The sequence below is a fragment of the Leptospira saintgironsiae genome (genome assembly GCF_002811765.1).
GTDB classification, from domain to species: Bacteria; Spirochaetota; Leptospiria; order Leptospirales; family Leptospiraceae; genus Leptospira_B; species Leptospira_B saintgironsiae.
In genome coordinates this window covers 170,505-285,847 of sequence record NZ_NPDR01000004.1, presented here as the reverse complement: position 1 = coordinate 285,847, position 115,343 = coordinate 170,505, and the positions used below count along the sequence as shown (strand labels likewise).

Genomic DNA, 115,343 nt, shown 5'->3' with positions numbered 1-115,343 from the left:
GAGTTTTGGGGGCACCACCCAGGGTTCTATTTCCCGCAAAGCATCTTTAAAACGTTCTTTGAGGCGTTTTAAGGGGTCACCTTGCGAATACCAATATTAAAAGGTTGGCGAAATGGGCAATAAAAAAACCGATCACAAAACCTTCACCTTCGCCTCTCCAGATAAACAGTACTAAAACGGCTAAATGAATAAAAAAAGACAGAACAGTCGTTCCAAATTGGAGAAAAAAACCTTCTTTGGAATGTTTCCAAAGTAGATAAAATCTAAAATTGTAAATAAGCAAAGATACTAATAGAGATATTACAATTCCCTTCCAAAAGGACTGGTCGGAAACTTCGAAAAACAGGAACCATAATCCAAAGATTAGAAGAATTAGAACAAAACCTAAATAATACTTTTTAGGTTTTAATTCCCCGTCAGAGTCCTTCATCTCCAAGCCGGGGCTAGTCCTTTTTATCGAATTGGGCAACTCTCATGAGAAGATAATAAATCCCGTAGCCGAATCCGAAAATTGCCCCGAATAAGATCCCAAAAGGTGACCAACCGAATCGACCATCCAGATATCTTCCTATAAAAACGGAAGCAATGATGATAAATGCAAACTCTGTACCTACACTAGCAAGCTGCCAGGGAGAAGTGTCCTTATTTTCAGGAGGTTTTTGATCCGACTCGCTCATTTATTCTAATACGGTTCCGATTCGATACCAACGAACCTGCATCCTTGGAATTCTATAGAATACAGTGCTCTTGAACCAATTCATATTAGAATCGATATCTCCACATTTCGATCTAAATTCTTCCTGATCGTATTTTTGGGCAAACCGCCCGTTCATTCCAAGGTCCTCTGCACTTTTATACGCGCATACATGGTCTTTCCAATTGATGGAGAAATAGATCAATGCAGCTTTTCCCAGTATATTTTCTCTAGGAACAAAACCCCAAAATCTGGAATCAGAAGAATTTGTACGGTTATCTCCTACCATCATATAATGATTATCTGGGATCACACAACCTGTGGCCTGAAAACATTCACCATCTTTGAATTGTTGGTGAGCGTAAGGATGGGAATCTCCTTCGATCACATAATGTTCGAAGTCTGGTTTCTTCTCCTTAAATAGATAAAATTGGACTGCCGCATCATCATCCAGGTCATCGAGTAGATTTCCCTTTTCCGCATCTTTAAAATCGTAAGCGGAGAATTCTGTTTTTCCTTTTTCCATATATTCTATTTTGCCATAGTCAATAGAAAAACCTTCGCGCTTATGTGAGACCTTTACAATGCGTATACGATCTCCAGGAAGACCAATCACTCTTTTTACAAATCTTTTAGGAAACCAGCCTTCTTTCTCTTCTGGTGAAACAGCTCCATCAGGAGGGATGAAGGTCACAATATCACCTCTTTGAGGATCATCATATCTTTTGAGTTCCGTATCAGTAAATGGAAGTCTGAGAGAATATCTCATCTTATTTACAAATAGAAAATCCCCTATCTTGAGAGTTGGGAGCATGGATCCCGAGGGGATATTGTTCGCGTCCAAGACTGAAGATTTAAAAGCTAAAACTAGTAAAACGATAAAGAAGAAGGAGAGAGTTGAATCTACCGATTCCTCTCCAAAGATTTCCTGGATCCATGTAGGAAGTTTTTTCAAAAAGGTACTGCCCTTCGGCTGGCTCATAGGTCTATTGATACTGGATCGGTATTTCCCGTCAATTCAGAAGACTGAATGTTCACTTTACCGGTTCGCATAGAGAACGTAAAGAGCCCACAGAAGAAATTGTTACATACCGCCAGTTTCGGTAACAAGGATGGTTTCCGCTGTTCTATCCAAACATAAGGCTTCGACTCCGCCTCCTCCGTCAGCGAAGTATTGCGGATCATTTTTTACGATAAAACAATCTTCTCCATTTGCATCTATACAAGCTTGGGTGGTGGCGACACAAACAATGTAATTAGCAACCGGATTGAATTCTTCCGTTTTCTTTCCTTTGATCTCCTCCTCTATGTCCTCTCTGGAACATCCCAAAAACAGAAATAAACTAAGAGCCGGTAATAAAGTAAGTTTTTGGGCCATTGGGTATATCAGATCCTCTCGGGGAGGGATAAGTTCCGGCCTTTTTTCCTAAAAATCCTTACTGTTTTTTTGAAAAGGACGATATTAGAAATGTGAAAGAGCAGATAGACCGCAAAATTATCGAACTTCGCCGCCACCTGATTTCTCTGAAACAGAGCTATCCTATTGTAGGATTGAAAGGAGGCACGGAAACGGAAGATATGGATTCGGATGAGATCCGAGCGCTTCATATCGTGGCTAAAGATTTGGTTCCGGTCACTGTTAAGATCGGTGGGCCAGAAGCCAGGACCGATATCCGTATGCTTGTTAAAGAAGAAATCGAAGGAATCTCAGCGCCTATGATCGAATCTTCTTATGCTCTCAAAAATTTTATTTCTACTCTTAAAAGTATGCTAAGCCCTGTGACTTTTTCTAAGGTTACTAAGGCGATGAACCTGGAGACTATTACAGGTTATAAAAATTTGCTGGAGATCGCTGACTCCAGTGCTTTCGAAGATCTGGATCAGGTAACTGCTGCAAGATCGGATCTTTCTGCTTCTATGGGAATGATCCCAGATGATAAAGAAGTGATGAAAGTTACTCGTACTATCATTGCGATTTCCAAAGATAGAGGCAAAAAAACTTCTGTGGGTGGGACGATCACAAAACAAAATTTCAGAAAGATCGCTGAAGAGATCCGTCCTGATAAGATCAACTCCAGACATGTTTGTGTGGACGCTATGAAATCTTTGGAAAAATTTCCGGAAGAAGTAGCAGAAGTTATGCTCCAATTCGAGATCGAATTGTACGATCTATTTTCTCTATTAAAACCTGAGAAAGCCTACGGTTATAAGAATAGAATGGAAACCAATCGGGAAAGGATCGGATCCAGAAAGGTTCTCTATTCCATTCGGTAAACAATGGCCAAAGATACAAGAGACCTAATCCTAAGAACTTCCCTCAAATTATTTTCAGAACAAGGGTACCACGGCTCCACTATGCGGCAAATTGCCCAGAGAGCTGGCCTATCTTTGGGTCTTGCTTATCGTTATTTCGAATCTAAAGAATCTATTTTAGAAGGGATCATCGAATCTCACGATACGATCCTAAAAAAATATCTTCCTGAGAAATTGAATACTTCTGAGAATAGAGCGGAGCTTATCCAATTCCTAGGTGGACAGATCATTAAATTAGTAAAGGAGAATGAAGAATATCTCCGCTTGTATTGGAGTCTGATGCTCCAACCTAAAATCCATAGATTAAAAAAACGAAATATTCATTTAGTAAATTTGATCTTTTATGAAAACTCCAAAAAGATCATTCTAGCTTTAAAACCTAATTATACTGAATTCGAAGTAAAAAATCTTACTTCTGCCATCATAGGTTATATGATCAATCATTTGACCAATAAGAGAGAATTTACTTTGGAAGATTTCAGAGCGTATATAGTTTACGCATTGGAAAATACCTAAGGCTTAAAAAGCTTTCGGGAAAATTCGTATTAGGATAATCAAATGATACGTTTTCTTTCCTTCCCCACTCCCAAAGAAAAAAATTCCGTTTCTAAAGCGGTGACTCGGAAAACAGATTCTGCTTTCTTGAGAAATTTTTCCCTTAAGAAAACTTTGAATAAAGAAAAGGTTTGGATCGATGTAGAAGATCCTAGCTCTGAAGACCTCATCTTTTTATCTAAAAACTGCGGATTCCATGATCTTGCTATAGAAGATTGTGTGAACAGAAACCAAAGGCCTAAGTTCGAAGATTATGAGGATCATGCATTTATTGTTCTTCATAGTTTCAGATCAGAAGGAGAACAATCTTTTTCTGCCACCGAAACACATGTGTTTTTCAATCGTAAGTTTATTGTGTCGGTCCATGAACATAAGGAACCTTTGATCGATTCTCTTTGGAACCGAACTCTTACAGAACAAAATTTTGCTTCTAAGGGAACAGATCATGTTCTGTATCTACTATTCGATCTTTTGGTGGATTCTAATTTTCCGATCTTAGACCAGATCTCTGAACAGATCACAGATATAGAAAATCAGATCCTGACTAGCGAAATCGAGCCAGACTTTATTACGAATATTTTATATGTGAAAAGAAATTTGGTTCGGATGAGAAGGGTTCTTTCTCCTCAAAGAGAAGTTCTAAATCTGATCATGAGGCATGAGGACAAATTTCTTTCGGAAAAGGTGCGTTTCTATTTTAGGGACGTTTACGATCATTTGAGTCGGCTTGTGGAAACAATCGATATGGACAGGGACCTGATCGGAAACTCGATGGATGCTTATTTTTCCATCCTTTCTCAGAAAACGAACGATATCATCAAACGATTAACCTTGGTTTCGATGATCTTTATGCCACTCACATTCTTGACTGGATTTTTCGGGATGAATTTTGCAGATCTTCCTTATGGAAATAAACTGATCCTAAGTGCCTCCCTTGCCACGATGCTTGCCATTCCAGGAAGTATGATTTTATATTTTAAATATAAAAATTGGTTCAAAGATTAGTCCAAGTCTTATGGACAAAAAAATTGCAATCGTAACCGGCGCGAGCCGAGGTATAGGCGAAGAAGTTTCTAAACAACTTGGTAAGTCTGGGATTCACATCATCTGTGCTTCTCGCAAAAAAGAAGACTCTGAAAAAACTGCATCTTCTATCCAAAAAGAAGGCGGCTCCGCAGAAGCTTTTGCACTGGATGTTTCCGATCCGAATTCTATCCAATCATTCTTAAAAGAAGTCCTCGCGAAATATCCTAAAATCGACATACTTGTGAATAATGCAGGCGTGTATTTGGACAGCGGCTCAATAGAAAATACCACTTTAGAAATGTTGCAAGGAACCTTGGACACTAATCTGATTGGACCTTTTCTTCTTTCCCAAAAGATCTTGGGCATAATGAAAAAGAATGGTTATGGAAGGATCGTAAACGTTAGCTCAGGTATGGGGCAACTTTACGATATGAGTTCAGGCTATGCAGCATATCGTATTTCTAAAACTGCTTTAAATGCACTTACTCGAATTCTTCATTCAGAATCTTCCGGCAAAGATATTAAGGTAAATTCAGTTTGCCCAGGATGGGTGAGAACTGATATGGGCGGCAAGTCAGCAACTCGTTCTGTGGAACATGGTGCTGAGACTATTATTTGGGCGGCACAGCTGGATAAGAGTGGTCCGAGCGGAATTTTTCTGAGAGATAAAAAAGAGATTCCTTGGTAAGGGTTTTTTGTTGGAATTCCAACATGGGTTAGTAGTGGGGGATCTTGTTGACGAATCGAGGATTTTGTGGTAGGCGTGTAAGCGCTCTCCCACGGGCCACTCCCCCCACCCAAAGCAGGGAGGGGGCGGTCTTCCAAGCAACGTAGGAACTCCTACACTGCCGCTTCACTTACCGAATAGACCTTTCACTCCGTCCACAAATTCTCTTCCAACTGGAAGATTAGTTTCGTCTTCATCTTTCAGATAAATTGTATATGCCCCGCCCGCTTGTGATTTTGCGGCAGAAACTAGATTTCGATTCACCATATGTTTTCTGTGGATACGCAAAAAATCAGTCTTAGGTAATTCTTTTTCTAAATCGCCGAGTAGCTTGGCAGTTTCATAATCTCCGTCCTTTGTATGAAGAACGGAACGTTTTCCGTTGGCGGTGAGATAATATAGATCTGCATATAAAACTCTATGGATCAAACCTCCATCACGAAAAACGAATACTGGATCCGGTTCTCCGCTTGGTCTGGAGTTCGAAATAGACTTTAACTGCAGATGATGAAGAGCTCTTTCCATACATGCTGAAAATCTTTCTTTTGTGTATGGTTTCAAAAGATAATCACAGGCCCCCACTTCGAATGCTTTAAGAGTATGTTCTCTATAAGCGGTGGTGAATACTAATACAGGGAGATTTTCTCCTATTTCTTCTAAAACCTGTAACCCTGTTTTTTCTGGAAGATTGATGTCCAGAAACATCAGATCGAATTTTTCCTTTTTAAGAAGATCGATTGCTTGAGAGCCCGTTCTTGCAATCCCGCCTACTTCAAACTGGGGCCAATCTTCTAAAAATTTGCGGAGAAGGTCCCGAGCAGGCACCTCGTCCTCTATCACTAAAACCTTATAAAGCGCGCTATTCATCTTGATGCGAATTCCAATCTTAATGTGGTGATTCCGAATTTATCTTTTTCTAATTTGAGTTCCGCTTCTCCGAAATTATACTCTAACCTGGATTTTATATTATTTAAGGTGCGAGAAAATTCGGATTTCTTATATTCAGGTAACAAGTGATGTTCTTGTTTTTCGTTCCCATTATTTTTAATTTCTATTTTTATTCTTCCAAAACTTTCTGAGGCGCTGATCTCCAAGATCCCTGCCTCGGAACGATTTTCTAATCCATGTTTGAAACTATTTTCAACTAATGGCTGTAAGGTGAGAGGAGGAATCCTAAGTCTCGAAAAATCTCCCACTTTTTTGATCTTGATCGTCAAAGAATCCGAAAATCGTATTCTCTGCAATTCTAGATAGTTTACTGTAAAATCCCATTCTTCCGAAAATGGTATGGTTTTTTCGAAAATCCTATCAGATAAGAATCTATAAGTTTCGGAGAGTAAAATTAAAGCGTTATCTGCTTTTTGGGGGTCAGTTACCAGTAAAGAATGTATGGTATTCAAAGTATTGAATAGATAATGAGGGTCCATCCGGTTCTGAAAGGTCCTGTATTGGATATCTTTCAGTTCGCTTTCCATCTTCTTCCTTCTTTCTATTAGGATTTGCATGGACTTTTCTAAAAAAGAAATGAATAAGGCCAGTATTAAGCTACTTAGAAGAATATTATATGATCCTCCGTGAGGCCTTTCGACTCCTTCTCCAGCTAATAATATTACATGGATGATTCCGCCTGACGCGACTCCCAAAACGGATGCAATCGCAGAAGCAACGACCAAGAAGGCACCCGTGAAAAATGCGCCTTTGTTCATTCGGTTCAAAAATTCTACAGAAAACTCCACTATGGAACATACACAATGTGTGGTTACCTGTGTGGCCAAGAACACCTTCCAAAAAGGCGCCTTGGAATTATGAGCGACTAACAACGAATTCATTGTGCCGATCACGGTGTTTATAGTTAACCAGAATAATATCTTAAAAGTGCGCATAGATAGAATGGTCGAAAATTTTTTTCCGGTTCCGACTCCAGTGATCCTGTATTCTTTTAACCCGTCGATTCCCTTTTTACAATCTTATTCCAGCCAAAGTATCGTTTATTCCAATCGAATGGGAACTACAGAAATCGGATCGACCAGCACGTTAAATACAAAGTCTGGTAGACAAGAGAGTCAGGATAGGTTTATCTAAACGAAATTTTTTCTTTACGACTTTTGTCGGCAAGTAATCGAGGGGGACCTCTTTGAAAAAGACATCTATTCGAAAATTGATCACCGCTGCATGTTTTATTATGGGATCCGTACATTTATCCGCAGAGGAAATCGTTACTACTAAAAAAGACGAACCGGACGGTTTTTACGGTTTGAAGATAGGTGGTATTCTCTCCCCTTCTTATAATCAAAGAATGAGAGATGGTGGTTCCGGTCTTACTAATGCATATCCAAATGAAGAACCTGGCTTCTCCACTCCTTGGACTCTTTTGACCATTAATAAAGAATTTAAGGAAACAGGGGTTAACCTGGAACTATGGGGAGAACTAGTACGTTCTGCTCAAATAAGCGCTGATACAAGAATGGACGGAGGAGTTAAATCTAATCCTTATATTTTAGGAATCAGAAGGGCTCTCATACGCAAGACCTGGGAGACTGGCCTTGGAGAATACTCACTAACGTTTGGTATGCAGGAACTCCCACATACATACACCCAATGGAAAAATTATTGGAAATGGAGATATGTGGATAAAGGGCCTCTGGAAAGTCTGGGATTTGCACCTGCTCCCGCCGACATAGGGTTAGGTGGAACAGGAAAATGGGACACCTTATCCGCTCAAGTGATTCTTTCTAACGGAGAAGGCTACAGGCAAACTCAAAATACTGACTCCTCAGGTTTCGATCTTTCTTCTAGAGTTTCTTATGAACCTAAAATAGGTGATGAAAATAGGATCGGCCTCCATTTCTTTTATAGATCTGCCAACTTAACCGGCGCTGCTACTTCTGATTGTAAAGAAGGAACAGCATGTCTTGCGTCGGATAATAATCCTTCTACCAACCTCAGAAAAGATGTTCGTTCCTTAGAAAGTGACTCTTATGCTGTAGAAGCTAATTTTGATCGTAAAAAAATTCTTAACTTTGGACTTGGATACGTGTTCAGAAAACAAAAAGGCGGAGAAGTCCGGGATGTTTCCAAACCATTCGGTGCGGTAACCCCTGGTTTGGATTCAACAGGAACCGCAGCCTACGCCTGGTTGTCTTTAGGATGGGGAGATTTTAGGATCGTGGGTAGATTAGAAGGAGGAAGCGGAAGAGACGGAGTTCTCGCCGCAAACCGAACTCAGATAAATCAGATCATGCCAGGAACTCCTGAATCGGATTATTGGAATATACAAACCAATACTATTGGACCTCTGGTAAGCTCTTCCGGTTATTCTGTTCATTCTTCTTTTAGGAGAGGTTCGGTATTCGCAGAATGGAATATTACGGATTCTTTACGTGTTTCTATTGGATATACAGAATCCAGGAACAGAGATAAGGATGGAGGAAGAGAACAATCCTATGTGGACGGATCCGGAAACGAAAGGACTAAAGCGGAGTATTTACAACAATTCCAGGGCGGTGCAAATAACGGGATCGTATCCTATGGCCGCCTGACCAAAGAGTTAACTCTTTGGACTACCATTGAATTTTAAGGAGATATATATGAAACTAAGAGTGTGGATGATCTTAAGCTTGGTGCTTTCCATCGGTTCCTTGGTTTTAGTAAGCCAAGAGAATAAGGAGAAGGACGCGAGAGTTTCCTTCCTGATCGGAAAAGTACAGCTACAAAAAGGCGGCAAGGGAAGTTGGAACATTTTAAAACTAGGAGACCTGGTTTCCGAAGGAGATATAGTTTCTACAGGGAATGCTTCTAAAACCACCCTACTCTATAAGGGTTCTGAGTTTAAAGTTCTGCCGAATACAAAACTGAAAATTTCCAGTCTATACAATGAATCCAAAGACGGTAAACTAGAAGTGCAAAGCGGATTTGCCTGGTTCCAGCTTGTGAATCTAAAAGGTAAAAAATTCGAAGTAAGCACTCCGACTACAACTGCTGGCGTCAGAGGAACTGCATTCTCTGCATTCCATGATCATAAAACCAAAGATTCTTCCTTCTGTACTTGTGAAGGAAAGGTTTTGATGAATGGAACAGGAGATCCAAAAGACGGAACCATGCAAGAAAAAGGAAATGGTGGTTATTACCCTGGCGGCGGAGAAGAGCCTAAAAGAAGTTCTTATGAAGGAATTATCGTAAAATTTAAATCTCTTCCTCCATTCAAGGACTTGATGAAAAAGAATATTTCCTTAAAAAACTGTTTATCCTGTCATACTCCTCAAGGTTGGACACCGGAAGATTCCGTTCCAAGCGATGAGACTTATGGCGGAGGAAAAATGTAAATCTTTTATAAAGATTTTGGAATGTATGAGAGGCTCAGGAACTGAGCCTCTTTTTTTTATCTTAAGGGCAACTGATCGCATTTCCTGGATTAGAAGCGAATGCTCCCTGGAACTGAAGTCCACCAAATAGATAAGGATACGCTTCCGAATTTGGAATCGGGATAGTTACCAATCTCAACTTATCCGTAGTAGATTGCAGATTACATTTATTGCCTGAACTAGCATTCGTGATCGCATCCAAAGTTAAGGAACTAGGTAGAGGGACCTGTCTTAATACATTATTCACCAAAGGAACAATCAAAGAGCGGATCAAAGGATCTACCACTTGGAAAATTCCCTTAGGATCCAAACCAAATGGATTAAATGTAGGCCCTTCTAGAATGTCCATAGTATAAGACATACTAGCTTCGTCTTTTCGGATCACAAGGCTCAATGCATTCAAATTATTATATTGAGGTTTTCCAGTTGGATCTGGATTCACAAAAGGAATAAAATTAAAAGAGCCATCCCCTTTTAAACTTACACGGACTGTGTTCAAAAGATAACGGCAACTGTTTGCGGCACTATCCGCAGCAGCAGCACTACAAGGCACAGAACTTCCGCTACCAACATCTGTTCCAGGAAGTCTTCTACCATATATCCTTAATTCCAAATCCGTAAAGTTCACTACCAAAGTAGGAAGCGCACTTGCTCCTCCGAATTTGAACTCACCATTTGGAGCATGTATAGCATAAACATCTATATCCACATCATCTGTAGCACTAACATTGGGAACAAACTTAGTAGGATCACCTGGTTTTAAACCTACTAAAGGCCTACCCGGAGATAAGATATTCAGCAAAGTCCCAACTTTCACCAACTCTTGGGTCAACTCAAAGAGAGGATCAGAACCTGCGTATTGTTTAATCTGATTTATGAATTGTTTATTGATCCTTAAATTCAAGGCACCATTTTGCCAGAGACTATAAGCTGCTTGAGTCACAGTATCCGCATTCAAAGTAAGAAGTAATCCAGGATTAGCATTACTCCTAGAGAATGGATATGTTTTTGCCATGGCTGTTCCAGTCGGAATAGGACGAGTGCTCACAAAACCAGTAGCCAATTGATGTCCATGATAATTAGGATCCGTATTTGCAAGAGGAGTTTTAGCAACCAAAGATACACTTGCAGAAGTCAAGATCCCCTTATTGATCCCATCGGATTTTACCACGGCATCGTTTTGCGCCATCAATCTAAGTGATAAAGGGAAATTATTCAAAGGTGCAGGTAAATAATCCGGGAGAGTAACATCTAAACCTGGATTATTCAAAGAAACTAATACTGCGTTCATTGCCTCCACAGATACTCTTTCCACAATATCTCTTAGCATAGACTGAGTGATATAAGGTGTTGCCTGAGGAACTGCGTTATTCGCTACACTTTCCGTAATTGGAGAAAGCCAAGAGCCTAATGTATCAGTAGCAGCGAGTAAATTTACACCTGCCACATTTAGATTATTAGTCCACTCTGAAACATAAAAGTTACCGTTAATCCCATCTGTAGGTGTATAAGGAGTTTTGATCGCCACTGCAATCTTCCCGCTCGAATCAAAGCTTGCGTTTGCCTTTGCTCTCGCCAAACGAGAAGTATATGGCGAGTTAGGATTCAGAGTAGCCGTGGTAGAGAATCCGTAAGTATCATCGTTCCCCAGTAAACAAGCAAGTCCTGTGCAATCGTGAGAATATCCAATCGTAGTAATATCAATTACAGATCTTTTCCCGTTTAGGTCTACCCCCATTACTCCATCTGCTTGGACGTAAATTGAGTCGGTAATATTTGTAGTATTATCCGGAGCTAAAGGAGGAACTACTACGTTATTGATATAAACATCCAACCACATAGGAAGATTTCCTAAGAAGCTTGCAGTGATATTGAATGCTCCTGTATTTCCTGCGACCCCACAATATCCATTCCCGAATTGGCCAGCCATATCTCCGTAAGTCTTTACATAATTTACAGTGATCGGAAAATCATTAGCGGTAATAGACCAGAAATCTATACATCTTCTGTCGGAAAAGTTGCCATTCCCGTCAGGGTCTCTAAGAGGAGTAACGTCTGTAACTTTAGGAGATCCAGAAAAATCGTTAAATGTTTTATTCGTGATCTTAAAATCTGCGTGTGCAAATCTTTGCAGGATATTAGAAAATAATTTTAAAGTCTGAGCTTCATCAAAAACCGCTGCAGACGCATTAGATATCAAAGCATATGGAGTAGAATTTACTTTTCCATAATTGAATCCAAAAGATCTGCGGAATGTTTTCCCATCAGCAGTCGAGATCTGGAATTCATAAGCGTTTCCGCCTTGGTATGGTTTTAGCCCTGCTTTTGCTCCTGAAAAAGTATTCAAATTTAATGAAGAAGCTAAAGGTGCAGTCATATCGCAAGGCGAAGCCGCACAAATCACATGCTCCGCAGTGGAACCCATATGTTTTAATTTAATACTTTGGATTTGGTTCGGATTACTAGGATTGGAAAAACTTGCATTCAGGTTCATGGAGATTGTACCTGGAGTCGCATCTAAGTAAGTCAGGTCCTTTTGAGAATTCGCAGGACCTACTCCTGTACCATTTAAGGACATTGTAATATAGTAATCTGGCTCTGTAGTAAAGCTGACAGTATAAGGCTGAAGACTTCCGCCTTCCAATCCTTTGGAAGCTGAGGTCAACGTGAGTTTGTAAGTAGTATTTGCTTTTAATTCTCTGTACGGATCATAAACAAGTCTTCCTCCGGATTTCCAATAGAAGGTCCCTCCCTTTTCAGTTGGAGGCCCTGGAAGAAGTGTCCCGTTATCTTCTGTAAAAACGAAGTCAGCTTTTACAGTGCTCGCAACCATTGGTTCAGAGAAGACGATCTCTAAACTTTTATAACGGTCCACTTGGGTGAGACTAGCTAAATTAAGAAGGACCTGAGGACCAGCTGTACCAAAATCTACTGGTAAAGTAGCAGGAGTATCAGTTTCAGTATAATTAATATTATTAGAAGTTCCTGGAATAGAACCCCCATCATCAATAGGAATGCCAATAGAACTAAGGAAAGAATCGAGCATTCCTCCCCCCTTTTCGGAACCTTTACATCCAAAAAGTAAAAGGGGTACTGCCAGACAGGTTATAACAACCGTCCGTTTAATAAAAATTCTTTCTCTTTCACCCAATCCGGTAACCATCTTTTTTCTCCAGTCTTCAATCGCATGATTTCTTTCGAATTCGGCCGGAATCGGCACCCGTCAGTGCCTATCCAACCTCGGACTGGACCTTCTTCTTTCGAAAAACCGGCCCCGTCCTTAAGAGTTTATTTTCAATTTTGGAGAAAACTCTTGGTTTAGGATTTATTCTATTTTTATAATATTATATTTCTATACTTTATCCTCTTTCGTTCACGCTATATATAATATTAAGGACATTGCACCACCGTTCCGGGGTTCGTAGCAGCAGCTCCTTGGAACTGAAGGCCTCCGAATAGATACGGATAAGGTTCAGTATTCGGGATCGGGATAGTGATCAGTTTCAATTTATCAGTTGTCGACTGAAGATTACATACCGCACCTGTAGAAAAATTCGTGATTGCAGAAACGTTCAGAGATTTAGGCAAAGGAACTTGGCGTAATACGTTATTCACCAAAGGAATGATCAATGAACGGATCAAAGGATCAACCACTTGGAAAATTCCCTTAGGATCCAAACCGAATGGGTTCACTGAATTTCCTTCCAGAATATCCAGCGTATAAGCCATGCTGGTCTCATCTTTTTTGATCACAAGGCTCATAGCATTCAAATTATTATACTGAGGTTTTCCAGTAGGATCCGGATTCACGAATGGAATAAAATTAAAGGATCCATCTCCCTTGATACTTACACGAACAGTATTCAAAAGATAACGACAACTGTTTGCAGCATTATCAGCTGCCGCAGAAGAACAGGTTATCGAACTTAATATAGGATATCCAATCTGAGTTCCGTTCGGCCTTCTTCCGTAAATCCTTAATTCCAGATCAGTAAAGTTTACCGTAAGAGCAGGAATAGAACTTGCGCCACCGAATTTAAACTCTCCGTTAGGCGCGTGGATCGAATATACATCTATATCCACATCATCCGAAGATTTTACGCTTTGGATAAGTTTAGTAGAATCACTCGGATTCAAGCCAACTAAAGTAGATCTACCTGGTGCTAAGATATTCAGAAGAGTTCCGACCTTTACTAATTCTTGGGTCAACTGGAATAGAGGATCAGAACCAGCATACGCAGTGATGGAATCTATAAAAGGTTTATTGATCCTTAAATTTAATGCACCGTTTTGCCAAAGACTATAAGCAGCCTGAGTTACAGTATCCGCAGTCAGTGTCAGAAGAAGTCCAGGGTTTGTAGAACTTTTAGAGAATGGGAAAGTTTTAGTAAGCGCATCTCCAGTCGGAACAGGACGAGTGCTCACAAAACCAGAAGCCAATTGATGTCCGTGATAATTTGGATCCGTATTGATCAATGGATTTTTAGCCACCAAAGCAACAGAAGCAGAACCGACTAACCCTTTGTTGGCTCCAGAAACTGTTGGAACCACATCTGTTTGAAACTTCAGTTTCAAAGAAAGTGGAAAACTTTGGAGAGGAGTAGGAAGATAATCCGGCAATATAACATCCAAACCAGGATTTGCCAAAGAAGTAACAACTGCATTTAAAGCGTTAGGCGCAACCTTTTGCACAACGTCTTTTAACATAGACTGGGTGATCGCCGGTTTTAAAGCAGGGACCATATCGTTCGCAATAGAAGCCGTAACTGAGGACAAAAGATCCGCTGCCCAGGAAGTAGAATCCACATAGTCTACGGAATCAAGAGTGCCCGCGTTATTCTTTACGCGTAAATGATCTGACCATTCTTTTGTATAAAAATTATCTGAAGAGGTGTTTGCAGGAAGAGCTGCGATAGTCAAAGGAGTTTTAATTGCTATATTAAATTCTCCATTTGTATCCACTACAGTATTCGTATTTCCTACTGCAGCACGAGGGTTTGCAGTTTCATTCAAATTCACTTCCGCAATAGTAGTGAAATAGAATTTACTTCCAGAACCTACAAGGCCAAGCCCGATTGAATTTCTATTTCTTGCAATAATAGCAAGGTTAATAATCGCCTTACGGCCGTTAATACTTACTTTAAGATTATTATTTGCCGGAACACTTAAGCTTGCAGTGATCGTAGGATCGGTACCGGTCATAGCAGGAATATTAACCCCAGTGATGTAGACGTCCATATCGAAGTCGGAACAACCTAAGAAACAACCATTACCTACGAATGCTCCGGGATTTGCTCCCGATGCGCCGCAGTATCCGTCTCCGTTATCTGGATCAGTAGAATCCCCAAAGCTACGTATAAAATTGATCTCAGAGTGATAATCTATACAATAGCTTGTTCTTTTCGAAGTGCTCTTAGGAGCATTTGAAAAATCCGAGAATGATTTACCGGATATTTTATAATCGTTCTTTGTAAATCTTTCTAAGATCTGGCCAAAAAGTTTTAAAGCCTGAGTTTCATCTACGATCGCAGCAGCACCATTTGTGATCATAGCATATGGAGTGGTGTTTACTTTTCCATAATTGAATCCGAATGATCTACGGAATACTTTACCGTTCGTAGTAGTGATCTCAAAAATATAAGCATTCCCACCTTGGAAAGGTTTCAGCCCTGCTTTTGCTCCTGAGAAAGTATTGAGATTCACAGAAGAAGCAAGAGGAACGGTCATATCACAAGGCGGAGCCGCACAGATCACATGTTCTGCAGTAGAACTTAAATGTTTAAGTTTGATCGTCTGGATAGAATTTGCACCACTGATCGGAGAAGTAAAACTTGCGTTCAAATTCATAGCGATCGTGCCAGGAGCAGCATCGGTATAAGTTAAATCCTTAGAAGAATTTGCAGGACCAACCGCCGTTCCGTTTAACGTAGCTCCGATTAAATAATCAGGCTCAGTAGTAAATTCAATTGTATAAGGTTGAAGATTTCCACCTTCTAAACCTTTAGAAGCGCTCGTTAGAGTGAGTTGATAAGTAGTATTTGGTTTCAACTCTTTGTAAGGATCGAAGATCAATCTTCCACCTGATTTCCAGTAAAAGGATCCACCCTTTTCTACAGCAGGACCAGGTAATAATGTCCCGGTTTTTTCTTTCAGAATAAAGTCACCGTTCACTGTAGATTGAGTCATTGGCTCAGAGAAAACGATCTCCAAACTTTTGTAACGATCTACTTGGTCTGTAGAAGAAAGATTCAATAATGCCTGTGGCCCTGCAGTTCCGAAATCTACAGGAAGAGTAGCAGGCTCATCAGTATCCTTATAAGGAGTTAAAGATGCACTAGTAGGAAGACTTCCTCCGGAATCGGTAGCGATCCCGAGACTTGCAAAGATAGAATCGGAAAGACTCGCATGTTTTTCTGCCCCGCATCCAATCGATGCGAAAATTAAAGCAAAACTGATAAGTAAAAATCCTTTGAATGTTTGCGTCTTCATTTGTGTCGGTAGTCCCGTTATATATCTATTTTTCATCTTAGTGAGAATATCGCATTCAGATCATCCCAGTACGTCGACGAGGGTTGTCCATTATTCCAATTATCATAGAAGAAGGCGTCGGATCCTGAGAAACGACGTCCTCTTTCATAAATATCTCCGAACAATCCAATCAAAGTTCCTGCAGAATAAAGGAATGCCCTATTATCCATAAGAGAAGTTTGGATCATATCGGATCTCAGAAGTACTTTAGTATTTTCGAATAGTTCTTCTACAGAGTATTCAGAAGACATGTTTGCATTCTTCTCTAAGAAACTGAAGAAGCTACCTGGTTTACCTAATTGGTAACCTGTTGCGTATAAATTCCTTCCGTAAGGAGCCATAGAATCCAAAACAGGAGGAAGACTTGTTGTTACAATATCAGAAACAGTATAAGTTCTCGTATCGAGCGCAGAGTTATTTGGATCAGTAACATCTCCTACATAGAAGAGTGAAGATAGAAGATCCAAAGTATTCGTAATTTCAGCCGCTGTGAGTTGGATATCCAACAAGAGATCCAGTAAAAAATCCAAGGATTTCACTAAAGACCAACCGGAAGATCTGGAAACGTAATCACGAATTCTTCTGACTAGATCATCCACTTTCACCCATAAAGGATCATATAGATCATTGCGAGGACGATCATCGTATTTATCAGCGATACGATATACTAACCAATCAATTCCTTCGTCGATAGCAAACTGGTTCGGACAATTGGTTTGGAAATTTGCTTCTCCACCACAATCTGACCAAAGTTTTGTTTGGCCCAAGATCCCAGCAAGACCATCCATTACCTTGTTTCTGGCATCTGCTTTCGCAGGATCTCCCAGGTTTGTAGTGAATTTGATCAACCCGGAAAGAATATCAGTTTTGCTTAATAGATCCAAAGGACCATCTGTCATACGGTTACGATCAGTGCTTGTCGGAGTAGAAGTTCCTTCTATTAAAACACTTAATAAAGTTCTGTAGTTCTTAGAAGCCTTGTATTCAACCACAGTAGCTGACGGGTTTCTAAATCCTGTTGCAACTCCTACAGTACGAAGTTGAAGAAAAAGAGGCGCTTCAGTCGTCTCATCAATATTGCTTCCTTTTGTAGGAGCATTACTTATTTTTTCTGTGGCATTTGCCCCTGGAAAGTATTTAGGGTAAGTAGTATCTCTACCATAGAATATGTAGGGTCTTGAAAAAAGTTCGGAAAGATCCGTTAATACTTTGTAAGGATTTTTACCAGCCGCTCTATTTGCTGGGATCTTTGCATCGTCCCCCATCGCCTTTGCGAGAGCTACTATAAAAGGAGTCAAACGATTTCGTTTGTCCCAATTTGTAGTTACTTGAGCAGGAGAAGTATCTGTAGGCCCTAAAAAACCCAACTGTTTAATTACACCAGCATTCTGAGAAATCACTGGTGGGATCATCCCCATACTTGTTTCCGGATTTGGAATCAAAAGAGGGAATAACGCAGAATATACTGCAGTAACTTGTAAATTTTCATCACCTGCTAAACCATATCCCCAGCCTTCTACTAAAAAAGCTGAATCTCCTGGTTCATTAGAAAGGTCTTGTAAGCCGGTCCCTGCAGAGGAATAATCTTTTACTTTAGTCCCCTTTTTATTCCAAGTTCCGTTATATGTCAAACAATCCGGACCACTATTAAGGGGGCCGCAGTTCGGAGAAAGATTCATCATTCCCATAACCCCGTTCCCGATTGCTGTAATAAATAATGCCTCTTCGTAGGTAACTGTAGCACTTAACTTTGCGCGAACTGGTAAAATTGCGACAAACCGTTTTTCATACAATAACCATTGTAAATTCTTATAGAAAGCTTCCTCTGCGCTCGAAACCAAAATAGGCGCTGAAACAGTCTCCACAATTGCATAAAAACCTTTCGTCGCTCCCGGATTTGCCGAGGCAGGATTTGTTGCACCTTCCTGGTAACCTCCAAGATAAATCCTACATTCCGTTTCAATTGCAGTTGCAGCATTTGTAACGGGAGTACCGTTCGGATTTGGATCGCAACCAAGACGTGTAGAAGCAGTCATACCAGTCCTTGGAACAATTTGTACATAATACTGAGATGTATTCCAAGAAGGCTGATATTTTAAGAGACTACCATCCGGAGCAATTGGCTGTCCCACACCATTTGTTTGGCTATAATATGGGCCGTAACCTTCTAAGGTTACTTTAACTACCCAGTCCAGCATCCAAGGAATTGTTTTATTGTATAACTTATCAAATGCGGATTCGTTAAGAGTAGCACTCCCCGTTGAAGTATCCGTAATTGGTAATGCCTCGCCTCTAGAAGGAGTTTCCAATACGGAAAGAACACGTGTATTAAAACCAATTCGATATACGTCTGCGGAAGCGGGACCAGTATCTGGAGTATCATCTCGATACACCTTACTGCTCTTTCTACTTAATTCTGTAATATTCTTAAAATTGAATGTATCAGAGGAGCCTATTTGAGCGCCAAGGCTAAACATAGCATCCCCAAGGGTTATTTCCCCGCCTGTTGTAACAGAGCCAGAGTTCGTGAGAGCGTTATTAACGGTTTCTCCACCTTCAGGGTTCCATCTGTAACCGAAATTATTTCCTATTGTGATGACTAAGAACAGGCTTTCTAAAGCGGAAACAGGGCGGCTCTCAATATCCGTCTGCCGGTTTCTTCCATCCCCATCTAACTGTAATAAATCTTTAAACGTTTGGCTTGATCCGGAAGAATTTCGCATAAAATCCAAAAAGTATGCATTCTTAGCGGTTTCTTTTAAAAGATTTACGCTGACTTCTCCTCCTGGAAAAATTAAGGACTTAATGCTAACAAACAGATCCTGTAGCATTGTTCTCAATTCGGCCGGCTTCAATCCACCGCCTGGATTATTGTAAGCTGCATTCGTAGAATACTCGTTAGCACTTGGCTCAGCCGGAGAAGTAGTATTTGCGGTGAAAAAGTTCTCAGCGTTTATTATAAAATTCTTAAATGAGGTTTGAGGAGTCATTTGATCCTCGAACCCGGCGGCCTTATACATCATCTCGCCGAAATCGTAAACGAGAGAGATAAAACCTTCTTTTAAAGAACGATCCGTAAGTAGAGAAGGAGCAAAAAATCCACCTAATAGATTTTCCACTCCAGTGCGAAATGTAGTATTTTTACGTAATCCTTTATAAAGAAAATCTTCTATATCATGAAGAGTATCTACTGTATCCGGATCTACCAAAATATCAGCAGTATCGTGGATAGAAGTAGCGACTTGATTCGCAGTTTTAGTATTATATTCTATCAAAAGTTGGTTCGCGCCAAGAGGCATTAAATTACGAACCACAGGTTTTTTATAATGACGGATCTTTTCGAAAACCGGCTGAATTGAAGAATATGCAGCAGGATTCGAAGTTTGCATCTTTTCAATCACGTCCGCAAGACCCAAAGAAAGGGTTTGGACGCTTGTCCTACTCTGCAACATAGCAGATTCTAAAGCGCGAATTGTGCCTAAATTATCTGTTCTTGGTGCTTGCGAGAGTGAGTCACCCAAGGCTTCGTTGAAGCCAACTGGGTCCATATTGGTGAAAAAACTTTTCACCACAGGATAAGGATTCAAAAAACTGAATAAAGAAACACCTTTGTAGTCGTCGGTATTATCCGAGAATTGAGAAATTCCGTTCTTATCTGTTCCAGCGTGAGAGCAAGCTGCAGATAATGATAATATAAGAGAAATGAAAATTATATTTTTCTTAAAATCCAGAAGGCGATTATTTCCCCCTGTAGTCTCCCCTATTGGCAGCATCTTCATCCCTTAAACCTCTCTGGGTCCATGTTCGCTTTTTTGAACAATTGTTATTTTTTAGAACCAGAACGGCTTCTATTTATACCGTGGTTCTAAAAAACCTTCAATCTTTTTTTATATCAATTGTTCGAATCGTGTATCGATCGCTATACTGGTACATACTATAACGGTATAGACAAGGATTTTTTTCACTATAATTGATGATTTTTAGGATAACGTACGTTATTTTTAACTGTCTTATACGTCCCTTATTTTCTGAGAATCCCACTTAAAATCATGTTCTAAAGCATGATTTAATCTATGTTTTGGAGATGAACGAGCGTTTGCTTTGGAAAGTTTTTATTGACAATATGTGGTTTTGAAGACTACGAAAATAAAAAAGGCCGAGAAATTTCCCGGCCTTTTCTTTATTACATTTTAAATATGGAAACTAAGCAGTAGCAGTAGCTGCTTTCTTTTTATAGATAGCATAACCAATTGCTGCGAGACCTAATATCAACCAGATATACCAGAACTTCACAAGAAGAATGGTAACAGCAGTAATCACGAATGCCACAACTCCAAACACCAAAGAAAGTGCGGTTTTGCCTAATTCTCCTACAAGAGGAACAAAACTTAAAAGAGAAAGTAATGGTCCTGCGAGAAGATTGAAACTCACCCACATTGCGATAAAACAACCCAGCCTCATCAGCCATTTAGTTGTATTATCATCACTTTGGATATCCTTCATAGTGGTTTGGTAGTCACCCACGGAAGCATTTAAGAATTTATTACCTTCTGCGCTAGTGAATTCGCTGATAGAACTTCCGCTTACAGATCCAACGAAAGTCATACTTTCTTCCGGAACTGGAACCAGAGATACACTGATCCTTTCACAACCCTCTGTTTGATCGCTCGCACATTTTTGAGATAAGTAGATATAATCTCCTTCAGCAATTCCTTTTGCCAACTCACCTGATCCAGGGCTCACAGAAGGTACTGCAGAAGTTAGATCCACTTTGCTCAAATTCACGCTAAAAGTTTTGCCATCTTCTGACTTAACTTTCGCATCTGAAGCAACGGAACTTTTATCGTCTATCGTCGCTTTATAAAAAGGTTTAGACTTACATGCAGGATCTTTGAAATTTTTCGGATTTTTAGGAGAAGAGATCCAATCCAATTCACAATCGTAGACTGTTTTTTTGGTTTTAGAATCTTCTTTGCTGGTTTCTTCCCATGCATATACTTCGGAAGATTGAGAATAGGAAATATATTTTCCAGGTTTTACGAACTCACCGCCCAATGTATCGGCGCTCAATTTACCCGTTACATAAGACGCGACCCCAGCTTTTGCTTGAGATGCAGGTAATGCACCTTTGAGAGCAGCACTTGCTTGTTCACAAGTTTCCACTTGAAATATTAAATATAAGGAAAGCGGGAATAGCACTACCCCAGCTAACATTCCTTTGAACGAGTCACCGATCGATCCGAATATGCTCGAACTTTCCCCTGATTCTTCAAATGCCATGAAAAAACCTCCCAACTGGCCTTAAAAAAGACGAAAGGGCATTTTACATTCCACACAATTCGGTAGGCAATATCTTTTTTCCAATTAGAAAAGAAGAAGATCGATCTTCAAACGTACGTTTTAGAAAAATATAGAATGTGTTTTTAGAAAATTTAAGAAAGTGAAGAAGGATTAAAACAGTTCCAGCCAAGCTTTACGGATATCTGACTTTTCCATAAAGTAAGTCCCGATAAGTGCAGCATCTACATGGGGACGGAATTCATCCAGATCGGCCTTACTCTTTACTCCGGATTCTCCCACTTTCACTATATTAGGAGAAAGTTTAGAAGCTACCTTAGGAACCAGCTCCTGGTGGATGCTAAAATCATCCAGGTCACGAGTATTGATCCCGACTATATTTGCGCCGGCTTTGGCAGCGATAATTGCTTCTTCTTCCGTATGGATCTCAGTAAGAACATCCATATTATACTTTTTGGCTTCTTTTATAAGTTCTGCGAGTTTTTCGGGGGTGAGGATGCGAACAATGAGTAGAATTGCAGCAGCACCGAATTCACGAGCTTCTGCGACCTGTTTTGCATCTATTATAAAATCTTTTCTTAATATAGGTATTTCAACCTGAGAAGAAACATTTTTAAGATCCTCGAGAGATCCGCCAAAAAATTTTTTATCAGTGAGTACGGAGATTGCGGTGGCTCCACATTCTGAGTAAGTTTTTGCGATTGATACAGCGTCATATTCTTGCCGGATGATTCCGGAAGAAGGACTCATTTTTTTACATTCTGAGATGATTGAAAAGTTACGAGAACGAAGTGATTGCCACAAACCTACTCCAGAATATGGAGCAGGTTTATATTCGGGAATGATTTCAATTTCCCTTTTTTTTTCTTCTACGATTTCTTGGAGAACCCGATGTAATGCCATCATCGGTTATGCACGAAAGGTTCGAAGCGCCTCGTCCTCAGTTTCGCGGATGTCAAATAGAGAGGTAAGTTCGATCACGTCGAAAATTCTTTTGACCGCTGGTTTGATCCCACAAATTTTAAGACCGCCTTCTTTTGCGTTCAATTTTCTGAGCGTAGAAATGCAAGCCCTGAATCCGGATGAAGACATATAATCTACGTCTTGCATGTTAAGAATAACCCTGGTATGTCCTTGGTTATCGATTAGATCGTTCAGATTTTCTTCCACCTCGTTTGCGATGGAAACGTCCAAACGTCCCTTGAGGTAAACTATTAGAACTCCGTCCTGTACCTTGTGATCGAGCAAAGGAACCTACCCTAGCGATAATTTAGAGACAATTCTCGATGCAAAAAATAGCCTGTCAACCAAGTTCCCCAAGATGAAGAATTTTCCTACCTCCTTATTAGGCCAAAGAGTCCTGGTTCTCGGCGGGGGAGTTTCCGGCATGGCAGCGCTTCGACTCTTGAAAGAGAGACAAGCGAATGCTGTTCTTTGTAATTCCCAACCTGTTCCAGATTCAAATGTAACGTTCGTAGGAGAAGATGTAATTTTAGCGGACCTTCTTCCAATCGCACTCATCGTAAAAAGTCCGGGAATTTCTCCTTCTCATTCTGTAATTTCCCAAGCAAATTCTCTCGCAATCCCAGTAGTTTCCGAAGTGGAATTAGCAAGAGCGTTCTATTCAGGAAAATTGATTGGAGTTACAGGCACGGACGGAAAATCCACCACCACTTCTCTCGCCACTCATTTAGTTTCTGCTGATTTTCCTGGAGCAACTGCGGGAGGAAATATTGGTTTAGCGTTTAGCGATTTTTGTCTAAAACCGGTTCCACTTTCTGTGTTGGAACTTTCCAGTTATCAGTTAGAAGATTCCGGTCCTTTAGAACTTAATGTATCTGTAATATTAAATCTTGCCTCGGATCATTTAGAAAGGCACAAAAATTTAGATAATTATTTTGCTGCCAAAACTCGAATTGTAGATTCTTCCAACCCAAGTCATACTCTTGTGACTAGTTCCAAACTTTTTAAAGAAAGAATTCAAAAACTGGGATGGACCTGCAAAATTTTAGTCTTCGGAAGAGAACCAGGAAGCGACGCGATCATTTCGGAAGAAGAAAGAACCATCAAAACTGCGAAAGCGGTTTATGATGCGAAAAATTTTCCTCTTCCTGGAGGCCATAATTTGGATAATTTGGCGGCTTCTATCCTGGCCTCAGAAGCAATTGGTGCTAAATCCGAACATATACAAAACTTGATCGGCACTTTTAAAGGTCTTCCTCATCGTTTCCAACATGCGGGTAAGGCGGCCGGTATTTCTTTTATCAACGATTCCAAATCTACTAACCTTCATAGTATGCTTGCAGGTTTAAGCACCTGGAAGGACAAAAAAGGCACATTTCTGATCTTAGGAGGAAGGCCTAAAGCAGAACCTTTGGAACCTCTAAAAGAATTTTTGGCCTCAGGTATCGGTTGGGTTTTATTGATCGGAGAAGCAAGAGAAACCTGGGCTCCGGTGATCTCCCCTATTTTAGGTTCTCATTTGATCTTAGCGGATAATTTGGAAGAAGGTTTTTCTCAGATTAAAACTGCTGTTCGTTCAGGAAGAGCAAGAGTTTCGTCCGTGGTATTTTCGCCAGCATGTGCGAGTTTTGATTTATATAAAAACTTTGAAGAAAGAGGAGAACATTTTTTAAAATTGGTCTCCGATTGGACCAGAGAAGAACCTTAGATTTATTTAATATGCCCTTGGTGGTTTAATTTTTCCCAAACCTTGGACTCTACGAATACTTTTAATAGATCTCCGTCCAAATGATTTTCTTTGGCTTCCATTTCTAAGATGTCCAATGCCCTATCTACAGGAACTGCTTTTTTATAAGGTCTATCCTGATCTGTTAAAGCATCAAATATATCTGAAATAGTCATGATCCTAGATTGGATTGGGATATCGTCTCCGGAAAGTCCTCTCGGATATCCTGTTCCATTTAATTTTTCGTGGTGAGCATGTGCAATGGTTGGCACCATTTTTAGATCATTTGTCCAAGGAATTTTACTTAAAAATTGAAATGTATGCTCCACATGTGACTCGATCTCTTTTCTTTCATCAAAATCCAAGGAACCTTTTTTGATGGTTAAAAACCCAAATTCATAAGGAGAGATAAGTTCTAAATTTTCTCCTTCGGTTGTGATGTATTGCATCTTAGCAATCTCTTCTAAAAACTGAGAGTTTGCTTCTTCTAAAATAGAAGGTTCATTGCTCTGGCTGATGATTTGGAACATAGAGGTGAGTCTTTTACATTCTTCATTAAACTCAAACTCTATCGCTTTTTCGAAATCAGAATATCCAGTAGGACCATGCTTCTTTAAATATTCTACTTTTCTTAAGTTCAATTTAGATTCGAAATCTTTCTTTAAGTAGCGGAATCTCCAATCAATTAGACCGATCTCAAGATCTTCTAATTTTTTGGCCTTAACCAAAACTTTTTCCCTAACTCCTACTTTTCCAAAATCGTGAAGTAGAGAAGCGTATCTGATCTCTTTAAGTTGTTCCTTAGAAAACTTTGTTTCCTTATATTTTCCGAAGTCTACTCGGTCTAATGTTTCTGCGAGTCCAACTGTTAATACGGCGACTCTAAAAGAGTGACCACTTGTGGTTGGATCCCTTGCTTCAATCGCATTTACAGATGCAGTTACAAATCCTTCGAATAATGTTTCGATCTCTCTTAAAAGATAATTGTTCTGTATGGCTACTGCAGCTTGCCCCGCCACTCCAAGCACCAATTGAGTGGAATAATCATCGAAAGGTTGGATCTCATCCCCTTTCATTTGCTCCATAGACAATTTTTGGTTAAAATTTCTTTTACGGTTGATGAGCTGAAGAACACCCACCACATCTCCCCTATGACCTTTCATAGGAACGACTAACATGGATTTTGTATGATAATTTGATAATATATCAAAATTTCCATTAAAGGAGAATGCAGCATCCTCAGGCAGATCGTAAACATCTTGGATGTTCAGAACCTTGCCCGTTTCTGCAACATAACCTGCAATGCTAGATTTATTGATAGGAAGAATAAACTCCTCTGTATCTATACTCAATGCAGAAATTTTAAAACGTAAATTCCGAACAAACCCAATATCGTCTTGTTCTACCAGATACAAGGATCCAGAATCTGCATTACAGATCTCTCTTGCGCTGTATAAGATCTCTCTAAGAAGTTTATCAAAATCTTTTTCATTCGCTAAGCTGATACCAATCCTTGTTAATCGGTTAATCTCATATTTTGCAGTATTGATCTTATGTAATAGATCAAACTGATCAGTGATCATATGTAGATGTAAAAATCCGTTTGCGAAAGTTTTAGAAAGAAGAAGGTCTGATGTGATCTCAGGCAATATTCCAAAAATCAGATCATCTTCGATTTCGGTATTTTTATAACCTTCGTAACCAAGGTCTGCATTCAAAATGAATCTGGCCAGGATCAGAGGATTCATTCTAAGCTGTTCTCTGATCTTACTATGCTCCAACTCTAATGTTTTGTCGGAGATATAAAATAAAATGTCTACGAATTGAGGAGTGTCCTTAATCTCTGAAGACTCAAAAAAGTCTTTCAGATTGATAAGATCAGCCGCCATCTTGGTGCGGAGGATCGAAAGTCTTCCAGCAAGAGTTGCGGAATCCGTTACGATATATTGCTTAAACTTGGATTCCATCCTGATTATCCCATCCTAAGCATCTTTTAAAATCGTGAAAAGGAGTTTTTTTCAAGTTTTAGCCTTGGGTAATCTTCGAAAAACGACCGTTTGGCCTAATTATTCTTCCTTTCCGAATATACTTTATCCTTAATGATCTTGGCCCAATCCTTTACGGATCTTTGCGAATGCTCATAGCCTATCTCATATAATCTTTTGTATTCATCCCAATCGAATGTAGAAAAATCTCTTACCGGTAATTCGACGAATATATCAGAATTTTCTTTTGTTTTAAGAAGATTATTTCGGCTGGATAATAGCATAGATCTCATGAACAACTCACCTATATGAGGGAAAGAATATCTATCTTCCTTTTTCATAAACTGATTTCCCAAAAGTTTTAAGGCAGAAGGACCTTCCCCCGGAAATCTGGACTCAACAAGTAACCCATAAGTTTGGTCCTTATTCGGTTGAGACCCTGCTCCTAAGTCTACTGAGATCAATACATCTGCACCTTTCCTTCTTACTAAAGAACCGGGAAGATTATCCCAAAGTCCCCCATCCACATACAAGGCGCCGTCAGTATAAAAAGGAGGAAAGATCCCTGGTATAGAAGTACTAGCTCGGATCGCTTTCCAAACTTCTCCTTCTTCAAATACTTTTGGTTTCGAATTCGTAAGATCGCATGCCACGGCTAAAAAAGGGATCAATAGAGTTTCTATCTTTCTATTTCCGAAAAATTCTTTGATGGCCCTAGAATATCTCGCGCCTCTCAAAATAGAAACGAATGGAAGAGTATAATCTCTTGTAAGTTTTGCTTCTATCCAAACCTCTTTGATCAGTCTAAGAGATTCGTCGAATCCATAACCCATTGCAAATAATCCGGCCATGATAGAACCTGAACTAGTTCCTCCAATCAGATCGATTGGTATACCTGCTTCTGTTAAGGATCTGAGTAGTCCTAAATGTGCAAAACCTTTTGCGCCTCCGCCAGAAAGAGCAACTCCTACAGACCTACTTTCTAATCTTCTTGCAATACGATCAAATTCTCCTGCTCTTTTCTTTCTCAAGATGAGCTTCTGGCCTGGCAATTCATGAAGAGTATCCTCCAATTCTCCCCAACGATTATAAGAATCATCTAGATAGATTACGGATTCTTTTGTGGTTTCACCTAGGCTTTCTCCTTGGATCAAATTCCAAGAGTAAGAATTTTTTAATATTGGTCTTCCAGTTTCGGCAAGAAGAAGGATACGATCCGCCTGTCTAAGACTCGCTTCCGTCCAGAGAGGATCGCTAGAAGGTCCAACTTCGAATACTACGTTATCATATTCCTTCTCCAGTCCGGCAAACCAAGATAGAATATCCGGAATCCCAAATCGTATTCCGTTTTTTTGAAGTACCTTTTTATCTTTTAAGAACTTAGAAAGCTTTTCCTCGTTCACCGGAAGTGCAGAACCGAACGATTTTAAGGATTTGGAAAGTTCATTTGAAAAATGTTTAAGAGGAAAACCTTCTGTGACAGGAACTAATGCGATCGTATGAACTTTTCGACCAAAGCGAGAAGATTCCTTATTCTTTTGTCCCAATCTTCTCGCGATTGTTTCAGTCACATGGAATAATGCCTCTGGAGATTCGGAGATAAATTTTCTAAATCCGTTTCTGGAAATTTGGATTACCTGAGAAGAACGAACTGCATATACGGAAGCAGAGCGAGGTTCTCCAGTGAGTAGAGACATCTCACCTATAATATCTCCTTTTGCAAATTCTCCCTCTCCGGTAATATTACCTTGGTCGTCTGAAACACTGTATCTAAATCTTCCTGATAATATTACAAAAAGTGAATTTCCAGGTTCTCCTTGGAGCATAAGCCTTTCTCCACCCGGAACATATAACCATCTCAAATAAGGAGTCAATTCTCCGATCTTTCTACGATCTATATGAAATAATAATTCTAGATTAGAAATAAACCCTAAAAGTTCCTTATGACTTGGCTCGTAAGAAGCCATTCTGAAAAATCTTTTAGTTTCTAATCTTTCCTTCCAACGTTTAGAAGTTTCAGGATGTTCAGTTTCCCATTTATGCCAATTCTTAGTGCTGATCCGCAAAAGTTTGGAATCGGTTTCAGTTCTTACTCCAAACTTACCTTCTTTCCAATGGAAAAACCCTGCTTCTCCAAAATGAGAACCAGGTCCCAGGCTTCGGATCATCAATTCTTCTCCGGAAGAAGCCTTCGTGAATTCTTCACATTTTCCTTCTAAAAGAAAATAGAACCATCCGGAAGATTTTTCGGAAGCAATGAGGATTGTGCCAGAGTTTACAGATTTATATTCGAAAAGTCCCGCAAAAGAGGAGGTTTCTTCCGGATCCCAATCACGGAATAATTCCTGGTGGGATGAAAATACAGATCCGAAACGACTGTTCTTTCCTTCCTGTTTGTTTTTTGTTCCGACTTTTTTCTTTTTTTCTCTCACTGCGTTAGTCTCTGGTATAAGCTAAAAAAACAAGCTAAGTTGAAGAAATAGATACTGCAATCGGAAATATACTCTTAACCAACTTACAAAAGAAAAACGCCCGAAGGAAAAAATCCCACGGGCGCAAACAAAATGAATAGGAGATCTAAGTTAACGATTAACGTTTCAGACCCAGGACTTCCTGTAACATTTGGTCTGTGGTAGTGATCGTTCTGGAGTTTGCTTGGAAACCTCTTTGAGTAACGATCATATCAGTAAACTGATCGGAAAGATCCACATTTGACATTTCTAATAGACCTGCGTTGATCTTTCCTCTACCTGCAATACCAGCTTCTCCGATCAAAGGTTCACCTGAGTTATTGGAGAATGCGAACATTGTATCCCCTGCCTTATCCAAACCAGCCGGGTTATTAAAAACTGCAGTTGCAATTCTTGCTAAAGGTTGTTTAATTCCGTTGGAATAAACACCGGTAACAGTTCCGGAATTATCAATGGAGAAAGACTCCAGATATCCCATAGTGTATCCGTCTTGTTTTACCGCTTTAGTAGTAAAGTCAGAAGAGAATTGAGTGATACCGTCTACCATTCCAGTCTCACCTAAAGAAAGATCAAAACTTTGAACTTGCGGGTTACCAGGAAGTTTGAAAGAAACTTTTGCGCTTAGTTTTCCAGTGTTCATCACATCTGTTCCATCGGAAACATATGTGATCTTTCCATCAGGAGTAAATCCGAACTCAAGCTCGGTTAATCCAGGCATTTGAATGTTTTGTCCACCAGTAGCAGCAACATCCACGGAAAGTTGAGTAGAATCAGTTAATGACGTTCTTGCTTTCCAGGTATTCTCACGTACTTTGTAGAATTCCATTTTGAATTCTCTCTCGGCACCTTGGTCATCAAAAACCTTGATAGTAGTTACATGTCCTCTTCTTGCCTTAGGATCCGGATCATTGATCATTGCAGTGATCTCTTCAGGAGTGGCGTCAGGCGGAACAGCTTGCACGGAAGAATTCAAGTTGGATCTGAAATCCACTTTGGAAGTAGCTCTTGCAGGTTCTTTAGAATAAACTGGGATTACAATGTCTTCAATAGATGCAGAGGAGTTAATATACTTATTCCCTTTTTCATCGAGGCGAGAATTCCAACCTTGCACCTTCAACCCGTTTGCAGGGTTTACATAATAACCATTCTTATCTAAGTTAAACGCACCAGCTCTGGTATAGAATTGTTTGTCTCCGTCTTTAACGATAAAGAAACCTTCTCCAGAAATCGCGACGTCAGTGTTCTTACCAGTAGTTTGCAAAGAACCTTGGGTCATGATCTTATCGATCGCAGCGATCAATGATCCAAGACCAACTTGTTGAGGGTTGACCCCTCCGATATTTTCCTTAGGCTCGGAAGCTCCTCTTAACTCTTGGGAGATCATATCCTGGAAAGTAACACGCTCCGTTTTAAAACCGTGAGTGTTCACGTTAGAAATATTGTTACCGATTACGTCCATCCGCACTTGGTGGTTTTTTAAACCGGAAACTCCTGAATAAAGGGATCTCATCATGGCGCTTATACCTCGAAATTTTCTATTTAATTAATAATTGCTATCGTTCGGTTTTCCGGGAAAACTCCAGCCTGGAGCTCCGGAACTTGTTTCTTCAAAACTAGAATCATTCTGATTTTGTAATGTATTCTGGAATTGTTGGGTTTGCATTGATTGCGAAGGTTGAGTTGTAGGAGTTCCTACAGGAGTATTAAGAGAAGATCCTGCTCCAGTAGGTCCTGCAGTTTTCGGAGCAGGTGCTCCAGTTTGTCCCTCTTGTTGATTGAGTATTGCGGGATCAGTGATCAAAGTGATTGCGTCGATCTCTACAGTTCTACCGTTTACTCTTACGAAAGACTTACCGTCTCCGTCGAAGAATAGTGCGCCTGCAGTTCCCACTACATTCTCTCCAGTCACAAAATCAGGACCAGAAACGATCTTACCTACAAGAGAGAAACTTTGGCGATTGGTCATTTTACCAATTCCTTGGGAGATATTATTCATCTGCTCTAAGGAAGAGAATTGTGCCATCTGTGCGATAAAGTCTTGGTCTTTAACAGGATTGGTAGGATCTTGAGAAGAAAGTTGAGTGATCAACAGCTTTAGAAAATCATCTTTTCCTAATGCTTTCGCAGTGGAACGGACCTCGATACCTTGGAGACCACTCTTTTCTTCTTTCTCCAATTTATCAAAATGCTTCCTTAAATCGTAACTTCTGTCTCCTTCGAGATAACGGCTACGTGTAGCTTCATTAGAAACTGCGCTTGCTTCAGGCATGATCCTCTCCTTAAACCAAAATGTTTAAGCGTTTATCAGTATTCTTTTCGGCGAATTCTGAATTTTCTATAGAGTCCATTTCTGAAACTTCTTCTAAATCAGAAGAATTCGAAAAACCGGAGGCCTCAAATCCAAAACCTTCTTGGTCAAAAAAGCGAGATGCATCTTGCCCATCCCAACTCATGCGTAATGAATCTTCAGATTCCACTATTAAGGATTGTAGATCCAATCCTTGTTCTTTAAAATCTTTTCGAAGTTGTTCCAGATCGCCGGCGAATAATTTTCTAACCTGATCCGACTCTACTAAAATTTTACCCTGGACCTTATCGTCCTCTACAGTAATGCGTAAGGAAACTCTTCCTAACTCTCTTGGATTTAATCTAAGAGTTGCTTCCGATTTTCCATTCTCAACAATATTCAATTTTGCTGATTGAACCAATCTCTGAAAGTTTTCCTTCATTTGAGAACGATCCATTGAAGATCCGGGATTTGTTTTAGAAGGTTTAGAATTTTGTCCTGAAACTTCTTGGTTTTTCTCCACTACCCCAAGGCCAGCTTTTAATAGAGTAAATGTGGTCTCGTTCCCGTTTCTTTGGGAGAAGTCTTGGTTCCCGGAACCTTTACCGAAAGTATCCGATTTAGAAGCTTCTTCTACCTGAGCCGCCTTCGCTGCTTGGTTTTTGGAAACCATAGAAAGAGTTTCTTGTTTTTTCTCTCTGGTGATCTTCCAATTATCTGATTCAGGAATAAAATTTTCTTTATGAGAATCTTTTAATACAGTTAGAATTTTTTCTTCATTTGCAGGTTTGGAAAATTTACGTGCTTCTTCCAAACTTTTTAAACCTTCATCCAGACTTTCTTTCTCTGGAGTTTTTTTGGTTTCTTTAACAGAACGTTTTTCTTCCGGCTGATTAGATTTTAAAACGGAAACATTTCCTGCTTCTTCTTTTTGTTCAGCCTTAGGAGCTTCTTCTTTGGAATGTTTTTGGATTTTTTTAAATGATACAGATTCTTCTTGGTTTGCTGCACCCGAGACTTCTTTTTCTTTTTTTGCCTCGAGTCCCGCCAAGAACACGCTCATCTGAGTAATAAAAGGAGAATCTAATTCATCTGATTCTAATTCTGTATCGATCTCTTCATCCAGCTCAGAATCAGCTTCTGCTAGTTCAGCCTTTTGGGCCTTCTTCTCAGAAAGACGAACTAATTTTTCATTCTCTTCTTCCGAGTCGGTTTCTTCTACATCTTCCTCTTCAGATCTTACAAATAATTCAGGTTCTTTGGACTCTTCCACTTCGGAAGATTTTTCTTCCTTGATCTCCGACTTCTGCCCTTCTTCCAAAACCTTTTGAGAGCGAAGCTGGATGGACTTCATCAGGTCCATAAAACTTACGGAAGGGGCGGAAGTTTTTTCAGAAACGTTAGATACCTTTGGTTCCGCCGATAGCGAAAATCCTTCTTCTCTGCCTGGTCCTTCCGTTCTGATCTGCATAGTTTGCCCCTTGCAGTATAAGGATCGAAAGATCTGTGGATTCCTTGATAGAATTATAAGATTATCTTCTTCCTTTATTGGATTATGTCGTATTGAAAATCCCCGGATTTTCGATGAGCGTTAAGGTGTAGGAACTCCTACATCAATTATAACCTGCGAGTTCTTCCAAAATCCAAGCATGAGCATCCTGAACAGTTTTATGTAGGTCCTCCAACTTATGAAGGTCCATTTTCAACGATCCATTTTCGAAGTGTAAATGCACATGTCCGCAATTGGCGCATAGATCCACTATAAAGTAGTTTCTCTCAGAAATCCGGATCGGGCGGCAGTATTCTTCCATTTTGTCCTCTTTCCCCTTACGATCTTTCGCAGAAGTAAATTGTCAAATTGATTTTGAGTCTCATTATTGACAAAAATCTTCACATGCCAGAAACTGATGAAAGTAAGAAAAGTTTGGCGGCTCCGTTCGCTTGGCTCAGGCCGCGCTGCTTCGATTTCGCTGTCGCGGGAACGAAGTGAGAAATGTAAATTAAATGCTTACATCTTATCTCATTTGTATAAAGCAAACTCGGAGTTCATTACAGAAGTATGAAAAGAAAAAATTACAGTAAAAACATCTTGTCTCTCGTAAACGAACACTTAACGTAAAAATTGTATTTTCAATAAATATGAGAAACCGAAAGAAATTATATTCTAAAGTCATAATGCTTCTATTAATACTATTCTTTGCGAATGGCTGCGAATGTCCTGGACCCTGTGGTGGAAAACCAATGACTCCGGTTGAGAACGCCATTCTCTCCCTACTTATATCCCAAACCCCTCCCTTTTCCGGATCTTGCATTTTACAAAACGACTGTATTGAATTTCAAAGTGCAACGAATGAATCGACTCATTTAAGTATCTGTAATTTTCAAGGAGGCCAATACCAACATGGCGTCAGTTGTGACTTATCCTCGAAATCTGCAGAATGTTCCCTTCTAAAAGAAACGTCTATTTTCAGATTAAAATATTATTATGGAAACTCTTGGGGAAGCCCCGAATCAACAGAACATTGTGAAACAAATCTTGAAGGGATTTATTCTAATTTATGAATGGAAGAAGTTTCTTACCGATCTTTTTCCCTTTCGGTTTGGTCTTTTTACTATTTTTTTATTTATCCGCACCTTTCCCGAATGATTCGCCGGGATGTTGCAGTATGCCACCTAACCCTTTTATTGATTTGGCTCAAAATTCAATCGCATGCGATACGCCGAATTCATCTAGCTGTACTGTGTTAGGTGTAAATACAATTATTTCTGTGAAAAGACTTTGCGCTCTTTATCTTCCAAATTCGAATCCGATCGATCATTGTTCAGAAACAAGTATTGCAGCCTGTTTAGTAAATGGATATGCTTTGGAAAAAAGATATTATAATACAGGCCCTACACCTTGGGATAAAAATTCCGCAAGCGCAGATTGTTCCAGTTTAGGCGGAGAGTTAGAGTAAAGCCCGCCTTAACTTTGGATTTACTTAGAACTATGGATCTCTTGCAGAGAACGAATGGTGAAACCTTTATCAGTCATCTCTACCATTCCTTTGATTAAAGCTTTGGCTGCACTCGCAGTAGTCAAACAAGGGATCTTATAACGGATCGCTGCCTGACGGATCGCAAAACTATCATCTCTGGTCACTCTACTAAGAGGTGTATTCAGTATAAGATGGATCTTGTTTTCGCGGATATAATCCAATGCAGTTGGGAACTGATTATCATACACCTTATTGATCTTGGAAGATAGTATTCCATTTTCGGATAAGAACTTATGAGTCCCTTCTGTAGCGATCAAAATGAATCCAAGATCGGAAAGATCTTTGATATATTTTAAAAGATCCTTTTTGTCCTTATCGTTTACAGAAACGAATACAGTTCCCTGAGAAGGAAGTTCCTCTCCAGCCATATACTGGGACTTTAAGAATGCTTCTCCCGCAGTGTCGGCGATCCCCATCACCTCCCCTGTGGATCTCATTTCAGGTCCAAGGATTGTATCTACTCCAGGAAATTTATTAAAAGGTAATACTGCTTCCTTCACGTTTATGGTCGGGAATACCATTTCTTTCGGAAGAGGGAGCTGTTTTAAAGTTTCTCCCATCATGATACGAGTAGCGTATTTCACAATAGGATGGCCAAGAGCTTTAGATACGAAAGGAACCGTTCTGGAAGCTCGAGGGTTTACCTCGATCACATATACAACTTCTTCCTTAACTGCGTATTGGATATTGATTAGACCCTTGACTTGCAATTCTAATGCGAGTGCTCTTGTTGCGCTTCTGATATCATCCAATACTTTTTTGGACAAGGACTGAGGAGGAAGAACACATGCAGAATCTCCGGAATGGATCCCTGCTTCTTCGATATGTTCCATGATCCCAGCAATGAATACATCTTTGCCATCGCAAAGCGCGTCTACATCCACTTCTACTGCGTCTTCTAAGAAGGAATCTATAAGAAGAGGTCTGTCTTCTGAAATTTCTTCAGCCTTCTCCATATACTTATCCAACTCTTTTTCTTCGTTGATAATAAGCATCGCTCTTCCACCCAATACATAACTTGGGCGAACAAGAACCGGATAAGTGATATTGTTTGCGATCTTTCTTGCTTCTTCCATAGAAGTAGCAATTCCGTTATTAGGAGAGATCAATTTCAGTTTTTCTAATACTTCTGCGAAACGTTTTCTATCTTCTGCTCTATCAATAGAATCAGGGCTTGTTCCTAAAATTGGAACTCCCCTACTTTCTAGATCTTTTGCAAGTTTAAGAGGTGTTTGTCCACCGAACTGGATGATTACTCCGTCCGGCTTTTCTTTTTTATAGATCTGTATTACATCTTCTAAGGTCAGAGGTTCGAAGTATAATCTGTCAGAAGTATCATAGTCAGTAGAAACTGTTTCCGGGTTGGAATTCACCATGATGGATTCCACTCCCAGATCTTGCAAAGCAAAGGAAGCGTGACAGCAACAATAATCGAACTCGATCCCTTGCCCAATCCTGTTAGGTCCGCCACCCAAAATGATTACTGATTTATTAGAGGTTACGTTTGTTTCATCTTCTTCATCGTAAGAAGAATAGAAATAAGGAGTATAAGCCTCAAACTCACCGGCGCAGGTATCGATCCTCTTATAGATTGGTTCTATTTTAGAAGATTCTAATATTTCTTCCAGATTCTTTTCTTCTTTTTTGAGGACAGAACCTATTTCTGCTTTTTTCTTATCAGGAGTTTGCGAAGTAGAAAGTATCTTTTCTATTTCTGCTTTTTTAGCAAGGAAAGCTAACTGTCTATTGGAGAATCCCGCTTTTTTCAGTTTCCCTAAAACAGAATTTCCTTTTTGTATAAATTCTTTTTCTAAATTCTGTAGATCTTCGAATTGATATAAGAACCAAGGATCTATTTTGCAAAGATTATGGATCTGTTCTACACTATAACCTTCTTCTAATGCTTTTTTAACATAGAAGATCCTTTTATCATTCGGTCTGCGTAAGAGCGAATCTATCCTTTCTTTTCTTTGAGGAGTAGTTAGTGTATGGAATTCAACTAACTCAGCAAAATTTCCATCTGAGCCAAAACCGAATCTATCGATTTCCAGGGAGCGCATTGCTTTTTGGAAACTTTCTTTGAAAGTTCGGCCTATCGCCATGGCTTCTCCCACGGCTTTCATCTGGACTCCCAAAGTATCATCTGTTCCAGGGAACTTCTCGAAAGCAAACCTAGGGATCTTAGTCACCACATAGTCAATAGATGGTTCGAAAGAAGCAGGAGTAACTCTTGTAATATCGTTTTTGATCTCATCCAAGGAGTATCCAATAGAGAGTAACGCAGCGATCTTTGCGATCGGGAATCCTGTAGCTTTGGAAGCAAGCGCGGAAGATCTAGAAACACGAGGGTTCATCTCGATCACGATCACATCGCCGTCTGCCGGATTTACTGCGAATTGGATATTGGACCCACCAGTTTCCACTCCGATCTCTCGGATGATACTGATGGACATATCTCTTAAATTTTGATATTCCTTATCGGAAAGTGTTTGTTGAGGAGCTACTGTGATCGAGTCACCAGTATGAACTCCCATAGGATCTATATTCTCAATAGAACAAATGATCACTACGTTATCAGCAAGGTCTCTCATGACCTCTAACTCGAATTCTTTCCAACCCAAAACGGATTGCTCTAATAATACTTGGCTAATTGGAGAAGCCTTGAGACCTTTGCCGACCACTTCGTCGAAGGTTTCTTCGTCGTAAGCGATCCCTCCTCCGGTTCCTCCCAGAGTGAATGCAGGTCTTACGATGAGAGGAAGTCCGATCTGAGCCTTGACCTCGGCCGCTTCTTTCAGATTCGTCACGAGACCGGAACGAGGAACTTTAACCCCGATCTTCTCCATTGCTTTTTTGAAAAGTTCTCTATCTTCTGCTTTTTTGATCGCGTCTATTTTAGCGCCGATGAGTTCTACATTATATTTTTCTAATAATCCAGCGTTATGGCAGGCCAATGCAAGGTTTAATGCTGTTTGACCTCCTACAGTAGGTAGGATCGCATTCGGCTTTTCTTTTTCCAAAATTTTTTGGACGACCGCGACAGTCAGGGGTTCCACATAAGTGGCATCCGCAAGATCTGGATCAGTCATAATAGTAGCAGGATTGGAATTGAGAAGAATAACTCGAATTCCTTTTTCTCGAAGTGCTTTGGCGGCCTGGGTGCCGGAATAGTCGAATTCGCAGGCTTGGCCGATAACGATCGGCCCGGATCCCAGGATCAGAACGGAGCGGAGATCTTCCCTTTTGGGCATATTATTTCCAGGATTTTTATTCTGGCCTGTACTTCAAGTCTTTCCGAACAAGAAAGAAAAAACAGTTCAATCAAGGTTCGGTTTTCGGCAGAAAATAGTCTCCTGCCTTCTTCCATTTCCCGGAACTGATCAGTAGGAGCTCCAACTTACGTTGTAAATCCCCACAATAAGAAGCAGGGAGAGGTTTTGTATTCCACGGATCAGAAATTCGATCGTAGCAGGTATATAAAACGCCGCCAGGACTCGGAACATAGATCAGTTTTTTAGTCCTGGTTTGAAGCATTCTATGCTTGGAGAAAAGAACAGTCTCTTTTGCATAGGGATCTGAAACAGTCACACTATTTCCGTCATTCGGATCGATCGTATGCAATTCGAGAATATTCGGATAATGGATCCTATCCTTCTGAAAAAAATGATCTCCTCTATCCGAAAACCAAATCCCGGTCTCAGAATACACAAAACGATCCTCTGCCCAAGTATCTCCCTTGGGAAGTTTGGTCAGATCTTTTCCCCTAAGTGAAAGTTTAGGATCTGTAGGAGTTCCTACAACAGACAAAATTGTAGGAAACACATCCAAAGAGGTTGTGATTCCTTTAAAATTGCGGACTTCTTTTCTCTCAAAAGACTTAGGAAACTTGATGATAAGAGGGATTTTGGTCACTCCCTCCCCTCTCAAATGTTCTCCGTGACCATGGCTATGATCCTCTTCAAATAAGGATTCTCCATGATCTGAGGTGAGAATGATAAGTGTGTCGTCGTATAATCCTCTTCTTTTCAGCTCTTCTAATATTTTCCCGACCGAAAAATCAAAAGCAGTTAATGAAGCAGAATAGACAGAACGAATTTGTTCTTGTTCTTTTTTATCAGGCTTCTCCGAATTACTCGGATCTACAAAACGAAAATATTTAGAAGGTCCATAATAGCTGGGATCAGTATTCTTATAAAAAGGATATGGCGGGCTATATGGAAAATGAGTTACGGAAGAAAAATAAAGAGCAAAGAAGGGACGATCCTTTTTATCAAACAAAGAGAATAAATCTGGAAGAATGCGAAAATCATCTCCCAAACTCGGAAGAGATCGGATAGAAGAGAGGTATTCTCCTCCTCCAAAAAAAGTTCCGGTCAAAACAGGAAGAAAGAAAACCTGAGACTCAATTGTTCTTTGTTGGGTTAAAGTCTCCGCACTAAAATTTGGAGCATATACATTTTGGAATCCCCAGCTCGCTCTAGGAAAAATATCTCCCGCAAAGGAAGAAACCACATATGTTCTATGAGATTTTCCTAAAATACCGGGAAGTGTCGGAACAGAATTTCCCAACTTAGAACGATCTTCTTTATCCGGGAACATGTCTTGGATACCATGTTCAAAAGAATATTTCCCGCTCAGAAAATCCGCCCAAGAAGGAAATGTCCTAGGAATAGTAGAATGATGATCCAAAAACACAAGTGATTCAGAAGCAAGCTGATCTATATTCGGAGTTTTATCCTTCTCTCCTTTTACAAATCCCAATTGATCCTGACGAATACTGTCCGCAGAAATAATAAGCACGTTCGTATTAGAAGAATGTTCCAAGGCTTCTTTAGATACAACGCTCTGCTGTCTTTCCAAACGAGATCCTGTAAAAAAAGAAAACCCAAAACCTAAGAGCATAATTGCAATAAAGGTAAGATCTTTTTTAGATCGAGTAAATTGGATATCGAAGGAATAAAATGCAGAAGCAACTAAAACTCCCCAAGCAGATCCTAAAAGATGAAAAGAATAAAATAATATTATAAAAACAACATATCTAATCAAGGATTCGTAAGATTTAGCTTCCCAGAAGGTGAATCCAGCTCGAGCGACCTGAACGGCTAAAAATAAAAAAAGAACAGATTTAAAGAAGAAGGGAGAAAAATGATCTGTAATAAAATATAAAAGTCGGACGATCCAAGAATGTCTATAATAGAAAAATTCTCCGTAGACTTGCGGATATTCAGAAACAGATCCACAAAACAGAAGAAACAAAACAGAGAATAGAATTAGATAAATTTTATATATCTCAATTTTGTTTCCTTTCTTCCATGCAGAAAAATCAGGGCCTAAAAATAGAATTGCAGCACCTAGGAAAAACGCATAAGAAGAAGCAAACACCCCTCCTAAATCCCGTAACAATAAAGGAATCAGTCCGTAAAAAAGAGAAATAAATTCACTGATATCCACTCCCATGACATGCAAGGAAGTATTGGTAAGCAGACAAAGAAGAGTCAGAACAAATACAAAAACTCCGGAATGGATCCAAGGATTTCCAGATTTAAATTCTGATCGGATTAGGTTTTTAAATTTAAGCCAGAACTCTGACATTCAAAGTATTCCTTCCGAAAGAACGAGGAGTAAATCCTTCCCAGTTCAAAGGAAGAGGAGACTGTACGATAATCGCCGCCACACCAGGTTCATTTTGGGTGATCTCTTCTACTACGTTTTTCAATTTTTCTGTCTTCTTGTCCCAGAAAGAATAAGGAGGATCCATAAAATATATTTTTGTTTTTTCAGGAATATCGAATCCAGAATAGAATCTGAAAGCATCTTTACGTAAAACTAAATGAGGCTTTCCTAATTTATCCAAAACACCTTTCAGGTTCTCGAATCTATCCCAAGCAAGTTCCAAAAACACAGCTCTTGCAAAACCTCTACTCAAGGATTCAATCCCCATTTGGCCAGAACCTGCGAATAGATCCACAAATGCGGAATCTTCTATATTCAAACGGCCCTGTAATTGTAAAGATTCAATGATATCAAATAATGATTTTTTAATGATTGCAGGAGTAAAATTACTCTTACCCTCAGGGCTAACTGGAGAAGGGATCAATCTCCCTTTTAATTCTCCGGTTTGGATCCTTAAACCCTTTGAACCCTTTGTTTTTTTTCCAGGTTTCATTTTTCCTCTTTTCTCTTTTCCAGATTCATTTCCAAGATCCGGATCCGTTTTCCCAATTTAGAATCTGCGGGCACCGATTTGAGTTTTGCCAAAATAGAACTCGCTGCCTCATATTCCTGAGAAGAATACAATATACAAGCGTATGTGTAAACACCTTCGAAGTATCGAACAGAGGACTCTCCCTTATTCAGGAAAATTTTTCCCCAACGAGTGCCTGATTCATAAGATTCCAAGACCAATGCACGTTCTAAAAATAAAAAAACAGAATTATAAAAAATAGAAGGTTGTTCCTTGGATCTGGAATAAATGCTCAAAAGAGTCTTATCTATTTCTTCCAAACTGGATTCAGAAGCAACGTATAATAAAAGGATCTTATAATCCAATTCGCCGGATCTAAGACCCGATCTAGAAACTTTTACTAAAGTATCGTAGTTTCCTTTTTTATAATATTCATAGACTTGATCGAAATCAACCGAATGAATAGAATTCGAAAATAAAAAAATAACAGTAAATATTAGGAAAGCGGCCCGAATTGATGCTTCAGAAAAAAAGCCGGACCGCAAAAAGATTAAAGCTCGATTACGCTTGAAGAGCCACACATGGAGCAGATATGATTTTCTGGGCCGTCATAAGATCCGTCAGCATCATCTTCCCAACGATGATCACAATCCTCACATACAAAAGTTACGGCGTCCTCGTCGAGGTAATCCTCGTCGCCCCCAGTTTCGTAATCCTCGTCAAAATCATAATTATAAGGCATATTTACACGGAATCCAGCAGGGGTCCGAGAGTCAAGCTAGAGTAGGAATTCCAACCTCAAAAAATAAGTGAAAGGTCCAGGCTTTTTTTAGAATCTGACTTTATACATGCTCTACCAAGCCAACCACAGAAGTTACAGAAAAAAAGCGAATTACAAACCGTTAGTGTTCTTTTTGATCCTGCTAGGTTTGGCGGGGATCGCGTTTTTTTTCAGACAAGATATCAAGAACCTGTTCGCAGGAGATAGACGTTTACTTCTCGAGAAAGAGAGAAAACTACTCCAAGAAGGGATCGTAAAAGGTGAGCCAAAAGAAGGAGAGATCAAAGAATTTAAGTCTACTGCAAAAGATTTTGTCACTTCTAATCCCAAAGAAGGTATCTCTTACCATTATGCAGCACTTTCGGGATATTACGAATTCTTACTATTAGGCTTTAGATTCGACTCGGTCACTCTTTCTAAAATTGCATATACTGGTTTCCAAGAATTTTTAGAACAAGATACATCTTATCTTCCCCTTGTGGAAGATTCTTACAGACAAGCACTTAGAGCACAGGCAATCGATCCTGAATTTTTAGAATCGACAGATAACCGTTATCTGATCGCATTCGGAGAATCTATCCGACAAAAATTAAGTCGTTCCGCGTTGAACAAACTTTTGATCTCCATAGAACCGGAAAAATTAAGTCCTGAACTAAAATCTGGCTATGCTTGGACATGCTTGGTGGGAAGCGCACTTTCTGGAAATACAGAGTTCTTGAAAAAGATCCTCTCCCAACAGGATATCTCGGGCTCCCTTCTACTTTCTGCAAGAGAATCCGACTTTTTAATCGCATTATCCGAATTTAGAGCAGGGCAATATGTATCTTCTTTAAATTATTTAAGAAAGGTCAAAAACATAAATGAGGACTTTTTAACTGGAAGTTCTAAAATTTTAGAAGCAAGGATCTTCTATTACCAAAACCTTTCTCCTAAAGCAATCGTATTATTAGAAGAATATTATCCGAGCTCAGGCGATAGAAAGGAAGAAGTTTTAAATCTCGCAAGAGAGATACTTTCTAAAAACCAGGCGCTAAAAACAAAATTGCCTGTAGAGGATTAAGAAAATGAAATATTCTTTCTCACTTATACTTTTAGCTTTTTTAGGATGTGGAATAAAACCAGTCCCTCCTCCCGCAGGAAAATTTTGTGAACCTATGCTCAAAGATACACAATGTGTGTTTCTGGACTTCCGAAATTCTAAGGCGATCTTAGAAGATAAGGAATATCCTATGAAATCCACAAGTATCTTAAATTTTTCATATAAAGTAGACGAAGTCTTTTATGAAGTAGAGGTTCTAAACGAAAACCGAGTCAAGATCACAGGTACTAACGGATTTCAAAAAACATTATTAAAACTAAAAGATAAAGACGAGAGAAAGAAAGAATACGCCAAACTTTGGAAAGCGATTAAAGAACTGTTTTAATATTAGTAGCTTCGTTCTTAAGCACGTGGTGACTATATGGAAATCACCTTTAGATTTCCCTTTTTACCGTATTTAATAATTTCCTTATCTTTCGTGACGAGTTCCGCATTCAAAACTCTCGCAGTTGCAACAATGATCCGATCCGCCGGGTCTCCGTGAAAGGAGTCAGGCAAATTCACACTTTCTACAATTACTTCAGGAGTTAGATGATAAGGCTGAATTCCCGGGGCTGCATACGCATCTTGCAACCATCGGTTTAAGGTCCCTGAGATCTGTATCCTTTTTTTGGCTGCAAGCATTCCAACTTCCCAACCGGATATTTCGGAAACGTATAGTCCTCTATGGGGGATATGCTTATATAATTTCCTAAGAATGGGTTCTTTTTCCATTTTAGGATCTCCTTCCATCAGCCAGATCCAGGCATGAGTATCCAGAACGATCATCTATTTAGAATCTACATCCCAACGTAAACCGAGGCTTGGAACGATATCTTCGTTCTCTTGGATCCGTCCTTTTAGATAACCGAATAGGCGGGCAGCAGTGCTATCCTTGATAGTTACTAACTTTGCTACAGGTTTTCCATGTTTGGTGATGATCACTTCCTCTTGGGTTTCATGGACTCTGTCCATTAAGCTCAGGCATTTGGTTTTGAATTCGGCAGCGGAAAGTTGCATACTTCTAAAATTATAATATGACCAGTCGTTAGTGTCCAGTTTTTTATTCGAAATTCCCCTGAATCCTCATTCCACTTGAATTTTAGAAGAATGTAAGCCTGAAATTTTGAGATACTACTCGAATGAGCGATGTGAAAATTCTTCTATGAAATAATTTCAGAAGAACCGACCAGATCACAAAAAATGCTCGCTGGAACAGGTTTTTTCTCCCTTATTGATTCCTACACATATGAGTGATTCAGGTCGTCCAACTCGTTTTTTCATTTTAGGAATTCTTATTTGTTTTCTATCCTTTTCCGCTTGCGCCCAAGCAAAAGGTAAAGAAAGGCCCAAGGCAGAAAATGGTACATTAGATCTAAGCAACTGGGATTTTGAAAAAGATGGAACAGTTGAATTAAACGGAGACTGGAGATATTATTGGAAGGAACTCATTCCTCCTAAAAATTTCCAAGACGATCTTGTTTCAGATCCAAGCGGTTTCATCTCTGTTCCTGGTGTATGGAATGGTCATCTTTTAAAAGAAGAACCTTTACCTCCGATAGGATACATGACCTATCACCTAAGATTATATCTTCCTGAACATACTCCCGATCTTGCGATACGAATAGACGATGGCCAAGGTTCCGCATATTCATTATACTGGAATGGTAAGTTAGTCGCTTATAATGGGCATCCAGGACCTTCTCCCGAAGAAGAAAAGCCTGAGTATCTTGCTCAAACAAGTTCCGTTCCTCATGCCAAACAAGTGGATCTAGTGATGTATATTTCGAATCACTATCATAGGAACGGCGGTTTCCAGATGCCGATCTTACTCGGAGATTCTTCTGTAATTTTTGCGGCAAGAGATCGGAACAGGATGGCTAATGCGTTTTTGGCAGGATCTTTACTCATCATGGGCTTATACCATATGGGCCTTTTCCTATTTCGTAAAAAAGAAATGGAGATCCTTTGGTTCTCTCTTACCTGTCTTGCGATCACTTCCAGAGTACTTACCAGCGGAGAAAGATTTATAGGAGAAGCGTATAGAAATGTTCCTTGGAATATTTTTATACGTGTAGAATATCTCTCCTTTTATTTAGGCGTGCCTTTTATGGCTATGTTTATGAGGACTTTGTATCCTGCGCAGTTCAGAAAAACATCCATGATCGTTATTTTAACGTTGTCACTCCCTCCGTGTTTATCGATTATAGTTCTTCCTCCTGCACTTTTCAGTTATACACTCCCTTATTACCAGGCATTGATCGTATTGGGCGGAATATACGGTATGATCATGTTGACCATAGCAATATTCAAAGGTTTACAAGGCGCAAAATTGATGTTACTCGGCTTAGGTATTTTCTTTGCTGCTGTACTAAATGACTTTATTTTTTACCAATTCCATATAGGACCAGGATATCTTACTCCTGCGGGTCTATTCCTATTGACTTTTGCTGATGCAGCTTTGCTAGGCAGAAGGATCGCAACTGCATTTAATACCAGCGAGGAATTATCAGTCAACCTGGAGAAAAAGGTAGTAGAAAGAACAAAAGAACTGGCAGAAGAAAGAGACAAAACAGATTTACTATTATTGAATATTCTTCCTAAACCTGTAGCAGAAGAATTAAAATCCAAAGGATCTGTAACTCCTGTATATTATGAATCTGCGAGCATACTATTTACTGACTTTGTTGGATTTACTAAAATTGCAGCAGAGATGGTTCCAAAAGATCTAGTAGAAGATCTACATAATTGTTTTTCTGAATTCGATTCAATCGTTTCCCGTTTAGGTTTGGAAAAACTTAAAACAATTGGTGACTCTTATATGTGTGCCGGAGGAATTCCTAATACAAACTCCACACACCCTGTGGACAATTGTCTCGCAGGATTAGAATTCCTAAGATTTATGAATAAGATCGCAGAGTCCAAATCAGCAATAGGACTTCCGTTCTGGGAATTAAGAGTGGGAATTCATACAGGACCTGTGACTTCTGGAGTGATAGGCTCTAATAAATTCGCTTATGATGTTTGGGGAGATGCAGTCAACCTTGCTAGTAGAATGGAATCCTCAGGTAAACCAGGACATTTAAATATTTCAGGCCCTACTTATGAGTTAGTAAAAGATTTTTTCGTGTGCGAGCATAGAGGAAAAGTCCAAGCAAAAGGAAAAGGAGAAGTGGATATGTACTTTGTAAATTCAATTCATCCAGACCTTTCAGTGGATTCAAAAGGAATTTCTCCGAACGAAAAATTCGAAACTTTAAGAAAAGAATTAAATCTGAAATTAAGCCCGGTTTGATTTTTGAAGTATCGAATAGTGAAATGCAAAAAACTTTATATCTTCAGTAAAAACGAGGGAAGATAAAAGTAATTCCGTAGATCATTCCTTGTGCTTTTACATCTTCAGGGACTTTTCCGAAATTTTGTCCTTTAAGTGCATCCACACAGGATTGGTCTACAAGTGCTTGTCCTTGAGAAGATATCAGTTTTGTATCTACAACTTGGCCTGAGTCGTTTAACATAAATTGGACTTTTACTTCTCCGGGTTCTATCGCTTGCCTGATAACACGCCCTGCCCCATCGCGATAACCATAGTTTCCTCCGCCTGGAGGAGAAAAACTTTGTTCAATTTGGCGGAGCATTCTTTTAAAATATTCGTAACCTACTAACTTTTTAGTAGGAACACTCATCGAAGAACTTCCATCCCAACGAAATAACATATCTTGTTGGAAACGATAATTGAATGGGATCTTGGTCATTCTTCCGGTGGCTGGGGTTTGCTCCGGAGTTTGTTCATTCGGATTTGTAAATTCTACAGGATCCTGTTTTAGGATAGCGACTTCGTAAACTTTTTCTTCTTCTGTTTTCTTTTGAGAATTTTGAGGACTTGCCTTGGAAGGATTTCTGAAAATATTCCCCATCACAAATTCACGAAAAGGAGAAAGTGTATGAAATCCTTTCTCCTTGGTGATACCACCTGAACCCGCGGACTCTACATTAGATAGTGCTTTGTATTCGTCTTTGATCCTTTTATCAACGAACTCCTGCTCTAATAATACTTCGTAAATTTTTTCTCTTTCTGCTCTTTCTTTTACCTGAACGATTGGGTCTTCTCCCAAGATCTTAAATAGAATATTACGTGTAAATAAGTGAGCTACTAAGAAAGAGGCGAATGCAAATACGAAAAACGCGGCGAATAGAAGGCGACGATCGTCTTCTCCTAAATCTCCTGAATTATCTATTTCGCTTTTAAAAAAGGCCGGGAGCCGCATCTTCTTCTATTCTTTTGTCGAAAGCCGGAGGGACTCTGTCCAACAACTTATAAGCCTTCTCCGTGGCTACTCTGCCGGAAGAGGTTCTATTGATCAAGCCAACTCTTACCATATAGGATTCGTAATGGTCTTCCAGGGTCCTTTCTTCCTCTCCAATTACTGCCGCGATCGGTTTTAAGCCCACGGGTCCGCCCTTGTATCGATCGATCATACATTCCAAGATCTGGCGGTCCATTCTATCCAGGCCCAATTCGTCTATTCCCAGACGGGAAAATGCCTCTTCGCAGGAGGGGATCCGGATCATTTTTTCGCCTTTTACCTCTGCAAAGTCTCTTACTCTTTTGAGAAGATGGTTCGCGATCCTTGGGGTTTTTCTGGATCTTCTGCCTATCTCGAAGGCAGCGTTCTCGTCTATCTCATAACCCAGGATCTTGGAGGAACGGAGGACAATATCTTTCATTTCTGCGTCGTCGTAATATTCCAAACGGAAATGGATCCCAAATCTGCTCTTGAGTGGATCAGAGATAAGTCCACTACGAGTAGTGGCTCCTATCAAAGTGAATGGTTTTAATTTGATCTGGATGGTTTGAGCTGTGATCCCTTCTCCCACGAGAAGATCGATCATGAAATTTTCCATCGCAGGGTATAAGATCTCTTCTACCTTGCGGCCTAGGGAATGTATTTCATCTATAAATAATATATCTCTCTCTTCTAGATCGGTGAGTAATTTTGCAAGGTCTGCGCCTCGGGTCAAAACAGGTGCAGAAGTTACTACGATCCGAGTGCCAAGTTCTTGAGAAATAATACCAGCAAGTGTGGTCTTGCCAAGACCAGGGGGCCCAGATAGAAGTACATGATCCAGGGCCTGGCCTCTTTTTTTGGCGGCTCCTACAAAGACGCCTAGATTGGACAGGATCTCTTTTTGTCCTATAAACTCGGAGAATAAGGAGGGACGAAGAGATATCTCATCGTCGAATTTATCCTCCGGATTTAAGGTATGTCCTGCCAAAAGATTTAATCACTCCGCCAGCTTAACCGAAATTTTTAATATCTGGCCTTTTCTAAATACAACAATCGAAACACGTTGCCCCACTTTGGAAGCTCTGATCTTAGAAACCACATCATTTGCGTTCTTGATCTTAGTCCCGTCTATTTCGAGGATCACGTCTTCTACATCGATACCAGCTTCTGCGGCAGCGCTACCGTTCTGAACTTGGCGAACGAATGCACCTTCTGGCCCGGAAAGTTTGAGTTCTTTTGCGGTTTCTTCGGTAAGATCATCTAACGCGACTCCCAATCGAGCACGTTTAACTTTTCCGCCAGATTTTAATTCTTCTACAATCGCTTTAGCTTCGTTGATTGGAATTGCAAAACCTAAACCGATAGATCCACCACTTGGAGAAACGATCATACGGTTGATACCAACTACTCTTCCGTTAATGTCTAGAAGTGGTCCTCCTGAGTTTCCTTGGTTGATAGCAGCGTCTGTCTGGATATAATGAACTCCAGAATTATCGATACCACCTCTTCCTACTTTGGAAATCACACCTACGGTCATGGATTGTTCTAAACCGAATGGCGCACCGATCGCAATTGCCCAGTCCCCTACTTTCACAGCAGAAGAATCTCCAATCTCAATCGGCTGAAGATCTTGGTTCGCTTCTACCTTTAGAAGTGCAACGTCGATCATTGGATCTGTCCCGATTAACTTAGCGGAAACAGGTTCCTTTACATTCTTAAAAACTACTTTAAATTTATCGAAATTACGAACTACGTGATCATTAGTGAGAATATATCCTTCTTTATTGAGGATAAAACCGGAACCAAGTCCGCTCACTTTTCTTTTTTGATTTCTTACTCTACCCTGAGGTCCGTAAAAAAATTCTTGGAATGGATCATTGTATTGAGGAACATTTACTGTTCCTTCGGTGGCGATTAAAACAACACTTGGAGAAACGTTTTCATAAACTTCCTCGAATGCCTTTTGGATGGAGACTGCTGCTTTCGCAGATGCACTTGGCTCTCTATCTGATTTTGCATTTAAAAATAATGCACTGTCATTTCCTGTTCCGCAATACAAGATCGGAGAGAGGATCACTCCGGCCATTACGGATATGCCTATCACCAGGAAATTTTTGAATCTGTCGGTTTTTTTCATGGATTCCTGTCCTCGGGAATGGGATTCCGGTAGATGAGCTTTCAGCATTCGAAGCAAAACCACTCATGTCAAGTGGCTTTCGAATCCAAACGCATGGCACAAATACCAGGATTTTACGTTTTTGAAGGTTTAGACGGAAGTGGCAAAAGTACCCTATCTGTCCGAGTCTTAGACCTTCTTACCTCCAAACATGTTCCAGCAATTTGTTTTGCGGAACCAACTCGGTACGAATCCGGGCTTTATCTTAGAAAATTTTTAAGCGGAGAAATTGAACTTTCTCCAGAAAAACAAATCGAAGCATTTTTAGAAGACAGAGAAGTTTCTCTTAGCCGGAATATTCTACCTTCACTCTCCCAAAAAAAGATCGTTCTACTCGATCGATATATGTATTCTACGGCGGCCTATCAATCTGGGGAATTTTTCTCCGCAAAAGAAATCCTGAAAAAGAATTTAGACAGAGGATTTCCCGAACCCGAAAAAGTTTTTTATCTGGAAATACAACCGGAAGAAGCTTTAGCGAGATTGAAGGGAAGAGACACTACTAAAGATAGATTTGAAACGATCAGCGCTTTGACTAAGATCAAAAAGGCTTACGAAGAAATTCTTCCGGAGAATACCATCCGTTTAGATGCAAAACTCGCCACGGAAGAATTATTAAAACTAGTAACCGAAAAAATCTCTTATTGAACCAAGGATTGTTGCAGAGTTTTTAAGGTCGCTTCATGGATAGAAGCTTCCTTGTCCAGTTGAGCTGCCAGTTCTACTAACTTCTTCTTGCGAGCCTGAGAAGAATGATGTTTTGGTTCTGTAGAAGCAAGTTCTCTCAGATGAGTCGCTTCATTTCTTTTCTTTTTAGAAAGATTGGTCAGATACTTTTGAAGTGCTTCTTTTTGTTCTTGAGTGGATAAAGTTTCCACCAATGCTTTTTCGATCAGTTTTGTTTCTTCTTCTGCGGAGAAGGAAGAAAGTGCAAATGGGAACAGGGACAGAATTGAAATTAGCCCGACAAGTGATTGGATCTTCATCTTGACTCTCTTTGATTGTTCTAAGGCCGATTTGTATTTTTGGTCCGGCCGAACTCAAGTGTTTCGAAGGTACGAATCCTGAACAGCAAATTTCTATATTCTGAAATCCTTAGAAAATCTGGCCTATATCTATAAAAAGTTGAGAATCTTCTCTCGATTTAGCGTAATCTATAAGTATAACAGTGGCTTGGTTCCAGATAATCCTTAAACCTGTTCCATAAGAAAATTTATAACCTTGGGTGCTGATATCATGATATCCATTCCATACTCTACCAAAATCATAAAATGGAACAAGACTCAACGTAACCAATTGATCCCAAAATTTGAAGGCCCCAAATCTCCAACGGATCTCTAAATTTCCAAAACCTATCATAGGTGCGATAAATCTTTCCTGCCTATAACCTCTTAAAGTTTGGAGACCGCCGAGTCCGTTGATCGGCCCATCGATGGACCACATATAACGATATTCAGAAAAAGGAACCTCGCCTTTTGAATAATGAAGTCCTGCTCTTCCCGCGACCACAAGTTCTTCGAAAAGTTTCGGAAAAGGCATATAGAAGAATTTTCCTTGGGTAAAAAACTTCTCAAACTCGAAATCTGAACCAGCACGTTTGGAAGAAGAAGAATAATTCATCTCTAATAGAACACCAGAATCAGGATCCGGTTCGAAGTCTCTAGTATCGTAAGCAAGTCCTATATGGATATAATTTACATTTCCACCATGATATCCATTGATGAGCCCTGCCTGGTAATCTTTGGTTAGTTTAGATGTTCCGTTCGGATAAGGAGAACCCCAACCAGTTGCTGGATCCCTTGCTACTGAATAATAATCTCCATTCGTTGCAATTCTTCCGTTCGGATAATCGTAAGTGCGGATCACATTCTGAGAAAACTCGGGAGCAATGATCCAGCGGAAAGCTCCCCAAAAAGTTTTGTCCACAGAGAATGTAGCGGTAGAAGAACGAAATTCATAAGTATTATATAAAACATTACTTTCATACGGATAAACGGATCCGGGAGAAGAAGGTCTGCGATAGGAAAGTGCATCTTCTAAATCGGAGAAGTTACCACCATTCCTCAGTGCTCCAGTAGGTTGGTTTCGATCTCTATACTGAATTTCGCGTAACGTGTCAGTTCCAATCCCAAAATACTGAGAGTTCTTATTTGTGCTATACGAAACACTTGTCTTTAATCTATAAGCGGTATCGAAAAGAAAAGGACTATCAAATGTGAATTCGTAATAGTCTGCACCTTTTGTAGTCTTGTAAGCTTGAGCACCGAATCTATATTTGTAAGGCTGGAATTCGAAATAAGGATCCGTACGATTTCCATTTTGGTATAAAAATCCTCTGGCACCGTATCCCTGTCCTCTTACAGGATCTTCTGAAAAAACAGGAAGTCCAGTCGCATACCAACCGTTTCTTTTTTCTTTCAGTTCTTGTTTAGAGAGACGTTTGGATTCATTTAGGTCGATTGCAACCTTCTCCCCTTCCGAAAAAATCGAAACAGGGAGTAAGATACAGACTATAAAAAAATGTCGAAGGGAAAACATGCAAGCGCCTATGGGCAAGTTGAATAAGAGCAGCAAAATGTAAGCTAAAAACCTTTGAAACTTTACTGACATTTAGGTAAAATCCCTGCTCCAGGAATCAGATTGACTGCTTGGGTAAGTCACAAAAACTCACCAACATAAGCACCTATAGCTCAACGGATAGAGTACAGGCCTCCGGAGCCTGGGGTCCGGGTTCGAGTCCCGGTAGGTGCAAGGACTCGAAGCTTTTGCACGAAAGCAATTTGCAGCGATCCGTAGAGAGCGTCGCAAATGCGTCGCGAGCCAAGGATGGCGATGCGAGTGCAAAAGACGCCGTGGAGCTAAATCGAGCAGGATGCGAGATTGCGTAACGGCGAGTCCCGGTAGGTGCACTTTATAACCAATTCTCTAGTTTTAAGTCTTTAATCCTTTTGAACTCTTTTTCATTATTAGTCACAAGGATATGATCATTAGAAATAGCTTGAGATGCGATTAATAGATCAAAAGGGCCTATCGGTTTCCCCAATTTCTCTAAACTGAAACGTATTTTAGCAGCAATCTCTGATGAATTGCTATCAAACGGTAATATATTTAAATATCCGATAAAATCGGCTAATGCTCTTCTATTCTTTTCTTTATGAAGACTTTTTTCGACGCCAAAATTTAATTCAAATTCCGTAATAGAAGAGATATAGATATTCTCTAAAGCTACCTTCTTAAATTTCTTATAAACTGAATCAGGTCTTTGATTAATGATATAAATGCAAATATTTGTATCTAAAAGATACTTATTCATATAGGATCACGCCTATCATAATCCTTAGGCTGATCCCTTTCTATTTTGAAGTCAGTGGAAAATTCATTTAGAGTATTCCAAAATCCATCAACGGCATCGTTTATAGGAGTTAATACTACGTTTTCTCCTTCTTTATGGATATAGACTTCTTTGCCTTTAAATCTATATTCTTTCGGAAGACGGATCGCTTGACTGTCTCCATTTTTGAATATCTTAGCTCGATTCATATATATATTAAAATATATATTTTAAACAATGTCAAGACCTTTGTATTCCTGCAAAACGCCTACATTCACCTGAAGTTCGGCTACACGAATAATCTCTCAAAAAAGAACTTATCATATCCTAACTCGATCTGAATAGGAAATACCGCTTATACAAGCATCTCTAATTCAGGAGAATACCTATGAAGATTATTATTACAGGCTCACTCGGACATATCAGCAAACCACTTACCGAAGAATTGATCTCCAAGGGTCACTCGGTTACTGTTATCAGTAGTAAACCGGAGCGGAGAAAGGAAATAGAAGCGATAGGCGCTATTGCTTCTATCGGCAAAATGGAAGATAGCGAATTCTTATCGCAAACTTTTCAAGGCGCTGATATAGTTTATGTTATGGAAGCGATCGGCTACGAAAGCTTTTTTGATCAGAACCTGGATATCATGGATGCAATCCGTCAGATTGCGAATAGTTATAAAGTAGCCATCGAACAATCAGGAATTAAGCGAGTAATCCATTTGAGTAGTATAGGAGCACATACCAATTCGGATAGTGGGATACTTGCTTTTCATCATGAGGCGGAAAATATCCTAAAAAGATTACCGAGCGATGTTTCTATTAAGTTTATGCGTCCGGTCGGATTTTATTATAATATGTTTGCATTTATACAAACGATAAAGGCAAAAGGAGCAATCATATCCAATTATGGGGGAGATGAAATAGAGCCTTGGGTTTCTCCTTCCGACATTGCTGAGGTAATTGCAGAAGAGATTGAAAAACCTTTCGAAGGAAGAAGTATTCGATATATCGCAAGTGATGAAGTTTCTCCGAATGACATCGCTAAAATTTTGGGCAAAGAGATCGGAAAACCTGATCTGAAATGGACAGTTATCTCCGATGAAGAAGCATTGAACGGAATGATCTCAGCCGGAATGAATCCAAAAACTGCAAAAGGTTTTATGGAAATGAATGCATCCAGAAGAGGCGGAGTATTGTATGAGGACTATTTCCGAAATCGACCTAGATTGGAAAGGACCAAATTAAAGGACTTTGCTAAAAATTTTGCTTCGGCTTATGAGCGAATGAAGTAGGCTTACGTGAAAGACATTCAAAAACCATATAGAATTAAGACCATCAGCGAATTCCATCAGTTGAGAGGTTTGCCAAAACCTGAACATCCTTTGATTAGTGTAGTAGATTATGGATCTATTATACATTCTTCGGATTTTAATCTTACGAGTTGGACTCTCGATTTTTATTCCATTTCTCTAAAAAGGAACTCTGCCGTAAAAATGAAATATGGGCAGCAGGAATATGATTTTGACGATGGTATCTTGTTCTTTATGGCTCCCGGTCAAGTTTTCAGGATCGAGATAGGTAATGACAGAAAACCGGAACATGCAGGGTGGATCTTGCTCGTCCATCCAGACTTCATCTGGAATTCCGCATTGGCTAAGAATATTCGGAAATACGAATATTTTGATTACTCTGTAAATGAGGCTTTATTCCTGTCTGAAAAAGAAGAAGTCGTATTGAACGATATCGTTGGTAATATTCGGCAAGAATATCATTCCAATATCGACAAATTTAGTCAGGACATCATTATTTCCCATATTACTACTCTACTCAATTATGCGGAAAGATTCTATCACCGCCAGTTTATCACAAGAAAGATCACGAATCACAAACTCTTGGATCGTTTGGAAGAAATTTTAGTCGAATATTTTCGGGAAGGAGACTTAAGAGAAAAAGGTCTACCTTCAGTTCAATATGTAGCGGATCTATTGAATGTTTCTCCTAAATATCTGAGCGGGCTGTTAAACGTATTAACCGGCCAGAGTACTCAGCAGCATATTCATGATAAATTGATCGAACAGGCAAAAGAAAAATTGTCTACTACCGATTTGCCGATAACCGCAATCGCTTATGAATTAGGTTTCGAACACTCCCAATCTTTTAGTAAACTATTCAAAAGTAAGACAAAACTTACTCCTGTCGAATTTCGTCGTTCGTTCACTTAGCATTGTCCCAGGGGTCAGAAAAATCATATAGTAAGAACGTATAGTCGCAGAATTCCTTGCAATTTTAAAGCTTTTCCGTCAGTCTAATAATCCTCTGGGCAACCGGAGTCATATGGCATCTTAAACAAACCCATCCCAATCGATTTTCTTAATCTGCGCTTAAATCGCGCAAAGGGTTTGTTATGCAATCAAGTATCGTCGCAAATGGCGTCTCTTTCGAATTTTCGGACGGACGTATTCTATTCCAAAATCTTAATTTTTCTTTAGGACAAGAACGCACTGTTCTTGTGGGTCCAAACGGCATTGGAAAGACCTATCTTGCCAAATTGATCTCAGGAGAAATTGAAACTAGCAAAGGAAAAATTTCCAGAAATTCTGCAATCTCTTATCTACCTCAAAGAGAAAAACCGGAACGGATCACTGTAGAAGAATATTTACAGAATTATTCTTGGTCATTACTCGGAGAAAAACTTTTAACGGGTATTGATCGAAAAAGTTTCTGTGATCAATTAAGCGGAGGCGAATGGATGAGGGTACGTCTGGCAGAAAAATTGGAAGACCAATTTTTAATCCTGGATGAACCCACAAACGATCTGGACGGAGAAGCAAAAAAAGTCCTAATCCGATTCTTAAAAGAATATGAATACGGATTTCTGCTCATATCTCACGACAGAGAATGTTTAAAACTTTGTGAAACTATTTTAGAACTATCTAATTTAGGCTTAAACAAGTACGGAGGTGGCTGGAATTCCTACGAAGAAACCAAGGAAAGAGAAAGAACAAATTCGATAATCGCTCTGGAAAAAGCAAGAAGAGAAAGAGATATTGCCCAAGCAGAAAGAATAGAACAGATCGAAAAACAAGAAAAAAGAAATCGCAAAGGTGCAAAATCAGCAGCAAAAGGTGGAATACCAAAAATATTATTAGGTGCTCGTAAGAGTAATGCACAAACTACTTCCGGAAAAGTAAGTACTTCTAGTTTAGAAAAAGCAAATGAGAAGATCCGAGAAGTATATAATGCGATGGATCGACTAAAAATCGATCCGGTCATGTATGCGGATCTTTCCGGAAAAGAAATACCTTCTCAAAAACTAGTTGCAGAGGCAAAAAATTTTAATATCCGTTTTCAAGATTGGATCTATAAGGAAAATTTAAACTTTTCCTGGAAAGGAAATATTAGGGTCGCGATTAAGGGAATAAATGGATCTGGAAAATCCAGTTTATTGCAAGCATTACTTGGATCAGACTTGGAAACAAGAGGGTCAATCACATTAGGGAAATTGAATACTCTATATATAGACCAAAGATGTAATCAATTAGATGATTCTAAGAGTATTTTTGAAAATGTAAGAGATGTTTCCACTTTAGATGAAAGCGAGATCCGAAGCGGACTGGCGAAATTCCTATTTTTCAAGGACACAGTCTTTCAAAAAGCCTATACACTCAGCGGAGGAGAACGTTTGAGAGCGGCATTGGCAAGAGGACTGTTAAGTACGGAAAAAACGGAACTTCTACTCTTAGATGAACCCACAAATAATTTAGATTTAGGAAATATAGAATTTCTGGAAGGGCTGATTCGTGAGTTTAAGGCTGCAATTATAGTCGTTTCTCACGATGAGAAGTTTTTAGAAAACTCTGGGATCCAGGAAGAATTGACTATAAAACACATTCTAAATGTGACCAATTAGTCATTTTTTCTTGACATTTCTCAAGACCTCGGTATATCACTCCCTCTAAATATAGAATACGGAGAGAAAGATGTTCCTTCCTAAAGCTCCCCCCTATGATGCCTTGGCCTGGGCGAAAATGTCGTTCGCGGACAGGGCTCGTTTGTCCTGCCAAGCCTGGGCAGTCCAAGGTTATGGCTCCCCTCTTGGAGCATATATCGTTTACGTCTTAAAGATAGCATTATACATCGCTGGTTGGGTTTATTTCTGCTCTTTCAGTCCAGGGCTTGGAACCTGGGATACCATCTCTTGGTGGTTCGTTCCGGTTGCTTTTCAAAAAGCAATCGTTTGGAGTTTGTTATTCGAAGTTTTAGGACTTGGATGTGGAAGCGGTCCGTTAACAGGAAGATATTTCCCTCCTGTAGGTGGGTTCTTATATTTCTTAAGACCTAAGACCACTAAGATGCCTTTATTCGAAGGAGCTCCTATCATCGGAGGAAGAACAAGAGGGATTCTAGAGATCGTAGCTTACGCTTCGGTTTTGGTTTATTCTACTCTATGTTTGATCCACCCTGCTCCAGGATTTGAACAATTTTTGCCGATCATCATTGGTTTGGTCATTGCTGGAATATTAGATAAAACTGTTTTTCTTGCAGCGAGAGCAGAACATTATTGGGTAACTATAGTAGTATTTGCATTCGCACAGAACTGGATTGCAGGTGCGATGATTGTTCAACTTTCTATTTGGTTATTCGCAGGATTTTCTAAACTCAATTCTCACTTCCCGAGTGTAGTTTGTGTGATGGCGAGTAATAGCCCATTTACTCCTTTTGCTTGGTTCAGAAAAGCAATGTATAAAAATTATCCGGAAGATCTTCGTCCTTCTTCTACAGCAGTAGCAAAAGCAAATATGGGGATCGTTTTGGAAATGGGAACTCCAATCGTTCTATTTACTGCGATCATGACCGGTTCTCAAACAGTTCTATACTTAGGACTCGGAATGATGGTATTCCTACATAGTTATATCACAAGTAACTTCCCAATGGGAGTTCCGATAGAATGGAACTTCTTAGTAGTTTACTCCGGCTTCTTCTTGTTCGGAGCAAACCCAACTATCACTCCTTTCCAATTAGATTCTGCTCCTGTTGCTGCATTCTTATTCGTATTCTCATTAGCTCTTCCAATCATCGGAAACATCAGACCTGATTGGGTATCCTTCTTACTCGCGATGAGATATTACGCAGGAAACTGGGCAGTCAGCGTTTGGATGTTCAAAGAAGATAGTTATAAAAAATTAGAGAAACTGACCAAAACTTCCGGATGGTTGTATGACCAATTGGATATGTTTTACGAAAGAAAAGTATCTGTTGGTTTAGTAAGTAAGGTAATGGCCTTCCGACTCATGCACTTACATGGAAAGGCATTCCAAAAAATTGTACCAAAAGCAGTTAAGAACTTTGAAAAGTATGAATGGGTAGAAGGTGAACTGGTAGCAGGAATGGTCGTTGGCTGGAACTTCGGAGAAGGTCACCTACATAGTGAACAACTACTTAGATCCGTACAAGCTCAATGTGGGTTCAAGGATGAAGAACTTCGTTGCATCTTTATAGAAGGTCAACCATTAGGAAAATCTACTATTAACTACAGGATCCATGACGCTGAAAAAGGTTTGATAGAAGACGGAAAGATAGAAGTTGCCGATTTGAAGGAACTCCAACCTTGGCCGACTAAATAATGGATTTCAGTTCCGAAGAATATGATATTTGTATCATAGGATCCGGCCCGAACGGATTGGCAGCAGCCTCCGTTTTGGCGGGTTCTGGACTTTCAGTTTTAATATTGGAAGCTTCGGATACGATAGGCGGCGGCTTACGAACTAAAGAGTTAACCTTACCAGGTTTTCATCATGATGTTTGTTCCGCTGCTCATCCTATGGGAATTTTATCTCCTTACTTAAAAACACTTCCTCTGGAAAAACACGGACTTAAATGGATAGAACCAGAAGCTTCCGTGGCCCACCCTCTGGATGGAGAATCTGCAGTATTACTAAAATTATCATTAAAAGAAACTGCGAAAGAATTAGGTGCAGATGAAAAATCCTATATAAAACTGATCTCACCATTTCTAAAAAATCCAGAAGGACTTTTGTCTGATGCATTAGCTCCTCTTGGCATTCCAAAACATCCTTTTTTATTAGGAAGATTCGGACTGTTAGGCATTCGATCCGCAAAGTCGCTCGCAAACTCTTGGTTTAAAGAAGAAAGAGCAAAGGCATTATTCGCAGGTTGCGCCGGACATTCTATCTTTCCATTGGAGAAGTTCTTAAGTGGAGCGCTTGGACTTTTGTTCTCTTTGACAGGGCATGTTCGTTCCTGGCCGGTAGTACAAGGTGGATCTGCAATGATAGCAAAATCTCTGGAGTCTTATTTAAAAGTACTCGGAGTAAAATTCCAAACGAATTATAAAGTTTCTAGTTTATCACAACTTCCTAAAACAAAGGCAATTCTTTTTGACACAAGCCCTGATCAATTAGGATCGGTTGCAGGAAATACATTATCTTCTTCTTATATTAACAGAATCTCATCTTATAAATATGGGCCAGGTGTATTCAAAATGGATTGGGCCTTGGATGGTCCTATTCCTTGGAAAGATCCGAATTGTTTACTCGCTTCTACAGTCCATGTGGGCGGAAAACTATCTGAAATTGCGAAAGCAGAAGCAGAAGTCTGGTCAGGAAAACATCCTGATCGTCCTTATATGTTGGTCGTCCAACAAAGCCAATTTGATGGGACCAGAGCGCCAAAAGGAAAACATACAGGCTACGCGTACTGTCATGTGCCTTCTGGTTCCACAAAGGATATGGCTGAAGTTTTAGAAAATCAGATCGAAAGATTCGCGCCCGGATTCAAAGACAGAATATTAGCCAGACATTCAATGAATACTAAGGATTTTTATTCTTATAATTTAAACTATGTGGGTGGGGCAATCACAGGTGGAGCAGCAGATCTTCCTCAGGCATTCTTTAGGCCAATCGCAAGAATGAATCCTTATACCACTCCAAATCCTCATATTTATATTTGTTCCGGTTCCACACCTCCCGGAGGAGGAGTGCATGGAATGTGTGGATACTACGCAGCCAAAACAGTATTAAAAAAAATTCATAAACTAAAATCGATTCGTTATTAAAAATGAAATTAGAAACTTCCGGGTCCAGAAGACAGGACAATAAAACAAAAAATAGGAATGCGATCCTAAATGCAGCCCGTAGGGTTTTCGCTACAATTGGATTCGAGGCATGTTCCACACGAGAAATTATCCGAGAAAGTGGTCTTGCTCAGGGCACATTCTATAATTATTATAAAGATAAGGAATCCGTAATGCAGGACATCGCGGATGAATTAGCGGAAGGGATCCGAAAAGGAATTAGAGAAGCGAGAGCGAAAGCAGAAACTCCGCTGGCTTTTTTGAGCGATGCTTATTTTGCAGTTTTTCATGTAATGATGCAGGAAAGAATTCATTTGGATCTATTAACCAGGAACAGAGATATTATTCGTGGTTATTTATTCCAAGGTGGTTCCATGACTTATATCTTAGAAGAATTGGACAGTGACTTGGAAAGGATGGTAAAGTCAGGAGGTTTCCCTCCACATCCAATCCGGATTACTTCCGTGATGATGGTTGCCGCTGGCTTCGAAGCAATGGTTCTTCTTGCAAAGGAAGACGGTTATGATCTTAGAAAATTGTCCGATTATCTAGGTCTTCTTTTCCAAGGTGGAATACATAATGTTTCGAAGGTAATCCAGGAAGATAGAGAGTTGCTCGGCGGGTAAAAAACTTACGAATCGAATCCTAGATTACAACTCGGCTCAGGTTCTCCTGGACGATTTTGTACAATTTCAAATTCGAATTCGTAACCGCGAGCCCATCCATCAAATACTTTTTCTGTACCAGTCCACTGGGGTTGATATAATTTTTCTCCAGTTTTCTTATCGAATATCGGGACTACTTTCATCCTTACAGAATCATCTTCATGAAGATCAAACTCGCGTTCGACCATTCTTTCTCTTGTATCTTCAAAATCAGAAATATGAAATCTAAACTTATTTTTTCCGGGGGGAAGAGGCATCCAATATTCGCAATCGTATGCAAAGCTCATACGTCGATCACCAAATAGAATTTGGTCAATTTTACTCTTAGATAGATCATCTTTCTTATTTATATAACGATCTTCCGGAGGGTTAATGCTTCGAGGGATACGATCATTCTTAGAATATGGGAAATGCACATTTGGATCGAACCAGGTCACACCAAACCCAAATGTATTATGTTGAAAGAAGACCCAATCGGGCTCATAAGCCTTTCGATTTTTATAGTTTTTCACTTCAAATTTTAGATAATTCTGATGAAATTCCTTTGGTCTCCACCCATCAGGGCTCTCTGATATGCAGAATAAATGTATCGCGCAAATGCTTATGAGTAAAATTAAAAGCATTCGATCTTTCATATTATATATATCGAAAATCTTTTCTGAGGCAGACAGCGATAATCGGAAGAAAATCGAATTAAAAAATATTTATATCAGCTACCGCTATTCGAACTTTTACCAAGATTCTGATCCAGGAACATATCGTTGGGACTCAAACGACAAGTCCTGTTGGTTAGATATGTTGTAAATGAATCATAATCCAATGCGACTCCTAAGAATTGGATTACTTGAGCGCAATTGTCCACGTCCTTCTTTTTATAATACTTGGATTCATCTAGACTAAATACAGCCTCATCTATAATAGAAGCAGTAATAACCTGTGTAGCCACTAAAGAATCCAATTGTGATCCAGTATAACCTTGCTCAGTAAAAGCAGCATTTGCTGTTAAATAATCCCCAATTTTTGCCGCTGCCAATAATTTTTTCTTTGCTTCATCTCCCTTATAAGTATCAGTTATTCCTAATGTATCTACTGCGACACAATTCGCAACGGAAAGTATAATCAGGATTGTGATATAGAATCGTTTCATTGTTTTCATTTACCTTTTTTAGTCTAGATTTATTACTTTTTACGATCAGGACTCAATCCCCAGGTCACAAACTGGTTCTTGTTCACCGGGACGATTTCTCTCTATAGTGAATTCGATTATAAATCCTTTCCTGGTAAGTTCGGGATCAGTGGAATACCAACCAGTTTTCCGATTTATCGGATCAGAACCTTTAGTTCTCATAGCAGGAGTTACTTTCAATCGAACAGAATGTCCTTCTGGTAGATCAAACTCAGGCCAGGCTCCATCAATTCTGCCATCAGTTGGATCGCTTATGAGTAAATCATATTCGTTTTTCCCAGGAGGAAGAGGCATCCAATACTCGCAGTCATAGGCGAAGTAATCTCTACGATCTCCATGCAAAAATTGATTAATTTTACTACGGGTAAGAAGATCTTTTTTATTAATGTAATAATCTTCTGAAGGATTGATTGAGCGCGGAATCTTATCTCCTTTGGAATAAGGAAAATGGACATCAGGATCTAACCACTTTATAACAAAGTAATATTTATTTACCTTATAAATGTTTCTGTGCGGCTCGTAATTTTTTCTATCCTTATAACTTTTAATTTCAAACTTAATAAAATTCTGATGAAATTCCTTCTGATCCCAGCCGCCTCTATACTCGTTTAGGCCAGCTAAATTAACACAACCAGCAAGAAAGTATAGTTTCAAAATCAAGAGAAACTTATTCACAAAGTTCCTCCACAGGTCTGATGAACGGCATTACCCGATTTTAAAATTAGACCAAACGGAATACTTTTCTTTGCATATCCCTGAACTGCATACTGTAAAAGATCAGCCCCAGCAGATTCCCAATCTTGAGTTACTATACTTTTTATGGTTAAAGTGTAACCGATAGTATCCAGAACATCCGCTAATCCTGCAGCTTCCGGAGCTCCAAGTATTGAAGTAAATCCCAAGTATCCGTAGAATCCTGCCACAGCCAGCATTTGGCCCGCAACGGAATAACAAGCAGCGATCCTAGCATTCTTCTCGTCCCAATGTATATTATTGAAACTTGATTTGGAATATCCACCTGCTATATATGCCTGAAGAGTGAAAGGAGATAGTGTGGCGCCGACAACCCCCATTCCAACTCCGAGAGCAAACATTGCAGCAATCGGGATCATTCCGATTACGAACAATGCTGTTCCAACCGCGACTGTAAGGGCCGCTGCAACTATAGCCGATACGACCGCCAATGCCCCTAAGCCAATAATAAGGGCTGTTCCTGCCGCAGACGCGGCCAATCCAGCTGCCAAAGAAGATGCCGCAAGCCCGGTAGCCGCAGCCACAACTGCGACTGTAGCACCTAATGTAACTGCACCTGCAGTCGCTAAACTTGCTGCTCCTATAACGATTAGCCCCGCTCCGATTGCTAATCCAAGTCCAGTTGTTACAACAGTAACTGCGGCTATAGATGCAGCCGAACCTATCCCGAAAGCCGTACCGATGATTCCCACTGGATTTAATGCCATAGCAATACTTGCACCGGCATCACTCCAACGTTGAGAGCTCACATAAAATGCATTTTGAAAGAAGGTACTTAATGAAATACTAAAGTTCAAGAACCCGAGCCCATTTCTTTCTAAGAAGCTACTCAATATACTGTTCCCGCTTGGATCAGTATATCTAATGGGATTTCCTTCAGTATACATGTACAGGTCCATTCCCATCGGCCTTGTTGTGTCCATGACGGAATCTGCCTGCAAAAATCTACCTATTAAAGGATCGTAATATCTTGCCTTGAAATAGTAGAGACCTGTTTCCTTATCTTCTTCTTGACCGTTATATTTATAGCGAAACACATCAGGCCCAGAGGAATCATTTCTTTGTATCTCTCCGTATGGTTTATAAGAAATATGTGATGCTCCACCCTGGTCCCCACCTGCTATTCTATTTCCGTTTCCATCTGTTGCCATTGTGATGGAACCTAAATGGTCGGAATGAAGAAATAAGAATCCGCCGACAGGAAGTCCCGCCCCTGAACCTGGCCCTCCAGGTTCATAAGGTGTATTCACATTTGGAGTATTGGAATCAAATTGAGGAGGAATTAGCCAAGGCGGATTTCCATTTCCACCGGGTATCAAAACAGAACAGTTGGCGAAAGAAACGATCAGTATTGGAGAAGTAAATTTTAATACAGATCTCCAGACTCCCTCTCTAAAGGAAAGAAGTCCGAATCCAAAACCTAAGATGATCGTTATATACAAAAATCCTAAATTAGTTCCTGGAACTAAGAATAGATATTTAATCCCTCGGATTGAATAATCTTGTGCTGCCCAGGCTAATGTCTTCCACGCAGTTTTTATTCCGGAACTTCCAGAAGAAATATTATCACCTTGGTAATTTACAAGTACCGCATCCGTTCTGGTCCATTGTGCAACCAGATCTCCAGAATTTCCTCGGAAGTATAATGTATGCTGGGGGGATTTTCCAGGAGAGATAGAAACCTCATACAATCCACCTAAGCTGATTGTCTTACTGGAATCACTGGATTTCGTTTTTCGTATCCTGGTTCCTGAAAAATCATACTCAAATCGGATACTATCCTGATCTTCTGTTTGGATCTCTTTTAATTTTTGGAAAGGATCGTAACGGAAATTTTCTCCATTTCTGGAGATGATATTTCCAGAACCATCATAAGAATATTGATAAGAATGATTTTGCCCTGTTACTTTGGTGACCGCATTCTTATGAGAAGGATTTTCATAAGAATAGGATAAATTACCTTTTTGGAGCAATTTTCCTGAATCTGAATATGTATATTCTTCTGTTCCGTAAACTCCAGAAGCTGAGACTAATCTATTGGCCGAGTCATACTGGAAATTTTGAGTCCTAACCGGATTCTTTTTATCTAAAATAGAAAGATAATTTCCGAATTGATCATAATTATATTCTATACTTTGATAAATTTCAGTATCTTTAACAGAAACGAATCTACTTGGTCTACGTTTTATTAAATCATAATATATATCTGTTCTGACGCCATTCCCCAATTTTCTTTGGATCTTAAGTTCTCCATCTTCTAAAATTGGGCCTTGGTATTGAACGATAGGAAAATCCGAACCACTTCCGTCCCCAGGACTTAGAGTGATGCCAGAAAGAAATCCAGCTTCAGAATATAAATTTTTTGCAATACTTCCATCCGGATAGTTAGTCTCTTCTATTTGGTTTTGAAGATTATACTTTTTACGGATTACAAATTCTAGATCTTCTTCTGTTAACTTTTTTAGGACTAGGGTTTGGTTCCCTCTTAGATCGTATCCGAACTCTGTTGTTCCGAGTGGATCAGTTACCTTAGTTAATCTTCCAATCCCATTCTCTTTTTCAGGATCATCATACTCGTATGTATAATTTACAGCACCGGTTTCTGGAGAATCTCCTTTAACTTGAGAAACTCTGCCTAAACTATCGTAAACGTATTGGATGCTGGAGCCGTTTTGGTATTTTTGTTTGGATAATTTTCCAGAATTAGGATCATATTCATATTCTATCTTTCCTGAATCAGGATGAATTACTTTGGTCTTTCTTCCACCAAAGTCCGTCTCGATAGATGTAGTCCCACTTTCAGGATCTATGATCTCGGAAACTCTACCTGCAGAATCATAAGAATAACGAGTAGTCTTTCCTTGCTGTGTAGAAGAAATTATCTGACCAAGTGCATTTTTCTCTTCAACGGTTTCTTTTATTAGATTTCCGTTAAGAAGTTCTCTGGTTTTAGAGATCAAACCCGTAATTTCAGATTCGATCACTGTTCCATCATTTCTTTCACTTTTAGTTTGATTGCCTTCTTGGTCATATATATAATCCGTCCAGGAGAAAGGATTGGATCCTTCCAAGTATGGATCGATTTTTCGAGTTACCTGGCCCTCCAAATTCCGATGAGTTTCCTCCACCAGAACAGTTCCGCTCACCAGGCTACTTCTTCTTTTAGAGATCTTGGTAATATTATTACTCAAATCTTCCTGCCAAGTCTCACCATTACTTCGGCGAAAGATTTTTCGGACAAGCTGATTCTCTAGGTCCCCAGTGTTTTCATATTCGATTTTTTCGGACCAATCGCTTTCTCCCGGCAAATAACTCTTTGATGGCCTTCCCTGAGAATCGTATTCCGTTCTGGAGATCCCACCGTTTTCGTCAGTGCTGGATATTTCTAAACCATTCGAAAAATCGTAGGATTTTAATGTGACCTGGCCCAATGCATTGGTCATCTTAAGAGGGAATTTATGTAAAATATTATCATATTCTACAGTGATCAAATTGCCGTTAGACTCTTTTACAAGGCTCGGATTCCCATATGAGTCGTATGCTTGGATCTCCTCACTTTTCCAGGCGCCAGGGCTTAACTCCTCTTTCACCAGAGATATTTGAAAATTAGAATATTCTATTTTTCTGTGAGAGACTAATTCTCCATTTTTCAAAACTTGGATATCAATGGGTTTTCCTAAAACGCCTTCATTCCAATCATTCAGATAGGAAACTTTTTCGCTGGCTGTATTCCCATTGATACTCGTATCTTTTAGAATAATATTCCCATAAGTATCATACGTTTTAGCTATTGTAGAAGATTGGAATAATTGTCCTGCTCTATATACATTCTCCAAACTATCAGTTTCAAGGACTTGAATTCCGCCATTGGAAGAAAAAGATTTTTGGAAGTTTTTATAAGATTCAGAAATTTTGATCCCATTCTTAAATTTTGTCTGAGCTGTAGGAATTCCAACAGCTTCCAAAAAAGAAGCATCATATTTTGTTTCTATAATTGAGTTGGAGATAGTATTTTTCTCTTCTATCTTCTGGAACCCTAAATATCCAGAATTTCTAAATCCACCCCTATAAAATCTGGAGAAAAAATACTTGTATGAGTTTTCTCCTAAGATCATTCCTCCCGCTTTTTGAGTAAGTTTGGTCGTTACAAAATCAGGAAATACTAATGGAAGAATTTCAGGATGATTTGGATCATAGAGTCCTAACCCGTTTGCAGTGGGATGGCTTTTAGAAAGAGAATATTCCAACTGAACACTTACATTTCCATCGGAAACATAAGAACCGTTTTCAATTTTACTCAAAAGCCCAGCAGGAATATCAGGACTAAATCTCAGAAGATGTAATTCTAAATTGGATTCATAAGGAAACCGGCGATACGCAATTGTATTTACTAATGGAATACTAGAAGCCACAGAATACTGTAGTGGTTTTTTATCCCCATTCAATCCCAAAAGTTCAGGCTTACCGTCCCCATTAATATCCAAGGGAAGAAGGTATCCTCCAGTTGTCCAAGACTCATCACCATCAGCAGAATAGAATAGATTCCCATCCGAGTCAGTCTTTGAATAAGAAACGATCAGTTTCGATTCAGAAGAATCATATCTCAGGAAATCTGATCTTCCATCTCCATTCAAATCTATGAATTCTTTTCTATTTCTCCAATTGAAGTAAGCATTATCAGACGAACTTCCTGAGATGTTTGCAGAAGGGAGATAATCTTTCAGATCTATAGAAATTTCATAATATGTAATATTCGTAATGTTTACGGAAAAATTTCGAACAGTTACAGTTTGGGGAAGAGAGTCTGCATCCTCATTATCCGGTTCTTCGGTGGTGCTTACATTTGCTCGTAGAATATCAGGAACTCCGTCCCCATTTAGGTCTTGAGCCAAATCCTGATTCCAATACAAAGAAAAACCTGGAAGATAGTCCGATAGAGAAGTATCGTAAACCTCTACCGTAAAATACGGATTTGTAAGATCAGAATAATTATAAGTAACTTTATCTTTGATTCCATCTCCGGTAAGATCAATCTCTGCAAAAACCTGGCTGGAAGCAGTAGAATTTTGTTTTTGTTTCGCTGCATAAGCTCCATTCACATCTACCGTTTGAAAGGCTCCACCACCGTTTGTTCGAAACTTTCTTCCATCAAATGGATAATAATGGATGGTTCCCTGGCTTGTGGATCCTGAGAAAAATGCGAAATCGGGATAACCATCTCCATTCAGGTCGGAAATGAATTGGTCCCCGTCATTTCCAAAAGAAGATCTGGAAATTTCAGTTTCTTCTAATTCTACTAAATTTCCATTTTTAAAATCATAAAATGTTAAGATCAATCTTGGGTCGGAACTTCCGCTGATCCTGAGCAGATCCGGGATACCATTTCTATCCATATCTACAAATCCTTGGAAAGAATTTCCTGGATCTGTAATATTCAATAATTGTGATTTTTGAAAACCGGAACCCGTCGAAAGATAGACCTGGAGCTTAGTAGAAGTTTTCGCCTGCAAAATATCAGTTTTACCATCTCCATTTACATCCGCCAAAAAATGATAAGGTTTACTTTGTTGAAGATTTTCTGCGATCAGTTCTGAATATTCTACTGAGTTTAGATCAGGGCCATAATAAACGATCCCCTTAGCACCGTTTGATCTCAATACCAGGAAATCAGTCTTACCATCTCCGTTAAAATCCGCCGGAAGAATCCTACCTTCTGTAGTAACTCCGATTGGATTTCCCTTCGATTCTCCACTCACAGAGATCGGATCCAAATTTTCAGTATCCCAAGAAGAAAGTTTTGAAACTGAAAATCTTTGGCCGTCCATATTTCCTAAAACCCGGACCATTTCAGGACTTCCATCCCCATCTACATCCGCAGGAACAGCAAAGGACATCTCCACACCATTCGTACAAATATCCTGGTAATTCTCTATTCCAATCTGGCAAAGAGAAGGAGCACTGTATTTACTTGCAACAATACAACCCCAGTCGGCAGTACATGTACAAAATGCTGCAGTTGTCTCACAAGCAGACTTTACACTCGGATCAGAGGCTCTATAAGAATTTTGGAATGTTTTTCCAGAAGATTTTACATACTGAACTTGATTAGATCTACTCGAATAAGAAAACACAATTGGTTTATAGTTTTTACGATGGAAAGAAGAAAGAAATGTTTCTCCATCTATAGTATCATAGTCGAATTCATAAACTTCGCTTAAATTCTCTGAACCTGAGGAATCTTTTGAATATACTTCGACTTTTTCTAATATTTTCCTTCGAGAAAGGGATTTGGTTAAAGAGAAAATTTTTTCTCCGAATCTTTCGGAACGATCTTCATAGATAAAAAGGATTCGTCCATTTCCTCTTGCATATACGATCTCTTTTGGCAAAACATCAGCAGATTGTAAATTTTCAGGATCGTATTGGATATCATAACCATTCCCGAATCGATCTCTTACCTTATCCAAATAAAAAGCGATCGGCACTCCATCGCTATCCAATCTGGAATTTGAACCTCCAGAAAAGTTTTTACCATATTCATAAATGATCCCATTTTTATCTCGGATCTTCCAAATAGAACCATCGAACTCAGTTTTAGAAAAACTTTCGAATTTGAATTTATAATTACCATTTGTATCTGAGATCATCTCACCAAATTGAGAAGAAGTATATCCATCTGAAGAAACAAAATGAACTCCCAGATTTGGATTTTTAGAGATCTGAGGAAATCCACCCAAGGACCAGCCCTTCCCCAGAATCCCAGAGCCTGAACCAGAATATTGGATATTGATCGCTGGAACTATATCTCCAGTCCCAGGAGGGACTTGAATAGAAAGTGAAAACCCTGGTTTACCATAGGAATTCACACTAACATCAGGAAATGGAAGTGGTATCTCAGTCTCTAATCCAAAGAACGTGGAGAAAAATGAGTAGATTGGGCGAAGAGGATTCCAAGCTAAAAAGAGAATCGCACTGCAGAATATAAGAATTACATAATATTTTCCGGTCCTAAACATTAGCTTGCTAAATCCTTCTGTAAATTTCCGGATTTTGTTCCGGAAGGGAATTAGCCGAGCTGTGAGCGCCTCACCTAAAGGTGATCTTTATATATAAATGCACTAACGCGTTTAAAATTTCCGATGTCAAACATAAATATCCCAATTTAGGATATTAAAAGTCACAATATACACATTCTTTTTTAAAATATCCTGAATTGGGATTCACGTAGAATGCTTATTTTTGGATTTGGAATGCATATTCCGCACGGATTCCAAGATTCAGCTAAAACTAAGAACTCAGCAAAGTAACATACAATATTTTAAATATACTAAATTGGGATATTTTATGCGGATTCAAAATAATTTTCTTTCTTTTTACTCTAAGAAGCCACATCCCATCCAAATAAGGAAAATCTGAATTCTACATTTGGACCTTCTTTATCTGAAATGCACCTTATGCTTAAAAAGTTTAGTTTTGTTTTTTACGGGATCTTCTTCTTCCCCTCTTATCTTTTTGCCTCTGAAATATTATTCAAAACTGGAGAAGCTTTTATCGCAGAAGAAGTTTCAGAAGAGCCGGAATACATTCTTCTCTCCTGGAAAGAGAAAAAATACAAAATTCCCAGATTGGAACTCCAACGAATAGATCCAAGGAAGAAGGGACCTGATTCTTCTTATCGTTATTCCGAGTTCAAACTAACGGATGGAACACAACTAAAGGGAATCTTGATCGAAAAGAAAGAGAACAAACTTATCTTAAAAACGGAACTTGGTTTTGTCGAATTAGATAGATATAAAATCCTCTCTCATAATTTTGAAGATATCTCATCCAAACCTCCGATCATTCCAGAAAAATATCTATTAGAAACTTCTAAACAAAGAGAATGGAGAATTGGCCTCTTAGCTGCCGGATATTATTCCTGGGGTCCATGGAGCCAGGCATTCCCTATCACATACGGAGGAGGCGCATTCTTAGAAAGAGATGCGGACTCTAAGTTTTGGTTCTATGGGATTTCTTCCGAAGCGTCGGTCGGAAAAGGAAAAAATGGAAACCTAAGTGTATGGAGCCAGTCTCTATACTTAGGAAAATATTATGGATATTCTTCTCCTTATTGGTTGGTGGGTGCTGGTCTCAGCAATTGGACCAGAACCGGAGATGAAAAACTCTCTGCAACCAATCCTGATCTGATTTTTGAATTTGGTTGGAATTGGCAGACGGAAATCCGATCTTCCATCCGGATAGGTATTCGTTCTCAATGTAGTATAGAAGAAGGTTCCAATTTTTGCAGATCGGGTCTCCGATTCTCTTGGGGATTTGCGATATGAGAAAGATATATTCTGTTTTTATAATTCTTTCTATTTCCTTACAATTTTGCTTTTGTGCAGCCGCCGGTTTATCAGAAATTTTAGGAGAAGAATCTTCTATAGCAGAGTTCGCATTTGTAGCTAAACTAGGCCCGAATTCCGCAATTCTTTCTTGGAATTGTTCGAATGTTTCTAAGGGTACGATGTATACAAACGATGGGATCATTCCCAGTTTGAACTCTTCTAAAACTCATTTATTAGAATGGAAACATCTAAATTCAAACACTTCTTACAGAGTGATCTTAACCTGTGGATCTCAAAAAATAGAAGAAGGTAGCATTTTAGAATTTACTACCTGGGTCTCGAACGATCCTCCCAAAACAAGAGGGATTTGGATCTTAGGTGGAATTGGAAATGACGGCCTTCCCATCAAAGAAGTGGATCTATTTGATCCAGTGACAGATATTTGGTATTCTTCCATTACAAACGTCCCGACTCCCAGGATATTAGCATCCATTGTACATCATAAAAACAAAATATATGTAATTGGTGGAATGGAGAATGTTTCTGGAACCTATGTTTCTTCTTCTAAGGTAGAAGTGTATGATCCATATGCAGATCTCTGGGAAACAAAAACTTCTTTGCCTTCGGGTTCAATAGGCGCAGTGGCAGGCTCCGTAGGAGATGAGATCTATATTCTTTCCGGTTCTAATTCTACCGATATGACAAACGGTCCCGTATTTAATACAATTCTAAAGTTCTATCCTGAACTTGGAATTGGGGGCCAATGGATCTCTTTCTCTTCTGCTTCTACTATATTTAGCAGGGTAGATATGTCAGGTTGCGCAATCAATGGTGTTATTTTTTATACAGGTGGTAGGACCTATAATACTGGAAGTGCAAACTCAAGCACGGATGGTTTTGCTGCTTCTGCAAACACTACTACCTCTTTCAGTGAACCAAGCTTAGGAGAATCCAAACATGGAGCCGGTGGGGTTTGTATTTTACCTTCTTCTGGAGATCCTTTCCCTGCTGATGGTGTGTATTTTGCAGTTGTAGGAGGTTCAACAGGTTCAGGAAATGTGTTCCAACCCGCGACTTCTATTATTCCTACAAATAGAACTGAGTTCTACCAATTGGGTTCTGGGTCCTTTTCTTTGGGTCCAAGTCTTCCTGCTTCTTTATATTTTCCCGCTGTCCAAACTTCTTACGAGACTCGTAAAATTTTTTCTTTTGGAGGAGCTTCTTCCATTAATATTCCTGAAAATACCGTGTATTCTTTGGATTCCGGAAATCCATTAGGATCTGCCTGGACAACTCATTCATTATCTATGCCAAGAAGAAGATATGCTCATAAAGCGATTCGGATCGACAGATGAAAGCAATCTTTCTAAATTCTGCATTTCTTAAAATATCAACCTTCTTTATCCTTCTCATCTCTCCTTTGTTCTTATTATCAGAAGAAGGTCTTATAGAAAACAGATGGATCCAAGAAGGAAACATTCTATTAGAATCAAAACAATTTGAAGAAGCGTTAGTATTAGCAAATTCTGTTTTAGAATCAGATCCTTCCAACTCTAAGGCAGAATTTATATTAACCCAAGCCTGGATCGGAATTGGTAGAGAAGAAAAGAAGAAGGGGAATTTCAAAAAGGCAAAAGAATATTTAGAAAAGGCTTATGAAAAATGGCCTTTGAATGAATACATTCGAAAAGAACTCGCGGAGTTGAATGAAACTCCCCGGCAACAAAAAAGGTTTCTTACGCCATTCAAAAACAATTCCATCTCACAAAATACATCGTACAAAAGCACAGGAGATCTAATTCTAAGTATAAACCTTCTCCGCTTAGAAATTGAAAGACTAAAAGGTGAATTAGAAACGGAAAGAATAGAACACGGGAACGAGAATACAAATAAGGCTAATATGTACTGGGTCTATTTCCTTTTAGGAATACAGATCATAGTCTTATTTGCAATATTTAGAAAAATATAATATTATCCTACGCGCAAATTTCCAGCGGATCTAAGCGCTAAACGCAACTCCTCTTTCTGCTGCGATCTCTCTAGCCGTTTTGCCATCTTCAGTTTTTAGATCTGGATTTGCTCCCTTCTTCAATAATAAAGAAACGATCTGTTCATTCCCTTGTCTGGAAGCAGCAATATGAAGTGGAGAAAACCCACCATCTTGCGTAAAGTTCGGATCCGCTCCATGTTCCAAAAGTAATGCAACTGCATCAGCTCTCCAAGAAGCAACTGCAGAATGTAATGCAGTATTACCGATCGATAATTTACTTTTTGATTTAGCGTGTATATCCGCTCCATTCTCCAATAAAAATTCAATAATCGAAAGTTTTCCGAAATGAGAAGCAAGATGTAAAGATGTCCAGCCATCAGGGCTATAAGAATGAACTACACTCGGATTTGAATTTACGAGATCTCTGACCCTCTCCTCCTCTCCCAATGCGGAAGCTTCGAATAGATTTAGTGGAATCCCTAGGGTAAGATATGAATTTACTATATCTTCTTTGCCGTAATAGAGAGCGAATAGTACAGGAGTAATCCCTTCCGGGTTTTGTTTGGAAGCTAGGTCCGGACTTTCTCTCAATGAATAGATAACTTGAGCTTTATGACCGGCAGCGATCATTTGGAACATATCGGAAATCAAGCAATAGGCCTCCGAAAAACAACGAAGGATCATCCATTCTTTTAATGCTTTGTCAATCCGGTTTCGACTTAGTGTAAAGAATTCTATTCGAATTATTCTTTTAGCTGTATCAAATCGAAAGGTTGGAGGTCCACAGAGATAGGAACCGGAGTTAAAAGCCGATTATCTCTGGTATCGAACATTGTAACTCCCGGTTGTGAAAACTCGGTATTGGAAACGTAAAGTATATCATCGTCCGCAAGCAAGATTGTGGTCAGGCTCGCATCATAAGAAGAAGGAATAAACAGTAAAGTCGCCAGTTTCTGCCCTGTACTTGGATTAAATACTTGTAATGTTTTATTAAAAGAAGCATCCAGAACGCTTGCATAACCCAATTGTTCGTCTTTGATCTGAACTCCTAGGATATCCCCGCCGGCAGCAGCCTCTGAAAACAAAAAGCCAGAACGAAAGGTGCGGGAAGAAAGTCGAAATGCCACTACCCCGCCGTCAATCTGGCTTAAAAAACCCATTCTATTTGCTGCAGCAAAAACTATATGAGTCTCTCCGAAAAGTTCCAATATCTGCGGTTTACTAACTGGATTCGGAACTGGAAATGTATAAGTAGAAATAATAGAATCAGTTACGGTATCTATTTCTAAAAGAAGAGAACCCCAAGGTCCCGGTGGAAAATACCCGCTTGGGTCATTTCGATCCAATCTTTGTAATACTAGAAAAAGACTGGTTCCAACGATCTGCATTCCGGACATTTCGGGCAGATTATCAGGGATAGCGCTTGGCTCAGAATATCCACCCAGATCTATCTGCCCTAAACTTGTCCCAGTCAAAGGATGAATGATCTTTAATATTCTAGATCCATAAAGTGATACATAAGCCTTGTTCTGGCCTACAATCGCAATATCAGCAGGATTTGTTGCGGCTCCCATGGACCATTCCGATACAGTTTGGAATCCGAAATCTGGATCTAAAACTTGAACACTATCCCTATTTAAACGATTGAGAATATATACTTTGTCGTTTCCAAATCTAGCAACAGCGTCTGAATGAATTGGTGTCAATCCAGGATAAGAAAGAAGAAGTTCAGGATTTAATACCTTAAACCTTCCCCCACTTGCAAAGTCGGTGGTTACTACTCCGATATTATTGGGAAGATTTGGAGTTAAGAATAAAGTATATAAAGGTGGCCTTTCAATATCTCCACAGAAGGAAAAGAATATCACTAAGCAGGAAAGAATGATATGTGATACAAATTTCATATTAAAACCTCCCGCTTAAGGTAATGAACCAATTTCTTCCCGGTAGAGGATATCCTACAATATCCTCGACTCTTTTATCTCCCATATTCCTAAGATCTATACTTAAGAGCAGTTCTTTGGGAGTCTTTTCTCCTTTTTTGGTAGGATCTTCTTCCTCAGGAGAAGTATATAATACAAGAGTAAGATACGCGTTCCAAATCTGACGAGCAGGTTGGTAATTTACATATTCATTTGTCCTATCTTTGAAGACAGCCCCTACATATACTCCTTCGAAACCGAGTTCCCATCTTTTTCCTCTATATGCGATTGTTCCTGAGATCTCGTGTTTAGGCCTAAGTGGGAGATATTTGCCATTCAGATATGGTGCAGGAGAAGTATTGATCGCCTCTTGGTATGTATATTCTAATAAAAATTTCCAACCTTTGTATTCAGTCTTATGAGAAATCTCCGCTCCATCAATTCTCGCTGAGTCTACATTTTCAGGTCTTAAAGTAAATTGTGAATTCGGAATGAATAGGATCATGTCCTTGATCCTTTTTCTAAAATAGGAAATTGTAATATTGGATTTGAGTTCCCCGTTTTTATATTTCCCGGTGAAACCGGCGTCGGCATTCTCACTTCTTTCAGGTTTAAGAGAATCGTTTGCTATGATTGTTCCGACTTCTCCAAATAATTCCAAAAAACTTGGGATCCTATATTGCCTTGCGATATTGGATTTGAATTCCAAAGAATAATTTTCTTTCTCCCAAAACCTCCAAAGAAGTCCTGTTTTAGGATTCGAAAACTCAGTGGTTTTTATAGCAGGAGCAAGAGGATCTTGCTTTCTATACCAAGGTTCGTCAGATTGGAATTTGTCTCTGTAGGAATCCCAAGAAACTCCCGGAGTCAAAACTAACTTTCCATCCAGGAATCTAAACTCATCCTCAACTTGAAAAGTGGTATAAGTCCGAGTCTTTCCTGGCTCATATTTTAGATCTATATTCTGAGGAGTACTCCTGGATCTTTCGAAAGTTTCCCTTTCGACTCCTGCGTGGAATTTCAAAATTTGATAATATTCTAATAAATAAAAAGTAGGAGTGACTTGGAATCCAGACTGTCCCATATGTGCAGTCGAGTTTGGAGTTCCTTTCGAAAATTCAGATTTAGGATCGAATAGATCATCATTCGTAAATGAAGTAAAAGTTCTAGTTTCAAGCCTTAGCAGTCCATCAAACAAACCTTTTGTATCTGTCCCAAGTGAAGAAGTATTTCTAAGATATCTGCGATGAACTTGTTGTGTTTGGTTACTTGCAGGCCCGGGAATCCCATGAAATCTATAATTTAGATCATTCCAAAATTTGATCTTTGTAGTTCCAATATCACCACTTAGACCGATCATACCAGAAGTTCTCTCATATTGAGCGTTCCTTCTTCTATCGATCGTATCGTCCAGAGGATTTACAAGCAAGGTTCCATGATTGTTTAAATAGGAGAAGTTTTGGTCTGATTTTTCTCCCAATAAAAATACACTCGTCCCAATTCCGCCATAAGTACCGGTATGCGTTATGCTACCTTTCCCTGTATTAAAACTTCCTGCTCCAATATTCACTCTCGTTTTAGGAGGACCAGATCCAATTCTTGTAACTAAGTTTACACTTCCACCTATTGCTGAACCCGAAAATCCAACCGGGGCGCCACTACGATATACTTCTATACTTTGTAAATTGTCGAAAGGAAGATCTGCGAGGTTAACTTCTCCACCTTGCGAATTATTAAAAGGAACTCCGTCTATAAAGATCCTAGATTGGTTAGGGTTCGTACCTCTAAGAGAAAGAGTAGAATAAGAACCGAGACCACCGTATCTTCTGATCCTGATCCCTGCTTCTCTTTCTAAAACGTCCGGAAGGTTCGTATAACGTGCATTGTATTGGTCCAAATTAATTGAAGTCTGGAAGCCTGTCGGATTCTTTCTGAAATTTTCAGGCTGGGAATTGGAACTGGTCTTTCCTACCACTTTTACTGTGGAAGTTTCAGTCTTCTGGGACTCTTGGGAGAATATTTGGACGGAAAATAAAAAGAGCCCTAGATGGAGGAGCTTGCGGAATCGTTTGGGTCTTTTGTGCATTGAGGCCTTAACTCCCGAAAGCCAGAGAATTGAAAGTAGCTCTGATAGGTTTTCTGACTCACGCCCGATTCGGACCCTTCCCGTCATTCGACAGTGGTTTTGTCCGACCGTTTAGGCGATTACAGCTGCGGGTACAGCTCCGGATTTTCACCGGATTCCCTTTTCCGATCTACTTGCAAGACCAGGTTCCCAACCCAAGTGGGCGGGGCAATCTGAAAAAGGCTTGGCCGCCTCTTGCTTACGCAAGACCGGGCTGCTCCGGGCTCGGACATACGTCCTCGTCCTTCGCATACGCTCAGGACGCTTCGCGCCCTATACATCCCTGGCGGGTTTTGTAAATGAAAACTCTGTGTGCTCCGTGGGCTCTGAGCGAAACTTGTTTGTGTTTTTATTGGTTCACACGGAGAACACCGAGATCACAGAGGGACTTACATGCGGATTTTTCAATAGATAAAAGAAATATTTTCTTGATGTAAGATAAAAACCGGAAAGGATTCTCGAATTCGTGACCTAAAGGGAATCCCTTTGGGTCTACCTACACAACAGGGAGCACCGAACTCGAATGAAACGAATTCCATCCTTAAGATTTCTTCTATTAGGGATCTTTCTTCTAACTACCTCATCCTTATCAGCAGCCGGAACTTATTCCGAGGGTTGGACAGTTGCAAAATTGATCCAATTCGAAAGTAGAGGGGTCATCTTTGAATCTTACGAAGGTCTTTTAGAAGTTTATACTATAAACGATTCAGAAGCTTGCGACGAAATGAAGGACGAATGTTTTGTTCCAGCAAAACAAAAGATCGAATTTAGCGTACGTCCTGAGAACGCAGATGTGGTAAACTTCTTAAGCAAAAGTTTAAACCAAGAAATTTTGGTCCAATACAGGATCCATAGATTCGAACCTATTGCATTGTCTTCCGATTACGAAGTTGTTGGAGCTCAACTTCAGGAAAAATCCCTACCGAAAGGTCTTCCCGATAAGATCGTAAGTAAAAGTAAGTCCGGAGGAAAAAGAAATTTTTCCGTTACTGGACGTATTCTAAGTTTAGAATATAAGGGAACTGCGATAGGAACCTGGGAAGGATTGTATCTGGATGAAACAAGAAATAAAGTTCACCCATTTTCTGTGACAGACGAAGAGATTGCGGCATTCGCCACGAACACTCTTAAATTCGGACTTAGATATTTCTTAGGAGTTTCTGTAGCTTATGTAACTGGTTGGAGAGATTCTCATTATGATATTTATGAGATCAACTTCAAAGCACCTGCAGGCGCGTTGGAACCGGCTAGCAAAACCCAATAATTTACATTAAGATTTTATTGATAAGAAGGCCGATATAGGAGTTCCTATATTGGCCTTTTTTATTTTAGAGTGGTCATTAGTGTTATTGTTGGAATTCCAACAAGGTTTCGGAGCGGCCCCCACCCCTTCGCAGCGACTAATAGGGAGCGAGAAGACGACCAGCTTTGCTGAGTCGGTGACGAAAGTCAAACGAGATGGAACTGAAGTTAACGCACTAAGCTTGATCGAGCATGAATTTTGAAAAACGGCCCCCACCCTGCTTAGGGTGGAGGAGGTGGGTTAGTGGGAGAAGCCATTTCCCCTATATCATAAAATCGTAAAATTTACAATTAAAAATTGGGGTCGAATTTGTAGGAGCTCCTACATGGATTCGTTTCAATTAAGGATGGAAGCTTCCGTCAGATTGGATTTTAGGTCCTTTTCCTGGGAAATCAGATTTCGTCAAAGACTGAATGAGTTCTGTAGTCTTCGCATCTGGATCTGGAGCAGGAATTCCATTTTGGCTTAATTGTAACGGATGGATCTTACCTTTGATAAAATTCCCTTGTTTATCTAAGTCTGCTTCTAAGACCAAAGAATATCCACCGTATCCTTTCGTGGAGAATACTCTATATCCTAAAAAGTTTCCTAAAGAATAAGCGACCAGTTTTCCTTTATACAATTCAAATGCTCTAGGTAAATGAGGTCCGTGTCCGATGAATAAGTCTGCACCTGCGTCAATTAATGCGTGAGAAAGAGCGACGAGGTTTCCTCTATATTCTCCGTAAAATCTTTCTTGTTCATTTTTTACGTGTAAAGCTGGCCCACCTTCTGCTCCACCATGAACTGATATAAAGACTAATTGCGCTTTTTTCTTAGCTTCTTTTACGAGTGCTACACCTTCTTCAATTTGGTTCACATGATTATGAGCGCTTTCCATATGGCTGAATCCGATCCAAGCCACTGAAATTCCTTTTACGTTCATATAAGTGATCGCACCTTTTTTGCCGGTATATCTAACTCCAGCTTCTGAAAGATTTTTACCTGTATCTTCGAAACCTTGTTGGTGAAAATCCAAACTATGATTATTTGCGATGGAAACTATATCGAATCCAACGTCCTTTAGGATTTTTGCATATGATGGAGGAGTCCTGAAAGCGAATATAAGAGGACGATTTATATTTTTAGCACAGTGAGGATAATCAGTCAGAGTACTTTCGAAATTTGCAAATAGTATATCCGCCCCTCTCAAACTTGGCTCCACCTGAGAGAACAAAGTGTTTCTAGGATCGGAAGGAAGTTTATTCTCCGGATAATTGGTTCCCATGACCAAATCTCCCACCGCTTTGATCTTCAAAGTTTCCGGTTCTACAGATTCAATCGGCTGGCATTGGGAAAATAAAAGAGAGAGTCCTAAAAGAGAGGACAATGCAAGGATTCTATACATAGGGGAAGGATTTTAGAAACCCTATCCCTGGCAAAGCGGTTTTTCTTAGGTGAAAGTCCCTTCTTATGGACCTACTACAACGGCGTTAGGGCTGGATCAATAAAGGTAGCAATCCTGCATCTGCACCTATCGTTAGACCGGAAACTTGTGAAGTCACTTCTCCACTCACGGTATAACGCACCACGCAAGATCCCGAATTCACGGTGCTAAAATTTAAATTGGTTATAGGACTGTACGGAGGGCTGAAAGTAAAAGGCCAAAAGTTTGGAGAAGTGCCGGAAGGACAAGCAGATACGTCTATATCAAAACCTACCGTCACATCATTGCTGGTCCAATTTGAAGGAATTGTTCTAAGACCTACTTGATACGTTACGGTTGCGCCCGCGGTTACGGAGAGTGCAAGTGGAGTAAACACTAGCAATGAGTTACTTCCCCCTGTGAGCAACGATAACAGAGCCGCAGTCGCCTTTTCAGGATCCTTTTTATCTTCTTCAGATAGACCCAAGAATTCTTTGCCCACATCAGTCCCAGTAAGCACAAGCCCACAACTAACGTTATGAGTAATGAGCATAAGGAAGATAAAACTTGTTATATATTTATCTCTAAGGCAAAGAGAAGTTCGCATAACCTACGTTTAACAATGAATTTACCGAAAAAGCAAGCCTTAAAAATCGAACCTTCGCTCCATTTTATGTCGGGAAACCTCTCAAATCGCCGATCCTTATACTATGCAATCTATCCCTTGCAATACTTGTTCTAATTCAGAATTCATTCCTCTCTTCTCCAAAGCCAGTCCCAAAGGAGAGATATTCCAAATTGTAGAATGCAAAAAATGTAAATTAGTTCAGGTCAATCCCCAGCCTAGCTTGGAAGAAGTTTCCAAGTATTATGAAGATTCTTACTTCACTCAAAGAACTGATAGAGGTTACGATAATTATTACTCTGAAGAAACTAAAAAAGAGATCGCAAGAGTGTTTAATCTAAATCTGAAGGATCTAGGTTTCTTCGATTGGGAAAGATTATTAGGTTCAAAAAGATCCGCTTTAGATGTGGGCTGCGCCGCAGGTTATTTTTTAGATTATCTTAAGAGCAGAAATTGGGAAACGAAAGGTTTGGATATTGCAAGTGGACCTGTTCGTTTTGCAAAAGAAACTCTCGGCTTAGATGTGGAACAAAAAGATTTTTTAACCTGGGATTTAGAAGGAAAAGAAAAATTTGATCTTATCACTCTATGGGCAAGTATAGAACATCTTCATCATCCAAAAGAAACACTTCAGAAAATTCTAAAACATTTAAAACCAGGAGGAAGAATGATACTTTCTACCTGCAGATATGGAGTTCTAGCAAAATATCTGGGACCTAAATGGAGATATTTAAATGTTCCAGAACATCTTTATTATTATAGTTTGCCAGGAATTATTTCTTTAGGAAATGAATTAGGTTATATGCCACTCGGCCATATTTCTTACGGAAGTGGCCTTACCGCTAAAAAAGGATCCGGAGTCTTCTACAAAACTTCTAAGAAGTTAGCAGATTGGGCAGTCAAAAAACTTGACCAAGGAGATATGATGGCAGTTTGTTTCGGAGTGGCAAGATAAGTGTCTATTGTACGTTTACTGGAAGGTCGCCAATATCAGTGCCCACTGGTAAACCATCTCCGTTGGAAGTAATTATCACATGCTTAAATAGACCACTTGTCTTTACGCTACAAGAAAAGCTAATTCCTCCTCCACCTAAAGTCAATGGAAAGAGATCATCACTAGCAACCGTAAATGTTTGACTTGGAGCCAAACAGGAAGGATTCCCGGTCCATTGTATCTCAAAAGTAAAATCCCCGCTTCCACCACCAGGCGGTGCGGCCTGTATTCCTAAATTTAAACCTACGACAGCAGTACCGCTCGCCCCACCCGGCCACGATGCAAGTACAATTGAATAGAGTCCTTTTCCGGATGCAGCACTAAAGCTGAGAGAGCTCGGATTAAACCCAAGTATCGCAGATGTGCCGCCTCCGACTCCTGGACTAATACCTAATGCGGCTAATAGAATAGAATCGTCACTATTCTGATTGGAAGCCGCTTTTGCCTCTTGTTCAGATTGGTATCCTAAAGCAAGACCGCAATTTAAGGTCAAAATGGAAACATATATTATAAATATTTTATATATAGGGAACATCGAATAAAAACGTTTCATAAAGGATAACCCGCAAATTCACTTACAATACGAATACTACCCCCACGACGGAGAATTCGAGCAAGCAGGTTTCAGATCCTGAAAAAATTTCAGAAACGAAGAGATCATCCCCCATTCGAGGGATGTAGAGCATTCACATTTTTTAATATGATTCGAATCAAAGGAATCGAGGTGATATGATGGCGGTTTGTTTCGGGGAAGCAAGATAATCGAAGATTAAGGACTAACCGTTATACTTACACTTCCTACACTTGTTCCTATTAAAGAAGATGCCGCAGAAGGCGCATTGATGATCGTATGATCTATGGCACCAGAGCCAGGTTTGCCGCATGCAAAAGTAATCGTAGAAGAAGTAACAGGATACTGCTGATCGTCTGCAAAACTAAAACTGCTCGGACTCGGATTAGAACAAGCCATTGTTCCTGACCAAGTGAGGGTTAAATCGATTTGGCCGGTACTGCCGCTAACAGGCCAAGACGGAACAGTAATCGTGTAGGTCCCGCTGCCAACTCCAGTAGCTGAAAAACTCAGACTACTCACGGAAAAGCTGACGATCCCGGAAGACCCGCCTCCAGCACTCAATCCTAACGCAGCCAAAATTGGGCTATTATCATTCTCTTGAGATGCCTTTGCAGCCTCTTCTTCGGCTTGGTATCCTAAAGCAAGTCCACAATTTAACACAAAAGCAACAAATAGGAATATTATAAATTTATAAAATATTGAATTGGAAGAAAAACGATACGACAGCATAGGAGAAGTCCCCTTACCAATATGATAAGCGAATATAGGGGCTATACACAAGTAGGATTTTTGTAATAAGTAAATTTATTGACTGAAAATGAGGGGCGCATCCCCCAAAAGAGGGATGCGTTAGTATGATTAATGTTTTTCTTTGCCAGGTTCTTTTGCAGGAGGAGTATCTTTTACCTTGATGATCTTAGTCGCAAAGATCACTTTATATACTTCCTTTTTCAAAAGAGTAAACTCATGCCTTTGTCCGTTTGAATCTTCCGTTTCCAGTTTGAGAGAATCTACGTCCTGGCCGATTACCCTGGCTTCGGTCGTTTTACCGGTTCTCAGAATGATCATGCTATAATTTTTACCAGCATGTTCTGCAGGGCTTGTCTTATCCAAATACTTGCGTAGAGCATCTTCTAATTCTTTTTCGGTTTTGGCAAAGAAATCTGCATGAGCTCGAGCCTTCTCTTCTTCAAAGAATTTTTCGTAATCGTCTTTATGAACGAATCTGGTTCCAAGATCACATTCGTTAACTGTTACCTTATAGAATACGACTGTGCTGAAAAAACCGGTGAGTACGTTTAGAGTTGCCTGCCACCCGTTTACAGAATGTTCTGCGAAGTAAACCTTACCTTCTTTCTTTTCTATTACCTTATCCCTAGAACCAGGGATACGCCATAGCCCATAAAGAGCGAACCAACGATTATAATGCGTTAGTTCCTCGCAGGGTTTGCTCCCTACTTCCAGGCCTAGTTTATCTTCTCCTGCGAATTCTATCCTTTTATCTAAAGTACAGTTTTGGAGATATAATGCGGTTATACCGATTAGGGTAATAATTTTACAAAAATTCGAATGTCGTCTACTTGGAAGCATACGACATGTTCAATACGCTATAATAACGTAATCAAATCTATTTTAATTCTGTCCGAATTTTTTTGAGGTAAGTGTAGAAGTTTTTCTGACCTTAGGATTTGCAGTGATAGCCACAGGCCATAACGTCTTCTTCTTGGGTTTGTCCTTGAACAACCTTACAAAAAAGTAAAATGGTACTGCGATTGCCAGAAATAAAAAAAGGTATCTAGGGAGAGTGGATTCTAGAATGGATTCACGTATTAAACCTAAGGCACGTCCCTCATTCTCTGGGATCTTATTTCGATAATCGGAGCCGTATTCATAGGCATACACTTTCAATTTCAGGCCTCTCCAAGCCTTTTCGATCGGATTCAATCTGTTCTCAAATGCAGATTCTGAACTTACCCGATCCAATTTTAATACGCTACCAAGCATTGCGCTTATCAAAAAAAAGCAGAATGGTATTCCTACTAAAACTAGGAACAAAGGAGAAGATGATCTTTTATTAGAAGGGACCTTCTTCACTTGCTTTTTATTCTTTGGTTTTGCAGAATTCATCGCTTACAACTTTGACTGTGGGAGCACAAGCTTCCTCTATTAGTATCGAACGAAAGTCCTTGCTTTTCCAAGGAGTTTTTCTAAGGTTCTAAAGAATTGCAAACATGCGACATATTCGTTTCCTTCTTCTTATCCTATTAACCTCATGCACTACAGTTGGATTTCACAGATCTTCTGTGAGAGATACTTACGAATACGGAAAAATGAAATTCGTCCGAGTATGTGTTTGGAAGGATGAAAACGTTTCCAAAGAGAGAATGGACTATCTATTCGATTCTTGGAATGAAGAATTGATCCTCTATAATCTACAAGCAAGGGTAGCTGAGGTAAAAGATTGGAAAAGGCCTGGATGGACAGGCAAAGCAATCATGGAAGAATTATATAAAGCTGAACTTCCCGATGGTTGCGATCGGATCCTGGCTTTGGCAGGAGTTAGATTCTCCGACATCGCTTACGAATTCGCTTCTTATATTTTAGCATTATTTTTTATCCCCACATTTGAAGTTTTAGGAGCGGTAGATAGTCCTACCGGGACCAGAGGATTTGTTTTAGCTCATACTGCATCTTTAGGACATTTACTCGTAGGTGGAGCCTCGAGTACAATGGTTCACGAAGGATACCATTTATTAGGATGCGGACATGCATTCTATCTTTCAGAATGTTACGGGCAGATCAAAGAGTTAAAAACAACTTCAGAAATTGCGGGAGACTCTTTTTTCCCAGCTACGTTTCCTGGAGGAGGATTTATCACTTCCAGGAAACAGTTGAATTATTTCTTTTTAGGACGTTAATCTTGCGAAATCTTTCTCTCACTTCCAGATATAGCGAAGAGACTTTAGGCTATTTATACGCTCTGGGAGGAACTGTATTATTCTCCTCCAAAGGAGTGCTCGTAAAACTGGTTTATAAATTTGGAATAGACTCGGTCACGGTTCTTGCACTTAGAATGATATTTGCAATTCCATTCTTTGCATTTGTTCTTTATCAAGAATCTAATAAAAATTCAGACAAACCAATCTCTCGGAAAGATTATGGGATCGTAGTTTTACTCGCATTCATCGGTTATTATATGGCCAGCTTTTTCGATTTTTGGGGTTTAGAATATTTATCTGCCTCCATGGAAAGACTGGTCCTATTTACATTCCCAGCACTTGTTCTTCTTTTAGGTTTTGTTTTTTTAAAGAAGAAGGTTCATAAGATCGAGATCTACTCAGTGGCTCTCACATACTCTGGGATCCTATTGGCATTTTTGCCAGACGCAGAAGCACAAGGAAGATCCGCATGGATCGGAGCAACCCTAGTCTTCCTATCCGCATTAGCGTATGCAGTTTATCTAATAGGCAGCGGGCAGATGATCCCAAAATTAGGATCCAGAAAATTCACTGCACTTTTGATGATCTGGTCGGGAGTATTTGTGCTAATCCATTTTTTCTTCACAAAAAATTATGAAATCCTAATACAACAACCTTGGCAAGTTTACGGATATGGATTTGCTTTAGGATTTTTGACCACTGTAGTGCCCGCATTCTTGACTACGGCAGGGATACAAAGGATTGGTTCTAATAAGGCGTCCATCGCAGGAAGTGTCGGCCCAGTATTTACTTTATTTTTGGCAGCAGTCCTCTTAGGAGAAATTATTACCTGGGAAAACGTAGTAGGAACAGTTATAGTTCTTTCTGGAGTTTTTTTATTAGGAAAAAAGAAAAGGGTATTGGAGTAATTGAGACGGAACACTCATCCGTTAATATCAATCACTAACATCGCCATATCGTCTCCGAAAACTCCCTCCGAAAATTGAAATACGTCGGAGACAACCTGATCTAAATATTCATCTAAATTTCCAAGATCTCTATGCTGAAGAAGAATGTCCTGGAATCCAGGAAGATCTAAAATTCTACCTTCTGCATTAAAGACTTCATACATTCCATCAGAGTAGAACACAATTCTATCATCTTTTTGTAATTTAATAGATTCGTTAAAATATTCAATAGAATCAAAAATAAGAAGAGGAAGATTCATACCTTTCAACTCCATCTTCTCTTCACCTCTAAACACAACAATAGGAGGATGACCCGCATAAGAATAAACCAGCTTCTTCTCCAAAGGAAAAAATCTGGCCCATACGGCAGCGATATGATGTTCCACCACCATTGGTTTTAGATCTTTCACAAATTGTTGGATACCTTCTGCAGGAGAAAGGCCTGCTTTAGCATGATGCCTGAAAGAAAGTACTGCCATCCCAGAAACCATTGCAGAAGAAATCCCATGACCAGAAACATCTCCAAATAATATATCCAACACTCCATTTTCATGTTGTATATATGTGATGATATCCCCACCTACTTTTTCGAAAGGGCGGAAATAACTATCCATCTTATAAAAAGGTGAACTAGGAAATTCCCTGGAGACCAAAGATCTTTGTGTAAGACGTGCTAATTCCAAATCGTGATTCATTCTTTCATAAAAATCGTTTAGATCCGATTCTCTTTTTTGCCTATCGAATGCCAGAACGATTAAGTCACCAACAAGTCTCAGAACATAAATGTCCTCTTCTGTCCAAAGTTTATGACCTTTAACAGAATCAAATCCTATAAAACCAAGCTCTTCATCACGTGAAGAAAGACCTACCACCACTAAGGAGCGAGTTCCCCTTCTCTCCAAAAGATTTCTTAAGGAAACATGGGTAGAAGGAACATTATCCAACGAATCATAAACGATATGACCCTTATTACTAATTGTATCGTAATCCGATTTAGGAAATGTTTCTATAGGAAGATTTTGTAATAGATGGATCCTATGTTCTATTCCATCTGCACACCATTCGTTCGTGTTCGAGATAGTGAGACCTGCATGAGTATATAAGAATAAAAACGCTCTGTCCGCTCCGCAGAATTTTCCAAGCTCACCTAAAGCATGGTTCACTGCATCCGTGGTGTTTCCCGGTTCTACGCTTAAAAAATATCTGGAGAGTTGTGTGAGTAAACTTTCTAAAGCAATCGTTCTTTTGAGCCTGGATTCTGCGGCTCGAATAGAAGTTACGTCCTTCTGCACTCCCCAGGCTCGAAGTAAAAATCCCTTCTCTACCACACCTAAGGCTGTGCTTAGAAAATATTTACGTTTTCCTCTTAGATCTATCTCTTCTAATTCGCTATCATGAATTTTATAACCTGAGCGAATGAATTCGTTAATGCCGAAAATATTCATCTTGTTAGTCGGTCCAACAAGATCTTTTAAAAGAACACCTTTGATCTCTTCTGCGTTATGATACCCATAGATCCTTGCCATGGTATCGTTGCAATGAGTGAGTCTTGCATTCTCATAGATCAACCTGCACTGTTCCTCAATAGGAAGAGTGGTGTCTAAAGGAGAATCCAACTCGTAGGACCAGATCCCTTCCGGGGACCTACGAAAATAACCTTCTACCTTCTCGATTTCCTCGAGTCGGGTTTTATAATCCAATTCCATTCGTACCAGGCGGCCCTTGCCATTTTTCTATTTATTATCGGGTTCAGGAGCCGGGGAATTTTCCCGGTTTTTTTATTTTCTGCCCGCCCAATTTGTCCGGGGCCCGCTGTATTTTTATATACGGACCACAAGGAGGCGCCAATGAAAACCGAACATAGAAACTCGATCAACCAAGAAAAAATATCTGCTCTTGCCGAAATGCTTGCAGACAAACTCATCGAAGAAATCCGCAAAAGAGCCCTGGAAAAACACCAAAATTTCCCAAAAGAGGCGGCATAAAACAGAATGTTGTCAGAAAAAACCGATTGCCAAGGGACGTTTTCCTTACAAAATTCCGCAGGTCGGAGGTGGGAATGTCCCAAGGCGATTTTTTTCGGATCCGTAAAAGTTTTCTGATCGGTTTTACCGGTCTGACTCTGTTTTTCACAAGTTCGTGCGGTTATAACACGATCCAAGTCCAAGATGAACAGGTAAAAGCTGCCTGGTCAGAAGTAATCAATATGTACCAGAGAAGAGCGGATCTCATTCCGAACCTGGTCAATACTGTCAAAGGTTACGCCGCTCAAGAAAAAGAAGTCTTGATCGAAGTCACTAGGGCAAGAGCCGGTGTAGGCTCCGTCCAAGCAACGCCTGAAGTATTAAATAATCCTGAACTATTTGCGAAATTCAATCAGGCACAAGGACAAATGACCTCGGCTTTATCCAGATTGATGGTAGTAGTAGAAAAATATCCGGACCTGAAATCAGACAAAAGTTTTATCGGGCTACAAGCTCAATTAGAAGGTACTGAAAACAGGATCGCTGTTGCAAGAAACCGATACATCACTTCAGTCCAAGAGTATAATATCACAGTCAGAACATTTCCAAACGTGATCACTGCTAAAATTTTCGGCTATGATATAAAACCGAATTTCAGCGTAGAAAACGAAAAAGAAATTTCGAAACCTCCTCAAGTCCAATTCTAAAAACTGGATTTCAGATGAGAAGGTACCTCTTTCTTCCAATTTTACTATTCTGTTCCGGGATTTTCGCGGACCAGGTCCCTATTCCCAAATTAGAGCATAGGGTCACTGACCTGACTTCTACATTAAGCCAAGAAGAAGTTTCTAATTTAGAAAATAAATTAAAAACATTCGAAAAACGTAAAGGAAGTCAGGTTGTTTTAGTCATCATCCCAACAACTGGAGATGAGACCATAGAACAGTATTCCATCCGCCTCGCTGAGGATTGGAAAATCGGAAGAAAGGGAACTGCAGACGGAGTTATTTTCCTAGTCGCAAAAGACGATCGTAAAATGCGTTTCGAGATCGGGCGAGGGTTAGAAGGAGCTATACCTGACGTAGTTAGTAAAAGAATCCAGTTAGAATACGTTAGACCTTTATTCAAAGAAGGTAAATACTTTGACGGGATTGACCAAGGAATTGAGAAGATACTCGGACTTATAGACGGAGAACAATTACCAGAACCAAGTTCTACTAGTTATGAATCATCAAGCGGAACAGCAGAAGATGATAATTTTGGACTATATATAGGTGCATTGGTTATTATAGGGATCGCAATAGGATTCTTATTTAAGAAACTATTCAGTTTGCTCCAGGCAGGACTTGCTACTTATTTCGGATACTTGGCGGGAGGATTCTTAGGTTTTTCTTTAGAAGTAATGCTTCCACTTTTAGTGATTTTCTTTATACTACTGTGCATCATCTACATAGCTGCTAAAAATCCAGGATCTGGTGGTGGAAGTGGATGGTCCGGAAGTTCTTGGAGTTCCTATAGTTCCAGCGATTCTGGTTGGAGCTCTTCTTCATCTTCAAGTGATTCTTTCAGTGGTGGCGGCGGAGATTTCAGTGGAGGAGGATCCTCTTCGGATTGGTGATTCATATGAGCAAAAATCCTTCTATAACCGAAAGACTGATACGTAATATTTTCGCTGGATTACTGGACCTATTCAGAATAGGGAACAGTCCTCTATCAGGTTTTACTTTATTAAGAAAATATTTTAGTCCCAAAGATCTGAGAGAGATTACATCTGCAGTTGCAAATTCCGAAAAAACCCATAGAGGAGAATTGAAGGTAGCGATCGAAACAAAATTCCCTATCTTCCAGATTTTCTCCGGCAAAACCGCAAGTGACAGGGCCTTAGAAATGTTCTCTTTTTTAAAAGTTTGGGATACAGAAGAAAATACAGGAATACTGATCTATATTCTTCTCTCCGAAAAAAAGATCGTTACCTTAGCAGATCGAGGGATTTACAAAAAGATAGGACAGGAAAAATTAAATTTGATCTCTTCTAAAATAGGAGAAGGTTTTAAATCTGGAGCTTCTAAGGATGCAATACTCACCGGGATCAAAGATTTAACCCAAGAATTGAGCAAACATTTCCCTGCCGGAAAGAAAAATCCAAATGAGATCTCAAACGAACCTTATATAAGTTGATATATTAGAAACTTCTAATTTTATTAACCATGGAATAGAGACCGTTTCTGCGGCTCATGGAAAGATGTTTGTCCAAGCCAATCTCTTTTAAAAATTCTAAGGATGCGGACTTAATCTCATCTTTTGTTCTTCCAGAAAAAACTCTCAGGAGTAATGCGATCATTCCTTTTGTAATCGCAGAATCGCTATCCGCTTGGATAAACAATTTGCCATCTTTTTCTTCCGGAACAACCCAAACTCTGGACTGGCAACCTGGGACCAATCTATCTTCCGTTTTTAATTCTGGAGCCAAAACAGGAAGCTCGTCCCCTATCTCGATCAGCATCTGGTATCTTTCTTCCCAGTCTGCAGCTTCCGAGAACTCGGCGATAATTTCTTTTTGAGCTTCTTCCAGAGTCGGCATTTTTTCCCTCAGGCTAATTTCTTCTAGGCTAAAAACCATGGTTTCCCCGGAAACAAAATAATTTGGAATACTTGTGTTAAGTAAAACCCTATGAAAGCTGGTTCTCGAGATACATACAGTGTTTAACTATATTGACGCAGTCATTTTTCTATCAACCTTGGGATTAGTCTTAGGAGTTGGATTTTACGTAGGCCGAAAAGAAAACTCAGGAGAAGATTATTTTTTAGGGGGAAGATCCCTTCCCTGGTGGGGAGTGGCGGGTTCTCTTTTCGGGACAAATGTTTCAGCAAACCATATCGTTGGGATGTTAGGAATAGGTTACTCAGTAGGTTTTGCACAAAGTAATTATATGTGGGGAGCTATTCCTGCTCTATTACTTCTTTCTTATATATTTCTTCCTTTATATAGAAGGAAAAAAATTTTCACCCTCTCTCAATTTTTAGGAAATAGATACGGAGAATCTTCCAAACTACTCTATTCCGGAATACTTCTGGTATTAATCGCAATCCAACTTGCTGCAGGATTATATATTGGATCAAGATCACTTCTCCCGTTCTGGAAAGATTTAGGCTGGGAAAATTTAGGTTATGTAGAAGGTGTACTGTTACTCGGGATCTTTTCCACCGTCTATACATGGTTTGGCGGACTAAAAGCAGTTGTTTATACGGATGTAATCCAATCCATTCTGATATTACTCGCTGGAATTTTACTTGCCTATCTCACTATCCAACATCCTGCGGTGGGAGGCTGGGAAGGTTTATGGGCGAAGGAAGCTATAGCCGCAGCTTCCGAAAAAAGAATGGATCTATTTTTACCGAGCGATCATTCCTCTCTTCCCTGGACAGGCGCATTAACTGGATTATTTTTTCTGCATATATTCTATTGGGGAACAAACCAATACGTGGTCCAAAGAACATTAGGGGCTAAAAGTCTAAGAGAAGCAAGAGCTGGTATCTTGGGAGATGGCTTTCTAACTTTAATCATTCCATTTTTTACAGTGCTTACTGGAGTTGCTGCCTATCATCTTTGGAACCAAACAAACCTAGTCTCAAAAGTAGATCCAGACGAAGCATTTTCCAGATTAGTATCTTTAGTTGTTCCGAGTGGATACGGCTTTGGAGGATTGATTCTCGCAGGATTACTGGGAGCAATCTTTTCTTCAGTAGATTCCATGTTAAACTCAGCATCTACATTATTCACTGTAGATTTTTATACTAAAGCGAAACAAACTCATTTAGGGAAAAAGTTCTTAGGAGAAAAATTAGAGGACGAGGAATCGGTTCGTGTAGGCAGAATGTTTTTGCTCTTCTTCTCCGCATTAACCGTATTTTTGGCCTTATTTACTTATACACCAAATTCTAAAGGGAATTTTTTCTTAGAGATCTCGGGACAAAGTGCTCATTTCACATTAGGATTACTCTCTGTATTTTTGGTGGGAGTTTTCTGGAAAAGATCTAATTCAAAAGCAGCTTGGATCACTATTCTAATTTGTCCGATCTTATCTATTTCTTTACCTTATCTTTATTCGATCTTATCTTCCGGAATTCCGGAAATACATATTATGTTCGGAGAAAAATTAAATTTTCTGCATAGAGTATTTATCGTATGTATTTTTGGAATATTCTCTCAAGTTCTCTTGAGCTTAATTTTATCCAAGAATGTATATGAACAAAAAGCGAAACCAGGATTTTCTGTAAAAATTCTAGCAAAAACTTTCTCTTTGGCATTCGTCTTCTTATTTAGTCTTGGATTATTTGTTTATTCCAGACTTGGATTAGGTATAAACGCAAAGATTTGTGCCTGGACAAGTTTTGCATTTTCTGGGTTATTCTTTTTAGGGGTTTCTTTGCAAAAAGCAAAACGTTTTCCTAAAAAATATAGAGTGAGAGGATTTTTCAGGAATGATATTTGGGCCGCAGGACTTTTGATCTCTGCGACCCTTTGGTTATACTTTATATTTTCTTAATTTATTTGAACCATTTATTTCTGGCAAACTTGACAAGATAAAAAATCCCTGCGGCAATCAATGCTAAAGGAATTATATAGATCAAAGATAGTATCAGTTTTAATCCGAGACTTGCCAAATCAATAAATGCATCTCCAAAACTTGGGACTTCTACAACTTTTGGTTTTTTAGGACCATACATATGAATGCTGATCTTTGCCCAATTGACCCTATCCATAATTTTCCATTTTTCGAATTCGGCAGAGTCAGCAGAATCTTCAGATTGTCCGATAAGTTCTTCAATTTCAGCGGCATTTTTAGGAGTGGATCTAACACCAAGATCTGTTCTTCTTGCAATCCTGATCTTCTCTCTTTTTGCATGGATTTGTTCTAATGTATAATTTTCAGTATGATCTTCTACTTGGATATTTTCAGAAGTAAGAGTTCCGATCTTTTCCAATTCCATTAAAACCTGATATAGATCGGAGGACTTTACATGAATGACAGCAGTCATACTTGGCTCAGTGTCTCCTCCCCAATTCTGCAAACTTTCACTCTGAACGAATCCATACTTTCCTGAAAGTTCTAATAGGAATTTTCGAGCAGCGATAAAATCTTTGGTCTCGAAATTTAGATCTACCTTATATTCTAAGAGGCGGCCTATCTTTAGGTTTCCGATTTTAGGAGTAGCAAAGGTTTTGATCTGATCCTCTGGAGCTTCTTCCCTTTCACCTGCCTTTCCAGCCAATTTTTTCTCGGCCTCTTGCATCGGTTGTTCATCCGCAGAAGAAGGCATTGGTGCCGCTGCAGACCTAGAGCGTCCGTCTGAAAGATCTTCAGATTGTTTTTGAGAATTTTCGGCCTTACAGACGAAAAGAAAAGATACGATTAAGATTGAAGTTAGAAAGCGAAACATTCATTTCTCCTAAAAATCCTATACGTCCCGCATCGAACCTCGGACATATTTAGGAAACTTTCTTTTAGAAACAAATGGATCGCTTTTTATTCCTTCGATTTTTATCGAATGTTCGGCCTAAATACTTTCCAGATCATTTACTGAACCGGAGCAAAGATCACACCTAGTTTATCAATTTCATCTCCGCTTCTTCCATGAAAACCTACGATTCCCCAGCCATTAGGAGCTGAGTATGTAGTGCAGGTTGATGTTGTAGATCCTCCTGTGAGAAATCTTCCAAGGCTTGTCCGAAATTGTGCATAAAAAATCCGAGTATGACTACTTTTTACGCCACTGCAAAGTTTTACTTGGTCTAAGTACTCTGTCGTTCCTAAAGTCAAAGTTTGTAAACTTCCCCCTGTTCCTCCATGGCTTAATACAGTTCCATTCGTTAATTGTAAAGAAACTGCATCCACTCTAGATCCGGATCTTAAACTTAATTTTAACGCAGATGGAGAAGAAGGTAGAGAATTTGCGTCATTGAACGCAGTCCCATGTGGTCCACCAAATGTATCACTATACAGCAGATTCTGTAAAAGAGAATAATTGAATGTAGAAGAAACAGCATAATGATCTGAAAGAGGAACACCAGTCACTGGATGAACAAATCTTGCGTCTTCCATCAAATATGAACTTGGAGATAAGGAAATATAGGAATTTCCACGGTAGAATATTTTATCCACTACCTCACAGCCTGCACTTGTTCTATGACCTTCGCAGTCCGTCAATGCATCTCCACCTTGTGTAGGATAAGATCCTCCTCGAATCAACTGGATCCAAACATCTGTAAATCCATGATTGATAAATTCTCGAATATTATCTCCGGATCTGGTATATCTTGTATTCGTATCTCCCATCACAATAACTGCATTTCCTGCAGAATTGGATTCTATAAAATTCAGAATTTGTAATACATTCGATCTTCTTGCAGCAAGGTCCGCATCTTCTGTGCTTGCATTCGTATGAAAATTATACACATCCAGAAATACTCCAGGGGCTACCTTATGCCTTGCTAAAGTAAATCCTTTAGGTGTTAAACAATCCGTTCCGTTACAAGCATCCCAATCCACTCTTTGGAAATCCGAGAATGGAAAATAAGAGAGAGTATTTAGACCATCTCCTATCCCCATTCCTCCACTTGTTGCGGATCGATACGGATGCGAATCATTTGCATACAAACTTGCATGGTAATTAAAATCTTCCTGAACTTGGATCAGATCGAATGGAGTCATCAAAGGCCCCATATAAGGTGTATTCTCACTTGGATTTGAGCTGGAAAAAGGCTCTAGCAATCCGGCAACATTATAGGTGAGTAAAGAGAATGATCCCGTTCCGTTTACAGTATCAATAACTGCAAGGTCAGAATAATTGGTTCCAATTTTCGTTTGGCTCGTTTTCTGGACCAATCCCAGCAAACTTTCCGTGTTTATTGCCTTCTCCCCGTTACAATTGAGCAGGAATAATAAAATTCCCACCAAAAGGGCGAGTACCTTTCTGCTTTGTTCGATTTTCATTTTTGGTTCTCCGTTTTGATATCGAACGGGCAGTATAAATATAAGTATTATATTCTAATTAGAAATTTCTTATATGGTCATTTTTTTCTATTAAGGGACTTTTTTACCTGTTCCAGCTTCTAAAATCTGAAACCATTCTTCTCTTTCTAACTCAACTTGAAAAGATTTCGTAGCAGATCGGATACGATCAGGTTCATTCGTCCCTAAAACTGGGACCAATTGTGCAGGATGAAATAGATACCAGGAGAATAATACCGCATCGATAGTTGTGCCCTTCTTCTTTGCCAACTCCTCTAATGTTTTATATAAAACAGTTTCTTGTTCCGTTTTAGGTTGGAAGATTCTGCCGCCGGCAGTTGGAGACCAAATCATAGGTTTGATACTTAATTCTTGGGCCTGGTCAAACACTCCATTTGTGAGAGGATCAGGATAAAATGGATGGAACTCCACTTGGTTTGTTACCAAAGGAAAATCCAATCTGGACTGCAAAAGTGAAAATTGAGAAGGAGTAAAATTTGAAACTCCAAAATATAGAACCTTGCCACTTTCTTTGAGGGATTTGAAGGCTTTCGCGATCTCGTCCGCATTCATAAGTGGATCAGGTCTATGGATCAAGAGTAGATCTATTTTATCTACATTTAGTTTTTTTAATGAACTTTCGGCGGAACTAGTTAGATATTTGCTAGATGTATCATAATGTTTGACCGAAATTCCTGAGCGATTTGGTCCTGGAAGCTGAATCCCAGCCTTAGTGACTATCTTGATCTTATCTTTTAGGCCAGGTTTAGATTTTACGACTGCGCCGAATTTCTCCTCATTTCCGTATTCTCCGTATAGATCCGCATGATCGAATGTATCTATTCCAGACTCCAGACAAACATCTATCTTTTCTAAGATCCGATCAATGCCCGAGCCTTTTGGATCTGAATGTAATCTCCAACAACCGTAAACCAATCTGGAAAAATTTGGACCTTCTTTAGAAAGTGAAATTTTCATTTTCTTTCTCCACTAGTTAAAGGAGTCACAGGCTCTCGATCAGGAATTCTTCCTTGGGCCTTAGGCAAAGAAACTGTTTGGATATGAGGTAAAACTTTTTCTGCGAATATTTTACATTCGTCCATCAAAGGATATCCGGAGAGTATAAATGCTCGAATTCCCATGTTTATATATCTATGAATTTTTTCTAATACTTGTTCTGGGGTTCCTACGATCGCAGAACCACAACCAGATCTGGCAAGACCAATCCCAGACCAAATATTAGGTTCTATGAATAGATCAGATCCTGCATTTTTCCTGAGTTCGTCCTGTCTCTTGACTCCTGCCGAATTTGAGTCCAAGGCTCTGTGCTTAAGTTCTTCTGCTTTTTGTAGATCCAGTTTAGATAATAATCTAGAAGCGGCATCTTTAGCTTCTTCTTCCGTATCTCTTACGATTACATGTATTCTTAAACCAAAATCTATTTTTCTTCCAGCAAGCTTCGCTCTTCTACTTAGATCTTTCATAGTGTCGGCTAATCTTTCTTCAGTTTCGGGCCACATCAAAAAAACATCGCAGTATTCTGCACAGAGTTGTCTTGCGTCTTCTGAAATTCCCCCGAAGTATAATAATGGTCCTCCGTTAGTTTGATAAGATTTAGAAGGATCCGAACTCAATTTTATCTTATAAAATTCTCCCTGGAAATCGATCTCATCTTTGGTCCAAGATTGTTTTAATATTTCGATAACTTCTTTAGAGATCTGATATCTTTCTTTCGAATCTCGGATCGTTCCAGGAAGATCAGATGATATAATATTAATATTCAATCTTCCTTTTAACATGTGATCTAATGTAGAGATAGTCCTTGCAAGCATAGGAGGATGTATTTCTCCACAACGAACTGCAGTGAGTAAGGAAATATTTTTAGTAAATTGAGAAGCCGCGGCAGCGAATGTCAAAGTGTCCTGTCCAACTTGGTAAGAAGAAGGAAGAAGAATATTCTGATAACCCAGCTCATCCGCAAGTCGGATAATTTCTGCACAATGTTCGAAACTGGATCTTAGTTTTGGGTCAGGAACTCCCAGATATTCGTAGTCTCCGTTACAGAGATCACAAAACCATGCCATCTCCACCTTAGGATCTTCCGAACGAATTTCAATAGAACTCATGGTATACGTATTTTAGAAGAAGCTACCGAATCAAGGCGGAAATGAAAAGACTTGCCTTTCCATTCTGTAGTTTTATAAAAGTTTTCATTCTCTAACGGGAGAGTCTCAATGAAAACAAATACAATTTCCCGATCTGGCAAATCTGCAATTAAGAAAGTTTCCGCTAACAAAACTAAGCCGAAAGGTGTAGGTCGTGTTGAAAGATCTTTTTTCCCAGGCAAGGAACTTCCTAGAATTTACGGTCCTGGTGATACGAACGCTTTAGAATCTGGATTTTTACCTGCGTGGGTCTCTAAAAATAAAAAATCGATCGAAGCAGATCTATTGGAATACGGTGCAATCCTATTCAGAGGATTTCAAATTTCTTCTGCACAAGAATTCGAAGACGTTGCTCTTAGCTTGGATAAAAATTTGAAAACTGACTATCTGGGAACTTCTCCCAGAAATAAAGTTACTCAGTTTGTCCATACTGCGAGTGAACTTCCCCCTCATTATCCTATCATGCAACATGCTGAGATGAGTTTTTTGGACAAACCTCCTCGCAAACTGATGTTTTTCTGTGCGGTTGCCCCTAATGCACATGGCGAAACTCCAATCGCGGACCTACGGAAAATATACGAGGATCTAGATCCGGACCTAATAAAAAAATTTGAATCTAAGGGCGTGAAATATATCCGCAAATACGACGGACCAAATGCTTCTCGTTATAATCTTTGGAAGACAAAACGTTGGGATGAGATGTTCTCCACTAAGGAAAAAAAACAAGTGGAGAAGATAGCAGCACAGCAAAGATTCCAAGTGGAATGGCTGCCTGAAGACGGATTAAAACTCACTAATAAACAGGTTGCTGTTCGTAAACACCCAATCGCCAAAACAAAGGCATGGCATAATCATAGCCAGGTATTCCACCAAGACGCAGCCAGATTAGAATATGCAAAAATTCTAAAACAACAAGGAACTATCCGAAGCCTGATCTTAGCAGGAGTTCTATACGTTCTTACATTCTTAAAGAAGAAGTTAGTAGAACCTAAAGATCAGGACACAAATGTGATTTTCGGAGATGATTCAGTGATCAGCGTTTCAGAAATGAGCAAGGTCAGCCAGACATTCTGGAAACATTTGTCCATATTCTCCTGGCAAAAAGGGGACGTTCTTTTGATAGACAATTATTCCATTTCTCACGGAAGATTACCATTCTCCGGACCAAGGGAAATTTTAGTCACCTGGACGGACTAAAATATAGTTTAAAAAAATCTAAAATATTAAACACGGCGGATAACTCATCCGCTGAAGGAAATACATGCAAGATTACGATTTAGTCAGATTGAATTTCAGTCCAGGAGGACTTTTTGTCCTGAATATATGTTTGGGACTGATCATGTATGGGGTCTCTTTAGAATTAACAATCGCTGATTTTACAAACTTAAGAAAACAACCTAAAGCAGCAATTGTAGGCTTATTTTCACAATTGGTGCTATTGCCAGCACTCACTGTAGGATTACTTTATATTCTAAAACCTCATCCAGGTTTGGCTCTTGGAATGATCTTAGTGGCAGCCTGTCCTGGCGGAAATATGTCCAATTTTATCAGCCTTCTTGCAAAAGGAAATGTTCCTCTTTCTATTTCCTTAACTGCGACTACGACTGTTCTTGCTTGGTTCTTCACTCCATTTAACTTTTTCTTTTGGGGAAAATTATATTCTCCTGCAGCAGACAGATTAAAAGAGATCAGTTTAAATCCTGTAGATGTATTCCTTTCTATTTTTCTAATATTGGTTTTACCTTTAATTTTAGGAGCACTTACAAATCGTTTTCTACCTAAGGTTGCTTCTTCTTTGAAAAAGCCGATGAGAATTGGATCCACAGTCCTGTTAGGTATTTTTATATTAATCGCATTTATTGGTAACTGGCGATCCTTCGTAGAGTTTGGACCTGTTTTGTTTTGGTTAGTACTTCTTCATAACGGATCTGCTTTGACAGTGGGATATCTTGCCTCTTGGATCGCAGGTCTTGCCCATAAAGAAAGAAAAACAATCTCTTTAGAAACGGGACTACAAAACTCTGGGCTCGGACTCATCCTAATTTTTACATTCTTCCAAGGAATAGGATCCATGGCCCTAATCGCAGCTTGGTGGGGAGTATGGCATTTGATTAGTGGGCTCTTCTTGGCTTCTATCTGGGGAAGAGAAAAAGCAACCTAACTGATCTTCATGCTAGTCAGAGATACTGAACTTTGGATGATATCATTATAAAAGCTGATTTCTTCCTTCTCTTCAGCCAATGCCAAAGCATATAACATAGGAAAATAATGTTCAGGAGTTGGGACTGCGATCTGCACTGCAGTCCCTAATTTCTGATAATTTGCCAAGCTCTTCCAATCTCTTTTTTGGATCAGATCCTTGAATGTTTCATTCGCATCCAAGGCCCAGTCATGTGCCTTGTCTTGATTTTTCCAATCATAAAGACGTAAGTTATGAACTAAATCCCCACTACCCAAAACAAGCACACCTTGTTCTCGAAGTTTAGACAAAGACTTTGCAAATTCGTAATGCCATTCTCCAGATTTAGTGGCATCTAAACTCAATTGAACTACTGGAATATTTGCCTTAGGATACATGTTCCTAAGGACACTCCACGTCCCATGATCCAATCCCCAAGAATCGTCTTGGATCACTTGTGCATCTTTGGATTTAGAAAGTTCTTCCGCAAGTTTTGGATCTCCGGGCGCGGAATATTGTACATCGAATAATTCCTGTGGAAATCCGTAAAAATCATGAATAGTAGGAGGAGATTGGTTTGAAGTTACATATGTACCTTTAGTAAACCAATGTGCAGAAATACTCAAAATTGCTTTAGGTTCCGGAAAATCTTTCGCGGATTCCGCCCATGTGTCGGCTAACGGATTTGGTCCGAGAGCGTTCATTGGACTTCCATGGCCTACAAAAAATACCGGTAACTTCTGCATAATATCCTTCTTTTCTGTTAGACTTCTTGTAATTAAAATGATTACAAGATATTTCAATTTTTCTCAGGAAAATTAAAAGGACCTGGATTATTTTCCTTTGTAAAGTTCGAAAACCTTAGGTCTGATCTTGGATTTAGAAAAATGTTGGTTAGAAGCCGCTTTACCTTTTCTTAATTTTTTCTGTTCTTCCACAGGCAAGGCAGCGATCTTTTGGCATTCTACAGAGCAGCAATTATCAAATTTTTCAGCACAAGACAAACATTGGATAAATAGAATATGGCAAGCTGGATTTGCACAATTGATATGCCTCGCGGATTTTTGATCACATTGGTGGCATTCACTTAGTATCTCTTCTCCCACAGTTTCTTGGAGTCTCGCATCAAACACGAAATTTTTCCCCTTAAACTTGGAATCCAGTCCCTTCTCCTTAATTTCAGAAGCATAAGAGATAATTCCCCCGTGGAGCTGATACACATTTTGGAATCCATGATGTTTTAGATAAGCAGAAGCTTTCTCACATCGGATCCCTCCAGTGCAATACATTACGATTTCTTTATCCTTTTTATCTTGCAGAAGATCTATGATCAAAGGTAATTCTTCCCTAAAGGTATCAGCTTGAGGAAGTAGCGCTCCTTCGAAATGTCCTATCTCAGATTCGTAGTGATTTCGAACATCCACTACGATAGTTTCAGAAGATTCTAATTTTTTATTAAATTCCTCTGCATTTAGATGAGTCCCTACATTGGTCACATCGAAAGTATCATCTGCAAGACCATCCGCTACGATCTTATTGCGAACTCGGATGTCCAATTTTAAGAATGAATAAGAATTTTGTTCCACTGCAATCTTGAATGGAACATCTTTGAATTCTTTTCTTGCATCTATAGAATCTCTGAACTTCTGAAAATTAAATTCAGGCACTGATAATTGAGCGTTAATCCCTTCTCTTGCTATATAAATCCTTCCGAGGACTCCTAAGGATTCCCATTCTCTATATAGTTCGTTACGGAGAAGGTCGGGATTCTCTAAAATCACATATTTATAAAAGGAAATAGTAGTACGCTGGAAATCCTCTGCCTCAATCTTCTTTCTAAGAATATCCTTACTATAAATATTATGAAGAGGTTTATGTTTCATACGAGAGCAGATCTTTCCTAAAAATTAGGATTTGTTGGACCTCCTAACTGGCAAGCCCAAAAACCGGGATTTAGAGTATGACATTTGTCCTTCTATAATGCTTGCCCTTATCTTCTAAAAAAATTAGATTTTGTCCCATGCCCAAATCCCCAACAGCTGCCCCAAAAAAAATATTAGGGGGCGAAAATTCAAAGGCGGAAGATATCATCCGAGAAGTCCGAAAACTCGCCGATCCAAAAGCGGTCGAAATACTCTCTCGATTTTTCAAAACAGGAAAGGGACAATACGGAGAAGGTGATCTATTCTTAGGAATAAAGGTCCCACCTCTTCGAAAAATTTCTAAATTATACAAAGGACTTCCATTATCCGAACTTCAGAAAATCGTAAAATCAAAGTATCATGAAGAAAGACTTTTAGGTTTTTTTATACTATGTGAGAAGTTCCAAAAAACTCCAGAAGAAGGTCGCAAAGAACTTCATCTATTCTATTTAAAAAATTTAAAATATGTGAATAATTGGGACATTGTGGATCTAAGTTCCAGAGAATTGATCGGAGATTATCTTATAGATAAGAAAAGAGACATCCTGTACAAGCTTGTTAAATCGAGTAATCTATGGGAAAGAAGGGTCGCGATCATCTCCACTTATGCGTTTATCCGCAAAGGAGACTTTAAAGATACCTTAAAGATCTCTGAAAACCTCTTAATGGATAAAGAAGATCTTATTCATAAGGCAGTGGGTTGGATGTTAAGGGAAGTTGGGAACAGAAGCCTAAAACCTGAGACGGATTTTTTAGATAAACATGCACATAAGATGCCCAGGACAATGCTTAGATACGCGATTGAAAAGTTCCCAACTAAGTTAAAGTCGAAATATATGAAGGCTGGCAAGGAATAAAAGACCTTTAATGCTATGCCGGAGAGTCGTGTTTGAATTCATGGAAGAAACGATAACTGAGCCTAAATCTTTCCTTTATGTTTAAATAGGACCATTCTATAAAGATCCAAGCTCTTAGCCAGACAGGCATATTCGTAGGGATAACGTAAAAATTTACGCGGACATCCCAGGAGCAATCTTTGAAACCCAAAAAAACATTCCAAGAACTCGGACTATCCGAGGACGTCTTAAACGCAGTATCCGATCTCGGATTTACTGAACCTTCTTCCATTCAATCCGAAGCTATTCCACTCATTCTTACTGGGAGAGACGTAATCGGCCATTCCCGTACTGGAACAGGTAAAACTGCTGCATTTGCAATTCCAAGTTTAGAAATATTGGAAGAAGGAGAAAAATCTCCACAAGTATTAGTACTCTGCCCTACCAGAGAATTGGTAGTCCAAGTCGCAGAAGAATATAGAAAATTAGGAAAATATAAAGAAGATTTCGAAGTAGCTGCAATCTATGGTGGAGATGATATCACCAAACAATTCAAGGCATTAAAAAGAAAACCACAAGTGATCGTAGGAACTCCAGGAAGGACCATGGATCATATGGACAGAAAGACCTTGGTTCTGGGCGGGATCAAAATGGTCATCCTGGACGAAGCAGACGAAATGTTGGACATGGGATTTTTAGAGGATATGGAAATCATCCTCGCAAAAGTTCCAGAAGAAAGACAAACAATCCTATTCTCTGCTACTCTTTCTGCAAAGGTGATGGGAATTACTAAAAAATTCCAAGATTCTCCAAAGATCGTAGATGTAACAGGTGGAAAAGCAGACAGACCGAAGATCCAGCAGATCTATTTTGAAATGAGAGAAGGCCTTAAGCCTGAGGCATTAATCCGCCTATTAGAGTTTCATACCCCAAAAGCTTCATTAGTATTTTGTAATACTAAAGTCAGAGTTGACGAAACAGTCGAATTTTTAAAGTCCAAAGGAATATTCTCCGAAGGATTACACGGAGATCTTTCCCAAAACCAAAGAAACAAGGTAATGTCCGGATTCCGTTCTGGGCTTGTTACAGTTCTTGTCGCAACTGACGTAGCGGGAAGAGGAATTGATGTAAGCGATGTAGAAGCTGTAGTCAATTACGATATTCCTAGAGATTCTGAAGACTATGTTCACCGTATCGGTAGAACAGGAAGAGCAGGAAGAAAAGGGCTCGCACTTAGTTTTGTTTCTAATAAAGACTTCAAAACATTACGCAAGATCAGAGAAGACCACGAATTCGAAATGGAACTTGGAAAAGTCCCTGATATTTCAGAACTCACAGAAAAGAAATTTTTGGAATATTCTCATATAGTTAAAGAAGTCGCAGAAGAAGGGGATGTTTCCGAATATTCCAAACTTGTAAAGAAGCTCACCACAGAAGGGGTCCCTGCAGAACGTTTAGCTGCGGCACTTTTCAAATTAGCTCTCGCAGAGAAGTCAGAAAAATTCGACTCGAACGCTCGTTTTGACCAAGACCAAAGAGGCTTCAGAGAAAAAGAAGGTTCTTCCCGTAATGACCGTGATAGACGTTTTGGTGGAAAACAAAAAGGAAAACGGGATCATAAGGATAAAAACCGAAACTCAAATCAATACCGTGGTGGCGGCGGTAGCGGTGGTGGAAGAAAAGGTTCTGGCTCTGGTTCCGGCGGCCCTTCTCGCAAAAAAGGAAAACGTTAATTTTCTAAATTAAAACATAAGCCCCGGATTTGTCCGGGGTCTCTATAAAATGGAAATTCTATCCTGGAATTTGGTATCCTGAATTGTACCGAATTCCAAAAAGGAGTCAAAATGGAATTTGCAATCGTATTACTCACCGGTCTTCTCATCGGCTTTGGCCTCGCCTTCTTCTTGGCAAAAGCACTCTATTCAAAAGAGTCTGGGATCAATCCGAATGAACACGAAAAGTTAAAATTAGAAAGAGCGGGACTTCTCACCTCTGAACAAAGATCCAAAGAAAGGATCCTTCAGCTAGAAAAAGAGTTTAAAGAGAATTCTGAAAAAACAGAAAAAGCAATCGGCTATTACCAAGCCATGAAAAAAGAATCTGATCTTTTGAAAGAAAGATTAGAGAACCAAAAGAAAGAATTCGAAGAACTCATGTCCAAGTTGGACGAAAAGTTCAAACATGCAGCTAACCAAGCTCTATTGGACAATTCCCAAAAATTCAACCAGCAAACTCACGAAAAGATGAATGATCTACTTCGTCCATTTAAGGAAGAAATAGAAAAATTCGGAGTTAAAGTTGAACTTTCTCATAAAGAGCATAAGGATGATACGGCAAACTTAAAGGCTCAAATCAATAATCTATTAGAAATGAATAAAACACTTTCAGAAGACGCTAAAAGTTTGGCTTCCGCTCTGAAAGGAAACTCCAAAACTCAAGGGGATTGGGGAGAAGGGATCCTAGAAAACATTCTTCAAAATAGCGGCTTAGTTAAAGGAAGAGAATATACTGCTCAGGAATCCGTACAAACAGAAGATGGAAGACTGAGACCGGATATAGTAGTCAAACTTCCTTCTGGAAAATCAATCGTAATAGACTCAAAAGTTTCCTTAACTGCTTACGTGGAATATGCTTCTGCAGAAACAGAAGATGTAAAAAAAGCAGCGCTACAAAGGCATCTCAAAAGTTTATACGAGCATGTCTCAGGCTTATACAAGAAAAATTACCAGTCACTCTATGGAATAGAATCACTGGACTTTGTGTTGATGTTCCTTCCAGTAGAACCTTCTTATTATGAAGCAGTTCGTACAGATCCTAAATTTTTAGAAGAAGCTTACGCTAAAAACATTCTGATAGTTACTCCTTCTACCTTGATGGTTTCCTTAAAGATGGTGGCCAATCTTTGGAGAAAGGAAAAACAAAACAAAAACTCGGAACAGATAGCTGAAGAATCAGGAAAGATGTATGACAAGATCGTAGAGATCGTCACAGCTTTGGAAGTATTAGGAAAATCTTTAGATAAATCTAAAGACAACTATGATGCAGTGCTCGGAAAATTAAAATCCGGTAGAGGAAATCTTTTAGGAAGAGCGGAAAATATTCGCAAATTAGGAGCCAAAGTCCGTAAATCCTTAGATTCAACTTCCGAAGATTCACAAGAAGATGTGGAAGAAACTTTATTCTTAAATGGAGAATGATCCAAAAATTTAAGCTAGATCCGGACCGGGCTGCACTTTTACAGTAGAAGAATAAATTTGCTCCGTGCAACGTTTTAAGTATAGGTTCGCAGCCCTATCTCCGGAATAAATTCTCAAAGCCTCTCTAAAAGATTCACCTGAATCTAAATATTTTCCGTAATAAAACAATTCCACTCCCCTTTCAAAATTACTTTTAGACTTCAGGAATGCTTCTTTTTCGGTTTTAGTTAAATGATCTCCAAGTTCATAAATTGCTCTATGTTCTTTTTTCCCTCTGAACTTAAGCTTATCCAATTTACGAAGCAAAAATTTTTCAGGAGATTTAAGTTTTAAATAAGTATCTTCGCTAATTAATATGCTAGATCCATAATATTTATTCAATGTTTCCAACTTAGAAGCAAGATGAACTGCATCAGAGATCACAGTACTCTCCATACGATCTCCTGAACCGACAAGCCCCATCATCAAAGAACCTGTATGTATTCCGATACCAACTCCGATCGCACGATTTCCTTGGTCCATTCTTCTTTGGTTATAATCTAAAATACGATTTTGCATGGAGATTGCGGCATTTACCGCATCGTCAGAACTTTCAGGAAAGAGAGCCATAATTGCATCCCCAAAATACTTATCCACAAAACCATGATTAGAATGAATAAGCGGTTCCATCTCTGAAATATAAGAATTCAGTAATTCAAAACTTTCTTTGGAATCTAGGCTTTCCGAAATTTCAGTAAAAGATCTGATATCCGCAAACAGGATGGTCATCTCCTTTCTGATCTGATCTCCAGGCCTCATATCCTCCAGATTTCCTTTTCCTAAAAATTCCAAAAAGCTGATTGGTACAAATCTACTGTAAGTTTCGTTCAAACGTTGTAGGCGATCTGAAAGTTTTTCCTTCTCACTATATAGATCTCTATATCTGGAAGATAAAATGAATGTCTGGGTGAGAATTGCTACAAACAGTCCGATCGGGATAATAAACCTTGCAAATATGATCTGTCTTGCAGCAAGCATATCGAAAATCCCTGCAACAATCAAAGCGAAGATCGCAAATCCTATCGAAAGAGAATATTGTTCTCTGTGAATAATCGCCCTAAAAAGTACAATAATTGCAAATACTACACCACCCAAGAATACGAATTGAAAATAAGGGATTGGCCGAGAAGGAATCGGAAAAGGAAAAAGTGTACTTAAAGAAAATATAAATGAGATCAGATAGAATAATAACATCCATTTTCTAGGAAAATATGCCGGAAAGGAATGTCGGACGAAATGAAGCCCTAGAGGCAAGGCCGCATACATAGTTAAATATTCCAAGTTCATGGAAAGTGGATAATCTGCCCAAGGAAAATAGAATTGGATCAGTTTTTCCTCAGTCACGAATATACGGAGAAATAAACAAAAACAGAATAAAGCAAATACCAAAGGAGTGCGGTCCTGTCTTCTCAAGAAGAAAAGTCCAAGATGGTAAAGGGTGGACATGAAAAAAAGCCCGGACAGAAAAAGATCCCAGTCCCTGAGTATTAAAGTTTCCTTATAAAGTGTCCTCGCATCCCCGAAACGGATATCGAACCAAAGCCCAGTTAACCTATGATGAAAATTAGAAATTTTGAAACTAATATCCACTTCTTTAGAGGATTCGTCCCATTCATAATAGACAGGCCTATTGTCCGGAGCACTCGTCTCGAAGGTAGTTCCAGGTTCTCCTGAACTACCTGCAGAAACTCCATTGATCAAAATTTCAAAAGCGGTCGCCTGGTGTTTAGAATAGATCGCTAAACGTCCATGCTTCTCAGGAAGAAGTATTTTTAATTTAAGAAGTGCATAACCGGCCCCTGGCCAAACACCAGGAATTTTACGAAACTCTGGAGATTTTTCTGAATTAGGGTCAGGCTGGAAAGTATTCGGAAAAAAAGACCAATCTCCCTGCAAATTAAAAGTTGGAGTGGATCTATAATCCCAATGGGTTAAATCTAAGATGCCTTTTTGAGCGACTGGTGCATCCGGAGATGAGCAAGAAACTAAGAAGATACAGAAAATTATAGAAAGTAAATATTGAAATCGAAAAGCTGTCGGCTCAGAGTCCATTGTTTTTATCGCTCATTGATCTATGAAAACGACAACTTTGTCAAGATAATATGAATTTCCTTTTTTTTCTTTACCCTTTTCAGTAGGAAACTAACGTAATTCAAATGTTTCGAAACCGTTTCAAAATATCTGTAATTCTCTTAACCCTGTTTGGTATACTCATCAATTGCGGAGATAGTTTAAGAGGTAAACCCACTCCTGCAATTCCTGAACTGGCAGGATTTTATGTGAATGAAAGATCCAAAGAATGGTTCGAAAACGGAAAAATCAAAATACAAACTCTTTGGATCCGACGTACCGCAAAAGGAGAGATGGAATTTAACCATCAAATATTAACTAGACTCCAATTTAGCGTGAGCGAAAATAGAGAAGAGTTAAAAGTTAAATCAGGAAAACTTCAGACTAGCGATAGAGAACTTTTATTTTTTGAAACGAATGTCAAAGAGTTTCATCGCAATTATCACGGCCATAATAATCAAGATCCTAAAAGTTGGGCAGTCCGTTCCTTCGGACCATTTATGAAGGTAAAAGATTTTAACAAATTAATAGGAGAAGGAACCGGAAGATCCGCTGAACTTTCCCAGGACAAAAGTTCCATCGTATTTTCAAACAGAGACGTCTACCGAAGGATAGGAAATCCACTCTTAGGTAGGATCTCCATCAACCTTGGAAAATTTAGGAAAACAATAGATAACGAAGTTGCTGGAGTAGTATTATTTACTTTAGATGCAGAAGCATTTCCTCAGACAGAAGGAAAACAAAACTTCTTCGCATTATTTTCCACAACAGATAATGTAACCGTAGGAACTCCAATCAAGATCGCTGAATTCCCAGGCCAGGTACAAGAGGTATTCGAACATGTAGCCGTGGTAGAATTAAATAAAATAAAACCAGGGATTTCTCCTCCTAAGATCCAAAACTTCTCTTCTGTAATTTTAGATGGGGCTGTGGATACTAAAACGATTTCTCAAAAAGAGAGCACTGACGAACTCATCCGAAGATTAAAACAAGACCCGAATGTTTCCAAAGAAGAACTGATCCGGGAATTAGAAAAACTTAAAAACAAAGAGTAACTCACTCGCAAAGTCAAAGAGCCTGAACCATTTTGGAAAGGCTCTCCAAACCTTTTCTATTATTTCCTGGAAAGTATCTGTAGTCCATTAACCATATCTTTTCTTTTTCCACCTAAAATAGAAAAGAAATCCTCATCAAAATCTTCCACAACCTTGACAGCCTGTTTTAGAACCTTCTGACCTTCTGAAGTAGTTTTCACTAATTTTGCACGTGTATCAGTCTCATGAGAGATACGTTTCACTAACTTTTTAGATTCAAGAGTTCTTAGCACGGTAGAGGTAGTCATAGGATCCGTTTTAGCCCTATCCGCAATTTTGATCTGAGTAGTCTCTTCTTCGTGGAGTTCCAACCAATGAGTAACTGCCAACAAAACAAATTGAGCATGGGTAAGATCCAAAGGCTCCAAAACCTTTCGGATCTCTCTTTGCCAAAGATTGGTGACCTGCCATAATAAAAATCCAGGACTATCGTCGGATTTATCGTATCTAAATACTTTTTCCTTGGACACTTAAACCCATCCTCTCCGAAATCAGCCCGAAATCCTCAGGCCCAATTTCCAAAAATCCAAAACGAAACGGAAAACCCCAGGACTTTTTATTTTGAATAAATTCCAGAGAATCTATCAAAGGAAAAATATCCGCTTCTTGTACAGGAAAATATTTCACATTCCTACGGAAAGGACAGAAGTCAGGGCTCATCTGAAATGGATAAACTGAATCGTCTTCTATCTGTCCGATAGAAGTGAATTTACGACAGGGAGTTTTAGAGCCAAATATCTCTTTAGAAGAATATACTAAAACCCAATCTCCCTTTTTCATTCTGGCAAGAGGAGCCTTCTTTCCATGGCAGGCCTGCACAATTCCTTGGGACATTCCCAAAAGGGAATGCTCCTTGGAAGCGACAACGATCCAATATTTAGGGCTCATCCGATTTCTTTCCTAACTAATTCGGAAAATTTACGGATCTCTTCTTCCATTCCTTTGGCCTGCTCTTCTCCCAGTATTTTTCTCCAGAGAAATCCTAAAGGCCCAGAGATGCTCAGCTCTACTTTGATATCTGTTCCTTCTTTGCTGGGCTTAAAGAAATGTATAAATTTCATTTTGGCTCCAGGGAGACTGGTCACGTCCCCAAATACGAATGGTTTCTCCGATTCGGTGATCAAAACCTTACAAGCAAATCCTCCCTTAGGCTTCAGGACGAATTCTTTGCCTACGGAAACTTCTCCTTCTATCTTGGTCCATTCAATGTCAGAATCCCATTTGGACCAATTGGAAACGTCCGATCTGGCTTCCCAAAGTGATTTCGCATCGATTCCCTTTACTGTTGTATTGTACTCATACTTCCACATTTCATTCCTCCAGATAGTAAGTATGCTTACTATCTGGATTCCTTATATAATAAGTGCACATATCATGCAAGCACTAATAAGCACACTTACTATTTATAGAATAAAAAAAACGCCTCCAAATGGAGGCGCATCCTATTTTACGAGATCGAAACTGGCTTCTTATTGATTACTTTTTGCGTTGGAAGCCATTTTTAAGTAATAACCATTAGTATCATACCAAGCTTGTCCGAGGTATAATGCATTGGTTGCCTCTAAGTGGTCAACACCTGTAGTAAGAATTCCGTAAGAAGGACCACCTTTCCAGGTTCCCCATCTTTGAGAATCATCAGGAACAACACCGTCATTCCATACGCTCATTCCATAGAAAGGCGCTCCAATGGAACAGATAGGTGCAAGAAGTCCCATTGCAGGGTGTTGGATAAGATCATTACCGATCATATAAGACCCATAAGAGAAATACTTAACTCCGGATGCATTCGGAACACTTGCATTAAATGAAGTAGCGCCGCTTACAGTCAGAAGTTTTAATGCAGCAACTGCATTTTGGCTAGATTGTCCGTAAACAACTCCCACCAAAGTATTTACTACTGTTCCTACATAAGGAAGCGCCCAACTCGGGATCACAGCTTCTATCACGCTTGCAACCGGACTTCCTTTGTGAGGAGTGTTGATTGTGGTGAGAGTTGCGACTTTACTTGCAAAACTAAGATTTGATACAAGATAACGAGCGTCCAATCCACCTTGGGAATGTCCAAGGATATGAACTTTTCCAGTATAGTTATTTGCTGCCATTGCAGTTTGGATTGCTGTTTTTAACTGAGCTGCTCTTGCTGCAGAAGAGTTTGTAGCGGTTACAGTAGGAGTAAGAACAGTGGCTCCTTGAGATTGAAGATATGCCGCGTTTCCGCCCCAATAATCAACAATACCAGTAGATTTACCCCAACCGAAAATACCATGAGTCAATACGATTGGATAAGCTCCAGCTAGAGGCTTACTTGAAGATCCTCCACCAGACGCGCTCACTGCTCCTGCTGCTAGGAATAGAACCCCAGCTACCATTAACTTTGCTCTTTTTAACATTCTCCTTAACCCTCTTCTTTTAAACTATTCTCTCTACGGATCTCACTTCCCTGGGCTTTGCCTCTTTAGGAAGGAGTTCTTTTTATATATAACAAACAATCGATTTAAATATTTAATTTCGAACGTTCGCTATTTGAACTCCCGTTCGTTAATTACCAACGCAAGCTCACAAAGGTGATTATAGAACAGTGTTAAATTGTCAATTGAGAAAATAAGAGATTTATAAGTGTAAGTGAAAAAATAATCTTAAATCGATCGTTCAATCAAAAATAAATAAGAAGAATATTCTAAAATCCTAATATGTTTTACACCATTTGGTATAACAGAATTTGTGTAGCGATTGATACAATCATAGAAAAGAAGAACTCGCTCCATGAAGAAGGCACAAAAAAGGCCCGCGATTGCGAGCCTTCTTCTTTAAATAGCTTTTCGAAACTGATTATTTGGCTGCGCGCTTTCTTGCGTTTGCATCCAAATGTCTTTTACGAAGACGCATGCTTTGAGGAGTTACTTCCAAAAGTTCATCATCGTCCAAGAATTCAATATTCTGCTCAAGGCTGAACTTACGAGGAGGGACAAGTCTAATCGCTTCGTCTGCTCCAGAAGATCTTACGTTAGTAAGCTTTTTCTCTTTTACAGGGTTCACTTCCAGGTCATTGTCTCTGGAGTGGATACCTATGATCATTCCAGGATATACAGCAGTTTGAGGATCGATTAATAACTCTCCCCTTTCCTGGATTTTCCAAAGTGCATATCCAGTAGTTTCTCCGGAGTCCATGGAGATAAGTGCGCCGTTCTTTCTTCCAGGAATTTCTCCCTTATAGGCGTCGAATCTCAAGAATCGGCTGGATGCGACTCCCTCACCTTTAGTCTCAGTTACGAAGTAACCTCTGAATCCGATAATACCTCTGGTAGGGATTACGAATTCTACTCTGGTCATTCCGGATGGATGAGCGTCCATCAACTGAAGCTCTCCTTTTCTACGGTTTAACTCTGAAATAATACTTCCAGTGAATTGGTCTGGTAGATCCATTACAAGATACTCATAAGGCTCCAGTTTTTCTCCGTTTTCTCCCTTCTTGATGATCACTTCAGGGCGGGAAACTTGTAGTTCGAAACCTTCTCTTCTCATTGTTTCGATCAATACGGAAAGATGTAATTCACCACGACCTAAAACTTTGAAACGGTCTTTATCTTCAGTTTCTTCCAAACGCATTGCTACGTTTGTTTCTAATTCTCTGTCCAGACGTTCGCGGATATTTCGGGTAGTTACGAACTTACCTTCCTTACTCGCAAAAGGAGAATTGTTTACCATAAAATACATGGATACGGTAGGTTCTTCTACCTCGATCGCAGGCATTGGCGCCGGCTTTCCAGGTTCGCAAACTGTATCTCCGATAAATACATCAGGCAATCCTGCGATAGAAACGATATCTCCTGCTTCTGCTTCTTCGATCTCGTTTCTTTTGAGCCCTTCGAAATTATAAAGTTTAGTAATTTTTAAAACTTGGGTTTCGTCCCTACCGTTTGCCTTAGGGGAAAGTTGGATTACATTCATCCCTCTTTGCAGTTTTCCGTTATAAATCTTACCGATCGCAATACGACCTACGTAATCATTATAATCCAAAGAAGTAACTTGGAATTGTAGAGGAGCCTCTATATTCGCTTTTACAGGAGGCACATGAGAAAGTACAGTATCAAGTAATGCATCCAAATTTGTGCTAGGAGCATCTTCTAATTTGCTGACTGCCCAACCTTGTTTTGCAGAAGCATATACAATTGGAAAATCCAATTGTTCGTTTGTTGCTCCCAAATCGCTGAACAAATCAAAAACCATATCGACTACAGCGTCAGGGCGAGCTCCGTCACGGTCGATCTTGTTGATAACTAAGATAGGTTTATGTCCTAATTGTAAGGACTTTCCGAGTACGAATCTGGTTTGAGGCATGGGCCCGTCGAATGCGTCTACGAGAAGAAGACAGGAATCCGCTGTGGAAAGTACTCGCTCAACCTCTCCTCCAAAGTCCGCGTGACCAGGAGTATCTACTACGTTGATACGTGTGCCTTTATAAACAACTGCAGTGTTTTTGGCTTTGATAGTGATCCCTTTTTCTTTTTCGAGATCATTACTATCCATGATTCTTTCCCCGTCTTCCTTGGCAGTAACTGCTCCGGTTTGACGTAAAATACCGTCTAGAAGGGTTGTTTTACCGTGGTCAACGTGTGCGATAATGGCGATATTGCGGATTTCCATGCTATGACCAAAATTTACGTAAGGGCCAGGGTGACAAGGTGGAATTTTAGGAAATTCTTTTCAAAGAGATTAAAAAGAACGCATCAAATCGCTATTAATAACCGGTTTTAAACGATCCGGCACTTTTAATGTTCAGGCAATGGGATCCTTTCAGTCTCCCCAGGCACATGAGCAAATCGATCTTCTTTCCAATCCACTTTTGCTTGTTCAATTCTTTCCAAAGAACTGGATACAAAGTTCCAATACATATGCCTTGGAGTAGAAAGTGGAACCCCACCTAAAAGTACAATCCTGGAAGTCTCTTCGGCTCTGAATTTTACGGCTCCACCTTTTGGATATATAGCCATATCTCCTATGGAAACGATCTTTCCTTCTGCATCTGCCTTACCTCTGGCAACATAAATGCCTGCTTCTTGGTCAGCTGGAACTGGAAGTTCTACTTCTGCGCCAGCCTCAACTTCCAGGTCTGCATAGAATAAAGGAGAATATACTTTAACAGGAGAAACTTCTCCCATGAAGGAACCTGCGATCAGTCTGAGTTCCCAGCCTCCGCCACTGACTGTTGGTAATTCTTCTCTTTCATGATGGAAAAATTCAGGAGAAGTTTCTTCGAATTCTTTGGGTAATGCCACCCAGGTTTGGATACCTTCCAAAACATTAAATTCGGGATCTAATTTGGATCTTTCACTATGTACGATTCCGGAACCAGCAGTCATCCAGTTCACTTCAAAGGGGCGGATATCCTCTACCTTTCCTATGCTATCTCTGTGAGTGATCACTCCGTCATAAAGATAAGTAACTGTTGCAAGACCTATATGAGGATGAGGACGAACTACAATTTCAGCCCCTGTCTTAATGGGAAGTGGACCCATATGGTCCAGAAAAACAAAAGGTCCCACATTTCTGGCTTCGATTTGTGGAAGTACCCTTCTTACAAAAAAACCGTCTCCCAAATCTTTTTTCTTAGCGATAAGATATCTCATATTAGTATAGACTATTAGATCTGATTCCCGGAAATCTAAGCAAGATTTAAAACCCGAATAACGGAACTGCTTTAGCGAAAGACAATCTTCTTCCTTGCAAATCGTACCCCAAAACCCTTGACACCGGCTCGGACCAGTCAAAACTGGTCAAAACTCGAGAAAACTAGGCCAGTAATCATGTTCGCTATCATCTCTGTCGGCAATCGACAATTCAAAGTCACTCAGGATCTTGAATTCCTGACTGAAAAAACCGGTAAAAATGCTGGTGATACCTTCGATGCTAAGGTTCTACTATTCGCTGAAAATAATAAGGTCCATATCGGATCTCCGGAACTCAAATCCGCTAAAGTCTCCCTGAAAGTATTGGAAGATGTAAAGGGTGAAAAAGTAAGAGGATACGTTTACAAAAAACGTAAAAACTCTCAGCGAACCTGGGGACATAGACAACAACTGCAAAAAGTTAAGGTAGTTTCTCTTTCGGCAGTTTGATCCGGATTAAGATACTCCGAAAAGGAGAAGAAATCCTAGGTTTGGAATCTTCCGGGCACGCTTCTAAGATGCACGGATCCAAAGGAGAGAATCTTCTCTGCGCCGCTGTCGGAGTACTTATCCAAACTCTTTACCTGCACTTAAGCAAGGAAGGTTTGGCAGAAGAAGCGGTAATCGGAGACGGACTCTTGGACTTCAAGATTCTCTCCGGAAAAACGACTGATCCGATTGTTCATACGAGTTTTGATCTCGTGAAAAGCGGATTAGTCAACTTGAAGGAACAATATCCTTCAGAAATTGAACTCATAGGAGAATAAACATGGCACATAAGAAAGGTGGCGGTTCATCCAAAAACGGACGTGATTCCCAATCCAAACGTCTTGGTGTAAAACGTTTTGGTGGAGAGTTGGTTTTAGCGGGCAATATTCTTGTTCGTCAAAGAGGAACCAGACTGAACGCCGGAAGAAACGTTGGTGTAGGTAAAGATCATACACTTTACTCTCTCGTCGAAGGTCACGTTAAATTTGAACAAGTTTCTAAAACTAAAGTTCAAGTTTCCGTTTACCCGAAATAAGCATTAGATCTCAGATTTAGTGCGTGGAAAAAGAAAGGCCTTCCGGGGATTTTTTCCTCGAGCCTTTCTTTTTTTATTTTAGGGCCCTTATTCAACATGGAAAAGTTTTTAGATGAAGTATTGATCGAAGTTACCGCCGGACATGGTGGAGCCGGATCCATGCATTTCAGAAGAGAGAAGTATGTGGAATTCGGAGGGCCTGATGGTGGTGACGGAGGAATTGGCGGTAATATAATTATACGCGCTAACCTTTCCATGGTTACCCTAGATCGTTATCTTACTAAAAGAAGATTTAGAGCACAGGACGGATTTCCTGGAGAAGGTAACGAAAGATCCGGTAAAAAAGGAGAAGATCTAATCCTTTTTGTTCCACTCGGAACCCAAGTCTTTGACGAAGAAAGTGGAGAACTACTTTACGATTTCGTAAAAGACGACGGAGAATTCCAAGTTGTCAAAGGAGGAAGAGGAGGAAAGGGTAATACCCATTTCAAATCTTCTACTCACCAAACTCCTAAATTTTCTCAACCTGGGGAAGATGGAGAATATAAACATCTACGCTTGAGTCTCAAACTTCTGGCGGATGTTGGAATTGTAGGACTTCCTAATGCAGGTAAGTCTACTCTACTTTCTAAAATTACAGAAGCTCACCCTAAAATCGCAGGATATGCGTTCACTACCCTTTCTCCTAACCTAGGTGTGGTTAAAAGAAAGGGAGATATTTACCGTTATACCATGGCTGATATTCCCGGCATTATTGAAGGTGCAAGTAAAGGAATCGGCCTAGGACTTTCTTTTTTAAGACATATAGAAAGAGTAAAAGGTATATTATACGTTTTTGATGCCGCTGCATTGGACATCCAAGAGGATTTCAGAATGCTTCAGTCAGAATTAAGATCTTATAACCCGGAACTTCTAAACCGACCCCATTTGATCGTTTTAAATAAAATAGATATCTGGGAAGACCAGAGTTTTACGGAAGAACTACTCAAATCTGTTTCTTCTTTGGGAAGGGTGATCCCCATTTCCGCACAAGAAGAAATCAATTTAGAAGAATTACTTTCCGTAATGGATTCCACTTTTTTCCAAAAAGAATTGGAAGAATTACATTTTAACGAAGAAGAACACTGGGAAAATTCAGATGAACAGAAATGATCTGAACGAGAGAATCAAAACATCAAATAAAATAGTAATTAAGATAGGTTCCGCAAGACTTTCAGGCTCAGAAGAGGAAGTGAATGATTTCCTTTTCAGTCTGGTTTCGGACATACGACATCTAAGAGATCTTGGAAAACAAGTGATCTTAGTTTCCTCTGGAGCAATCGCAAGAGGAAGAAAACTTTTATCCACACTTCAAAACTCAGAAGAAACCGGAGAATCTCTCCCCGAAAAGCAAGCTCTGGCTGCAATGGGCCAAAACCGCTTAGTGAACTTATACGATAGTTTTTTTTCTAAGGTAAATCTTCCGATCGCTCAGATACTTTTCGGTGTTCTCGATATGGAGAATCCGGAGGGA

At 39.5% G+C, this 115,343-nt stretch carries 101 protein-coding genes, 1 tRNA gene and 1 riboswitch (1 of these 103 only partly in view); of the genes, 42 read left to right on the top strand and 60 right to left on the bottom strand.

Going from position 1 to position 115,343, the window contains the following annotated elements; all coding sequences use genetic code 11:
- Nucleotides 1-76: 76 nt before the first annotated feature.
- The 4 genes from CH362_RS11500 to CH362_RS11485 all read right to left on the bottom strand — a co-directional run bounded on the left by CH362_RS11500 (nt 77) and on the right by CH362_RS11485 (nt 2,072).
- Nucleotides 77-430 (bottom strand): hypothetical protein, encoded by a 354-nt coding sequence (locus CH362_RS11500; protein WP_100710488.1) that lies wholly within the window; start codon nt 428-430, stop codon nt 77-79.
- A gap of 13 nt (nt 431-443) precedes the next feature.
- Nucleotides 444-677, bottom strand: coding sequence for an AtpZ/AtpI family protein (locus tag CH362_RS11495; RefSeq protein ID WP_100710487.1), 234 nt, complete (start codon nt 675-677; stop codon nt 444-446).
- On the bottom strand, nt 678-1,676 hold the full coding sequence (gene lepB, locus CH362_RS11490; RefSeq protein ID WP_244280560.1) for a signal peptidase I: 999 nt from the start codon (nt 1,674-1,676) through the stop codon (nt 678-680).
- Between the two features lie 102 nt (nt 1,677-1,778).
- Nucleotides 1,779-2,072: a hypothetical protein gene (locus CH362_RS11485; RefSeq protein WP_100710486.1), complete on the bottom strand. Its 294-nt coding sequence runs from the start codon at nt 2,070-2,072 to the stop codon at nt 1,779-1,781.
- Between the two features lie 92 nt (nt 2,073-2,164).
- On the opposite strand from CH362_RS11485, the gene CH362_RS11480 reads away from it, so the two are divergent.
- The 4 genes from CH362_RS11480 to CH362_RS11465 are packed head-to-tail and all read left to right on the top strand — an operon-like array spanning nt 2,165 to nt 5,276.
- A complete protein-coding gene (locus CH362_RS11480) occupies nt 2,165-2,968 on the top strand; it encodes an aldolase/citrate lyase family protein (protein WP_100710485.1) in 804 nt (267 codons plus the stop codon).
- A 3-nt stretch (nt 2,969-2,971) separates the two neighbouring features.
- Entirely contained in the window at nt 2,972-3,523 is a 552-nt protein-coding gene (locus tag CH362_RS11475) for a TetR/AcrR family transcriptional regulator (protein ID WP_086446196.1), read from the top strand.
- A gap of 42 nt (nt 3,524-3,565) precedes the next feature.
- On the top strand, nt 3,566-4,567 hold the full coding sequence (gene corA / locus CH362_RS11470; RefSeq protein ID WP_100710484.1) for a magnesium/cobalt transporter CorA: 1,002 nt from the start codon (nt 3,566-3,568) through the stop codon (nt 4,565-4,567).
- Nucleotides 4,568-4,577: 10 nt separating this feature from the next.
- The gene (locus CH362_RS11465; RefSeq protein WP_100710483.1) at nt 4,578-5,276 is read left to right on the top strand and encodes an SDR family oxidoreductase; all 699 of its coding nucleotides are present in this window, start codon (nt 4,578-4,580) and stop codon (nt 5,274-5,276) included.
- Between the two features lie 165 nt (nt 5,277-5,441).
- Here the strand turns inward: CH362_RS11465 and CH362_RS11460 are convergent, their stop codons facing one another.
- Together CH362_RS11460 and CH362_RS11455 are read right to left on the bottom strand one after the other, a co-directional pair.
- Entirely contained in the window at nt 5,442-6,182 is a 741-nt protein-coding gene (locus CH362_RS11460) for a LytR/AlgR family response regulator transcription factor (RefSeq protein ID WP_100710482.1), read from the bottom strand.
- Entirely contained in the window at nt 6,179-7,144 is a 966-nt protein-coding gene (locus tag CH362_RS11455) for a sensor histidine kinase (protein ID WP_100710616.1), read from the bottom strand. The genes CH362_RS11460 and CH362_RS11455 overlap by 4 nt, the downstream gene beginning before the upstream one ends.
- Before the next feature lie 305 nt (nt 7,145-7,449).
- On the opposite strand from CH362_RS11455, the gene CH362_RS11445 reads away from it, so the two are divergent.
- Together CH362_RS11445 and CH362_RS11440 are read left to right on the top strand one after the other, a co-directional pair.
- Nucleotides 7,450-8,892 (top strand): hypothetical protein, encoded by a 1,443-nt coding sequence (locus tag CH362_RS11445; protein WP_100710480.1) that lies wholly within the window; start codon nt 7,450-7,452, stop codon nt 8,890-8,892.
- A gap of 10 nt (nt 8,893-8,902) precedes the next feature.
- Nucleotides 8,903-9,637, top strand: a complete 735-nt coding sequence (locus CH362_RS11440) for a FecR family protein (RefSeq protein ID WP_100710479.1) — start codon at nt 8,903-8,905, stop codon at nt 9,635-9,637.
- Between the two features lie 61 nt (nt 9,638-9,698).
- Here the strand turns inward: CH362_RS11440 and CH362_RS11435 are convergent, their stop codons facing one another.
- The 6 genes from CH362_RS11435 to CH362_RS11410 form a co-directional block, all read right to left on the bottom strand.
- A complete protein-coding gene (locus CH362_RS11435) occupies nt 9,699-12,839 on the bottom strand; it encodes an Ig-like domain-containing domain (protein WP_100710615.1) in 3,141 nt (1,046 codons plus the stop codon).
- A gap of 227 nt (nt 12,840-13,066) precedes the next feature.
- Nucleotides 13,067-16,165: an Ig-like domain-containing domain gene (locus CH362_RS11430; RefSeq protein ID WP_100710478.1), complete on the bottom strand. Its 3,099-nt coding sequence runs from the start codon at nt 16,163-16,165 to the stop codon at nt 13,067-13,069.
- A 32-nt stretch (nt 16,166-16,197) separates the two neighbouring features.
- A complete protein-coding gene (locus CH362_RS11425; protein WP_100710614.1) occupies nt 16,198-19,977 on the bottom strand; it encodes a hypothetical protein in 3,780 nt (1,259 codons plus the stop codon).
- Nucleotides 19,978-20,407: 430 nt separating this feature from the next.
- On the bottom strand, nt 20,408-21,484 hold the full coding sequence (locus CH362_RS11420; protein WP_100710477.1) for a TMEM43 family protein: 1,077 nt from the start codon (nt 21,482-21,484) through the stop codon (nt 20,408-20,410).
- A 171-nt stretch (nt 21,485-21,655) separates the two neighbouring features.
- Nucleotides 21,656-22,408: a beta/alpha barrel domain-containing protein gene (locus CH362_RS11415; protein ID WP_100710476.1), complete on the bottom strand. Its 753-nt coding sequence runs from the start codon at nt 22,406-22,408 to the stop codon at nt 21,656-21,658.
- A gap of 3 nt (nt 22,409-22,411) precedes the next feature.
- Complete coding sequence (locus CH362_RS11410; RefSeq protein ID WP_008596972.1) at nt 22,412-22,750, bottom strand: STAS domain-containing protein; 339 nt, start codon at nt 22,748-22,750, stop codon at nt 22,412-22,414.
- A gap of 73 nt (nt 22,751-22,823) precedes the next feature.
- Here CH362_RS11410 and murD point away from each other — a divergent pair, with 73 nt between their 5' ends.
- On the top strand, nt 22,824-24,173 hold the full coding sequence (gene murD, locus CH362_RS11405; RefSeq protein ID WP_100710475.1) for a UDP-N-acetylmuramoyl-L-alanine--D-glutamate ligase: 1,350 nt from the start codon (nt 22,824-22,826) through the stop codon (nt 24,171-24,173).
- 2 nt (nt 24,174-24,175) lie between these two features.
- Here murD and CH362_RS11400 read toward each other — a convergent pair whose 3' ends face one another.
- The 6 genes from CH362_RS11400 to CH362_RS11375 form a co-directional block, all read right to left on the bottom strand.
- Nucleotides 24,176-26,158, bottom strand: coding sequence for an HD domain-containing phosphohydrolase (locus CH362_RS11400; RefSeq protein WP_100710474.1), 1,983 nt, complete (start codon nt 26,156-26,158; stop codon nt 24,176-24,178).
- Between the two features lie 95 nt (nt 26,159-26,253).
- On the bottom strand, nt 26,254-28,608 hold the full coding sequence (locus CH362_RS11395; protein ID WP_100710473.1) for a patatin-like phospholipase family protein: 2,355 nt from the start codon (nt 28,606-28,608) through the stop codon (nt 26,254-26,256).
- A 157-nt stretch (nt 28,609-28,765) separates the two neighbouring features.
- The gene (gene flgE / locus CH362_RS11390) at nt 28,766-30,160 is read right to left on the bottom strand and encodes a flagellar hook protein FlgE (RefSeq protein WP_100710472.1); all 1,395 of its coding nucleotides are present in this window, start codon (nt 30,158-30,160) and stop codon (nt 28,766-28,768) included.
- Nucleotides 30,161-30,190: 30 nt separating this feature from the next.
- Complete coding sequence (locus tag CH362_RS11385; protein ID WP_100710471.1) at nt 30,191-30,916, bottom strand: flagellar hook capping FlgD N-terminal domain-containing protein; 726 nt, start codon at nt 30,914-30,916, stop codon at nt 30,191-30,193.
- 10 nt (nt 30,917-30,926) lie between these two features.
- A complete protein-coding gene (locus CH362_RS11380; RefSeq protein WP_100710470.1) occupies nt 30,927-32,405 on the bottom strand; it encodes a flagellar hook-length control protein FliK in 1,479 nt (492 codons plus the stop codon).
- Between the two features lie 142 nt (nt 32,406-32,547).
- Nucleotides 32,548-32,745: a hypothetical protein gene (locus CH362_RS11375; RefSeq protein WP_086446179.1), complete on the bottom strand. Its 198-nt coding sequence runs from the start codon at nt 32,743-32,745 to the stop codon at nt 32,548-32,550.
- 855 nt (nt 32,746-33,600) lie between these two features.
- Between CH362_RS11375 and CH362_RS11365 the strand changes: the two genes are divergently transcribed.
- A complete protein-coding gene (locus tag CH362_RS11365; RefSeq protein WP_125169721.1) occupies nt 33,601-33,891 on the top strand; it encodes a hypothetical protein in 291 nt (96 codons plus the stop codon).
- Between the two features lie 20 nt (nt 33,892-33,911).
- Here CH362_RS11365 and carB read toward each other — a convergent pair whose 3' ends face one another.
- The 5 genes from carB to CH362_RS11340 form a co-directional block, all read right to left on the bottom strand.
- Complete coding sequence (gene carB / locus CH362_RS11360) at nt 33,912-37,223, bottom strand: carbamoyl-phosphate synthase large subunit (RefSeq protein WP_100710467.1); 3,312 nt, start codon at nt 37,221-37,223, stop codon at nt 33,912-33,914.
- Between the two features lie 70 nt (nt 37,224-37,293).
- The gene (locus CH362_RS11355) at nt 37,294-39,564 is read right to left on the bottom strand and encodes a sulfatase family protein (protein ID WP_100710466.1); all 2,271 of its coding nucleotides are present in this window, start codon (nt 39,562-39,564) and stop codon (nt 37,294-37,296) included.
- Nucleotides 39,545-40,138, bottom strand: coding sequence for an RsmD family RNA methyltransferase (locus CH362_RS11350; RefSeq protein WP_100710465.1), 594 nt, complete (start codon nt 40,136-40,138; stop codon nt 39,545-39,547). Before CH362_RS11350 ends, CH362_RS11355 begins: the two co-directional genes overlap by 20 nt.
- Nucleotides 40,135-40,737, bottom strand: coding sequence for a hypothetical protein (locus CH362_RS11345; protein ID WP_425269050.1), 603 nt, complete (start codon nt 40,735-40,737; stop codon nt 40,135-40,137). Before CH362_RS11345 ends, CH362_RS11350 begins: the two co-directional genes overlap by 4 nt.
- Nucleotides 40,707-40,898, bottom strand: a complete 192-nt coding sequence (locus CH362_RS11340) for a hypothetical protein (protein WP_100710463.1) — start codon at nt 40,896-40,898, stop codon at nt 40,707-40,709. The genes CH362_RS11345 and CH362_RS11340 overlap by 31 nt, the downstream gene beginning before the upstream one ends.
- 106 nt (nt 40,899-41,004) lie before the next feature.
- Between CH362_RS11340 and CH362_RS11335 the strand changes: the two genes are divergently transcribed.
- Both CH362_RS11335 and CH362_RS11330 read left to right on the top strand, forming a co-directional pair.
- Nucleotides 41,005-41,997, top strand: a complete 993-nt coding sequence (locus CH362_RS11335; RefSeq protein WP_100710462.1) for a hypothetical protein — start codon at nt 41,005-41,007, stop codon at nt 41,995-41,997.
- Nucleotides 41,998-42,001: 4 nt separating this feature from the next.
- Nucleotides 42,002-42,361, top strand: coding sequence for an LIC12806 family lipoprotein (locus CH362_RS11330; protein WP_100710461.1), 360 nt, complete (start codon nt 42,002-42,004; stop codon nt 42,359-42,361).
- A 32-nt stretch (nt 42,362-42,393) separates the two neighbouring features.
- Here the strand turns inward: CH362_RS11330 and CH362_RS11325 are convergent, their stop codons facing one another.
- Both CH362_RS11325 and CH362_RS11320 read right to left on the bottom strand, forming a co-directional pair.
- Nucleotides 42,394-42,804 carry a type II toxin-antitoxin system VapC family toxin gene (locus tag CH362_RS11325; RefSeq protein ID WP_100710460.1) on the bottom strand — a complete coding sequence of 137 codons (411 nt, stop codon included), beginning with the start codon at nt 42,802-42,804 and terminating at the stop codon, nt 42,394-42,396.
- Complete coding sequence (locus CH362_RS11320; RefSeq protein WP_100710459.1) at nt 42,805-43,035, bottom strand: type II toxin-antitoxin system Phd/YefM family antitoxin; 231 nt, start codon at nt 43,033-43,035, stop codon at nt 42,805-42,807.
- A 214-nt stretch (nt 43,036-43,249) separates the two neighbouring features.
- Between CH362_RS11320 and CH362_RS11315 the strand changes: the two genes are divergently transcribed.
- Nucleotides 43,250-45,310 carry an adenylate/guanylate cyclase domain-containing protein gene (locus tag CH362_RS11315; protein WP_244280558.1) on the top strand — a complete coding sequence of 687 codons (2,061 nt, stop codon included), beginning with the start codon at nt 43,250-43,252 and terminating at the stop codon, nt 45,308-45,310.
- A gap of 43 nt (nt 45,311-45,353) precedes the next feature.
- Here CH362_RS11315 and CH362_RS11310 read toward each other — a convergent pair whose 3' ends face one another.
- The 3 genes from CH362_RS11310 to CH362_RS11300 are packed head-to-tail and all read right to left on the bottom strand — an operon-like array spanning nt 45,354 to nt 48,441.
- The gene (locus tag CH362_RS11310; RefSeq protein WP_100710457.1) at nt 45,354-46,283 is read right to left on the bottom strand and encodes an energy transducer TonB; all 930 of its coding nucleotides are present in this window, start codon (nt 46,281-46,283) and stop codon (nt 45,354-45,356) included.
- Nucleotides 46,261-47,292, bottom strand: coding sequence for a Holliday junction branch migration DNA helicase RuvB (gene ruvB, locus CH362_RS11305; RefSeq protein ID WP_100710456.1), 1,032 nt, complete (start codon nt 47,290-47,292; stop codon nt 46,261-46,263). The genes CH362_RS11310 and ruvB overlap by 23 nt, the downstream gene beginning before the upstream one ends.
- A gap of 9 nt (nt 47,293-47,301) precedes the next feature.
- A complete protein-coding gene (locus tag CH362_RS11300; protein WP_165780258.1) occupies nt 47,302-48,441 on the bottom strand; it encodes a S1C family serine protease in 1,140 nt (379 codons plus the stop codon).
- 93 nt (nt 48,442-48,534) lie between these two features.
- Here CH362_RS11300 and tmk point away from each other — a divergent pair, with 93 nt between their 5' ends.
- Nucleotides 48,535-49,128, top strand: coding sequence for a dTMP kinase (gene tmk / locus CH362_RS11295; RefSeq protein ID WP_100710454.1), 594 nt, complete (start codon nt 48,535-48,537; stop codon nt 49,126-49,128).
- Here tmk and CH362_RS11290 read toward each other — a convergent pair.
- Together CH362_RS11290 and omp85 are read right to left on the bottom strand one after the other, a co-directional pair.
- Nucleotides 49,122-49,466 carry an LIC10421/LIC12816 family protein gene (locus CH362_RS11290; protein ID WP_100710453.1) on the bottom strand — a complete coding sequence of 115 codons (345 nt, stop codon included), beginning with the start codon at nt 49,464-49,466 and terminating at the stop codon, nt 49,122-49,124. The genes tmk and CH362_RS11290 overlap by 7 nt on opposite strands.
- 109 nt (nt 49,467-49,575) lie before the next feature.
- Nucleotides 49,576-51,018 carry an Omp85 family outer membrane protein gene (gene omp85, locus CH362_RS11285; RefSeq protein ID WP_100710452.1) on the bottom strand — a complete coding sequence of 481 codons (1,443 nt, stop codon included), beginning with the start codon at nt 51,016-51,018 and terminating at the stop codon, nt 49,576-49,578.
- 141 nt (nt 51,019-51,159) lie between these two features.
- On the opposite strand from omp85, the gene CH362_RS11280 reads away from it, so the two are divergent.
- Nucleotides 51,160-51,231, top strand: a tRNA-Arg gene (locus tag CH362_RS11280).
- Between the two features lie 160 nt (nt 51,232-51,391).
- On the opposite strand, the gene vapC is transcribed toward CH362_RS11280, so the two are convergent.
- The gene (gene vapC / locus CH362_RS11275; protein ID WP_100710451.1) at nt 51,392-51,793 is read right to left on the bottom strand and encodes a type II toxin-antitoxin system tRNA(fMet)-specific endonuclease VapC; all 402 of its coding nucleotides are present in this window, start codon (nt 51,791-51,793) and stop codon (nt 51,392-51,394) included.
- Nucleotides 51,790-52,020: a type II toxin-antitoxin system antitoxin VapB gene (vapB, locus tag CH362_RS11270; RefSeq protein WP_100710450.1), complete on the bottom strand. Its 231-nt coding sequence runs from the start codon at nt 52,018-52,020 to the stop codon at nt 51,790-51,792. The genes vapC and vapB overlap by 4 nt, the downstream gene beginning before the upstream one ends.
- A 179-nt stretch (nt 52,021-52,199) precedes the next feature.
- On the opposite strand from vapB, the gene CH362_RS11265 reads away from it, so the two are divergent.
- The 6 genes from CH362_RS11265 to CH362_RS11240 all read left to right on the top strand — a co-directional run bounded on the left by CH362_RS11265 (nt 52,200) and on the right by CH362_RS11240 (nt 59,532).
- Nucleotides 52,200-53,105, top strand: coding sequence for an NAD(P)H-binding protein (locus CH362_RS11265; protein WP_100710449.1), 906 nt, complete (start codon nt 52,200-52,202; stop codon nt 53,103-53,105).
- Between the two features lie 6 nt (nt 53,106-53,111).
- Nucleotides 53,112-54,035: a helix-turn-helix domain-containing protein gene (locus CH362_RS11260; protein WP_244280557.1), complete on the top strand. Its 924-nt coding sequence runs from the start codon at nt 53,112-53,114 to the stop codon at nt 54,033-54,035.
- A 182-nt stretch (nt 54,036-54,217) separates the two neighbouring features.
- Nucleotides 54,218-55,723, top strand: coding sequence for an ATP-binding cassette domain-containing protein (locus tag CH362_RS11255; protein WP_100710448.1), 1,506 nt, complete (start codon nt 54,218-54,220; stop codon nt 55,721-55,723).
- Nucleotides 55,724-55,793: 70 nt separating this feature from the next.
- On the top strand, nt 55,794-57,437 hold the full coding sequence (locus tag CH362_RS11250; protein ID WP_100710447.1) for a DUF3556 domain-containing protein: 1,644 nt from the start codon (nt 55,794-55,796) through the stop codon (nt 57,435-57,437).
- Nucleotides 57,437-58,888, top strand: a complete 1,452-nt coding sequence (locus tag CH362_RS11245; RefSeq protein WP_100710446.1) for a phytoene desaturase family protein — start codon at nt 57,437-57,439, stop codon at nt 58,886-58,888. Before CH362_RS11250 ends, CH362_RS11245 begins: the two co-directional genes overlap by 1 nt.
- 2 nt (nt 58,889-58,890) lie before the next feature.
- The gene (locus CH362_RS11240) at nt 58,891-59,532 is read left to right on the top strand and encodes a TetR/AcrR family transcriptional regulator (RefSeq protein ID WP_100710445.1); all 642 of its coding nucleotides are present in this window, start codon (nt 58,891-58,893) and stop codon (nt 59,530-59,532) included.
- A gap of 5 nt (nt 59,533-59,537) precedes the next feature.
- Here CH362_RS11240 and CH362_RS11235 read toward each other — a convergent pair whose 3' ends face one another.
- The 4 genes from CH362_RS11235 to CH362_RS11220 form a co-directional block, all read right to left on the bottom strand.
- Nucleotides 59,538-60,083, bottom strand: a complete 546-nt coding sequence (locus tag CH362_RS11235) for a hypothetical protein (RefSeq protein ID WP_125169720.1) — start codon at nt 60,081-60,083, stop codon at nt 59,538-59,540.
- 197 nt (nt 60,084-60,280) lie between these two features.
- Entirely contained in the window at nt 60,281-60,718 is a 438-nt protein-coding gene (locus CH362_RS11230) for a TIGR04452 family lipoprotein (protein ID WP_100710612.1), read from the bottom strand.
- 45 nt (nt 60,719-60,763) lie between these two features.
- Nucleotides 60,764-61,432 carry a hypothetical protein gene (locus tag CH362_RS11225; protein ID WP_100710443.1) on the bottom strand — a complete coding sequence of 223 codons (669 nt, stop codon included), beginning with the start codon at nt 61,430-61,432 and terminating at the stop codon, nt 60,764-60,766.
- Entirely contained in the window at nt 61,429-68,526 is a 7,098-nt protein-coding gene (locus CH362_RS11220; protein ID WP_100710442.1) for an RHS repeat-associated core domain-containing protein, read from the bottom strand. Before CH362_RS11220 ends, CH362_RS11225 begins: the two co-directional genes overlap by 4 nt.
- Before the next feature lie 438 nt (nt 68,527-68,964).
- Between CH362_RS11220 and CH362_RS11215 the strand changes: the two genes are divergently transcribed.
- Genes CH362_RS11215 through CH362_RS11205 form a run of 3 tightly spaced genes read left to right on the top strand, consistent with a single transcriptional unit; the run spans nt 68,965 to nt 71,806 of the window.
- Nucleotides 68,965-69,834 carry an LA_3334 family protein gene (locus CH362_RS11215; protein WP_100710441.1) on the top strand — a complete coding sequence of 290 codons (870 nt, stop codon included), beginning with the start codon at nt 68,965-68,967 and terminating at the stop codon, nt 69,832-69,834.
- Nucleotides 69,831-71,192 (top strand): Kelch repeat-containing protein, encoded by a 1,362-nt coding sequence (locus CH362_RS11210; RefSeq protein ID WP_100710440.1) that lies wholly within the window; start codon nt 69,831-69,833, stop codon nt 71,190-71,192. Before CH362_RS11215 ends, CH362_RS11210 begins: the two co-directional genes overlap by 4 nt.
- On the top strand, nt 71,189-71,806 hold the full coding sequence (locus CH362_RS11205; RefSeq protein ID WP_100710439.1) for a tetratricopeptide repeat protein: 618 nt from the start codon (nt 71,189-71,191) through the stop codon (nt 71,804-71,806). The genes CH362_RS11210 and CH362_RS11205 overlap by 4 nt, the downstream gene beginning before the upstream one ends.
- Before the next feature lie 30 nt (nt 71,807-71,836).
- On the opposite strand, the gene CH362_RS11200 is transcribed toward CH362_RS11205, so the two are convergent.
- From CH362_RS11200 to CH362_RS11190, 3 genes are all read right to left on the bottom strand, one after another.
- Nucleotides 71,837-72,475 carry an ankyrin repeat domain-containing protein gene (locus CH362_RS11200; RefSeq protein ID WP_165780263.1) on the bottom strand — a complete coding sequence of 213 codons (639 nt, stop codon included), beginning with the start codon at nt 72,473-72,475 and terminating at the stop codon, nt 71,837-71,839.
- 95 nt (nt 72,476-72,570) lie between these two features.
- Complete coding sequence (locus CH362_RS11195) at nt 72,571-73,731, bottom strand: YncE family protein (RefSeq protein ID WP_100710438.1); 1,161 nt, start codon at nt 73,729-73,731, stop codon at nt 72,571-72,573.
- A gap of 1 nt (nt 73,732) precedes the next feature.
- Nucleotides 73,733-75,835 (bottom strand): TonB-dependent receptor, encoded by a 2,103-nt coding sequence (locus tag CH362_RS11190; protein WP_100710437.1) that lies wholly within the window; start codon nt 75,833-75,835, stop codon nt 73,733-73,735.
- Nucleotides 75,836-75,861: 26 nt separating this feature from the next.
- A riboswitch (cobalamin riboswitch) is annotated at nt 75,862-76,036 on the bottom strand.
- A 361-nt stretch (nt 76,037-76,397) separates the two neighbouring features.
- On the opposite strand from CH362_RS11190, the gene lsa26 reads away from it, so the two are divergent.
- A complete protein-coding gene (gene lsa26, locus CH362_RS11185; RefSeq protein ID WP_100710436.1) occupies nt 76,398-77,138 on the top strand; it encodes a surface adhesion protein Lsa26 in 741 nt (246 codons plus the stop codon).
- Between the two features lie 379 nt (nt 77,139-77,517).
- Here lsa26 and CH362_RS11175 read toward each other — a convergent pair whose 3' ends face one another.
- Together CH362_RS11175 and CH362_RS11170 are read right to left on the bottom strand one after the other, a co-directional pair.
- Nucleotides 77,518-78,564 carry a CapA family protein gene (locus CH362_RS11175; protein ID WP_208859574.1) on the bottom strand — a complete coding sequence of 349 codons (1,047 nt, stop codon included), beginning with the start codon at nt 78,562-78,564 and terminating at the stop codon, nt 77,518-77,520.
- Between the two features lie 85 nt (nt 78,565-78,649).
- Entirely contained in the window at nt 78,650-79,189 is a 540-nt protein-coding gene (locus CH362_RS11170) for a hypothetical protein (protein ID WP_125169719.1), read from the bottom strand.
- Nucleotides 79,190-79,292: 103 nt separating this feature from the next.
- Here CH362_RS11170 and CH362_RS11165 point away from each other — a divergent pair, with 103 nt between their 5' ends.
- A complete protein-coding gene (locus tag CH362_RS11165) occupies nt 79,293-80,162 on the top strand; it encodes a class I SAM-dependent methyltransferase (protein ID WP_100710433.1) in 870 nt (289 codons plus the stop codon).
- A gap of 4 nt (nt 80,163-80,166) precedes the next feature.
- Here CH362_RS11165 and CH362_RS11160 read toward each other — a convergent pair whose 3' ends face one another.
- The 4 genes from CH362_RS11160 to CH362_RS11145 form a co-directional block, all read right to left on the bottom strand.
- Nucleotides 80,167-80,754, bottom strand: coding sequence for a hypothetical protein (locus CH362_RS11160; protein WP_100710432.1), 588 nt, complete (start codon nt 80,752-80,754; stop codon nt 80,167-80,169).
- A gap of 216 nt (nt 80,755-80,970) precedes the next feature.
- Entirely contained in the window at nt 80,971-81,504 is a 534-nt protein-coding gene (locus CH362_RS11155) for a hypothetical protein (RefSeq protein WP_100710431.1), read from the bottom strand.
- Between the two features lie 129 nt (nt 81,505-81,633).
- Nucleotides 81,634-82,365 carry an LIC_13076 family protein gene (locus CH362_RS11150; protein WP_100710430.1) on the bottom strand — a complete coding sequence of 244 codons (732 nt, stop codon included), beginning with the start codon at nt 82,363-82,365 and terminating at the stop codon, nt 81,634-81,636.
- A 42-nt stretch (nt 82,366-82,407) separates the two neighbouring features.
- Nucleotides 82,408-82,902, bottom strand: coding sequence for a hypothetical protein (locus CH362_RS11145; protein ID WP_100710429.1), 495 nt, complete (start codon nt 82,900-82,902; stop codon nt 82,408-82,410).
- A 104-nt stretch (nt 82,903-83,006) separates the two neighbouring features.
- On the opposite strand from CH362_RS11145, the gene CH362_RS11140 reads away from it, so the two are divergent.
- Nucleotides 83,007-83,693, top strand: coding sequence for a hypothetical protein (locus CH362_RS11140; RefSeq protein WP_100710428.1), 687 nt, complete (start codon nt 83,007-83,009; stop codon nt 83,691-83,693).
- Nucleotides 83,694-83,695: 2 nt separating this feature from the next.
- A complete protein-coding gene (locus CH362_RS11135) occupies nt 83,696-84,622 on the top strand; it encodes a DMT family transporter (protein WP_100710427.1) in 927 nt (308 codons plus the stop codon).
- Nucleotides 84,623-84,636: 14 nt separating this feature from the next.
- On the opposite strand, the gene CH362_RS11130 is transcribed toward CH362_RS11135, so the two are convergent.
- Nucleotides 84,637-86,367, bottom strand: coding sequence for a GAF domain-containing SpoIIE family protein phosphatase (locus CH362_RS11130; protein WP_100710426.1), 1,731 nt, complete (start codon nt 86,365-86,367; stop codon nt 84,637-84,639).
- Between the two features lie 141 nt (nt 86,368-86,508).
- Here CH362_RS11130 and CH362_RS19265 point away from each other — a divergent pair, with 141 nt between their 5' ends.
- From CH362_RS19265 to CH362_RS11115, 4 genes are all read left to right on the top strand, one after another.
- Entirely contained in the window at nt 86,509-86,646 is a 138-nt protein-coding gene (locus CH362_RS19265; RefSeq protein WP_165780257.1) for a hypothetical protein, read from the top strand.
- Nucleotides 86,647-86,720: 74 nt separating this feature from the next.
- Nucleotides 86,721-87,332, top strand: coding sequence for a LemA family protein (locus CH362_RS11125; protein WP_100710425.1), 612 nt, complete (start codon nt 86,721-86,723; stop codon nt 87,330-87,332).
- A gap of 14 nt (nt 87,333-87,346) precedes the next feature.
- Complete coding sequence (locus CH362_RS11120) at nt 87,347-88,243, top strand: TPM domain-containing protein (protein ID WP_100710424.1); 897 nt, start codon at nt 87,347-87,349, stop codon at nt 88,241-88,243.
- Nucleotides 88,244-88,248: 5 nt separating this feature from the next.
- A complete protein-coding gene (locus CH362_RS11115; protein WP_100710423.1) occupies nt 88,249-88,803 on the top strand; it encodes a TPM domain-containing protein in 555 nt (184 codons plus the stop codon).
- 4 nt (nt 88,804-88,807) lie between these two features.
- Here the strand turns inward: CH362_RS11115 and CH362_RS11110 are convergent, their stop codons facing one another.
- Complete coding sequence (locus CH362_RS11110; RefSeq protein ID WP_100710609.1) at nt 88,808-89,206, bottom strand: SufE family protein; 399 nt, start codon at nt 89,204-89,206, stop codon at nt 88,808-88,810.
- Nucleotides 89,207-89,324: 118 nt separating this feature from the next.
- Between CH362_RS11110 and CH362_RS11105 the strand changes: the two genes are divergently transcribed.
- The gene (locus CH362_RS11105; protein WP_100710422.1) at nt 89,325-91,172 is read left to right on the top strand and encodes an SLC5 family protein; all 1,848 of its coding nucleotides are present in this window, start codon (nt 89,325-89,327) and stop codon (nt 91,170-91,172) included.
- 1 nt (nt 91,173) lies between these two features.
- On the opposite strand, the gene CH362_RS11100 is transcribed toward CH362_RS11105, so the two are convergent.
- From CH362_RS11100 to CH362_RS11085, 4 genes are all read right to left on the bottom strand, one after another.
- On the bottom strand, nt 91,174-92,067 hold the full coding sequence (locus CH362_RS11100) for a DUF4349 domain-containing protein (RefSeq protein WP_100710421.1): 894 nt from the start codon (nt 92,065-92,067) through the stop codon (nt 91,174-91,176).
- A gap of 137 nt (nt 92,068-92,204) precedes the next feature.
- Nucleotides 92,205-93,620, bottom strand: coding sequence for a jacalin-like lectin (locus tag CH362_RS11095; RefSeq protein ID WP_100710420.1), 1,416 nt, complete (start codon nt 93,618-93,620; stop codon nt 92,205-92,207).
- A gap of 90 nt (nt 93,621-93,710) precedes the next feature.
- Nucleotides 93,711-94,616 carry an aldo/keto reductase gene (locus CH362_RS11090; RefSeq protein WP_100710419.1) on the bottom strand — a complete coding sequence of 302 codons (906 nt, stop codon included), beginning with the start codon at nt 94,614-94,616 and terminating at the stop codon, nt 93,711-93,713.
- Nucleotides 94,613-95,764, bottom strand: coding sequence for an LLM class flavin-dependent oxidoreductase (locus CH362_RS11085; RefSeq protein ID WP_100710418.1), 1,152 nt, complete (start codon nt 95,762-95,764; stop codon nt 94,613-94,615). Before CH362_RS11085 ends, CH362_RS11090 begins: the two co-directional genes overlap by 4 nt.
- Nucleotides 95,765-95,872: 108 nt before the next feature.
- On the opposite strand from CH362_RS11085, the gene CH362_RS11080 reads away from it, so the two are divergent.
- Nucleotides 95,873-97,000: a TauD/TfdA family dioxygenase gene (locus tag CH362_RS11080; RefSeq protein ID WP_100710417.1), complete on the top strand. Its 1,128-nt coding sequence runs from the start codon at nt 95,873-95,875 to the stop codon at nt 96,998-97,000.
- 64 nt (nt 97,001-97,064) lie between these two features.
- Nucleotides 97,065-97,964 carry a bile acid:sodium symporter family protein gene (locus CH362_RS11075; RefSeq protein ID WP_100710416.1) on the top strand — a complete coding sequence of 300 codons (900 nt, stop codon included), beginning with the start codon at nt 97,065-97,067 and terminating at the stop codon, nt 97,962-97,964.
- Here CH362_RS11075 and ygiD read toward each other — a convergent pair.
- Both ygiD and trhO read right to left on the bottom strand, forming a co-directional pair.
- On the bottom strand, nt 97,961-98,728 hold the full coding sequence (gene ygiD, locus CH362_RS11070) for a 4,5-DOPA-extradiol-dioxygenase (RefSeq protein WP_100710415.1): 768 nt from the start codon (nt 98,726-98,728) through the stop codon (nt 97,961-97,963). The genes CH362_RS11075 and ygiD overlap by 4 nt on opposite strands.
- A gap of 87 nt (nt 98,729-98,815) precedes the next feature.
- Nucleotides 98,816-99,865, bottom strand: coding sequence for an oxygen-dependent tRNA uridine(34) hydroxylase TrhO (gene trhO, locus CH362_RS11065; RefSeq protein ID WP_100710414.1), 1,050 nt, complete (start codon nt 99,863-99,865; stop codon nt 98,816-98,818).
- A 137-nt stretch (nt 99,866-100,002) separates the two neighbouring features.
- On the opposite strand from trhO, the gene CH362_RS11060 reads away from it, so the two are divergent.
- The 3 genes from CH362_RS11060 (at nt 100,003) to CH362_RS11050 (ending at nt 103,937) form a co-directional block, all read left to right on the top strand.
- Nucleotides 100,003-100,761 (top strand): DNA alkylation repair protein, encoded by a 759-nt coding sequence (locus CH362_RS11060; protein WP_100710413.1) that lies wholly within the window; start codon nt 100,003-100,005, stop codon nt 100,759-100,761.
- A gap of 179 nt (nt 100,762-100,940) precedes the next feature.
- Nucleotides 100,941-102,473, top strand: a complete 1,533-nt coding sequence (locus CH362_RS11055; protein ID WP_100710412.1) for a DEAD/DEAH box helicase — start codon at nt 100,941-100,943, stop codon at nt 102,471-102,473.
- 111 nt (nt 102,474-102,584) lie between these two features.
- The gene (locus tag CH362_RS11050; protein ID WP_100710411.1) at nt 102,585-103,937 is read left to right on the top strand and encodes a DNA recombination protein RmuC; all 1,353 of its coding nucleotides are present in this window, start codon (nt 102,585-102,587) and stop codon (nt 103,935-103,937) included.
- Nucleotides 103,938-103,946: 9 nt separating this feature from the next.
- Here the strand turns inward: CH362_RS11050 and CH362_RS11045 are convergent, their stop codons facing one another.
- Nucleotides 103,947-106,028: an adenylate/guanylate cyclase domain-containing protein gene (locus CH362_RS11045; RefSeq protein WP_100710410.1), complete on the bottom strand. Its 2,082-nt coding sequence runs from the start codon at nt 106,026-106,028 to the stop codon at nt 103,947-103,949.
- Nucleotides 106,029-106,132: 104 nt separating this feature from the next.
- Here CH362_RS11045 and CH362_RS11040 point away from each other — a divergent pair, with 104 nt between their 5' ends.
- Nucleotides 106,133-107,101: an LIC12353 family lipoprotein gene (locus tag CH362_RS11040; RefSeq protein WP_100710409.1), complete on the top strand. Its 969-nt coding sequence runs from the start codon at nt 106,133-106,135 to the stop codon at nt 107,099-107,101.
- Nucleotides 107,102-107,160: 59 nt separating this feature from the next.
- On the opposite strand, the gene CH362_RS11035 is transcribed toward CH362_RS11040, so the two are convergent.
- The 6 genes from CH362_RS11035 to CH362_RS11010 all read right to left on the bottom strand — a co-directional run bounded on the left by CH362_RS11035 (nt 107,161) and on the right by CH362_RS11010 (nt 112,767).
- The gene (locus CH362_RS11035) at nt 107,161-107,610 is read right to left on the bottom strand and encodes a MarR family winged helix-turn-helix transcriptional regulator (RefSeq protein WP_100710408.1); all 450 of its coding nucleotides are present in this window, start codon (nt 107,608-107,610) and stop codon (nt 107,161-107,163) included.
- Complete coding sequence (locus CH362_RS11030; protein ID WP_100710407.1) at nt 107,588-108,028, bottom strand: EVE domain-containing protein; 441 nt, start codon at nt 108,026-108,028, stop codon at nt 107,588-107,590. Before CH362_RS11030 ends, CH362_RS11035 begins: the two co-directional genes overlap by 23 nt.
- Entirely contained in the window at nt 108,025-108,450 is a 426-nt protein-coding gene (locus CH362_RS11025) for an SRPBCC family protein (protein ID WP_100710406.1), read from the bottom strand. Before CH362_RS11025 ends, CH362_RS11030 begins: the two co-directional genes overlap by 4 nt.
- A 159-nt stretch (nt 108,451-108,609) precedes the next feature.
- Entirely contained in the window at nt 108,610-109,530 is a 921-nt protein-coding gene (locus tag CH362_RS11020; protein ID WP_100710405.1) for an esterase/lipase family protein, read from the bottom strand.
- Nucleotides 109,531-109,969: 439 nt separating this feature from the next.
- On the bottom strand, nt 109,970-111,784 hold the full coding sequence (gene typA / locus CH362_RS11015) for a translational GTPase TypA (RefSeq protein ID WP_100710404.1): 1,815 nt from the start codon (nt 111,782-111,784) through the stop codon (nt 109,970-109,972).
- A 125-nt stretch (nt 111,785-111,909) separates the two neighbouring features.
- Nucleotides 111,910-112,767, bottom strand: a complete 858-nt coding sequence (locus tag CH362_RS11010; protein ID WP_100710403.1) for a pirin family protein — start codon at nt 112,765-112,767, stop codon at nt 111,910-111,912.
- Nucleotides 112,768-112,944: 177 nt separating this feature from the next.
- On the opposite strand from CH362_RS11010, the gene rplU reads away from it, so the two are divergent.
- From rplU to proB, 5 genes are all read left to right on the top strand, one after another.
- The gene (gene rplU / locus CH362_RS11005) at nt 112,945-113,256 is read left to right on the top strand and encodes a 50S ribosomal protein L21 (RefSeq protein ID WP_008593635.1); all 312 of its coding nucleotides are present in this window, start codon (nt 112,945-112,947) and stop codon (nt 113,254-113,256) included.
- Entirely contained in the window at nt 113,253-113,573 is a 321-nt protein-coding gene (locus CH362_RS11000) for a ribosomal-processing cysteine protease Prp (RefSeq protein ID WP_100710402.1), read from the top strand. Before rplU ends, CH362_RS11000 begins: the two co-directional genes overlap by 4 nt.
- Before the next feature lie 2 nt (nt 113,574-113,575).
- The gene (gene rpmA, locus CH362_RS10995; protein ID WP_100710401.1) at nt 113,576-113,830 is read left to right on the top strand and encodes a 50S ribosomal protein L27; all 255 of its coding nucleotides are present in this window, start codon (nt 113,576-113,578) and stop codon (nt 113,828-113,830) included.
- Nucleotides 113,831-113,926: 96 nt separating this feature from the next.
- Nucleotides 113,927-114,982: a GTPase ObgE gene (gene obgE / locus CH362_RS10990; RefSeq protein WP_100710400.1), complete on the top strand. Its 1,056-nt coding sequence runs from the start codon at nt 113,927-113,929 to the stop codon at nt 114,980-114,982.
- Nucleotides 114,963-115,343, top strand: the 5' end (the start) of a protein-coding gene (proB, locus tag CH362_RS10985; protein WP_208859582.1) for a glutamate 5-kinase. 486 nt of this gene lie beyond the right edge of the window; the window shows 381 of its 867 coding nt (coding positions 1-381); it begins with the start codon at nt 114,963-114,965; its stop codon lies beyond the right edge, outside the window. Before obgE ends, proB begins: the two co-directional genes overlap by 20 nt.

What these genes read in the sequence shown, in the direction of transcription:
- CH362_RS11455 (WP_100710616.1), bottom strand. Translation starts at nt 7,144, where the DNA reads ATGAATTCGTTGTTAGTCGCTCATAATTCCAAGGCGCCTTTTTGGAAG.
- CH362_RS11030 (WP_100710407.1), bottom strand. Translation starts at nt 108,028, where the DNA reads ATGAGCCCTAAATATTGGATCGTTGTCGCTTCCAAGGAGCATTCCCTT.
- CH362_RS11140 (WP_100710428.1), top strand. Translation starts at nt 83,007, where the DNA reads ATGCGACATATTCGTTTCCTTCTTCTTATCCTATTAACCTCATGCACT.
- CH362_RS11145 (WP_100710429.1), bottom strand. Translation starts at nt 82,902, where the DNA reads ATGAATTCTGCAAAACCAAAGAATAAAAAGCAAGTGAAGAAGGTCCCT.
- carB (WP_100710467.1), bottom strand. Translation starts at nt 37,223, where the DNA reads ATGCCCAAAAGGGAAGATCTCCGCTCCGTTCTGATCCTGGGATCCGGG.
- CH362_RS11330 (WP_100710461.1), top strand. Translation starts at nt 42,002, where the DNA reads ATGAAATATTCTTTCTCACTTATACTTTTAGCTTTTTTAGGATGTGGA.
- CH362_RS11500 (WP_100710488.1), bottom strand. Translation starts at nt 430, where the DNA reads ATGAAGGACTCTGACGGGGAATTAAAACCTAAAAAGTATTATTTAGGT.
- CH362_RS11335 (WP_100710462.1), top strand. Translation starts at nt 41,005, where the DNA reads ATGCTCTACCAAGCCAACCACAGAAGTTACAGAAAAAAAGCGAATTAC.
- CH362_RS11120 (WP_100710424.1), top strand. Translation starts at nt 87,347, where the DNA reads ATGAGAAGGTACCTCTTTCTTCCAATTTTACTATTCTGTTCCGGGATT.
- CH362_RS11435 (WP_100710615.1), bottom strand. Translation starts at nt 12,839, where the DNA reads ATGGTTACCGGATTGGGTGAAAGAGAAAGAATTTTTATTAAACGGACG.
- CH362_RS11215 (WP_100710441.1), top strand. Translation starts at nt 68,965, where the DNA reads ATGCTTAAAAAGTTTAGTTTTGTTTTTTACGGGATCTTCTTCTTCCCC.
- CH362_RS11420 (WP_100710477.1), bottom strand. Translation starts at nt 21,484, where the DNA reads ATGGCATTTGAAGAATCAGGGGAAAGTTCGAGCATATTCGGATCGATC.
- CH362_RS11240 (WP_100710445.1), top strand. Translation starts at nt 58,891, where the DNA reads ATGAAATTAGAAACTTCCGGGTCCAGAAGACAGGACAATAAAACAAAA.
- CH362_RS11155 (WP_100710431.1), bottom strand. Translation starts at nt 81,504, where the DNA reads ATGCTGTCGTATCGTTTTTCTTCCAATTCAATATTTTATAAATTTATA.
- rpmA (WP_100710401.1), top strand. Translation starts at nt 113,576, where the DNA reads ATGGCACATAAGAAAGGTGGCGGTTCATCCAAAAACGGACGTGATTCC.
- obgE (WP_100710400.1), top strand. Translation starts at nt 113,927, where the DNA reads ATGGAAAAGTTTTTAGATGAAGTATTGATCGAAGTTACCGCCGGACAT.
- CH362_RS11160 (WP_100710432.1), bottom strand. Translation starts at nt 80,754, where the DNA reads ATGAAACGTTTTTATTCGATGTTCCCTATATATAAAATATTTATAATA.
- CH362_RS11060 (WP_100710413.1), top strand. Translation starts at nt 100,003, where the DNA reads ATGCCCAAATCCCCAACAGCTGCCCCAAAAAAAATATTAGGGGGCGAA.
- CH362_RS11255 (WP_100710448.1), top strand. Translation starts at nt 54,218, where the DNA reads ATGCAATCAAGTATCGTCGCAAATGGCGTCTCTTTCGAATTTTCGGAC.
- vapB (WP_100710450.1), bottom strand. Translation starts at nt 52,020, where the DNA reads ATGAATCGAGCTAAGATATTCAAAAATGGAGACAGTCAAGCGATCCGT.
- CH362_RS11090 (WP_100710419.1), bottom strand. Translation starts at nt 94,616, where the DNA reads ATGAAAATTTCACTTTCTAAAGAAGGTCCAAATTTTTCCAGATTGGTT.
- CH362_RS11265 (WP_100710449.1), top strand. Translation starts at nt 52,200, where the DNA reads ATGAAGATTATTATTACAGGCTCACTCGGACATATCAGCAAACCACTT.
- CH362_RS11150 (WP_100710430.1), bottom strand. Translation starts at nt 82,365, where the DNA reads ATGCTTCCAAGTAGACGACATTCGAATTTTTGTAAAATTATTACCCTA.
- CH362_RS11025 (WP_100710406.1), bottom strand. Translation starts at nt 108,450, where the DNA reads ATGTGGAAGTATGAGTACAATACAACAGTAAAGGGAATCGATGCGAAA.
- CH362_RS11440 (WP_100710479.1), top strand. Translation starts at nt 8,903, where the DNA reads ATGAAACTAAGAGTGTGGATGATCTTAAGCTTGGTGCTTTCCATCGGT.
- CH362_RS11320 (WP_100710459.1), bottom strand. Translation starts at nt 43,035, where the DNA reads ATGCAACTTTCCGCTGCCGAATTCAAAACCAAATGCCTGAGCTTAATG.
- CH362_RS11010 (WP_100710403.1), bottom strand. Translation starts at nt 112,767, where the DNA reads ATGAGATATCTTATCGCTAAGAAAAAAGATTTGGGAGACGGTTTTTTT.
- CH362_RS11425 (WP_100710614.1), bottom strand. Translation starts at nt 19,977, where the DNA reads ATGCTGCCAATAGGGGAGACTACAGGGGGAAATAATCGCCTTCTGGAT.
- CH362_RS11475 (WP_086446196.1), top strand. Translation starts at nt 2,972, where the DNA reads ATGGCCAAAGATACAAGAGACCTAATCCTAAGAACTTCCCTCAAATTA.
- CH362_RS11165 (WP_100710433.1), top strand. Translation starts at nt 79,293, where the DNA reads ATGCAATCTATCCCTTGCAATACTTGTTCTAATTCAGAATTCATTCCT.
- vapC (WP_100710451.1), bottom strand. Translation starts at nt 51,793, where the DNA reads ATGAATAAGTATCTTTTAGATACAAATATTTGCATTTATATCATTAAT.
- CH362_RS11350 (WP_100710465.1), bottom strand. Translation starts at nt 40,138, where the DNA reads ATGAAACCTGGAAAAAAAACAAAGGGTTCAAAGGGTTTAAGGATCCAA.
- flgE (WP_100710472.1), bottom strand. Translation starts at nt 30,160, where the DNA reads ATGATGAGATCCCTTTATTCAGGAGTTTCCGGTTTAAAAAACCACCAA.
- CH362_RS11210 (WP_100710440.1), top strand. Translation starts at nt 69,831, where the DNA reads ATGAGAAAGATATATTCTGTTTTTATAATTCTTTCTATTTCCTTACAA.
- CH362_RS11190 (WP_100710437.1), bottom strand. Translation starts at nt 75,835, where the DNA reads ATGCACAAAAGACCCAAACGATTCCGCAAGCTCCTCCATCTAGGGCTC.
- CH362_RS11040 (WP_100710409.1), top strand. Translation starts at nt 106,133, where the DNA reads ATGTTTCGAAACCGTTTCAAAATATCTGTAATTCTCTTAACCCTGTTT.
- lepB (WP_244280560.1), bottom strand. Translation starts at nt 1,676, where the DNA reads ATGAGCCAGCCGAAGGGCAGTACCTTTTTGAAAAAACTTCCTACATGG.
- CH362_RS11220 (WP_100710442.1), bottom strand. Translation starts at nt 68,526, where the DNA reads ATGTTTAGGACCGGAAAATATTATGTAATTCTTATATTCTGCAGTGCG.
- CH362_RS11355 (WP_100710466.1), bottom strand. Translation starts at nt 39,564, where the DNA reads ATGTCAGAGTTCTGGCTTAAATTTAAAAACCTAATCCGATCAGAATTT.
- lsa26 (WP_100710436.1), top strand. Translation starts at nt 76,398, where the DNA reads ATGAAACGAATTCCATCCTTAAGATTTCTTCTATTAGGGATCTTTCTT.
- CH362_RS11485 (WP_100710486.1), bottom strand. Translation starts at nt 2,072, where the DNA reads ATGGCCCAAAAACTTACTTTATTACCGGCTCTTAGTTTATTTCTGTTT.
- omp85 (WP_100710452.1), bottom strand. Translation starts at nt 51,018, where the DNA reads ATGTTTTCCCTTCGACATTTTTTTATAGTCTGTATCTTACTCCCTGTT.
- CH362_RS11495 (WP_100710487.1), bottom strand. Translation starts at nt 677, where the DNA reads ATGAGCGAGTCGGATCAAAAACCTCCTGAAAATAAGGACACTTCTCCC.
- rplU (WP_008593635.1), top strand. Translation starts at nt 112,945, where the DNA reads ATGTTCGCTATCATCTCTGTCGGCAATCGACAATTCAAAGTCACTCAG.
- CH362_RS11290 (WP_100710453.1), bottom strand. Translation starts at nt 49,466, where the DNA reads ATGAAGATCCAATCACTTGTCGGGCTAATTTCAATTCTGTCCCTGTTC.
- CH362_RS11075 (WP_100710416.1), top strand. Translation starts at nt 97,065, where the DNA reads ATGCAAGATTACGATTTAGTCAGATTGAATTTCAGTCCAGGAGGACTT.
- CH362_RS11125 (WP_100710425.1), top strand. Translation starts at nt 86,721, where the DNA reads ATGTCCCAAGGCGATTTTTTTCGGATCCGTAAAAGTTTTCTGATCGGT.
- CH362_RS11195 (WP_100710438.1), bottom strand. Translation starts at nt 73,731, where the DNA reads ATGAAATTTGTATCACATATCATTCTTTCCTGCTTAGTGATATTCTTT.
- CH362_RS11050 (WP_100710411.1), top strand. Translation starts at nt 102,585, where the DNA reads ATGGAATTTGCAATCGTATTACTCACCGGTCTTCTCATCGGCTTTGGC.
- CH362_RS11230 (WP_100710612.1), bottom strand. Translation starts at nt 60,718, where the DNA reads ATGAAACGATTCTATATCACAATCCTGATTATACTTTCCGTTGCGAAT.
- CH362_RS11170 (WP_125169719.1), bottom strand. Translation starts at nt 79,189, where the DNA reads ATGCGAACTTCTCTTTGCCTTAGAGATAAATATATAACAAGTTTTATC.
- CH362_RS11400 (WP_100710474.1), bottom strand. Translation starts at nt 26,158, where the DNA reads ATGGAATCCAAGTTTAAGCAATATATCGTAACGGATTCCGCAACTCTT.
- CH362_RS19265 (WP_165780257.1), top strand. Translation starts at nt 86,509, where the DNA reads ATGAAAACCGAACATAGAAACTCGATCAACCAAGAAAAAATATCTGCT.
- corA (WP_100710484.1), top strand. Translation starts at nt 3,566, where the DNA reads ATGATACGTTTTCTTTCCTTCCCCACTCCCAAAGAAAAAAATTCCGTT.
- CH362_RS11115 (WP_100710423.1), top strand. Translation starts at nt 88,249, where the DNA reads ATGAGCAAAAATCCTTCTATAACCGAAAGACTGATACGTAATATTTTC.
- CH362_RS11205 (WP_100710439.1), top strand. Translation starts at nt 71,189, where the DNA reads ATGAAAGCAATCTTTCTAAATTCTGCATTTCTTAAAATATCAACCTTC.
- CH362_RS11380 (WP_100710470.1), bottom strand. Translation starts at nt 32,405, where the DNA reads ATGCAGATCAGAACGGAAGGACCAGGCAGAGAAGAAGGATTTTCGCTA.
- CH362_RS11385 (WP_100710471.1), bottom strand. Translation starts at nt 30,916, where the DNA reads ATGCCTGAAGCAAGCGCAGTTTCTAATGAAGCTACACGTAGCCGTTAT.
- CH362_RS11430 (WP_100710478.1), bottom strand. Translation starts at nt 16,165, where the DNA reads ATGAAGACGCAAACATTCAAAGGATTTTTACTTATCAGTTTTGCTTTA.
- CH362_RS11130 (WP_100710426.1), bottom strand. Translation starts at nt 86,367, where the DNA reads ATGGAATTGGATTATAAAACCCGACTCGAGGAAATCGAGAAGGTAGAA.
- CH362_RS11250 (WP_100710447.1), top strand. Translation starts at nt 55,794, where the DNA reads ATGTTCCTTCCTAAAGCTCCCCCCTATGATGCCTTGGCCTGGGCGAAA.
- CH362_RS11100 (WP_100710421.1), bottom strand. Translation starts at nt 92,067, where the DNA reads ATGTTTCGCTTTCTAACTTCAATCTTAATCGTATCTTTTCTTTTCGTC.
- CH362_RS11375 (WP_086446179.1), bottom strand. Translation starts at nt 32,745, where the DNA reads ATGGAAGAATACTGCCGCCCGATCCGGATTTCTGAGAGAAACTACTTT.
- CH362_RS11080 (WP_100710417.1), top strand. Translation starts at nt 95,873, where the DNA reads ATGAAAACAAATACAATTTCCCGATCTGGCAAATCTGCAATTAAGAAA.
- CH362_RS11045 (WP_100710410.1), bottom strand. Translation starts at nt 106,028, where the DNA reads ATGGACTCTGAGCCGACAGCTTTTCGATTTCAATATTTACTTTCTATA.
- CH362_RS11365 (WP_125169721.1), top strand. Translation starts at nt 33,601, where the DNA reads ATGCCACCTAACCCTTTTATTGATTTGGCTCAAAATTCAATCGCATGC.
- CH362_RS11310 (WP_100710457.1), bottom strand. Translation starts at nt 46,283, where the DNA reads ATGCGGCTCCCGGCCTTTTTTAAAAGCGAAATAGATAATTCAGGAGAT.
- tmk (WP_100710454.1), top strand. Translation starts at nt 48,535, where the DNA reads ATGGCACAAATACCAGGATTTTACGTTTTTGAAGGTTTAGACGGAAGT.
- CH362_RS11460 (WP_100710482.1), bottom strand. Translation starts at nt 6,182, where the DNA reads ATGAATAGCGCGCTTTATAAGGTTTTAGTGATAGAGGACGAGGTGCCT.
- typA (WP_100710404.1), bottom strand. Translation starts at nt 111,784, where the DNA reads ATGGAAATCCGCAATATCGCCATTATCGCACACGTTGACCACGGTAAA.
- CH362_RS11085 (WP_100710418.1), bottom strand. Translation starts at nt 95,764, where the DNA reads ATGAGTTCTATTGAAATTCGTTCGGAAGATCCTAAGGTGGAGATGGCA.
- CH362_RS11020 (WP_100710405.1), bottom strand. Translation starts at nt 109,530, where the DNA reads ATGTTAAAAAGAGCAAAGTTAATGGTAGCTGGGGTTCTATTCCTAGCA.
- murD (WP_100710475.1), top strand. Translation starts at nt 22,824, where the DNA reads ATGAAGAATTTTCCTACCTCCTTATTAGGCCAAAGAGTCCTGGTTCTC.
- CH362_RS11245 (WP_100710446.1), top strand. Translation starts at nt 57,437, where the DNA reads ATGGATTTCAGTTCCGAAGAATATGATATTTGTATCATAGGATCCGGC.
- CH362_RS11095 (WP_100710420.1), bottom strand. Translation starts at nt 93,620, where the DNA reads ATGAAAATCGAACAAAGCAGAAAGGTACTCGCCCTTTTGGTGGGAATT.
- CH362_RS11415 (WP_100710476.1), bottom strand. Translation starts at nt 22,408, where the DNA reads ATGATGGCATTACATCGGGTTCTCCAAGAAATCGTAGAAGAAAAAAAA.
- ygiD (WP_100710415.1), bottom strand. Translation starts at nt 98,728, where the DNA reads ATGCAGAAGTTACCGGTATTTTTTGTAGGCCATGGAAGTCCAATGAAC.
- CH362_RS11325 (WP_100710460.1), bottom strand. Translation starts at nt 42,804, where the DNA reads ATGATCGTTCTGGATACTCATGCCTGGATCTGGCTGATGGAAGGAGAT.
- CH362_RS11300 (WP_165780258.1), bottom strand. Translation starts at nt 48,441, where the DNA reads ATGAAAAAAACCGACAGATTCAAAAATTTCCTGGTGATAGGCATATCC.
- CH362_RS11340 (WP_100710463.1), bottom strand. Translation starts at nt 40,898, where the DNA reads ATGCCTTATAATTATGATTTTGACGAGGATTACGAAACTGGGGGCGAC.
- CH362_RS11465 (WP_100710483.1), top strand. Translation starts at nt 4,578, where the DNA reads ATGGACAAAAAAATTGCAATCGTAACCGGCGCGAGCCGAGGTATAGGC.
- trhO (WP_100710414.1), bottom strand. Translation starts at nt 99,865, where the DNA reads ATGAAACATAAACCTCTTCATAATATTTATAGTAAGGATATTCTTAGA.
- CH362_RS11110 (WP_100710609.1), bottom strand. Translation starts at nt 89,206, where the DNA reads ATGCCGACTCTGGAAGAAGCTCAAAAAGAAATTATCGCCGAGTTCTCG.
- CH362_RS11175 (WP_208859574.1), bottom strand. Translation starts at nt 78,564, where the DNA reads ATGTATAGAATCCTTGCATTGTCCTCTCTTTTAGGACTCTCTCTTTTA.